The 115,343-nt window shown below is 38.1% G+C and carries 103 protein-coding genes and 1 tRNA gene (2 of these 104 only partly in view); 25 read left to right on the top strand and 79 right to left on the bottom strand.

What is annotated here, in order from left to right; all coding sequences use genetic code 11:
- A protein-coding gene (locus CHB71_RS03305; protein ID WP_089355614.1) for a vWA domain-containing protein crosses the window boundary here: on the bottom strand, nt 1-566 show its 5' end (the start). 1,261 nt of this gene lie to the left of the window's left edge; the window shows 566 of its 1,827 coding nt (coding positions 1-566); its start codon is at nt 564-566; its stop codon lies off the left edge, out of view.
- Between the two features lie 176 nt (nt 567-742).
- Between CHB71_RS03305 and CHB71_RS03300 the strand changes: the two genes are divergently transcribed.
- From CHB71_RS03300 to CHB71_RS03290, 3 genes are all read left to right on the top strand, one after another.
- Nucleotides 743-1,057 (top strand): GIY-YIG nuclease family protein, encoded by a 315-nt coding sequence (locus tag CHB71_RS03300; RefSeq protein WP_089355447.1) that lies wholly within the window; start codon nt 743-745, stop codon nt 1,055-1,057.
- Nucleotides 1,058-1,184: 127 nt separating this feature from the next.
- A complete protein-coding gene (locus CHB71_RS03295) occupies nt 1,185-1,748 on the top strand; it encodes an RNA polymerase sigma factor (RefSeq protein WP_089355446.1) in 564 nt (187 codons plus the stop codon).
- Nucleotides 1,735-3,150 carry an energy transducer TonB gene (locus CHB71_RS03290; protein ID WP_089355445.1) on the top strand — a complete coding sequence of 472 codons (1,416 nt, stop codon included), beginning with the start codon at nt 1,735-1,737 and terminating at the stop codon, nt 3,148-3,150. Before CHB71_RS03295 ends, CHB71_RS03290 begins: the two co-directional genes overlap by 14 nt.
- Here the strand turns inward: CHB71_RS03290 and prmC are convergent.
- Nucleotides 3,140-3,976 (bottom strand): peptide chain release factor N(5)-glutamine methyltransferase, encoded by an 837-nt coding sequence (prmC, locus tag CHB71_RS03285; protein ID WP_089355444.1) that lies wholly within the window; start codon nt 3,974-3,976, stop codon nt 3,140-3,142. The two genes, CHB71_RS03290 and prmC, sit on opposite strands and share 11 nt — an antisense overlap.
- Before the next feature lie 23 nt (nt 3,977-3,999).
- On the opposite strand from prmC, the gene ribD reads away from it, so the two are divergent.
- The 8 genes from ribD (at nt 4,000) to CHB71_RS03245 (ending at nt 11,516) form a co-directional block, all read left to right on the top strand.
- The gene (gene ribD / locus CHB71_RS03280; RefSeq protein ID WP_245811207.1) at nt 4,000-5,025 is read left to right on the top strand and encodes a bifunctional diaminohydroxyphosphoribosylaminopyrimidine deaminase/5-amino-6-(5-phosphoribosylamino)uracil reductase RibD; all 1,026 of its coding nucleotides are present in this window, start codon (nt 4,000-4,002) and stop codon (nt 5,023-5,025) included.
- Nucleotides 5,018-5,494 carry a GAF domain-containing protein gene (locus CHB71_RS03275; protein WP_089355442.1) on the top strand — a complete coding sequence of 159 codons (477 nt, stop codon included), beginning with the start codon at nt 5,018-5,020 and terminating at the stop codon, nt 5,492-5,494. The genes ribD and CHB71_RS03275 overlap by 8 nt, the downstream gene beginning before the upstream one ends.
- A 171-nt stretch (nt 5,495-5,665) precedes the next feature.
- Complete coding sequence (locus tag CHB71_RS03270; RefSeq protein WP_089355441.1) at nt 5,666-7,621, top strand: SpoIIE family protein phosphatase; 1,956 nt, start codon at nt 5,666-5,668, stop codon at nt 7,619-7,621.
- Nucleotides 7,614-7,955, top strand: a complete 342-nt coding sequence (locus CHB71_RS03265; protein ID WP_089355440.1) for an STAS domain-containing protein — start codon at nt 7,614-7,616, stop codon at nt 7,953-7,955. Before CHB71_RS03270 ends, CHB71_RS03265 begins: the two co-directional genes overlap by 8 nt.
- Nucleotides 7,948-8,358 carry an ATP-binding protein gene (locus CHB71_RS03260; RefSeq protein WP_089355439.1) on the top strand — a complete coding sequence of 137 codons (411 nt, stop codon included), beginning with the start codon at nt 7,948-7,950 and terminating at the stop codon, nt 8,356-8,358. The genes CHB71_RS03265 and CHB71_RS03260 overlap by 8 nt, the downstream gene beginning before the upstream one ends.
- Nucleotides 8,359-9,210: a hypothetical protein gene (locus tag CHB71_RS03255; protein ID WP_089355438.1), complete on the top strand. Its 852-nt coding sequence runs from the start codon at nt 8,359-8,361 to the stop codon at nt 9,208-9,210.
- Nucleotides 9,164-10,513, top strand: coding sequence for a peptidylprolyl isomerase (locus CHB71_RS03250; protein WP_089355437.1), 1,350 nt, complete (start codon nt 9,164-9,166; stop codon nt 10,511-10,513). Before CHB71_RS03255 ends, CHB71_RS03250 begins: the two co-directional genes overlap by 47 nt.
- Before the next feature lie 40 nt (nt 10,514-10,553).
- Nucleotides 10,554-11,516: an AAA family ATPase gene (locus tag CHB71_RS03245; RefSeq protein ID WP_089355613.1), complete on the top strand. Its 963-nt coding sequence runs from the start codon at nt 10,554-10,556 to the stop codon at nt 11,514-11,516.
- Here the strand turns inward: CHB71_RS03245 and pheS are convergent.
- The 46 genes from pheS to CHB71_RS03015 all read right to left on the bottom strand — a co-directional run bounded on the left by pheS (nt 11,513) and on the right by CHB71_RS03015 (nt 62,595).
- Entirely contained in the window at nt 11,513-12,517 is a 1,005-nt protein-coding gene (gene pheS / locus CHB71_RS03240) for a phenylalanine--tRNA ligase subunit alpha (RefSeq protein ID WP_089355436.1), read from the bottom strand. The two genes, CHB71_RS03245 and pheS, sit on opposite strands and share 4 nt — an antisense overlap.
- 38 nt (nt 12,518-12,555) lie before the next feature.
- Nucleotides 12,556-13,644, bottom strand: a complete 1,089-nt coding sequence (locus CHB71_RS03235; protein WP_089355435.1) for a glycosyltransferase family 4 protein — start codon at nt 13,642-13,644, stop codon at nt 12,556-12,558.
- A 119-nt stretch (nt 13,645-13,763) separates the two neighbouring features.
- A complete protein-coding gene (gene galE, locus CHB71_RS03230; RefSeq protein WP_089355434.1) occupies nt 13,764-14,774 on the bottom strand; it encodes a UDP-glucose 4-epimerase GalE in 1,011 nt (336 codons plus the stop codon).
- Nucleotides 14,775-14,789: 15 nt separating this feature from the next.
- Complete coding sequence (locus tag CHB71_RS03225) at nt 14,790-16,160, bottom strand: undecaprenyl-phosphate glucose phosphotransferase (protein WP_089355433.1); 1,371 nt, start codon at nt 16,158-16,160, stop codon at nt 14,790-14,792.
- A gap of 35 nt (nt 16,161-16,195) precedes the next feature.
- On the bottom strand, nt 16,196-17,161 hold the full coding sequence (locus CHB71_RS03220; RefSeq protein ID WP_089355432.1) for an NAD-dependent epimerase/dehydratase family protein: 966 nt from the start codon (nt 17,159-17,161) through the stop codon (nt 16,196-16,198).
- Nucleotides 17,158-17,937, bottom strand: a complete 780-nt coding sequence (locus tag CHB71_RS03215) for a glycosyltransferase family 2 protein (RefSeq protein ID WP_089355431.1) — start codon at nt 17,935-17,937, stop codon at nt 17,158-17,160. Before CHB71_RS03215 ends, CHB71_RS03220 begins: the two co-directional genes overlap by 4 nt.
- Before the next feature lies 1 nt (nt 17,938).
- Entirely contained in the window at nt 17,939-18,883 is a 945-nt protein-coding gene (locus tag CHB71_RS03210; RefSeq protein ID WP_089355430.1) for an O-antigen ligase family protein, read from the bottom strand.
- A 324-nt stretch (nt 18,884-19,207) separates the two neighbouring features.
- On the bottom strand, nt 19,208-20,455 hold the full coding sequence (locus CHB71_RS03205; protein WP_089355429.1) for an acyltransferase family protein: 1,248 nt from the start codon (nt 20,453-20,455) through the stop codon (nt 19,208-19,210).
- A 21-nt stretch (nt 20,456-20,476) separates the two neighbouring features.
- Nucleotides 20,477-21,808 carry a sulfatase-like hydrolase/transferase gene (locus tag CHB71_RS03200; protein ID WP_089355428.1) on the bottom strand — a complete coding sequence of 444 codons (1,332 nt, stop codon included), beginning with the start codon at nt 21,806-21,808 and terminating at the stop codon, nt 20,477-20,479.
- The gene (locus CHB71_RS03195; RefSeq protein ID WP_089355427.1) at nt 21,780-22,811 is read right to left on the bottom strand and encodes a hypothetical protein; all 1,032 of its coding nucleotides are present in this window, start codon (nt 22,809-22,811) and stop codon (nt 21,780-21,782) included. The genes CHB71_RS03200 and CHB71_RS03195 overlap by 29 nt, the downstream gene beginning before the upstream one ends.
- A gap of 1 nt (nt 22,812) precedes the next feature.
- Nucleotides 22,813-24,048, bottom strand: a complete 1,236-nt coding sequence (locus tag CHB71_RS03190; protein ID WP_369073798.1) for an MBOAT family O-acyltransferase — start codon at nt 24,046-24,048, stop codon at nt 22,813-22,815.
- Nucleotides 24,049-24,210: 162 nt separating this feature from the next.
- Nucleotides 24,211-24,975 (bottom strand): phytanoyl-CoA dioxygenase family protein, encoded by a 765-nt coding sequence (locus CHB71_RS03185; RefSeq protein ID WP_089355425.1) that lies wholly within the window; start codon nt 24,973-24,975, stop codon nt 24,211-24,213.
- Nucleotides 24,972-26,216 carry a lipopolysaccharide biosynthesis protein gene (locus CHB71_RS03180; RefSeq protein ID WP_089355424.1) on the bottom strand — a complete coding sequence of 415 codons (1,245 nt, stop codon included), beginning with the start codon at nt 26,214-26,216 and terminating at the stop codon, nt 24,972-24,974. Before CHB71_RS03180 ends, CHB71_RS03185 begins: the two co-directional genes overlap by 4 nt.
- A gap of 6 nt (nt 26,217-26,222) precedes the next feature.
- Complete coding sequence (locus CHB71_RS03175; RefSeq protein ID WP_089355423.1) at nt 26,223-27,086, bottom strand: sulfotransferase domain-containing protein; 864 nt, start codon at nt 27,084-27,086, stop codon at nt 26,223-26,225.
- Complete coding sequence (locus CHB71_RS03170) at nt 27,083-28,432, bottom strand: hypothetical protein (protein ID WP_089355422.1); 1,350 nt, start codon at nt 28,430-28,432, stop codon at nt 27,083-27,085. Before CHB71_RS03170 ends, CHB71_RS03175 begins: the two co-directional genes overlap by 4 nt.
- A 20-nt stretch (nt 28,433-28,452) precedes the next feature.
- The gene (pseI, locus tag CHB71_RS03165) at nt 28,453-29,490 is read right to left on the bottom strand and encodes a pseudaminic acid synthase (protein ID WP_089355421.1); all 1,038 of its coding nucleotides are present in this window, start codon (nt 29,488-29,490) and stop codon (nt 28,453-28,455) included.
- A complete protein-coding gene (locus CHB71_RS03160; RefSeq protein ID WP_089355420.1) occupies nt 29,487-30,494 on the bottom strand; it encodes a GNAT family N-acetyltransferase in 1,008 nt (335 codons plus the stop codon). The genes pseI and CHB71_RS03160 overlap by 4 nt, the downstream gene beginning before the upstream one ends.
- A gap of 54 nt (nt 30,495-30,548) precedes the next feature.
- On the bottom strand, nt 30,549-31,283 hold the full coding sequence (locus tag CHB71_RS03155) for a cytidylyltransferase domain-containing protein (RefSeq protein WP_089355419.1): 735 nt from the start codon (nt 31,281-31,283) through the stop codon (nt 30,549-30,551).
- Nucleotides 31,258-32,043 (bottom strand): SDR family NAD(P)-dependent oxidoreductase, encoded by a 786-nt coding sequence (locus CHB71_RS03150; RefSeq protein WP_089355418.1) that lies wholly within the window; start codon nt 32,041-32,043, stop codon nt 31,258-31,260. The genes CHB71_RS03155 and CHB71_RS03150 overlap by 26 nt, the downstream gene beginning before the upstream one ends.
- Nucleotides 32,044-32,898: an aldo/keto reductase gene (locus CHB71_RS03145; protein ID WP_089355417.1), complete on the bottom strand. Its 855-nt coding sequence runs from the start codon at nt 32,896-32,898 to the stop codon at nt 32,044-32,046.
- 3 nt (nt 32,899-32,901) lie between these two features.
- On the bottom strand, nt 32,902-34,092 hold the full coding sequence (gene pseC, locus CHB71_RS03140; protein WP_089355416.1) for a UDP-4-amino-4,6-dideoxy-N-acetyl-beta-L-altrosamine transaminase: 1,191 nt from the start codon (nt 34,090-34,092) through the stop codon (nt 32,902-32,904).
- Nucleotides 34,089-35,099 carry a UDP-N-acetylglucosamine 4,6-dehydratase (inverting) gene (gene pseB / locus CHB71_RS03135; protein WP_089355415.1) on the bottom strand — a complete coding sequence of 337 codons (1,011 nt, stop codon included), beginning with the start codon at nt 35,097-35,099 and terminating at the stop codon, nt 34,089-34,091. Before pseB ends, pseC begins: the two co-directional genes overlap by 4 nt.
- On the bottom strand, nt 35,092-36,177 hold the full coding sequence (locus CHB71_RS03130) for a Wzz/FepE/Etk N-terminal domain-containing protein (protein WP_089355414.1): 1,086 nt from the start codon (nt 36,175-36,177) through the stop codon (nt 35,092-35,094). Before CHB71_RS03130 ends, pseB begins: the two co-directional genes overlap by 8 nt.
- A 3-nt stretch (nt 36,178-36,180) precedes the next feature.
- Nucleotides 36,181-38,625 (bottom strand): polysaccharide biosynthesis/export family protein, encoded by a 2,445-nt coding sequence (locus CHB71_RS03125; RefSeq protein ID WP_089355413.1) that lies wholly within the window; start codon nt 38,623-38,625, stop codon nt 36,181-36,183.
- 187 nt (nt 38,626-38,812) lie between these two features.
- The gene (locus CHB71_RS03120; RefSeq protein ID WP_089355412.1) at nt 38,813-39,868 is read right to left on the bottom strand and encodes an NAD-dependent epimerase/dehydratase family protein; all 1,056 of its coding nucleotides are present in this window, start codon (nt 39,866-39,868) and stop codon (nt 38,813-38,815) included.
- A complete protein-coding gene (locus tag CHB71_RS03115) occupies nt 39,843-41,081 on the bottom strand; it encodes a glycosyltransferase family 4 protein (RefSeq protein ID WP_089355411.1) in 1,239 nt (412 codons plus the stop codon). The genes CHB71_RS03120 and CHB71_RS03115 overlap by 26 nt, the downstream gene beginning before the upstream one ends.
- Before the next feature lie 524 nt (nt 41,082-41,605).
- Complete coding sequence (locus CHB71_RS03110) at nt 41,606-42,247, bottom strand: sulfotransferase family 2 domain-containing protein (RefSeq protein WP_089355410.1); 642 nt, start codon at nt 42,245-42,247, stop codon at nt 41,606-41,608.
- The gene (locus CHB71_RS19170) at nt 42,244-43,326 is read right to left on the bottom strand and encodes an acyltransferase family protein (RefSeq protein WP_089355409.1); all 1,083 of its coding nucleotides are present in this window, start codon (nt 43,324-43,326) and stop codon (nt 42,244-42,246) included. Before CHB71_RS19170 ends, CHB71_RS03110 begins: the two co-directional genes overlap by 4 nt.
- Nucleotides 43,327-43,352: 26 nt before the next feature.
- Entirely contained in the window at nt 43,353-44,450 is a 1,098-nt protein-coding gene (locus CHB71_RS03100; RefSeq protein ID WP_089355408.1) for a glycosyltransferase family 4 protein, read from the bottom strand.
- A gap of 3 nt (nt 44,451-44,453) precedes the next feature.
- Entirely contained in the window at nt 44,454-45,161 is a 708-nt protein-coding gene (locus tag CHB71_RS03095; RefSeq protein ID WP_089355407.1) for a hypothetical protein, read from the bottom strand.
- Nucleotides 45,158-46,033 (bottom strand): sulfotransferase domain-containing protein, encoded by an 876-nt coding sequence (locus CHB71_RS03090; RefSeq protein ID WP_089355406.1) that lies wholly within the window; start codon nt 46,031-46,033, stop codon nt 45,158-45,160. Before CHB71_RS03090 ends, CHB71_RS03095 begins: the two co-directional genes overlap by 4 nt.
- Before the next feature lies 1 nt (nt 46,034).
- Nucleotides 46,035-46,907 carry a sulfotransferase domain-containing protein gene (locus CHB71_RS03085; RefSeq protein WP_089355405.1) on the bottom strand — a complete coding sequence of 291 codons (873 nt, stop codon included), beginning with the start codon at nt 46,905-46,907 and terminating at the stop codon, nt 46,035-46,037.
- A complete protein-coding gene (locus tag CHB71_RS03080; protein ID WP_089355404.1) occupies nt 46,908-48,233 on the bottom strand; it encodes a lipopolysaccharide biosynthesis protein in 1,326 nt (441 codons plus the stop codon).
- Nucleotides 48,234-48,239: 6 nt separating this feature from the next.
- The gene (locus CHB71_RS03075) at nt 48,240-49,685 is read right to left on the bottom strand and encodes a hypothetical protein (RefSeq protein ID WP_144017313.1); all 1,446 of its coding nucleotides are present in this window, start codon (nt 49,683-49,685) and stop codon (nt 48,240-48,242) included.
- Nucleotides 49,686-49,700: 15 nt separating this feature from the next.
- Nucleotides 49,701-50,774 (bottom strand): GNVR domain-containing protein, encoded by a 1,074-nt coding sequence (locus tag CHB71_RS03070; protein WP_089355402.1) that lies wholly within the window; start codon nt 50,772-50,774, stop codon nt 49,701-49,703.
- 10 nt (nt 50,775-50,784) lie between these two features.
- Nucleotides 50,785-53,385 carry an SLBB domain-containing protein gene (locus CHB71_RS03065; RefSeq protein ID WP_089355401.1) on the bottom strand — a complete coding sequence of 867 codons (2,601 nt, stop codon included), beginning with the start codon at nt 53,383-53,385 and terminating at the stop codon, nt 50,785-50,787.
- 10 nt (nt 53,386-53,395) lie between these two features.
- Complete coding sequence (gene cysQ, locus CHB71_RS03060) at nt 53,396-54,163, bottom strand: 3'(2'),5'-bisphosphate nucleotidase CysQ (protein ID WP_089355400.1); 768 nt, start codon at nt 54,161-54,163, stop codon at nt 53,396-53,398.
- Complete coding sequence (gene cysN / locus CHB71_RS03055; RefSeq protein ID WP_089355399.1) at nt 54,160-55,419, bottom strand: sulfate adenylyltransferase subunit CysN; 1,260 nt, start codon at nt 55,417-55,419, stop codon at nt 54,160-54,162. Before cysN ends, cysQ begins: the two co-directional genes overlap by 4 nt.
- 28 nt (nt 55,420-55,447) lie before the next feature.
- The gene (gene cysD / locus CHB71_RS03050) at nt 55,448-56,353 is read right to left on the bottom strand and encodes a sulfate adenylyltransferase subunit CysD (protein WP_089355398.1); all 906 of its coding nucleotides are present in this window, start codon (nt 56,351-56,353) and stop codon (nt 55,448-55,450) included.
- Nucleotides 56,350-56,952 carry an adenylyl-sulfate kinase gene (gene cysC / locus CHB71_RS03045; protein WP_089355397.1) on the bottom strand — a complete coding sequence of 201 codons (603 nt, stop codon included), beginning with the start codon at nt 56,950-56,952 and terminating at the stop codon, nt 56,350-56,352. Before cysC ends, cysD begins: the two co-directional genes overlap by 4 nt.
- Nucleotides 56,939-58,192 (bottom strand): nucleotide sugar dehydrogenase, encoded by a 1,254-nt coding sequence (locus CHB71_RS03040; protein ID WP_089355396.1) that lies wholly within the window; start codon nt 58,190-58,192, stop codon nt 56,939-56,941. The genes cysC and CHB71_RS03040 overlap by 14 nt, the downstream gene beginning before the upstream one ends.
- A gap of 42 nt (nt 58,193-58,234) precedes the next feature.
- Complete coding sequence (locus CHB71_RS03035) at nt 58,235-59,179, bottom strand: UDP-glucuronic acid decarboxylase family protein (RefSeq protein WP_089355395.1); 945 nt, start codon at nt 59,177-59,179, stop codon at nt 58,235-58,237.
- A complete protein-coding gene (gene rfbC / locus CHB71_RS03030; protein ID WP_089355394.1) occupies nt 59,179-59,730 on the bottom strand; it encodes a dTDP-4-dehydrorhamnose 3,5-epimerase in 552 nt (183 codons plus the stop codon). Before rfbC ends, CHB71_RS03035 begins: the two co-directional genes overlap by 1 nt.
- Nucleotides 59,727-60,590, bottom strand: a complete 864-nt coding sequence (gene rfbA, locus CHB71_RS03025) for a glucose-1-phosphate thymidylyltransferase RfbA (RefSeq protein ID WP_089355393.1) — start codon at nt 60,588-60,590, stop codon at nt 59,727-59,729. The genes rfbC and rfbA overlap by 4 nt, the downstream gene beginning before the upstream one ends.
- A gap of 3 nt (nt 60,591-60,593) precedes the next feature.
- Complete coding sequence (gene rfbB, locus CHB71_RS03020) at nt 60,594-61,649, bottom strand: dTDP-glucose 4,6-dehydratase (protein ID WP_089355392.1); 1,056 nt, start codon at nt 61,647-61,649, stop codon at nt 60,594-60,596.
- A gap of 1 nt (nt 61,650) precedes the next feature.
- Nucleotides 61,651-62,595 (bottom strand): SDR family oxidoreductase, encoded by a 945-nt coding sequence (locus CHB71_RS03015; RefSeq protein ID WP_089355391.1) that lies wholly within the window; start codon nt 62,593-62,595, stop codon nt 61,651-61,653.
- 120 nt (nt 62,596-62,715) lie between these two features.
- Here CHB71_RS03015 and CHB71_RS03010 point away from each other — a divergent pair, with 120 nt between their 5' ends.
- The 7 genes from CHB71_RS03010 to CHB71_RS02980 all read left to right on the top strand — a co-directional run bounded on the left by CHB71_RS03010 (nt 62,716) and on the right by CHB71_RS02980 (nt 68,935).
- The gene (locus CHB71_RS03010; protein WP_089355390.1) at nt 62,716-63,366 is read left to right on the top strand and encodes a heme exporter protein CcmB; all 651 of its coding nucleotides are present in this window, start codon (nt 62,716-62,718) and stop codon (nt 63,364-63,366) included.
- Nucleotides 63,366-64,040 carry a cytochrome c biogenesis protein CcsA gene (ccsA, locus tag CHB71_RS03005; protein ID WP_089355389.1) on the top strand — a complete coding sequence of 225 codons (675 nt, stop codon included), beginning with the start codon at nt 63,366-63,368 and terminating at the stop codon, nt 64,038-64,040. Before CHB71_RS03010 ends, ccsA begins: the two co-directional genes overlap by 1 nt.
- Nucleotides 64,033-64,239, top strand: coding sequence for a CcmD family protein (locus CHB71_RS03000; protein WP_089355388.1), 207 nt, complete (start codon nt 64,033-64,035; stop codon nt 64,237-64,239). Before ccsA ends, CHB71_RS03000 begins: the two co-directional genes overlap by 8 nt.
- The gene (locus tag CHB71_RS02995) at nt 64,236-64,643 is read left to right on the top strand and encodes a cytochrome c maturation protein CcmE domain-containing protein (RefSeq protein ID WP_089355387.1); all 408 of its coding nucleotides are present in this window, start codon (nt 64,236-64,238) and stop codon (nt 64,641-64,643) included. Before CHB71_RS03000 ends, CHB71_RS02995 begins: the two co-directional genes overlap by 4 nt.
- A gap of 28 nt (nt 64,644-64,671) precedes the next feature.
- The gene (locus tag CHB71_RS02990; RefSeq protein WP_089355386.1) at nt 64,672-67,158 is read left to right on the top strand and encodes a heme lyase CcmF/NrfE family subunit; all 2,487 of its coding nucleotides are present in this window, start codon (nt 64,672-64,674) and stop codon (nt 67,156-67,158) included.
- Nucleotides 67,159-67,361: 203 nt separating this feature from the next.
- Nucleotides 67,362-68,087: a Rossmann-like and DUF2520 domain-containing protein gene (locus tag CHB71_RS02985; RefSeq protein WP_089355385.1), complete on the top strand. Its 726-nt coding sequence runs from the start codon at nt 67,362-67,364 to the stop codon at nt 68,085-68,087.
- Entirely contained in the window at nt 68,084-68,935 is an 852-nt protein-coding gene (locus CHB71_RS02980) for a geranylgeranylglycerol-phosphate geranylgeranyltransferase (RefSeq protein ID WP_089355384.1), read from the top strand. Before CHB71_RS02985 ends, CHB71_RS02980 begins: the two co-directional genes overlap by 4 nt.
- Here the strand turns inward: CHB71_RS02980 and CHB71_RS02975 are convergent.
- The 7 genes from CHB71_RS02975 to CHB71_RS02945 all read right to left on the bottom strand — a co-directional run bounded on the left by CHB71_RS02975 (nt 68,932) and on the right by CHB71_RS02945 (nt 75,858).
- Entirely contained in the window at nt 68,932-69,444 is a 513-nt protein-coding gene (locus CHB71_RS02975) for a DUF456 domain-containing protein (protein WP_089355383.1), read from the bottom strand. The genes CHB71_RS02980 and CHB71_RS02975 overlap by 4 nt on opposite strands.
- Entirely contained in the window at nt 69,444-70,022 is a 579-nt protein-coding gene (locus CHB71_RS02970; protein WP_089355382.1) for a GNAT family N-acetyltransferase, read from the bottom strand. Before CHB71_RS02970 ends, CHB71_RS02975 begins: the two co-directional genes overlap by 1 nt.
- Nucleotides 70,019-71,182, bottom strand: coding sequence for an AIR synthase related protein (locus CHB71_RS02965; protein ID WP_089355381.1), 1,164 nt, complete (start codon nt 71,180-71,182; stop codon nt 70,019-70,021). The genes CHB71_RS02970 and CHB71_RS02965 overlap by 4 nt, the downstream gene beginning before the upstream one ends.
- 30 nt (nt 71,183-71,212) lie before the next feature.
- Complete coding sequence (locus CHB71_RS02960) at nt 71,213-73,192, bottom strand: OmpA family protein (protein ID WP_089355380.1); 1,980 nt, start codon at nt 73,190-73,192, stop codon at nt 71,213-71,215.
- Nucleotides 73,193-73,272: 80 nt separating this feature from the next.
- Nucleotides 73,273-73,755, bottom strand: coding sequence for a hypothetical protein (locus CHB71_RS02955; RefSeq protein ID WP_089355379.1), 483 nt, complete (start codon nt 73,753-73,755; stop codon nt 73,273-73,275).
- A gap of 1 nt (nt 73,756) precedes the next feature.
- Entirely contained in the window at nt 73,757-74,551 is a 795-nt protein-coding gene (locus CHB71_RS02950; RefSeq protein ID WP_089355378.1) for a (Fe-S)-binding protein, read from the bottom strand.
- Nucleotides 74,548-75,858 carry a (Fe-S)-binding protein gene (locus CHB71_RS02945; protein ID WP_089355377.1) on the bottom strand — a complete coding sequence of 437 codons (1,311 nt, stop codon included), beginning with the start codon at nt 75,856-75,858 and terminating at the stop codon, nt 74,548-74,550. Before CHB71_RS02945 ends, CHB71_RS02950 begins: the two co-directional genes overlap by 4 nt.
- 83 nt (nt 75,859-75,941) lie before the next feature.
- On the opposite strand from CHB71_RS02945, the gene CHB71_RS02940 reads away from it, so the two are divergent.
- Nucleotides 75,942-76,014, top strand: a tRNA-Phe gene (locus CHB71_RS02940).
- Here the strand turns inward: CHB71_RS02940 and CHB71_RS02935 are convergent.
- Together CHB71_RS02935 and CHB71_RS02930 are read right to left on the bottom strand one after the other, a co-directional pair.
- Entirely contained in the window at nt 76,006-76,257 is a 252-nt protein-coding gene (locus CHB71_RS02935) for a hypothetical protein (protein ID WP_144017312.1), read from the bottom strand. The genes CHB71_RS02940 and CHB71_RS02935 overlap by 9 nt on opposite strands.
- Entirely contained in the window at nt 76,229-76,411 is a 183-nt protein-coding gene (locus CHB71_RS02930) for a hypothetical protein (protein ID WP_089355375.1), read from the bottom strand. Before CHB71_RS02930 ends, CHB71_RS02935 begins: the two co-directional genes overlap by 29 nt.
- Nucleotides 76,412-76,548: 137 nt before the next feature.
- On the opposite strand from CHB71_RS02930, the gene CHB71_RS02925 reads away from it, so the two are divergent.
- The 4 genes from CHB71_RS02925 to CHB71_RS02910 all read left to right on the top strand — a co-directional run bounded on the left by CHB71_RS02925 (nt 76,549) and on the right by CHB71_RS02910 (nt 84,095).
- Nucleotides 76,549-77,142 (top strand): TetR/AcrR family transcriptional regulator, encoded by a 594-nt coding sequence (locus tag CHB71_RS02925; protein WP_089355374.1) that lies wholly within the window; start codon nt 76,549-76,551, stop codon nt 77,140-77,142.
- Between the two features lie 40 nt (nt 77,143-77,182).
- Nucleotides 77,183-78,082, top strand: coding sequence for an alpha/beta hydrolase (locus tag CHB71_RS02920; RefSeq protein ID WP_089355373.1), 900 nt, complete (start codon nt 77,183-77,185; stop codon nt 78,080-78,082).
- 172 nt (nt 78,083-78,254) lie between these two features.
- A complete protein-coding gene (gene gltB, locus CHB71_RS02915) occupies nt 78,255-82,685 on the top strand; it encodes a glutamate synthase large subunit (protein WP_089355372.1) in 4,431 nt (1,476 codons plus the stop codon).
- A gap of 9 nt (nt 82,686-82,694) precedes the next feature.
- Entirely contained in the window at nt 82,695-84,095 is a 1,401-nt protein-coding gene (locus CHB71_RS02910; protein ID WP_089355371.1) for a glutamate synthase subunit beta, read from the top strand.
- 23 nt (nt 84,096-84,118) lie between these two features.
- Here the strand turns inward: CHB71_RS02910 and CHB71_RS02905 are convergent, their stop codons facing one another.
- The 5 genes from CHB71_RS02905 to CHB71_RS02885 all read right to left on the bottom strand — a co-directional run bounded on the left by CHB71_RS02905 (nt 84,119) and on the right by CHB71_RS02885 (nt 92,370).
- On the bottom strand, nt 84,119-85,441 hold the full coding sequence (locus tag CHB71_RS02905) for an ammonium transporter (protein ID WP_089355370.1): 1,323 nt from the start codon (nt 85,439-85,441) through the stop codon (nt 84,119-84,121).
- 197 nt (nt 85,442-85,638) lie between these two features.
- Nucleotides 85,639-86,382 carry a pseudouridine synthase gene (locus CHB71_RS02900; RefSeq protein WP_089355369.1) on the bottom strand — a complete coding sequence of 248 codons (744 nt, stop codon included), beginning with the start codon at nt 86,380-86,382 and terminating at the stop codon, nt 85,639-85,641.
- A 23-nt stretch (nt 86,383-86,405) separates the two neighbouring features.
- Nucleotides 86,406-86,966 carry an SMC-Scp complex subunit ScpB gene (scpB, locus tag CHB71_RS02895; protein WP_089355368.1) on the bottom strand — a complete coding sequence of 187 codons (561 nt, stop codon included), beginning with the start codon at nt 86,964-86,966 and terminating at the stop codon, nt 86,406-86,408.
- Nucleotides 86,966-87,343: a TraR/DksA family transcriptional regulator gene (locus CHB71_RS02890; protein ID WP_089355367.1), complete on the bottom strand. Its 378-nt coding sequence runs from the start codon at nt 87,341-87,343 to the stop codon at nt 86,966-86,968. Before CHB71_RS02890 ends, scpB begins: the two co-directional genes overlap by 1 nt.
- A 98-nt stretch (nt 87,344-87,441) precedes the next feature.
- Nucleotides 87,442-92,370 carry a lamin tail domain-containing protein gene (locus CHB71_RS02885; protein WP_089355366.1) on the bottom strand — a complete coding sequence of 1,643 codons (4,929 nt, stop codon included), beginning with the start codon at nt 92,368-92,370 and terminating at the stop codon, nt 87,442-87,444.
- A 74-nt stretch (nt 92,371-92,444) separates the two neighbouring features.
- Between CHB71_RS02885 and CHB71_RS02880 the strand changes: the two genes are divergently transcribed.
- Together CHB71_RS02880 and CHB71_RS02875 are read left to right on the top strand one after the other, a co-directional pair.
- A complete protein-coding gene (locus CHB71_RS02880; RefSeq protein ID WP_089355365.1) occupies nt 92,445-93,437 on the top strand; it encodes an aspartate-semialdehyde dehydrogenase in 993 nt (330 codons plus the stop codon).
- Nucleotides 93,438-93,446: 9 nt separating this feature from the next.
- A complete protein-coding gene (locus tag CHB71_RS02875; protein ID WP_144017311.1) occupies nt 93,447-94,640 on the top strand; it encodes a class I SAM-dependent methyltransferase in 1,194 nt (397 codons plus the stop codon).
- Here CHB71_RS02875 and CHB71_RS02870 read toward each other — a convergent pair.
- From CHB71_RS02870 to atpA, 17 genes are all read right to left on the bottom strand, one after another.
- Entirely contained in the window at nt 94,621-96,435 is a 1,815-nt protein-coding gene (locus tag CHB71_RS02870) for an ATP-binding protein (RefSeq protein WP_144017310.1), read from the bottom strand. The two genes, CHB71_RS02875 and CHB71_RS02870, sit on opposite strands and share 20 nt — an antisense overlap.
- A 45-nt stretch (nt 96,436-96,480) precedes the next feature.
- The gene (locus CHB71_RS02865; protein ID WP_089355362.1) at nt 96,481-97,098 is read right to left on the bottom strand and encodes a hypothetical protein; all 618 of its coding nucleotides are present in this window, start codon (nt 97,096-97,098) and stop codon (nt 96,481-96,483) included.
- 37 nt (nt 97,099-97,135) lie between these two features.
- On the bottom strand, nt 97,136-97,645 hold the full coding sequence (locus CHB71_RS02860) for a hypothetical protein (protein ID WP_144017309.1): 510 nt from the start codon (nt 97,643-97,645) through the stop codon (nt 97,136-97,138).
- A gap of 24 nt (nt 97,646-97,669) precedes the next feature.
- Nucleotides 97,670-98,773, bottom strand: a complete 1,104-nt coding sequence (locus CHB71_RS02855; protein ID WP_089355360.1) for a DUF4097 family beta strand repeat-containing protein — start codon at nt 98,771-98,773, stop codon at nt 97,670-97,672.
- Complete coding sequence (locus CHB71_RS02850; protein ID WP_089355359.1) at nt 98,757-99,233, bottom strand: hypothetical protein; 477 nt, start codon at nt 99,231-99,233, stop codon at nt 98,757-98,759. Before CHB71_RS02850 ends, CHB71_RS02855 begins: the two co-directional genes overlap by 17 nt.
- Nucleotides 99,223-99,780, bottom strand: coding sequence for an RNA polymerase sigma factor (locus CHB71_RS02845; protein WP_089355358.1), 558 nt, complete (start codon nt 99,778-99,780; stop codon nt 99,223-99,225). The genes CHB71_RS02850 and CHB71_RS02845 overlap by 11 nt, the downstream gene beginning before the upstream one ends.
- Nucleotides 99,781-99,904: 124 nt before the next feature.
- Nucleotides 99,905-100,306, bottom strand: coding sequence for an STAS/SEC14 domain-containing protein (locus CHB71_RS02840; protein ID WP_089355357.1), 402 nt, complete (start codon nt 100,304-100,306; stop codon nt 99,905-99,907).
- Between the two features lie 3 nt (nt 100,307-100,309).
- Complete coding sequence (gene menE, locus CHB71_RS02835; RefSeq protein WP_089355356.1) at nt 100,310-101,809, bottom strand: o-succinylbenzoate--CoA ligase; 1,500 nt, start codon at nt 101,807-101,809, stop codon at nt 100,310-100,312.
- Between the two features lie 6 nt (nt 101,810-101,815).
- On the bottom strand, nt 101,816-102,808 hold the full coding sequence (locus CHB71_RS02830; protein WP_245811206.1) for a 3-oxoacyl-ACP synthase III family protein: 993 nt from the start codon (nt 102,806-102,808) through the stop codon (nt 101,816-101,818).
- A 1-nt stretch (nt 102,809) separates the two neighbouring features.
- Entirely contained in the window at nt 102,810-103,538 is a 729-nt protein-coding gene (locus tag CHB71_RS02825; protein ID WP_089355355.1) for a beta-ketoacyl-ACP reductase, read from the bottom strand.
- 251 nt (nt 103,539-103,789) lie between these two features.
- Nucleotides 103,790-106,246 (bottom strand): TonB-dependent receptor, encoded by a 2,457-nt coding sequence (locus CHB71_RS02820; RefSeq protein ID WP_089355354.1) that lies wholly within the window; start codon nt 106,244-106,246, stop codon nt 103,790-103,792.
- A gap of 4 nt (nt 106,247-106,250) precedes the next feature.
- Complete coding sequence (locus CHB71_RS02815; protein WP_089355353.1) at nt 106,251-107,183, bottom strand: alpha/beta fold hydrolase; 933 nt, start codon at nt 107,181-107,183, stop codon at nt 106,251-106,253.
- Nucleotides 107,180-108,676, bottom strand: coding sequence for a sodium/pantothenate symporter (locus tag CHB71_RS02810; RefSeq protein WP_089355352.1), 1,497 nt, complete (start codon nt 108,674-108,676; stop codon nt 107,180-107,182). Before CHB71_RS02810 ends, CHB71_RS02815 begins: the two co-directional genes overlap by 4 nt.
- A 2,860-nt stretch (nt 108,677-111,536) precedes the next feature.
- The gene (locus CHB71_RS02795; RefSeq protein ID WP_089355349.1) at nt 111,537-112,151 is read right to left on the bottom strand and encodes a class I SAM-dependent methyltransferase; all 615 of its coding nucleotides are present in this window, start codon (nt 112,149-112,151) and stop codon (nt 111,537-111,539) included.
- Entirely contained in the window at nt 112,142-112,930 is a 789-nt protein-coding gene (locus CHB71_RS02790; protein WP_089355348.1) for a UbiA family prenyltransferase, read from the bottom strand. Before CHB71_RS02790 ends, CHB71_RS02795 begins: the two co-directional genes overlap by 10 nt.
- Nucleotides 112,930-113,820, bottom strand: coding sequence for an ATP synthase F1 subunit gamma (atpG, locus tag CHB71_RS02785; protein ID WP_089355347.1), 891 nt, complete (start codon nt 113,818-113,820; stop codon nt 112,930-112,932). The genes CHB71_RS02790 and atpG overlap by 1 nt, the downstream gene beginning before the upstream one ends.
- 8 nt (nt 113,821-113,828) lie before the next feature.
- Nucleotides 113,829-115,343, bottom strand: the 3' portion of a protein-coding gene (gene atpA, locus CHB71_RS02780) for a F0F1 ATP synthase subunit alpha (protein ID WP_089355346.1). The gene runs 66 nt beyond the window's last position; 1,515 of the gene's 1,581 nt are visible here — the last part of the coding sequence; its start codon lies beyond the right edge, outside the window; its stop codon occupies nt 113,829-113,831.

Here is a 115,343-nt window from a genome sequence, read left to right as displayed (position 1 = left end):
ACCGCATCTTTAGGCGGAAGCTGACCATTGTTAATAAACCTCCTCATGTTACTATAAGAAGCCGCATCTACATCAATGGAGAAAGTAGATAGGGCATTGTCCAGTACTTTTTTGAATCCATTTTCATGGATAGTGGAGTACTCTTCGGTGTTGTGGTAGTTATCCTGCTCGTAAGAAATCATCACTCCGGCTGCTCTGCCTTGCATTTGATCAGCAACTGAATAATTAAGCGATCGCTTTTCTGCTTTTTTAGCATAACCTGATACTACGACCTCCTCTAGTTCGGTAGCGCCGTTCATGACAACATCAATTATCTTTCGATTATCTACTTTAATTTCCTGTGTTTCGTACCCTACATAGGAAAAAACTAAAGTAATTTTTTCTCCAGCTACTTCAATTGAGTAGAATCCATTGATATCGGTAGTGGTACCGCTGTTTGTTCCTTTGATGACCACATTTACTCCTGAAAGCCCTTGTCCACTATCATCATAGACAGTACCATTCACATACTTGGCATCAACATTGAACGCCAGTAATATTGAGAAGACGATTATTAGATTTTTCATGTCAATTTTCATTTGATTTGATATTGAGATGCAGACATGATTTAGATTCCATAAAAAAACTTTGATTTTTTTCTGAGGCGTTGGAGGAGGCAAAGATTTCTCACTATGTTCGAAATGACAGATAGTGAAGCAATCTATAGTTTGACATCTCGACCAAAGAGAGATATTTATTTTTCATGAAGAGTCATAATTACTTCGTTTACATCACTACTAACCCAGCACGATCTGTCATTTACGTAGGAATGACAAATGACTTACCCACCAGACTTCTCCAGCATTATGAAAACAGAGGCAACAGCAAAACATGGGCTGGAAAATACTATTGCTATAACCTGGTTTGGTATGAGAGACACCAATTTGTTGCCAATGCAATCGATCGGGAACATGAAATCAAAAAGTGGCGAAGGGAGAAAAAGAATAAGCTGATTGAATCTATAAATCCTAATTGGAAATTCTTGAACAAAGAGATTGGTGCCTGGGATTATTTATAGTAATAGGTAAAGATTTCTCTCTGCGCTCGAAATGACAGAGAGGTCAAGCTATACTTGTCATCTCGACCAAAGGGAGAGATATTTACCATAAAGCATTTAAAAAAGTCAGCAATGATTTTCCTCCGTAGTGACAAAAAAGGAAGACATATCGCCCACCGACGAATTACAGCTTCAGCTTTATCGCAATACTGGAAATCAGGAAGTGATCGGTGAGCTATTCAATAAATACATGCATTTGGTCTATGGTCTTTGCCTTAAATACCTTAAAAACCGTGACGATGCGCAAGATGCGGTAATGGAAATCTACGAACATATAGGCTTGAAACTTCGTGAAGTAGAAGTCAATCACTTTAAGAGCTGGCTTTATATGGTAAGCAAAAATCATTGTTTGATGCAACTGCGCAAAAACAATCCTGTAATCAACTCACATGGTTTTATGGAATCGAAGGAGCAAGTGCATCTATATGAAGAGAAGGAAGCACTCGAATCAGATTTGGATGCATTAGAGGGATGTATTGAAGAACTAAAAAAAGAACAAAGGCAATGCGTTAAACTATTTTTTCTGGATAAGAAAAGTTATCAGCAGGTAAATGAAGAAACAGGCCTTGATTTAAAGAAAATTAAAAGCCACATCCAAAATGGAAAAAGGAACTTAAAAATGTGTTTGGAAAGAAAGAATGTCAAAAGATAGAAACCATAGCGAACAGTTTGAACGGTATCTAAAAGGTCAGATGAGTCCTGATGAAGCGCATGCTTTTGAGCGCAAATTGTTGGACGACCCTTTTGCTCAAGAGGCAATTGAAGGTTTTGAGTCGCAAGGTCTTGAACCACTCGCTGACCTTGAGAAACTAAGAGCTAGAGTAACTACCAGGCAGAAAGCAATTTTTCCATTTATTCGGGTAGCTGCAGCTGTGGCACTTCTGATAGTGGGGTCATTAACTGTATACATTGTCATCAATCAATTTGAGAATGAGACACTTTCTCTAGAAAATGAGAATCCTGAAGAAGTAATACAGCAAGGGCCTTCTCCTGATACTATTCTTTTGAAGGAAAGAAAATCAGATAATACCGATTCACAAATACCAGACAAAACAAGCGAAAATGAAGCGCTAGATTTAAGAGAAAAGAATCATGACAAACAAAATGCTTATTTGGATTTAAAATCCCTAGAAACAACCCAACCTGAAAACAACAATGACCACCAACAGGCTCCTGATTTAGCACCCAAAACTACTGGTACTCCCACAATCGAAGTGTCAGAAGACTTAGATGAAGTGGTTATGGAGCCATTAAACCCTGAGAACAACCTTCAGGGAAGAGTAGCTGGTGTTGAGATTAAAGAATCGGATATTTCAATTCTTGATGTCCAAGAACTCCAGGAGAACATTAAGCAAAAAGAACCGCTTGATGAACAGAAAGTCAGCGTTGCTCGCAGTGCAAAGTCAACCGCTTTAAGTCAAAACGAAAATAAAGAGGCAGAAAGTGATCCTGTTCAGTTTAAAACATTCTCATACAATGAGCCAACAATACGGGGTATAGTGACTGATGAATATGGTGAGCCACTTCCTGGAGTTAATGTTGTAATTAAAGGAACTACAACAGGCACTGTTACCGATTTAGATGGTTCTTTTGAGCTCCCAAAAACAGAAGACATGGTGTTAATTTTTTCGTTTGTTGGCTTTTCCATGGAGGAAATAAAGGTAGGTGAACGAACTCAGCTGGATGTAGCCCTAGGAGGATCAACAGAATTGCAGGAAGTGGTGGTTACTGGATATGATGGCCAAGGAAACAACTCTACTTATAAAAAAGCCCGACCTGTAAACGGCATGCGGAGCTTTAAAAAATATATCGAGGAAGAACTCATTTACCCGGAAACTGCCAGGAACAACGAGATTGAAGGTTTTGTGATCCTTGATGTTTCAATTAGTCCAAGTGGTGTTATTGAGGATATTTCAGTTAGAAAAAGCTTGGGATATGGTTGTGATCTTGAAGCCATAAGACTCGTGCAAGAGGGGCCTGAGTGGATGCCCTCAGAAAAAGGTGGTTTAAGTGTTGCAGATAATGTGAGAGTTAGGGTAAGATTTAAGCTTTAATCCCACTCACAATCCGATGCTTTCCTTGCATATCCTTATGGATATTCACCTCCGAGTATCCGACAGCTTGAAGATGGGCTTTAACCTCGATACCAAAGTTCTCATGGATCTCAAAATAGAGTTTCCCGCCTTTCTTTAAAGACTTCAAACCTTCAACAGCAATACGTTTATAAAAAATGAGTGGGTCGTCATCCGGGACAAAAAGCGCTAATTCAGGTTCATATTTGAGCACATTTACTCTCATCTCTTTCTGATCTCTTAAGGGGATATATGGCGGGTTGCTTACCAAAATATCCAGCTCACCTTCAGGTAATGGACTTGATAGAATATCATGTTGGGTGAAATTGATCTTGGCACCTAATTCCTGTGCATTTTTTGCAGCAATCTCCAATGCTTCTTTTGATAGATCTGTTCCGAAAACATTACCACCGAGTTTTATTGCTAATGAAACGGCTATACACCCTGATCCAACTCCAACATCGAGGATTCTTGGATTTCTGATCTTGTTTTCCTGGATGATTAAGTCAACTAACTCCTCGGTTTCCGGTCGTGGAATTAACGCTCCTGGGGCAATGTGAAATTTCCTTCCGTAAAAATCGGCTACTCCGGTTATGTACTGTATGGGCTCATGCTTTAGCAGACGACCGATTGATTGCTTGAGTTTTGCATCATTTAAGTCAAGTAGCTCATCAGAAATAATTGCAGCTCTTGATACACCAAACAAATCTTCCAAAAGAAGGTGCGAAATATTTTCAGCCTCGCGCCGATCATAAACTTTTTCAAGCTGTTTCGCTGTTTCTTGCCAGATTTGCTTCACATTCTTCATTCGATAGCGAAATTACACACTCAGTGAATGACAGTCTATACATGCAAAGAGCATTGGAACTGGCCGAACTAGGCAGAGGTAATGTCTCACCCAATCCAATGGTGGGTTGCGTTATCGTGTATGATGACAAAGTCATTGGCGAAGGCTACCACCAAAAGTATGGGGAGGCGCATGCTGAAGTAAATGCAATCTCCAACGTAAAGGATCATTCGATCCTACCAGAATGCACGGCATATGTCACACTGGAGCCATGTGCTCACCAAGGTAAGACACCTCCTTGCGCAGATCTTTTGATTGAAAAAGAAATCAAACGAGTGGTAGTAGCTTGTCGGGATCCTTTCGATCAGGTCGATGGGAAAGGCTTTGAGAAGCTTAAGCAAGCTGGCATACAAGTAGAAGTGGGTTTGATGGAAAAAGAAGCAGTCGAGTTGAATAATCGCTTCTTCACATCAATTCAAAATGAACGACCCTACGTAATTCTTAAATGGGCTCAGACATCCGACGGGTTTGTGGCCAGAGAAAATTATGACTCAAAGTGGATTAGTAATCCATATTCACGACAGCTTGTTCACAAGTGGAGAGCCGAAGAAGATGCCATTTTAGTTGGTAAAAACACTGCAATTCATGATAATCCTAAGCTGACCACACGGGAGTGGATTGGCAAAAACCCTGTTCGAATTTTACTTGACAGCAACCTGGAAGTGCACAAAGACTTCAACTTATTTAGCAAAGAAGCTGAAACCATCATTCTAAATTCTTTGGAGGAAAAAAAGGAACGAAACATTGAGTGGATAAAAACGGATATGAACAATCCATGGAGCGTGCTTAGAAAACTACATGAACACAAAATTCAATCTGTGATCGTAGAAGGAGGCTCGCAGGTATTGAACTCTTTTATTAATGAAAATTGTTGGGATGAAGCCCGGGTATTTACTTCTTCAGCTACCTTTAAAAAAGGCGTTGAAGCTCCAGACATTGAAGGAGAGATAGTAAAAGAAGAAGGTATTTTTGCAGATCAATTAACCATTTATAAAAACAACCATGGCTGAGGATTTAACACTAATTGAAGAAGGGACAAAAGAGGAAAAGTATAAGTCACTAATACCACAAATAACCGGACTGCTTTACGGTGAGAACAATCTCATTGCTAACCTTGCAAATATTTCTGCTGCTTTGAAAGAGGGGATGGGATTCTTTTGGGTTGGTTTTTATTTGGTTGACTCAGAAGATGAATTGGTTCTAGGCCCATTCCAGGGTCCTGTTGCTTGCACGCGTATTAAAAGCGGTAAGGGTGTTTGTGGCTCCAGCTGGCAAAGAGATCAAACGTTGATTGTTCCTAATGTTGACGAATTTCCAGGCCACATTGCCTGTGCCTCTGCCTCTAAATCCGAGATTGTAATTCCTGTAAAAAAAGACGGTAAAACGATCGGTGTTTTGGACGTTGATAGTGATCGGTTGAATGACTTTGATGAAGTGGATCAGCAATATCTTCAACAAATCCTAAAACTCCTTCCTTAACATTCTTTAACCACTCAAAAAGGCCTTGTAGCCACAATGTAGACCAAGGTCTGTATTTTTGTGACCGTGTCAGACAAGGTGAAAATAAGGCTTAGCTTTCTTGGAGCGATAATTTGCTGGTTGCTATATACAGGATCGACGATTTACTTGCTTTTCGTTCAGAGCTACGATATGAAAGTGGACTTCTCCAACTTCTTTCCACAGCTTTGTTTTACTGGCTTTGTGCTGTCAACCTTTGCATATTACAGGTACATTATAACTAAGGCTGACAGCCTGAACTTTACCGACCTTCTGTGGAAGGTGTTTATAACTGGTTTGATTACAACGCTAATCTCACTGGCTATCAGATTCTTCTTCGTGATTTTCGCAAATAGCACATTGGTCGAAAGTCCACTTACAGTCAATTTCTTCTATAGCATTCTAATTGGCTTAGTGGTTATTTTTATGGTATCTACACTGGTAGTGTGGAAACGATTAATTCTCTATCAAAAGTCAAAAAACCTCCTTCAGTTTTGGGGATTTTTCGAAGTAGCACTCGCAGCTAGTTTATTGTTCGATTTTTTTGGCGCCAGCTACGTGGATTCGAATTTCAGAGTTGCCCTTGTTATTCTTGGTTGTTTTTCAATCATCTTAGTTTTTAACCTCAAATGGGTAGCATACCTGAACTTCAAACAAAAGTGGAAAGGTATCCTTTTCATCCTGCTTTCTGCGATTTACCTCTATCATTTTCTATTGAATCTGCTTAACTTCTCAAGTACGGAGGTATTAGTTATTGATCTTTTTGACAGAGTATTTATTTGGGGGCTTTTCGTTTTCCTCTTTCTATATGCCGTTATTTCCATATTGGTCACCCTTTTCAACCTCCCTACATCCTCAGTTTTTGAACAAAAACTTAAGGAAGCACTTGATTTTCAGAAGCTGAGTCAATCCATTCCAAGAGGAGAAACAAAAGATCAGACATACGAAATCCTTCTTGAAAGTTCAATGAGTGCTGTTTTTGCAGATGCCGCCTGGCTAGAGGTCAAAGATGAAAGTGGAACTGTGCAAGTCATTCGAAATCTTAAAGAAGAAGATGTTAACGAAATTAAAACAGCAATTAAAGGAGATACCATAAAATCGATCTTGCAACTGGACCTTAAAAGTGAAGTCAGCTCCGGTAAGCTTACGGATGATCTAAAACATTCAAAGTTCAAGTCAATTATTGCTCTACCAATAATGGTGCAGAATAAACAGGTTGGCTTCATTGTCCTCTTAAATGAAGTATCTGAGGCCTTTAATCGTGAGATGGTAAATATCATAACCACATTTGTAAATCAGGCCAGTATTTCTTTAGAAAACCTTTCCCTGATTAAGGAATCAATAGAAAATGAGCGATATAAAGAGCAATTAAAAATCGCTAAAAATGTACAAAAGAGCTTATTACCTACCTCGTTAATTAATAATGATCATCTGACAATGGCGGCCTTTTCCATGGCCGCAGATGAAGTCGGTGGAGATTATTATGACATTCTTGAGTACAAGAAAAATCACTTTGGTTTGATTATTGGAGATGTTTCCGGTAAAGGAACAAGTGCCGCCTTTCAAATGGCCCAGATGAAGGGCATCTTCCATAGCCTGGCAAGTCAGGGCATCACACCCACAGAATTCAACAATAAAGCCAACACAGCGTTAGGTCAGTGCCTTGAGAAGACCTCATTTATTACAGCAACATACTTCGATATTAACACAGACGAAAATATTCTTCATTTCTCACGAGCCGGGCACTGCCCTAGTCTTTTTTATTGTAAAAATGATGATTCTGTAGACTATCTGAAGTGCGATGGAATGGGGTTGGGAATCGTAAGAAACTCAAGCTACAAAGAATACGTTCATAGCAATACTGTTAACTATCATGCAGGAGATACACTGCTCTTGTATACAGATGGAATTACTGAGGCTAAAAATTTTGATGGGGAACAGTTTGGAGATGAACGTTTAAAAAAGTCATTCACCGCCCACGCCTCAAAAGCACCCGACCAGGTAAAAGAAGGAATTAAAAAGGACCTCTCTGAATTTATTGGAGAGGTGATAATTGATGATGATTACACATTGGTAGTAGTCCAATTTAAAGACAAGAAAAATGGCTGAGATAACCACAGAAAATAAAGACGGCATTCATTTCATCACTGTAAATGGTGAGATAGATGCTGGATCGAGCATTTATCTGGATGATGCCCTTAAAAATGCGTTGGGAAATGGTGAAAAAAAGATAGTTGCTGATTTGTCGGGGCTTGACTATATCTCTTCAGCCGGTTTAGGCGTATTTATCTCACACCTGGATGAATTCAATCAACAGAAAATACAGTTGACGTTGTTCGGAATTAATGAAACCGTAAAGCAGGTGTTTGATATACTGGGTTTGGAAAAATTATTGACAATAGTAGAATCAAAAGAAGCAGCAATTAGCTCATTTAATGAGTAGCACACTTACCATAGGATGTAATAAGGAAGAATTGGTCAAAATACGCCAATTCACTTCTGATATGTTGGAGGAACATCATGTGCCTGATCTGCAAGCTCATAAGTTAGTGCTTGCGGTAGACGAAGTATGCGCCAACCTCATCATCCATGCTAATGATTGTAATCCATCAAGCCGGATTGAATTTGACATTGATTTTCGCCCGAAGCAAATTGTCTTTACTTTCAGAGATAAGGGTACCGGTTTTGACATCAACGAATATGAATCACCATCAATGGAAGAAATTGTTTCGTCCAGACGACAAGGTGGTTTAGGACTCATGTTAGTCAAAAGAATAATGGACAAAATTGAGTTCTCTACTGAAAAGAATCACAATATTTGCAGGCTCATAAAAATGTATCCCTAAGTGAGAAATATCCTCATTTTCAATATCTTAATTCTAACTGGCTGCCAATACTTTCAGCCAAAAAAAGAGACCGCTGAAAAAGTGATTGCACGAGTGGGTGAAAAAGAGTTGTTGGAAACTAATATTCAGGAATTACTTCCGGCAAATCTTTCATCAAATGATAGTGCGGTCTTCGTAGAAAAATTTGTTACTGACTGGGTCAAAAAACAGCTGATGATCAGTCGAGCTGAAGGGGCTATAGACTTTAATGAGGCTCGAATACAAAAAAAAGTACTTGATTATCAATATGCTCTTATGGTTCACGAGCTGGAACAAAAATACATAGATGCCAATCTGAAAGAAGATGTAAGCGACGAGGAAATCGCCAGCTATTATAAAGAGAAATCAGAAAATTTTGTACTCAGGCAAAACCTAGCCAAGTGCGTGTATTTCAAAGTGCCATCAAAAGCACCAAATGTTTGGCGTTTAAGGCGAGCGTTGAGAAACTACCCAAGAGATACAACTGAAATCTGGGAATATGCCAATGAGCATGCCGTTAAAGCCTTCGTAGAAGATTCCGTCTGGGTAAAGTTTGATGAGGTCTTAATTGAAACTCCACTCAAGGATGTCAATGACAAAGGAGCTTTCTTGAAATCAAATTCATCGGTTGAGGTTTCTGACGAAGACTATATCTACTTTATTAAGATTTTTGAACACAAACTAATAGGTGAGATAGCTCCTTTGGAATTCATCAAAGAGAGCGTTTCAGATATCATAATCAACAAGCGAAAAATTGCTCTGAAGAAGGAGCTGGAAAAGAAAATTTATGAAGAAGCAGAACAGACAAATGCGTTTGAGATTTACAATAATTAGTGCCGCTATCTTCTTTTCAATTTCTTCCATTGCACAAAGCAATGATGTTGTAATTGATAAGATCATAGCAAAGGTGGACGACTATATCATATTGAAGTCAGAATTGGAGCGATCATACCTCGATTTTCTATCTCGTGGACAAATGAGAGGAAGTAATGCTAAATGCGACATTCTTCAGCAGCTGGTAGTCAATAAAATGTTGATGGCACAATCTGAGATCGATTCGATTTTCGTAGATGATGCTGAGGTCAATAACAACCTGGACAGAAGGATGTCTATGATGGCTCAGCAGTTTGGAGGAGAGGAAGCGATCATAAAAGCCTATGGGAAAAGTATTGAACAAATTCGTGCAGAGATCTTTGACAACATCAAAGAGCAACTAACGATCCAGCGAATGCAGTCCACGCTTACCTCCGAATTAAAGGTGACCCCTGCAGAAGTGAAAAAATTCTTTAAAAACATTCCTCAAGACTCACTTCCTTATTTTTCCACTGAAGTATCTATTGCTCAGATTATGATTGACGCAGAGCCCGGCAAAGAGCAAAAAGATAAGGTACGCAACCTACTCCTTGACATTAAGGATCAAATTGAAAGTGGTATTTCATTTGAGGTACTAGCTAAAAAATATTCTCAGGATCCAGGATCTGCCGCTAATGGCGGGCAGCTTGGGTTTTATGGAAGAGGTGAATTAGCCCCTGAATACGAGGCAACTGCTCTTTCGCTAAAACCAGGTGAAATTTCTATGCCTGTTGAAACCCAGTTTGGATTCCATCTGATTCAATTGCAGGAGAAAAGGGGGAACACATATAAAACGCGTCATATCCTGATCACGCCTCAACCAAATCAGGCAGATTATGCTAGAGCAGAACAATATCTCGATAGTTTAAGAACGATGATCCAACTTGACAGCATTACTTTTCAAGCAGCAGCGAAAGAGTACTCTGATGATCAACTAACATCATCTGCTGGTGGTTTCTTTCAAGATGAAACAGGTGCACTAAGGGTATCAGCTGAAGAGTTAGATCCTAATATATTCTTCACCATTGACACAATGAAAATAGGAACAATAACAAAACCGCTACGATTCCAAAAAGAAGATGGAAGCTACGCGTACCGTATCTTATATTTCAAAAATAAAATTCCACCACACCAGGCAAATCTTGACGATGACTATCAGAAAATAGCTGCAGCGGCATTAACACAAAAGAAAAATAGAAAGATATCCCAGTGGTTTGATAAGGCCAGAGGGAATGTCTTCATTGAAATTGACCCTGAGTATAATTATTGCAACCTCACCAATTAAAATACGATTAACCACAGGGATAAAACAAAAAATACCTTTTATGGCAGAAAATAAGGATGTGAAACTAGCAGACGAGCTAGCAAGTGACTTTCAGAAACTAGAAAGTGAAATTTCTAAAAAGATTATCGGGCAACCTGATGTCGTAAGACTTCTAATTACATCCCTTTTTTGCAATGGCCATTCACTTTTGGTGGGTGTGCCCGGGCTTGCTAAAACACTTTTAGTGCAAACTGTTTCAAAATGCCTCGGACTGGATTTCAACCGTATTCAGTTTACTCCAGACCTTATGCCTTCTGACATTCTTGGGGCAGAGACGCTCGATAAAGAACGGAATCTACGCTTCATCAAAGGTCCTGTGTTTTCGAATGTTATCCTTGCCGATGAGATCAATAGAACACCACCCAAAACTCAATCAGCATTACTGGAAGCGATGCAAGAAGGAGCTGTGACTATAGCAGGGAAAAACTATAGCTTGGACAAACCATTTTTTGTTCTCGCTACGCAAAATCCCATAGAGCAGGAAGGAACCTACCCTTTACCTGAAGCGCAGCTAGATAGATTTATGTTTATGATCAAGCTGGACTATCCACAATATGCGGATGAAATAGAAGTCATAAAAAGAACAACAAGCCAACAGACAGATGAAGTATCTGAAGTCATTTCCAAAGATAAAATTCTGATGTATCAGGAATTGGTGAGAAAAGTGCCTGTTGCTGACAATGTGTTTGAGTATACTGTCAATTTAGTAGCTAAAACAAGGCCTAATAGTGAGAAAGCTGATAAGATTGCAAATGAATACCTAGAGTGGGGCGCTGGACCAAGAGCAGGTCAATTTTTAATACTCGCAGCTAAGTGTAATTCGCTTATTAATGGCAAATACTCTCCGGACATTGAAGATGTCAAATTAGTGGCTGCACCAGTACTACGTCATCGTATTGTCAGAAACTTCAAAGCTGAAGCTGAAGGCATTACTGAAGAAAAGATTATCTCCGACTTACTCTAAAATTGCTTCAAAAAGCGAATATCATTTTCTGAGAAAAGCCGTAGGTCATCCAACTGGTATTTGAGCATTGTGACTCGTTCAATTCCCATTCCAAATGCAAATCCACTGTACTTGGTGGAATCTATTCCGCAATTCTCCAAAACATTTGGATCTACCATCCCAGAGCCGGCGATCTCAACCCAACCGGTCTGTTTACAGATTTTACATCCTTCTCCGTCGCAGATAAAACAGCTTATGTCAATTTCAGCGCTTGGTTCAGTAAATGGGAAGTATGATGGCCTTAGTCTAATTTTGGTGCCTTTACCAAACATTTCCTTAGAGAAGTGATACAAAGTATTCTTTAAGTCTTTAAAGCTGATGTTTTCACCAACGACCAATCCCTCCACCTGGTGGAAGAAACAATGTGCCCGTGCTGAAATAGCTTCATTCCTATATACTCTGCCAGGCATTATAGACCGGATTGGTGGTTTTTTCTTATCCATCAGCCTAATCTGCACATTGGATGTATGTGTCCGTAAAAGCATGTCAGGATTTTTCTCGATGAAATACGTATCCTGCATCTCTCTTGCAGGGTGGTTAGGTGGGAAGTTTAGCGCTGTGAAGTTGTTCCAGTCATTATCAATTTCCGGTCCATCCTCAACATTAAATCCTTGCCTTTCAAAAATTTCAATGATTCTACTTCTTGTTTGTGAGATAGGATGAGTAGAGCCCTCTGTTCCAAAAGTTCCAGGTAATGTCACATCAACATTAGACTTGCTTGCTGAAGAAGTTAAAGAGGCAGATAGTTCTTTTAGCTTATTTTGTGCTGAATTCTTCAGCTGATTAAGTGCCGGACCTAATTCCCGCTTATGTTCTGGTGGTACGCTTTTAAAATCTTCAAATAGCTCATTGATGATATTATTTCTACCAACGAACCTCAATCGAAATTTTTCGACCTCTTCTTCGGTTTTGGCCGTTGCGTTTTCAACTTCAGAAATAAGCTTTTTTACTTTATCGAGCATGTTACCTGCAATTCTCAAATGAATCGCAAAAATAGTAATTATACGGAGGTATGTTCCTTGCTCAATTTAATTTCTGGTGGGATAAGGCTGGCAAGACGTGTTGCTTCTCTCTTCATCAGCTTACGATCCAAAACTGCACCAATTGTAACAGTCATAGTGGTCATAATTAGCATGAGCCACAGTTCTCCCACTGACTGAAAGACAACTGCCATTGTTACAACAAGGACATTATATCCAACTAGTAGAAGGGTTGAATACGCATGATTTAAGCCTAGCTTAAGTAAAACATGATGAATATGATTCCTGTCCGGAGCTAATGGAGGTCTTCCGGTATAGAATCGAATAAAAAACACTCGTAGCGTATCATAGACAGGCAATACAAAAAGTGCAAGACTTGTTGCAACTGGTGAAAGGATGACCGATGGAGGAATTGGAGTGGCTAAAAACTTAACCATTAAAACTGTGAGCATAAATCCAAAAACCATTGAACCTGTGTCCCCCATGAAAACCTTGGACGGAAACCAATTATAAAGAAGAAATGCCAAAGACGCTCCTGCAATTGCAAATGCAAATGTCGCATCAATAAAATATCCGCTTTGAATAGATGCCCATCCTAAAAAAGTAGCGATTACAAAGGCGATGCTCCCTGCGAGTCCGTCAATGCCATCAATTAAGTTGAAGGCATTCGTCATCACGACAATAATGAAAATTGTAAAGATTTCGTCAAAGTGCCATGGAAATGAATGAACACCAAATAGACCATTGAGTCCATTGATTTGAATACCTCCAAAATAAACAACCATAAATGCGGAGAAAATTTGGACCACTAGTTTATGGTGTGCAAGCAAGCTTGATAAATCATCCCTTACACCTAGCAGAAAAATAAGTATGGCGCCTCCAATAAAATATTTCTCAATTGCTAATTCAGCCAGCGGGACGGCCATAAGTACAGCCATCAATATTCCTGAGAATATTGCAATACCACCTAGTGAAGGTGTGCTGATGCTGTGAATCTTTCGCTTATCAGGTCTATCCAGCAATCCTATTGATTTGAATACCTTAATAATGACAGGCATTAAGGTAAGGGTGACTAGAAAAGAGGTTGCTATGGCGAGCGGTAGACCCATAATTAATTGGTGAACTTACGTTCTCTAAAGATAATTAGGTTTAAAAATGGTAATTTTTTAAGGTAAACTATAAACTATTTCGGCAAAGTGGCGGATTTAATAGGTGAACTACCGAATAATTACTTTGGTAGTGATTTTTGCCAGTTCCATGCGGATTGCATCATGTCATCAATGTTTTTCTCTGCAGTCCAGCCTAATACGTCGTTCACTTTGGTTGTATCAGCAAATATTTTTTCGATATCTCCTTCTCTCCGATCAACTATCTCATAGTTTAACTTAACTCCTGATACTTTTTCAAAAGATTTAATGACTTCCAAAACAGAGTATCCTTTTCCAGTTCCCGCATTAAAAAAATCATAATTTTCGGGCATTCCTTTTGAATGTTCAAGGGCGGCAATATGTGCTCTGGCTAAATCTACTACATGAATATAATCACGTATACAGGTACCGTCATGTGTATTGTAATCACCTCCAAATACATTTAGCTTTTCACGGATACCCGCTGCGGTTTGGGTTATGAATGGAACAAGGTTGTTTGGGACTCCTAGAGGAAGCTCGCCTATTATAGCCGAATCATGTGCGCCAGCTGGATTAAAATATCGCAATGAAATTGCTTTAAAAGAAGAATTAGAAATACAATAATCCTCTATAATCTCTTCACAAACCTGTTTGGTATTGCCATAAGGAGATTCCGCCTGTTTCTTTGGGAATGATTCATCGACTGGCAATTTCTCTGGCTCTCCATAAACAGTACATGAAGACGAAAAAATAAAATTTGAAACTCCAAATTCATTTGACAGTTTCAATAAATTAATAAGAGAAACTAGGTTGTTTTCATAATAAGCCAGTGGTTTTGCCACAGATTCTCCCACGGCCTTATATGCTGCAAAATGTATGATTCCATCAATGGAGTAATTTTCGAATACCTCCTTTGAACTTTGGAAATCAACGAGATCGACTTTGACAAAAGGGATGATTAATCCTGATATTTTCTTTAACCGACCAAGCACATCTTCCTGAGAATTTGAAAGATTGTCAACAATAATCGGGTTATAGCCTCTACTATGTAGTTCGACAACCGTATGTGAACCAATGAAGCCAAGACCTCCAGTTACAAGAATATTTTTCAAAATTGAAAATTGATTTTAATATGCGTTTTGATCGCCTTTGATGATTGACATGGCAGTCAAAATGATGATCTTAAGATCCAGGATTAGGGACCAATTCTTAACATAGAAACGATCAAGTTTAACACGGCCACTCATATCGCTTAGTTCTGCGGTTTCTCCTCTAAATCCACGGGCTTGTGCCAGGCCGGTTATTCCTGGCTTTACCGCATGCCTCTGCCAAAATCGATCTATTTTTGGTTGAAACTCTTCGTTAAGTTTAATTGGGTGTGGTCGCGGACCAACAACAGACATATCTCCAAGAAACACATTAATGAATTGTGGAAGTTCATCAATGGATGTTTTTCTAAGAATGGCACCTATTTTTGTAATACGATTATCATTTTTCGTTGCTTGCTTGAATTCAGCATTTTTTTGATAGGTCATCGTTCGAAACTTCCAGCACATAAACCCTTGATTATCTTTTCCATGCCTTTTCTGCTTGAAAAAAACCGGCCCTTTGGACTCCATTTTTATAAGAATACCTATGATAGGTACAAGCCATGAAAAAATAAGAAGTATAAAAATGGAAGAAAAAACAATATCAAATGATCGTTTAATAAACCTATTAACCATGCTATCTAACGGAATAGTATTCACATTTATAATAGGAATATTTCCGAATTGCTCAATGGAGAGATTATAATTGGCAAGTCGACTAAACTGAGATATAAGATTGACTTTAATTAGATTATTTTCAGCAAAATCAATCACATCCTTCACTTGATCGTCAGTTAAATGAGGCAAGCAACAGAAAACAATATCAGCTTCTTTATTTATGGTAAAATCCTCAAACTCATTTAATCTGGCATCTGCAGAATCATTATCATCTACTATGCCAGCTAGCTGATAACCTAGTTCAGGTGTCTCCTTAAAGTATTGGGTAAGGGAATCGGATAAATCTCCTTTCCCTATGATTACAACCTTTCTAATATTATAGCCTTGTATCCTATAATAGCGGATGAGATAATGCCATACACTTCGCCAACCTAAAATAAGAATGGTAAATACAAGATAGGTGACGAATAGGTATTTTCTAGAGTAGTCAACTGGCTGCAACGCAAACCATAGGGCGAATACAATTGAAAGATTTATTACTAATCCAGTAAGTACTTTGTTAAGATGATCAAGCAGTCTCGAATTTCGATTTATCCTTTGAAGATTAGAGCTGAAGAAAACACCAATCCAAACTGCATTGAGAATCAGCTGCAATAACTGGTAATCTTTTGACGGAACTAAATATCCAAACCTATATTCATTCGCTAAAAAAATTCCAATATTGAGACATACTAAATCTGCGAGTAGAAATAGAATGGGAAAATATTGAGAATATCTATGATGTGATGGCATTGTTTCTGCAAATATAAGTATGCTTAATTCAAAAGCTACAGATTTGGATCTTCTGAAGATTTCCAGTCCTCTAATGCAGATTGAATTGTGTGTTTAAACTTGTATCCTTCGTCAAGAGCAGCTTTAGGATAAATATTGGTTGAATAGAATAGTTTTTCAATTCTACGGTGATGGATCGAGTTTTTCAGCCCCAAAGTATTTAACAGCTCAAAAACTCTGGCTATTGGAACTAACAAAAAAAGTGGTAAGGTCGGGTTGAAGGACTTTAGCCCAAATACTGTTTTGAAAGTGGCAACTAGATGTGAAATTTTACTCGATTCAGGGAATGAAAAATTATAATGAACTATTTCTGATTTACTTTTATTTAAAAACTTAATAAATCGTACTAGCTCGTGGACATAAATATTTGATTTTACAGTAGTTGATTTTCCTACATATGGGAAAAAGCCACTCTTAAGAGATTTATAAAGCCGAGTAAAGTTTGCATTTTCGTTTTCGCCAAAGACAACCGCTGGGCGAATTATTTTAAGCGCTCTATTAGCATCTAAATTCACCCATTTTTCAAGTTCTTTTTCCGCCAATAGCTTTGAAATACCATAGGCAGTATCTGGCGAAGTAATTGATGATTCTGTTCTTTGAACTTCTCCAGCATTATATACCATCATAGTGCTGGTAAATGTTATTTTCGGAATTGATAATCTCTTACAAAGCTGAATTACATGGTTTGTTCCTATGTGGTTTGTATCAAAGTACTCCTCCCAATCATAACCAGGCTCTTTACACAAAGCAGCAAGATGAATACACCAGTCAAAATGTTCATTGATTATATCTACTTTTATATCTTTCCTGATATCACAACTTTGTGTTACAAGCTTTGAATTCTTTATAGAAGATTCCTTTAAATCAAGATTGATAATTTTATCAATAGAATCATCCTGGAGCAATTCTTTAATTAAATGCGTCCCAATGAATCCTGATCCACCTGTTATTAATATTTTCAATCTTTAATTGATTTTTTATTAAACGTTTTATTGTGAAAATAATATGGAAGAAAGACAATAAAATGCAACACCGCCAGGAATGAGTTACCATTATATAAAAAGTCTCGAAAAAATATAAAGTTTGGCTTTATTAATTTCCATCTATTGGAACTTAACGTGTTTGGCATTTTCCTATACTTTACCGTCATTTTAGGTATCGCATAAGCATAATTTGATTTTTTCAATAGTGTAAGAAAGAATGACCAATCTTGTCTTTTTCTTATTTCCGAAAATTTTGACCCTTTAACAAGTTGTGTCTCACAAATTACAGTAGAGGTAAGGATATAATTATTAAATCTTAATAAGTTGAAAGATACCTTTTTGGGTGTTCTGTACGCATATAAAGGGTTATTCTTTTCATCAATTGTGTAATACCAAGAGTATTGAAACTTTATTCCGCTATTATTTTTAAAAAAATTAAGCTGATCCATTAATTTATCTGACAACCAGATATCATCTGCATCTAAAAATGCGATATAATTTCCTTTTGATGAATCCAACCCGACGTTTCTTGCATTACCAGCACCACTATTTTTAGATAATAAAATAGATTTAATTCTATTATCCTTCTTTCTCCACTTTTCAATGATATATCGAGAATTATCTTTTGAGAAATCATCTACTAGAATGAGCTCCCAATTCTTATAAGTCTGTACAAATACAGACTCAATTGTTTGTTCCAAAACATTCTCAGAGTTATATACTGGAGTAATAATCGATACCAAATCTTTTTCCATTTTAATCCCTTTCAAACTGTTTATTAAAATGATTTAGAATTTCTGGTATGTATAGGATGGTGGTATAAAAGGTTAATAAATAAGCGTAATTCACAAAAGGACCAGAGCTAATTGATGATGTAAGGAGAATACTAGAAAATATTGAAAGGATTATTAAAACATTTGCAAGGCTATAGTTTTGTATTCTTGTGAGAATACTTCTCAGAAAATACCCCATGAATAAAATACCAACAACTCCCCACTCACAAATAATTTGAATAACCATGTTATGCATACTCTGTGTAGAATGGCTCTTCAAAACAATATGACTTTGAACCATAGCTCTTGAATTGTCAGGACCTATACCAATGAAATAACTATCAATAAATTCCTGAAGTGCAAAGATGATGTTATTCGCTCTATTATTTATTGAGCCAATATTTGGCTCAATAGGATCAAGAGTAAAAATATGAACGATAGGATCCACTAAAAAATCGATTAAAGTAATCCCAAATACTTGAATAGATGATAGTATAGAAATTAACACTGTAGATGATACAATTAACAATGTCATGTAAAATATCTTGTATCTTAAAAAGAATACAACATTATAATACATAAATAGAAATAGAAGAGCAGAAACAAAAGTACCTCTTGCATGATTATGCCAGCTTAAGAAAATTATTAGAGTAATAACGACCCATTTTAGCAAAGATTTTCTTTCCAAGAAAAAGTATAATGGAACAAACCCACTTAAAAACATGCCTAATTCATTCCCATTATTAAAATAAATATTAACCTCCGGCAGCCTATTTTGTGTGTTAAAATAAACTCCTCCGAACATGTATTGAATAACGGATAATAATAATGTGCCATATACTATCCCTCGAACCAGATTATATAGAAAATCACCCTGTTTAAAATAACTCTTTAGGTCAATACATATCCACCAATAAGGAATTAACATCAAGAAATTTAAATACGCCGTTATATCATATGTTTTATAGGGTGAGGTGTATGAAGCGAATATGGAATAAAAAAGTAATGTAATGGACAGTATAATGAAATTGTAAATTCTTATTGGTTTGACATAAATCAATAACAATATCATTACAGGAACCAAAAGCCTGAATAAAGTGAGTTTTGAATCTTCAGATGGTCTTAATATTTTATCTCCTAATGAGGCAAATATTATTAGGTAATATAAAAAGGTAGATATCCGGATTTTTCGTGAAACCACCCTAGTGAGTAACCCATAATTGCTATTTGAAATACTGGAATCCAATGATTATTAAGATTGCTTATTTAAGAAGTTTTTCTTTAAAAATGATTTTAGATCTGATATCCAATGTGGGTTCATACAAGGCTGCTCAATAATCTTAAAAAATATGGCTGATGTTATAAGAATAATTGGCAATCCAATCAGGCCTGTTATCCCCAGGTTAGCAATAAAAGATTCTTGATTATACCCAAGATTAAAAAATTGTGATACCCCAACCTGTAGTAATAACAGATGAATTAGATAAATGGAGTAACACATACCTCCAATAGTAACAATCCATGTATTCGAAGCAATTTTTTTACCAATACCTCCACTTAATACACCAGTAAAAAAAATCAGCATACCGCCAATTTTTAAAAATTCCAATAAAAGACTATCCGATTCTTTGAGATAAAAATCTGTTATGAGAAATACCAATAATCCACAAATAAATTGCAGTGAAGATACTAAGTAGGATTTTCTATTAAAGATTCCTTGTAGATATAAATAACACAGAACAAACCCTAAAAAGAAAAATTCGATATAATTAGTTACTAAAAATTTATGATAAACTTCAGGGACAAGAAAGTATACAATTGCTTTAAGTAGAATTAGAATTAAACCTAATATAAAATAGAAGCTCAATCTACCATTGAATATTTTAACTAAGTAAAAAATAAAGAACAAGATAAAAGGAGCAACCACATAGAACTGAAATTCGATTTCTAAAGACCATGCAGGTGGATTAATGCGGGGATAACTTAAGAATACTAAACCATGCAGATATAAGATACTTGCTATAAAACTTTCATATATTGATATTGAAGATTTTGAAAACGACCTTGTCCCTGAGGTAAAGCTGTCTGACCCTGAGTTTGTTATGAATATAATAGCTAACAAACCAACAACCATTACTAAGACATATGGAGGTTCCAGGCGGGTTAATCTTCTCTTAAAGTACTTCCAATAACTAAACGCCTGCTTAACTGAATTACCATTTAGCCAGGATTTAAGAAGCGGAAGGGAAATCACAAAACCGCTAATGATAAAGAAGAGCTCTACTCCAAGAGGTCCTGATGGAATAAGCTCGAATATAAATTCATCAAAGTGATTTGATTCCTCTTTCAACCTCATTTGACGAATAACCCTTTCAGCCAAGTGATGCACAACCACCGGAGCGATCGCAAAAAATCTAAGTCCATCTATTTCTTCGATAAACTTTTTCCCTGAAGAAGTTTGACGTTGAAAATTATTTTTTAAGAATGATTTAATATTCATACCAATTGGGATGTTTGTATATCACCATTTTGCTGGCCTAATTATAGATTCCCACTCAAATAGTGCTTCCTGAAGTTCTTGCTGTACCAAAGGCTGATTGTCTAAATTAAATTGCTCTTTTGGATCTGACTTCAAATTATATAACTCATATTCACCATTTGTACTAATTAATTTGAAATCACCACTTAAGACTGCCGCTTGATTTCCATATTTCCAGAATAATTCAGCACTATTAGGCATGTATAAAGAATTGCCATCCAATTTTTCTGGAACTTTACCTGTAATTAAGTGACTAAGTGAGGCATAAATATCTAAGCTAGAAATATTTCTATTCAATAGTCCTTCAATCTGACTACTTGTCATATAAGGATCCTTAATGATAAATGGGACTCGTATACCCCCCTCGTGAATAGAACCCTTATGTCCCTTGAGAGAAGGATTTAGACTGCAAACGTTAGGTCCTATATTTTTACAGCCGTTATCACTAATAAAAATTACAATTGTCTTGCTTTTTAAACCATTTTCAGAAATCGCTTTTGTTATATGACCAATTCCTTCGTCCAGAGATTTGATCATTGATAAATAAACCCTTCTCGTTCCGTCTTCCAAGTCTATTTGGTTATAGTATTTAGGTATACTTTGCCATGGGTCATGAGGACTAGTGTAAGAAACTGTTAAAAAAAATGGGGTATTCCTATTTTCTTCAATAAAGGAGATTGCTTTCTCCGTAAATTCATCTGTCAGGTAATTATAATTACTGACCGGTTCAAAATTTTCTTCAAGATTATTCTTTACCGGAGGGTTCCAGCCGGTTTTTATTAGAAGTGAATCATCTAAAGGCAGGTAATTTAATGGACCATCAACAGTACCATAAAAATAGTCAAAACCCTTATTCAGCGGGTGATAATCTTTACTCTTTCCTATGTGCCATTTACCTATTAAACCAGTAGAATATCCATAGTTTTTCAAAAACTCACTTAACAGTATATTATCTGAAGGAATAGAGACAAGATCCTGATTAACTGATGGATAGGGATTATTATAATACCCAAATCTTTCTTGATATCTACCACTAAAAATTCCAACCCTCGAAGGACTACAAACCGGAGCTGTCACATAACCTCTTTTCAAGGCAACTCCCTCCTTTGCCAACTCTTCCAAATAGGGTGTTTCTAACCCTGATTCATTATACAGTTTAATATCATCGTACCCCAAATCATCTGATAAGATTAAAACTATATTGGGTTGGTTGATAGCCGTGTAGTTGATACCTCCTTCTTCATTACATGATGTTAAAACCATTAAAATGAGTGAAAAAGAACTCTTAATCCAGCGATTTAGCAAATAGCTCATTTACAAGACTTCTTTTAGGGTGATTTAAATCATAGAACATATCAGAATCAGGATACTCTTCATTAAGATTGAATCCCCCGATCATTGTATATGAAGAAAGATTAACTTTCAAATAAGTTTCAGTAAGTTCAATATTGTTTTTGTATAAAGAATTAATAGTAAATAAGCGAGGCGAAAATGGTGATAGATAAAAAATAATTTCTTTGTCTGTAGATGTTATCTGCTCCACCATGGACTCAAAAAGAGTTTTTCTCTGAACAATAATGTCATTTGAAACAAAATAATTTTTATTCCTCAAAAACTGACTAATATTTTCCTTATCTCCTGAATTTCTTTTATTCATCGGGTAAAGTAAAGAACCATCCGGGCATTTAATGGATCCTTTATAGCCACTTGAGTCTTCAAGCAGTTCATAGTGTTTGAGATCATTCTGTAATATTTTTCGTATTGACAATTTAAAAATATCAGTGCTCAACATCTGTTTTAAGGCTGATGGTTTCACCCCATTACTGACTAATAGCTTATTTTGTATTTTGAATTCATTTAGCGCATTCAAATAGTCCCTTTCGTATGATCTCCACCTATAATCAGGCTTGCCAAAAAAATAGTCTGGATCAATACTAATTATTAATGTGTCATAAGTGATGTTATTTATTTTCAGTAAATAATATATTGTAACTAAATCTTGTAATCTTGCCTGACTTAATGACAAATTCAACAGTCTCTTCTTCTCTTTAAAAGAATTAGTATTGATTTGGAATGATCGACTTGAACCTAATACTACAATGTCATATTTTTCTCCATTACTTCTTTTAAGAAACTCCTTCACAAAAGATCTTTCATCATAATTGGTGAAGCTTCCTAAATGATTATTATTCTTCAAATGCTCAACAGGTTCACTTAAGTCAATAAATAAACCTGAAGGGTCAACAATTAAATTAGTGCCTATAAACACTATTGGAATCCAAATGAATAGCAATATTTTTTGGAGAAATTTCTTCATGTTAGAACTGGAAGTAAATAAAACTTTGCTCGTTGAACGCTCCAAAGAAAATAATTATGAATATGAGCAATAAATAGGTAGAGTACCTCCAAATAAATGGTAATTTTAGATTCATAATTGGAACTATTTGCTTTTTACCAAGCCACTCAAATAGTATAAATGGAAGAAGAAGTGTGAATTCGAATTGATAAGAACCTGTCAAAATCAATTGATTTTCGAAAACATGAACAATGTATTGAAATGCGTCTGATATAGTAGGCGATCTGAAAAAAATCCATGCCAAACATGTGAAGAAGAATGTAGCACAAATTGAGACATATCGCCTGATTTTACTTTCAGATTGAAAGCGGATAAATAAAGACGGTAAATAGTATATGCTATTAAGGAAGCCCCAAAATATAAATGTCCAATTTGCTCCATGCCATAAACCACTTACAGTAAAAACAATAATTAAATTTCTAATTCTAAATAATTTTGTTCCTATGCTTCCACCAAGGGGTATGAATACATAATCTCTGAACCAAGAAGAAAGTGATATATGCCACCTGCGCCAAAACTCCCCTATATTCTCTGAAAAATAAGGATATTTAAAGTTAGTCATCAGATCAAAACCAAATAATTTTCCTAGCCCAATCGCCATATCAGAGTAGCCAGAAAAATCACAATAAATTTGAAATGCAAAAAACAAAGCGCCAATCATTAAATCCAGGGCACCTAAACTTTCATATGATTGAAAAATAATATCTACTTGGCCAGAGAGGTTATCAGCAATACAAACTTTCTTAAAGAAGCCCCATAGAATAAGCTTCATACCAACCCTTCCATATTCATAACTGAACTTCCTGATTTTATGAAACTGTGGAAGAAGGTTAGAAGCTCTTTCTATAGGACCCGCAACTAATTGGGGGAAAAAACTAACAAAAGCCAGAAAAGAAAGAAAATCCTTTGTCGGCTTCATTCTTCCTCTGTAAATATCTATTGAATAGCTTAAAGTTTGGAAAGTATAAAAACTTATACCAACCGGAAGTATGATGCTCAGAGTATGAATATTTGGGTTTAAACCAACGACTTCTAGCAATTCAGAAAAGCTTTGAATAAAGAAGTTGTAATACTTAAAGAAACCTAAAATCCCCAGATTGATGAGAAGACTTAAAATAAAATAGTATTTCTTTTTCGCCTTGCTTACAGATGTAAAGATTCTCAAACCTAAAATATAGTCAGATACTGAGCTTATCAAAATAAGAATTAAGAATCTCCAATCCCACCAACCATAGAATAAGTAACTGGCAAAAATTAGAAAGGTATTCCTCGATTGGATACTTTTAGTAAAAAAAGTATGATACAACAAGAATACAATAGGAAGGAAAATGTAAAACTCTAATGAGTTAAAGAGCATTGCTTAAATGAATAATTTTGAAATGTGATCAGGAATTTTATCCTTCCAATAATAATTTGTCAACGCATATCTTTCTCCTTTTTGAATAGGCGCACCCCTGTGAATTCCAGAAGTATCAACAAGGATTAAAGTTCCAGCTTTGCCAGTTAAAACCTTGTGATTCTCAGACGCAATACCTGCAATTTCCTCAACAGTGTAGCGTGTATGATGCTTAAGCTCATTCATAATGAAATTGCCAATTTTATTATCATATTTATGACTACCCACAAAATACTCAAAAGGACCATGATCTTGATCCACATCTGTGAGATATATTATAGCTTTGATTTGCTTTTTTAATGCATCTCTGTGCCAACCACCACCAGATCCTGGATTCTCAGGTTTTGCAGTTAGTTTCGCTCCCAATGTAAACCCAACTAAATCTGACTTCATGTAATTCTTCGCAACCGCATCTATTCTTTCATCTGTAAAAAACCCTGCTATTTTATTTGATTTCCTATCTGCTGCATAGAGTCTATGATCAGAGTTATACTCATCTTTCCATGCGCTTTTGTCAAATTTTATAAGCAATGAGTCAATCTCATTAGCCAATTGTCGACATTCTTCTTTAGTGAGGAAATCCTCAATTATAAAGTATCCATTAGTCTCTATTTCAGCAACTATTGACTTGGTTTTTTCATCTAATTCACTTTTGATTCTATTAGAAGAAAAGGCATCTTTTAATGCATTTCCAAAAACCCTTACATTATTTGCCAAGTAATTTATCATTTGAGCTTATTTAATGGAGAACCGTACATTTTCAGCAACAAAAGTAATAGAATCGTACTTGAAAGAATAAAAGTTATCAAAGTTGCTATAGCAGCTCCAACAAATCCATACAGACCTATCAAGTAATAGTTTAAAACGAGATTTATTATAGCATTAGTAAAAGTTAAAATTGATAGGGTAACTGTCTTTTTTTTATGAAATAGGAATACACTCAAAACACCATAAATGGATCTAAAAGCGTATGCTGAACAAATCCATGGAATTACAGATATTGCCAATTGATAGCTTGAGTCTAAAAAGAATCTCACATAAAATGGAGCAATTATCGCGACTATTGCAGCCAGGCAAGCAATGCCAACAATTATAATTATTAGTTTCTTGACTAATCCCTTCTTTTCTTTTGATTTATTGCCTTCTAAAATTTCAAATACATATGGATTCCAGGCCTGCTGAAAAAATTTGAAAAGAAAGAAGTTAATCATACCAAACCTATATGCTATTGTATAGATTCCGGCATATTCTACACCAATCATCTCCGTGATAAAATATCTGTCAGATAAGTCAATTACACTTTGTGAAAAGACATGAATGATAAGTGGACCGCCGTATAACAACCCATCTTTGAGATACTGGGCATTCAATCTTGGCTTGAGCTTATAAAATTTAATTAATTGAATAAAGGCAATTAAGCCAAAAACTCCGTATGCAAGAGTCATGAAGCCCCCTAGCCCCTTCCATGAGTTTGAAAAGAAATATAAAGCAATTAATCCACCTCCGTAAAAAAGTATTGTTCTTCCAATTTCAAGATATAAATATTGGATGGGTTTTTTTCTAAAAATTAAGGTGGTATTGTTTATTAAAAATAAAGATTGAAAGAATGAAACCGTAGGTATGAATACAAGCCATTCCTCCGGAATGCTAAGCATGGATGATATTGAATGAGAAAAAAGCAGAATTAGCAAAATTGAAACTAAGAACATAGTAAATGGAATAATCAATACACTCGAAATGTATTGTCCATTCTGTTCAAAATTCAATTTATAATAGTTAACTCCTATAGCTCCATTTTGCTGAACAAGAATAAATGGTAAAAGGGTTACAACAGCAACTTCAAACATACTGAAGATGCCAAACTCCTCCGGGGTAAGTAAATGAGTTATTGCCGGTAAAATGAAAAAAGGGATTACTTTATTAAGTATCCCTCCAATTGTAAAATAGGAAGCGTTTTTTAAAAGGCTCAAAAGGGATTAATATTTATATGCCTTATTTAAGGTCTTTGATATTAAATCATCCATATACTTAATATCTTCAGTTTCAAGATAGTCAACATACCCTCCAACTTTTCCTTTCCTTGCTTTAAAGGCATCAGGATTTTTTTTATCGACGGTCTTAAAAGCGTCATGCTTTACAGCTCCTTTACTTTCCTTGTCCTTCAATTTCTCAAATGAGTTTTTCTGAATCGCATGTTTGATGGATGAATCACTTATATATTTTCTAATCCCCCAAAACTCAAATAACTTAATCATTTCATTAAGCGTATCAGACCTTAGTGCTTCATAGCTCATACAATAGAAACTTTTAGGTCGCTCTCTGTTTTTCCACCACAAATTATAAAAATCAATGATTGTCTTTAAACCACCCCTCTCGTTATATATGAAATCACGAGGATCATTGGTTTTAATTGGCTCGCTAAAGTTCTTTATAGACCCTCTGTTAATAACCTGGAAATACCACGAAATCATTACATCTCGTGGATCTCGAACAAGCAACACCACATTTTTTTTCTTATAAAATGATTTATTCTTAATAATTTCTTCAGGAGTTTTCAACATGGGGTCATCATCATGTGTGATTCCAATTGAAGAAATGTCTTTGTTAATAGAACTTAGGCGATCCTCTTGAAGAGATCCCTCTTTTAAATGTCCCGAATATTCCTTAGCAAAGGAGTCATTGATAAGTAACCTTAGCCAGGATCTTCCACATTTTGGATACGAAACAATGAGAGTCTCAGGATAAAATATCGAAACAAATGGGAACCATTCAAATTTTATCTTGTGCTTAAGGTTTCGTGGTATTTTGCTCCCAAAAAAAACTCTAATTTTTCCTATCATATATTTAATCGATTCTTAAGGAAGCTATCAATGTTTTTGTAATAATCATTTACCACAAAGTATTTGCTCTCTTTAATTACTTCACTTTCTGGAACCGGATTAAAACTCTCTAAAAGCCTTATAGCTTCGCTAGGATTATCTGCAAAGGAATAGAACTTAGAAACATTTTCGTAATAATTTCTGGCTTGATTGTCAACATTGAGAAAAATTGTTGGAATCCCCAAAGCCAAAGCATCAATACAACTACTGGAATTTACTGTACAATGTAGATTTGACTCAGTAATTACCTCGTAAATACTTTTTTTCCTTTCCACATAAATGTTTTTAGCTGTTTCCAATGCACACATATCCGAACCTTGTCGTGGAACTACAACGATTTCCCATTCTGATAAAGCTCTGGCTATTTCAATCAGCCAAGGAATACTTTTTTTATCAAAAATTGATTGGCCACTAAAAACTAATTGTTTCTTTCTTTCCTTCTTTCCAATTCTTTCTCTATAGTAGTCTATTAAGTAATTTCCAATTGGAAAAACTTTCGAAGAGTCTACAAAGTAGTTCTTCTCATCAAATAATTGAAGTTCATATTCACCATAGGTTAAAAGATAATCAGGCAACATGTTTCTATTAAGCGAGATTTGATTATTGTAAACAATATGCTCTTTATTTATTACACCATGCTGTAACTCTATAACTGGTATTGAAGCTTCCTTAAAGGCGTTAATATATCCCTGAGATGATGCACTATATACAAAAAAAACAGCTTTAGGCCTAAATAGTGTTACAAGCAAACGTCCCACCTTTTTTTGTCCCAAATAACGCTTTATAATAGAGCCTGTTGAAAGCTGAATATCATATTTATCTTTAATTGCGTTAAGTGTTTCTTCCCCTTTTAATTCATAACGCGCACCTATTGAAAAAACTTTTGCCAAAAAATACAAAGCCGACTCACTAAGCACATTTTTATTAGGAAGTTTCCTTTTAGGAATATGTGAAATGGCGGGAAAAGGGTTTTCAATTAATAACGATTTACTCATCGAATGTATCCCCTCTACAACCCGATCATGATATTGCCCATTCAGTTCCTTTCTTCTTTCGGTAGCTGAGAAAATAAGAAAATCAACCTTTTTAGGGAAAAGAAGAAACTTAATACCATATTTCGATAGCCACAACAGTTTAAAAAAATTTGTAAAACCAACTTGATTGATCCGACTTTTAACATTTAATTTTTTTGATCTGATCAGTTCAAAAAATTTATTTCTGAATAGAGGCCAGCAAGAATTTCCATTGACCTTTATTCCCTCAACATTAAATTCATTCTCAATATTGTTGATACAATTATGAACCATACGCGGTTATCAAAATATATTTATTGAATAAAGCTTAATGATAATGGCTTCCCTCGCTTTAAATCTTCATTAGCTCGCTTACCAATAATTTGATTGTAGTATTTTGGGTGTAGACCAAATCCTGGTCTTATTGACCTTACATTGGAAGGTGTAAATAGTTCACCTTTTTTGATATCATTTACAATATATAAAGACCTGCTAAAGTCACGTCCCTTTTCTTGTTTTGGAGTAAGCTTATAATCAATGCTCCCTATTGCGTTTTTCGCTTCCCTAACAGCAACAACCATATTTGCAAACTCAGCTTCTGTCATAGAAAAAGAAGCATCTGGCCCCCCTATTGACTTATCTAGCATAAAATGTTTTTCTATGATTTTTGCACCCATCACGGTCGCAACTATTGGCACTGTGCTTCCCATTGTATGGTCTGAAAGGCCTGAAATAACATTATATTTTTTTTCAAAATCCTTAATCATTATAAGGTTTGCTTCTTCAATTGGTGCCGGATAGCTTGATGTACATTTAAGTATTGCAATCTGATTATTATTAGCTTTTTCACATGCTTTTATAGCAAGTACTATATCTTCCTCTGTAGCAATTCCAGTGGAAATAATAACGGGCTTACCCTTTGAAGCAACATACTCAATAAGTGGAATGTCGGTAATCTCAAAAGAGGCAATTTTATACGCTGGAACATTCAAATCTTCAAGAAAGTCCACTGAAGATCGATCAAATGGTGATGAAAAATATATCAGGCCTTCTTCTTCAGCGCATTTAAAAATTTCTTCATGCCACTCCCATGGAGTATGGGCCTCTTCATAGAGCTGATAAAGATTCCTACCTTCCCAAATGGTTCCCTTGATAAGAAAATCATCCTCATTACTATCTAAAGTAATTGTATCTGCGGTATAGGTTTGAAGCTTAATTGCATCAGCTCCGGCTCTTTTAGCGGCACGTACAGTTTCTAAAGCTGTCTCGAGACTTCCATTATGATTAGCCGATAACTCAGCAATGATAAAGACTGATTTGTCTTCATCAAGGTTAAACGATCCTATCTTCATACTATCTTTTTTGTATACTCTAACTTTTTGGGCTCAGTTTTCATTTCACTATATCCCAATTTTTTGAATATCTTCTGAGAGGCGACATTATCGTCAAGAACATACCCTTTTAACCACTTAATCTCAGAATTTATATTTTTTACTCTTCTCTCTGCAAGATTTAAAAGAATTGTTCCAAACCCTTTACCATGAACATCACTATCTAACAAATAACTTATTAATCCTTCGTTATTCTCGATATCAATTCTAATAGATCCAATTCTATTACCCTCAAACCATAAAATAAAATATAAACATCTTTCAGAAGATATCTTAGACCTAAACCATTGAGAATGCTCTGAGCTAATGATCTTATTTTTTTTAAATGAATATTTTCTAATAGCTTCATCTGATGCCCACTTAAAGGTTATTTCTTCATCAGAAAGGCTCGCCCTCCTTAATTGCATATCCTTCTTAAAATTGGAATGGATAACTACATTTTTAAATGATGATTCATAAAAACAATGGTCTAGTAATGTTGCATCATGAATAAAGCCAGCATTTTCTAACACTTCATATAATTGCTGTCTTAAATCAAAAGCGTATGTATAAATTTTATGAAACCTTAATTCATCGTATGCAACTTTCTTAATTAATTCAAGGAATGTATCCCAATGCAATGAGAATTTTTCCTTTTGAAGTCTGGTTTCCATTAAAAATGAAATTTCTGCATTCATATCTACCCAGTTGATATGAACCAACCCTCCATATCCAATACAATTTCCATTTTGTAGAAAAGAAAATAATATCTGATTGGGTTGTTTTTTATCAAAAAGATCTGAGACAACATTTTCAAAGTAATGGTCTTGAGCTTCCTCTGTGAGCTTTATAAGCTGTCGAAGATGATAAACCTGCTCATTCCTCCACTTCATAATTTTATATCTATCCTCCATTCTAATTGGCATAATAGAATAAGCCCCAGATGTAAATTTTTGTTCTTTTAAAACCTTATATTCATTATTCATTACAATTTAAATTCATCGTCGATAAACACGAATTCACTTTACTACTGAGACTCACTATGCTATTTTTTGCTCCATTTCATTATTAATCTGACTTAACCACTTGTGTTCATTAGATATCTCACAAATACGGTCAAGGTCAACACGTTCATCTAAGAGGGCAAAAAGCATCGATATCATGGCATAATCTTGAGGGTAATCAACGGTTAATCTTAATTGTGCTTCTTTATAATCAAAAGCCAAAATATTTTTGCTGAAATCATCTGAATTGGCAATCCAATGTGTCACGTGCTCCATTTCTGAATTTGTTCGATGGGTCTTTGATCTTTGAGTCAAACATCCGGCTTTCACAATCTCAAAGTTAGTCCCTAATGGGAGTCCAATGGTTTTGGTATAATCAGAATCTAAACTCAGGTGTGACTCAATTGCTTTGATCAAATAAGATGGATCAATCATCGGATTGTCACCTGTTAGTCGAATTACATGTTCAAATCCGTATATTTCAATAATTGAAATGAATCTACTCTGAACGTCATTCTCATCTCCTCTGAAACACCTTACATCCATTGAGTTACAAAACTTTTCAATTGGGTCATTCTCTCTTTTTGAAGAAGTCGCCACAATTACTTCATCAAGTAAGCTAATCTGATCCAACGACTCAATTATTCTTGAGAGTAATGGTGGACCAGCAGGAAATGGCATAGGCATTAACACCTTTCCGGGCAACCGCTCTGATTGCATCCTTGCTTGTATTATTGCTCCTATTTTAGGATTTGATTGTCCATCCTCCATCAATTACAAAATTTTGACCTGTTACAAAATTAGAAGCATCTGATACCAGAAATGTAAATATTCCTCCAATATCACTCGGAATACCTATTCGATTTAAAGCTGTCTTCCTTGATAGCTGTTGGATAAAGCCTGGGCTAGCTTCCTGAACAGCTTTAGAAGGAAACGGTCCCGGAGAGACGCAATTAACCATAATATTGTGTTTTCCTAAATAACCAGCATAATATTTAGTTAGCTGGATCACTCCAGCCTTAGCTGCACCATAATGAGGTGGGTTTAAATATTCTTGGTATTCATCATAAATTCCAAAGTCAGGTGCTAACATTCCATACATCGATGATACGTTGATTATTTTTCCTGATTGATTTTTCTTTAGAATTGGCAATACTTCTTTAATGGACCGAAATACACAATTCAGGTTTCCATCTATACCGAACGCCCAATCTTCAGAGGTCATATTTTCAGGATCTTGACCTCTACTGTAGAAAGCATTGTTTATTACGGCATCAAACTTACCCTCTGATTCAAAAATGCTGCCTGCCGCAGACCGTACTTCTCCTTCTTTTCCTATATCACATTGAAGAAATTCAATATTTTCAATTGAATTTTTAAAAGCCTTCTTAAATTTTTCATAAGACCTTCCTGCCACAAATACTTTCCCTCCATGTAGTGCGAGGTTTTCAGCAATCCCTTTACCCAAGTGTCCATATCCACCTGTTAGCAATATTACTTTTTCAGACAACTCAATTTTGATAGATGCCATTTACTTAGCGGGCCAATTATAAGGTAATAGAATTTCTTCCGGAATCGCAGATAAATTTAATTCATATTCATCCGTTACCGTGTTCGATAGATGATTAATGTTTTGTCTAAGCTGAGATTGATTGTTTACTCCAAGCACTAATTTATCAATTCCATTATTTCTTAGTACAAATGAAATTAAATAAGAGATTTTATCATCCATATCAGGAAATCGTTTGTCAAAATGAGTAAGGAATGGCCGTAGTGGTTCAAAAAAACTAGAAAGATTTTCTAACGATAGAAAAAATATCCCTTGTAAGAAGGTGGATCTTGAATGTATCTCACATCCCATTTTTTTTAACTCATCAAAATATTCTTCAAATCTTCTGTCTAATAAGTTAAATGGTACTTGAATTAAATCAGGAATCATTCCAAGGTCAAGCAGTATTTCAAGTTCTCGTGGTTTATATAAAGAATAACCAATTTTCTCAACTTTCCCCCCGTTCTTTAACTCTTTTAATTCATCCCAAGCTTTCACATTATTGATTAAAATATTACCATTATGTGCTATATATCCATAAAGAGATGATACATTCAATCTTTTACACGACTCATTGAAAAATTGAAAAATTGGCACTCCTTCAGTTTCAGGGAATTTGGAGACAATTTTAAATTGCTCCAAGTCGAATTCACCCAAATTCTTTTCACTATCCCCATACGAGTAAGCAGTATCAATAACTGATATTCTGCTTTTCTTAGCAAACTCTAGAATTTTACCAACCTCATTTATAGGAGTAACCCCATTTTTATTGCTGATACCGTAATTTAAACCAAACTGTACTGCTCCTAGAGCTATTTTGTCCGTGAGCTCTTCCAATGTTTATTCGAAGAATTTTAAAACTTGTTCAATAACATATTCAACCTCATTATCGGATAAGCCCGGATACATTGGTAGGCTGATACAGTGCCTGTAATAGTTTTCAGAATGAGGCAAATCTCCTTCTTTCCATCCAAATTCTCTATAATATGGCATCAAATGACATGGTATATAATGAATTTGTGCTAAAATACTTTGTTCTCTTAAGTGATTGTATAGGCCTAAACGATTATCTACTTCAATAACGTATAAGTGGTAGGCATGTCCCTCGACAATTCCAGACTGACCTCTAATAAAATCTTTACCTGAGAATACAGAAAAGTACTTGGCAGCAATTTCTCTTCGTCTCTTTAATCCTTCATTTGCCCTAGACAATTGACTCTTTCCCAGAGCTGCCTGAATATCTGTTAGGCGATAATTAAACCCCAACTCTTGCATTTCCATGTACCAGCCAGGGTAGTCCAGTAGTCCAGACTCACCAGTAGCAAATTCAACAGAATTTTTGTAATTTCCTTCCGTTCTAGAAATGCCATGTGTTCTCAGTGTTAGTAGCTTATTATATAGTTTTTCATCATTCGTTGTGATCATGCCCCCTTCACCGGATGCTATGTGCTTTACTGGATGGAAAGAAAAAATAGACAGATCCGCAAATTGCCCATTTCCACATTTACTTATTTGCTTCTTACTATCAACAAAATAACCTCCTGGCGCATGGCATGCATCTTCAATAATCCATAGGTTATATTCTTCTGCTAGATTTCTAAATTTATTTAAATCTACGGGCCTACCTGCAAAGTCTACGGGAATGATCCCTGAAAAAGTACCTTTCTGATGTTTAGAAAGCAATTTCTCAACCTCTTCAAGATCGATCAAATATGTTTTAGGGTCAATATCAACAAAAACCACATCTCCTCCACAATATCTGATACAATTAGCTGAAGCGGCAAAAGTTATTGGTGTGGTTATTACCTTTTTTCCCTCATTTAAACCCAAAGCTAAAACACATAAATGCAATGCTGCTGTGCCATTGGAGACAGCTACGGCATAATTGGACCCAACATACTCAGCAAAGGCTTCTTCGAACTCTTTTATTCTAGGTCCCTGTGTTAAATAGTCAGATTTTAATGCTTTGACAACTGCGTCAATGTCTTCTTGATTAATATCTTGCTTACCATAAGGAATTACTTTACTCATGCCTCAAAAGATGAATCTACATGTTCTTTTATTAAAGATCTGAGAGAGTTTACTGTTTCCCATTCTGTATTCTCCCCAGAGTTATATTTAAAACCTTCGGGAACCTTCTTTGCATCAAACTTCTTAACAAAATCATCCAAAGACCATGAATGAGTTGCAGGTATGATCGCATAATACTTACCAAGATCATAAGTATAAAAAGAATCGGAAGCAGTAATCATTTCCTCATGTACCTTTTCTCCCGGGCGTATTCCCACAACTGGCTTCTCGCATTCTGGGCCTATAGCATCAGCAACATCGAGGATTTTATAGGAAGGGATTTTTGGGACGAACAATTCACCACCCCATGCATGCTCCAGTGCATGCATAACCATATCTACTCCGCCTTGTAGAGAAATATTGAATCGAGTCATGTTTGGGTCAGTGATAGGCAATACCCCTTCTTTTTTCTTGTTAATAAAAAAAGGAATAACAGAACCGTTAGAGCCCATGACATTTCCATATCGTACAACTGAAAACTTAATTGGATTATCTCCTTTGATATTATTGGCCGCTATAAAAAGCTTATCTGATGTTAGTTTTGTGGCACCATACAAGTTAATCGGGGCACAAGCTTTATCAGTTGAAAGAGCAACCACTCTTTGAACGCCAGTCTCTATTGAAGCGTGGATTACATTTTGGGCACCTCCGATGTTCGTCTTAATACATTCATCTGGATTATACTCCGCAATAGGAACATGTTTCATCGCTGCAGCATGGATTACATAATCAACACCTTTAAATGCTCTTGCCAATCGTTCCCTATCTCTAACATCCCCTATTAGAAACCTCACCTGAGGATAAGAATGATGAGGGTATTCCTGAGCCATCTGAAACTGTTTTTGTTCATCCCTGGAATAAATGATTAATTTCTTAACATCAGAATATTTTGAGAGGATATGCTTTGTTAGAGCTTTACCCAATGATCCAGTTCCTCCTGTAATTAAAATTGATTTATTTTTAAGCATGTTCTTTTGATAGAAAATTGACTTTAACAATGGAATAAATTATACCGCATAAAATTCCAATAAATGATGCAATCATAATTATTAACCCCCGTTTAGGTTTACTTTTATCTATTGGTATACGAATTGGTTCCAAGACCATAAAGGTGGGAGTAATTTCCTTCATTTTGATTTTGGCTTGCTCTAATTGTGAAGCTAAGCCTTTATATACTTCAAATACTATACTTAACTCGTTTTGTAAGCGTGTATATTCAGTTTGAATAATTGGATTAGAGATATTTCTATTTCTGTCTGAATATTGGGCTAGTTTTCTCTGTTTTAACTTGTATTCTTCTTCGAACTCTAAATATCGAGCCTCAATAAATTTGTAATTACTTTCAGCCTTTTCAAGTTGATAGCTGACAATTTCCCTTGTTAATTCATTTACAATTAGATTAGCTATTTGAGCGGATGCTACCACATCAGGCATTTCTGCACTTACGGAAATAATACCAGAATTATCATCTATTGAAACAGAATACCTTGATGCAAATTCATCGTACAGTTTCCAGTCTTCTTTTGAATATCTAATTAAATCATAGTTTCTCTTATTAGAAGAATCAGTTTTAATAAACAGACTCTTTATTTTATTTGGCAGTCCAACAGTGTATTCAATTAATATCTCAAATAACGATTTTTTTTTCATTACTTTTAAGTAATTGAAACTTGAAATTAATGAATCCTTATTCTCAAAATATATTGGTTCATGGATTAACTTATTTATAAAAGGCGAACTCTTGGCTATTTCTGGGAAGAGTTCCGGTGAAATTGTATTACTACTGGATAAACTGTTAAAATCAAATCCAGCTAACCCAGCCAAACCACTTAACCCTCCCAAATTGGATTTACTTCCTTCCTGACTTTCTGAGATTAACTTACCAGAAGCTGTATATTCGACTGGCGTTGTAAATGCCACGATCACTCCAATCACAACAAAAACAGAGGTAAGCTTAATGATAAAGGCCTTTGCATTCCATATCAGCATTAATAAGCCCAATAAGTCAAATTCGTCACCATCAAATACCTTGCCCGAACTCTTCATAAGTTAATTAGTCAATCTATCAATAATTAAAGCAATAGTGGCGAGAGATGAAGTAATTCCTAAAACTTCCTGAACAGATAACTTCTGCTTAACTTCTTGCTGAGGAATAAAAATGTCTGATCCTGGCTCAACTAAAGGGTATAATTTGAGCCACAAGAAAGTTTTTGTGCGACGAGCTCTTCCATTTGGATAGACCACATATGATTTGGATTTCTTAGCCTTATCACTAAATCCTCCTGATAGCGAAATGTATTCCTTAAAAGACGTTGATCTATCGTATTTAACTCTAGTGGGATATAAAACCTCACCCCGTACCCTTACGGTTTGCAATTGTTTTGGTACACTAATGACATCTCCATCTTGCAAAATGATATTATGCTTTGATTTTGGATCATTCAACGCCTTATCCAATTCTATACCAACTCCTTCTCTATCAACATACTCTTCTCCTATTTCATCGAGTGAATCTCTTTTAATTAAGCCTTCAAGTTGTTGTCTTCTATATGCATTACCTATACTCGTTTCAGTAGTGACGTCATCATCTATTGACAAGTCTCGAATCAAAGAAGCACCTTTTGGATATGCATATTTAGTAAGTCCGCCAGCTCTGGCAATTAAGTCGGTTATTTTGTCCTCTTCTGTTTCCAAAGCATAAAAACCTGGTTTCATCACTTCACCCTCAATTTTGATTGTTTTTTGGGTTCTAAAAAGGGCAGTAGCTTTGATTGTAACAACATCAAATGGTTCCAATACAAAAGATGATGCAGAAGTGTCAGTTCCTAAATTTTGAGCTATCGAAAAATCGAACAGAAAGGCCGTTCTAAATTCTTTGGAGTCTTTAGACACCCTTCTCGCTACTTCCACTGAGGTAGTGTTGGCAGATGATTTTAATCCTCCAGATACGGTTACAAGGTCTTCAACAGTCATTCCATTCACATAAGGGTACTGACCTCCATTTTTGACCTCTCCCAAAATTGTTACATTCTTTTGCTCTTCTACATCGAAGATTGAAGCAATACGTATTAGGTCATCTTGCTTAAGCTCATAATCGACATTTCCAGCTAGTACATCATTCAAATTGAATGTAAGATTTGAAAATGATAAATCATTGTTCAATCGAATGATATTACCTCTTTCTTTGAATGCGTTTCTACTGATTTCAACAACAGTTAGTAATTGACGTAAAGTAAGGCTATCTGAAAGCTCATAATATCCGGGGTAGTGAACCGCACCCTCAACTTTGACCCTATCTATGTAATAAGATGGAATGGGTGACACATAGATGGAGTCTCCTCCAACTAATACCGAGTTATCATATTGATCTTTAATTACTGTCTTAACTGTTTTCCTTCCGCCTGCCTTTCTAAATACATTCAAGTAGTCTTTCTTTCCTTCCGGAGTAACCCCGCCTGAAACTCTTAACAAATCTTCAATTGACTCGTTATCTAGCAATTCATAAATTGCTGGTTGTTTAACATTCCCTGCAAACTTTATTCTGTTTTGATAGGGCCTGACAACAAGAATATCCTCATCTCTCAATTGTGGGTTTCCATTCGATTGTCCAAAAAAGAAATACTTATAAATATCAAGTGTTGCAATTTTTTCATTGTCTCGAATAACTTCAATATTTCTCATGGACCCTTTTTCATTAGGTCCACCAGCATAATAGAGTGCGTTAAATGCAGACGAGAAGGATGAAAGAGCGTAGGTTCCTGGTCTTTTTACATTTCCAACAACATTTACATTTATAGTCCGGATTTTTCCAACAGAGAATTGAAAAAATGTATTTGGATTTCTTCCTTTAAGTCCTGAATATATTGATGACAATTGATTAAAGGTTCTGTTTTTTGCCTCTTCTACGGTTAGTCCCGACAGGCTTATGGGGCCAACACCGCTTATCAAAATATTTCCATCAGGTGAGATTGTTTGCTGGTATGTGATTTCAGAAGCTCCATAGATATCAATTATGATTTCGTCACCCGCTCCTAGTACATAATTTTTAGGTGTTGCAACATTAGGTGATGGCTCGAAGGTTAATGAAGACTCGAAAATTTCCGATCCGAAAATAGGCAGCCCCTTGTTTTCAAGAGAATCAGTCATAACAAGGTCATCAAAAAAATTAACCCTTGTTTTATCAATATTATTGTCTCTTAATCTGATGCTGTTTCCACTTAATCCAGCATCGCCACTTTCTTCTGATTGAATCTTAGCGATTCGATTTCGTAATTTTGAAATTTGTATTGAGGACATTCCCCGCTGCTGTGCTAACAGTTCGAGTTGTTGCATGGTCATTCCTGAACTCTCTGCCCTATTGATAAAAGATTGGACTTGCTTGTCAGACAAATCGTCGATATCTATCGATCTTAAATCATTGATGTCCTGCGCATTACTTACAAATCCTGCTATAAGAGTTGTTATAAAAATTATCCTTTTAATAAAGGTATACATACTGGTCGTTCTTATGAAACGGCAAAACTATAAAGGATGCATTTAATAAGTTGACTTTCTAGTAAGAATGGTACTTAATAAATCATTCGACAATAGTAGAAAGCCCTTATCTCTGGTGAATCTCTCCATTACAAGACCATTAATTTCTCTAATTCCTAAGCTAGAACTTCAGAATTCTGATTTGCATTCATAAGTTAATTCTTTCTAACCAAGAATTATGTATTTCATGAAAGACAGTGTTAAGGTCTTTTGTGATTTCCCAGCCTGGGTAGTGATTTTTCATTTTAGAAAGATCTGAAATATAGCATATATGATCTCCTATTCGGTTTGATTCTGAGTACTCATAAACCATTTCTTTTCCGGTTATAGATGAAATTAATTCAAAAGCCTCGAGGATTGAAACTGAATTCTCCCGTCCTCCACCAAGATTGTAAACCTGAGCTACTCGAGGAGAACTAATAAAAAAATCTATAAAAGATGCCACATCATACGAATGTATGTTATCCCTAACTTGCTTGCCTTTATAGCCAAATATGGTATACTTTTTACCAATAATATTACATTTTATAAGGTAACTCAAAAATCCGTGAAGTTCAACACCACTATGATTTGGACCGGTTAAGCAACCACCTCTCAAACAACATGTCGGCATATCAAAATACCTTCCATATTCTTGCACCATCACATCAGCTGCTACTTTTGACGCTCCGAAAAGAGAATGCTTTGATTGGTCTATTGAAAAAGTTTCCTTGATGCCGTTATAATACTCCTGGTCGGCATAATCCCATCTGGTCCTTTGTTCTTCTAAATTAAGGTTATTCGGAGCATCACCGTAAACTTTATTGGTAGAAAGGTGGACGAAAGGGGTTTCATTTGAATACTTGCGAGTACCTTCAAGCATATTTAATGTTCCAACAGCATTAACATCAAAATCATCATATGGTCTTGAAGCTGCTAGATCGTGACTCGGCTGAGCTGCTGCATGAACAATTGCATCTGGCTTAGTTTCTTTAATGAAAGAAGCGATCTTTTCTCTATCTCTAATATCAACATTATAGCTCTCAAATAAATTTAACTCTTCACTGAGACGCTTAATGTTCCAGGTAGTATCACCACTCGGCCCAAAAAAATCGGCCCTCATGTTATTGTCAATACCTATTACTTTCCATCCACTCTTAGCGAAATATGCAACAACTTCACTTCCTATAAGACCTCCACTACCTGTTACTATTAGTTTTTTCATTATTTATTTGATTAATAATCTTTCCCAAAATGTTTTTTCGATCATATTGGGTGACAAAGGATCGAGCATTTTCTCCAAAAGTGGCTTTCAATCCAGGTTGATTTATTAGTGTTTTAGTTGCTTCTTTCAGTGCCGAAAGATCTTTGTAGTCCGTAACATAAGCAAGATTATTATCCTTCAGGACTTTGTATAATTCCGAATCTTTATCAGCATTGAGCAGGATTGTTTTACTCATGGCCATTATCTCTAACAATTTAGATGGGAAGTAAATATCCTTATTCGTTTTCTTTTGCGACACAAATATGACATCACTATCAACCAAGAATTCTTTATACTCTATGGTTTTTAAGAATGGCAGGAATGTTATGTTTTTTGGTTGAGTTTTTTGATAATAATCCTTAAGACCTTCAAGCCCTGCTCCCTCACCTATTATATAAAACCTTAAACATGGTGTTTCTAAAAATTCATTTGCTAAATCCACCATTACTTCCAGGCCTTGTTTAAGTCCAATATTACCCGCATAGCCAATAATTATATCCTCATCACACACATCGTATCTTTTACGGAATGTGCCATTTTCAATTTTCAAACTATCGATTTCATTCAGATTAATCCAATTAGGCCAAAAGAGAATCTTTTCCTGTGGAACATGCTTCTCTTTAAGGACATTGATCATGCTACGCGAAATGGTGCTAACAAAGTCTGCATGCTTGTAACTAAACCCTTCAATTTTTTTTAGTAAATCAACAAAGAATGATCCTTTGACCATTTTTAAGCTGCTTGCGGCTTCAACCTGAAAATCCTGAACATTGATGATCAACTTACTTCTATAAAGCCATTTCATTACAACACCCAGAAAGCCAAATGACACTGGGGTAGAAAAAACCACAATTAAGTCATGTTTACCAACCCTTAGATAATTGATTATTGAAAAAAATAACATGAAAAATTCTTGAATCAATCTACTTAAAGTAGAAGGCTTTGGCGGGACGTAGGTGTATCCTCTATAGATTTTTATGCTGCCTAGATTATCTATTCTAAAAAATCTTCTTCGATCTTCTTTTCTTTTTTTCCAGTTGGGATAAAATGGGAAGCCCGTAATAACTTTTACATCATGACCTTCTTCTTGGGCATACTTTGCAAAATCAGTTGCATAAAGTGCTATCCCAGAATGATCTGTATAAAAATATAGGCTACTAACTATGATTTTCACAAAAAAATATCCTTTAGGCTAGTAGTTTTTCGATTTTTCTATCATGAATAGAAGGTTTACCAGAGTCACGTATACGTCCCCTATCCAATTTTGCGAATGAGTTATCAATGTTATTTTTTGAATAAGATAAACCGGTGAATTCAAATAAATCCTGCACCACCCGTTTATCAGAAGTTAGGTTTTCCATTTTGGCGAATAAAATATAATCGCAATATAACTTAGTGAAAGTTTTCTTTGTGCCTCTCAATTAAAAAAAACTTACTGTGCTTTTACACTTTCCCTTCAATATTTTTTTTTAAAATTTCTCACCTTATCCAAAAGCTCTTTTTTCACTTGCTGACTTCAAAGATGGAGTGGTTTTATTAAAAAATTAATTTTCGCATCTGGCTTTATAACAAATGATTCATCAAACTGGTCCTGAGCTAAATAATTTTAGTTTCTCAACAGTAGGTTCTCTAGAATTCTATACTCAATTTGGATAGGGGCGTAAAATCATTCAAGAATGATCTTTTAATTAATCTTTTTCAATCAAAAGTATATTTAAAGTGCTCAATTTCATATTCATAAAGCTTGTACACTCGCTCTATTGAATCATTATTATAATAAAATTTATAGGATTCTTTTGTTTTTTTTCGACGGTTAATTTTTGGAACCTCTTGGCTTAATTCTATTTCAAGTTTGTCAAATATCTCTCGAATTCCACTATCGATATTCTCTAGTTTAATTACTTTATCTACTAATAAATCTCCCTTCCTCATTGCATAATAAGGCAAGCTGTAAGTTCCATACTTTCTCCACCTCATGTAGTCTTTTCCTCCACCACCCTGACCTTTATTATCTATGGTTTGTAACCAGTTATTAAAAGAAGGTCTGAATAATTTTTTAACACCATGATTGTATATCATCTCGTATAAGGAAACTAATCTTTTCCATGGGTTTCTTACAATCATAAATTTGTAGTAATCACTATAATCCCATCCATTACTATTGAAGATACTTAATGTTTCGATGGGCGAAATATGACTATAGAATGGGTTTTTCTCATCAATTTCCTTGTAAACCCTGACATCTGCCTCATTAAATTCCTTAAGTAGGGCCCGTACACTTTCCGAGCCGGTCTTAGGAAAAGAAAAAAAAATAAATTTATGTTTATGTGAAAGTATCATGTCTTGATTCTAATTTTTGCTAAATGACGTTCAAAAAAGAAAAACAGCATAATGCCTAAACCACATACACTAGTTATTGCAAGAATGAAATTTAGGAGATCTCCCGAAGACCCATTGCTAAAAAAATTAAAAAATGGGACATGAAACAAGTAAACTGAATAACTAATGATCCCTAGAAGTCTTAACCATTTTAATTCAAAAATTCTTGTTATAAAGCTGAATTTATTTCTACACAACAACAGCAAGCAGGACCACATAATAGCTACCGGCATAAAGATGACAGGGTGATTAAAAGAATTAATAGATGTCCCAGCAATTGAGTTGAAAACTGTGGGGACCATTAAAACACACATTATAACCGATAGAATACAAAAAACAAATATCCCTGTTCTATTATTCAATATAATTCTTTTAACATCTTCCTGATAAAATAAATCGAGGTAAGCAATATAAGAGCCAGCTAAAAAGATTGATAAATATTTAAATACGGAAGTTCTGCCATAATCAATTAGGAAGTTTGATAGAACGGATAATAAGCTCAACGACAGGATCACCAATAGAATTTGCTTATGTTTCCATTTAACGATATAATGAAAAAATAGCATCAGAAAAGGTGATAAAATATAATATGTAAACTCAACCGGAATACTCCAGAACACTACATTTCCTTGCTGAAGCAATAAATGATTCAGTAACTCTCCTGGAGCTAGAAAAATAGCAATATCATTACCCTGTCTGCTTAAGTACTCATTAAGTAGCAGGGCTAGGACATATACAGGGTAAATTCGTAAAAACCTTCTTAGCGCGTAATTGAGCCAATACCTGTGAGAAACTCGTTTTCGAATCAGTGATGAGATAATCTGGCGGTCCAGAAGATAACTACTTAAAACAAAAAACAAGTAAAGGGCCATGAATCCGGTATGCTCTAAATTAATTGATTCTTGTAAGCCGAACCTGGAACTATGACTTAGCAAGACGATAACAAGAGCAAATCCCCTTAAGCCGTCAAGTGAACGAAAGTGATCTGGAAAATGGTCTCTCGGAAATAAAAGTTGACTTATCTTTTTCACATAATACATGAAATTTTCATTTAATAATTTAAAAGCTACTTAGACAGTTTCTCTATTTCCTTTATAGTTTCCCTAACTGTATTATTCCAATTGAACTTCTTCCCTCGTTCAATAGACTTTTCAATTAGCTCAGCCCTAAGGCTCTTATCATCAAAAAGTCTTATTAAATCATTTGAAAAAATATCTCTGTCGTAAACATTGGTGATAATAGCAGCATCTCCAGCAACTTCGGGAATTGATGTTTCGTTTGAACAAATAAGGGGTTTTCGTGCATGCATAGCTTCAACCAATGGCAATCCAAATCCTTCTATGGAAGAGGGGTAGACAATTGCCAGAGCTGTGAATATTTGCTCGAGGAGTTCATCGTCATTTATCCGTCCAAAAAAAACAACATTCTTCGAGCATCCCAGATCTTCTACACGATGTTTATACTTATTTAAGTTTCCTTCAAAATCGGCTCCAACAATGTGCAACTCTGGTAATGAGGGTTGTTTATCTAATGCTAAAGCATACGCATCGATCAACTTATCTACATTTTTGTGGTTGAATAATGTGCCTGTAAAAAGAAAGTGATTTTCACTAATAGTTCCAGCCCAATTTTGATGATCTTCTACAAGTCCTCCTCCATGGTAAATAGTTTTCATTTTTTCTTCACCGAACCCAAAAATTCTGATTGTTTCATCCTTTACATAGTCTGATATTGTAATGATTCTATGTGCTCTTTTAATTGTCCACTTAAAGAACGTCAGAACATATGTTTTTTTAATTTTTCCATATTCACCTAAAATTGAATTAATATGATTGCTGTGTATACAAGTCAATTGCTTACAAGGTGCCAATAAAGATATTATGTCAACAGGTTGATATAAGACATCAATACGCTTAAATAGTACGATTAAAGGGACGATTATTTGTTGCAAAAAAATTCGTACAATAGGGTTGGTTGCACTGATTGGAATGTTGAATTTTTCAATATCAAACCGACTAAAAAGATGTTTATTATCGTTACTTGTAATTAGTATGAAGTTAGGTTTTTTCTCTTGTGGAAGATATTCAAGAACCTTCTGAAGGTATACTTTTATTCCTCCCAATTCTTTCCTTATAATTAACCCATCTATTAAGACTTTACTCATTAATTATGGCAGTTGATTCGTAAGGTTGTGATAGATGTCTTTGGCTTTTTTTAGTAAAGCAGAATTAGAATTTATCTCTTTAAGAATTTGCTCTTTGTATCCTTTTCTCTCATCGTTTGGTAGCGCTACCCGTGAGGAAAACTTAGTAGGATCCCTTGTCACGTCATCCAATTGGCTTATAGTTTCCTTTATCTTCTTTAAATTTTCAGGAGTTGCCTCAAACATCGAAAAATTAGTCCCGAATTTTCTATTCACCTGCTCCAAGATAGATGAGTAGTTATTTATTACCTGATCAAAATCCGCAATGATGACATTGTTTTTTAGTTCAATTACTTTGGAATAATAGAAAATATAAACTTTTAGCATAGTCCGATAGGTAAATTCAGGGTGACGAATTTTTAAAGAAGCTATTGCATCCTCTGGGTTTCTTATCAAAACAATTACAGGTAACCCTCTCTTTACTCCAAGGATTATTTGAGAAATTTTATGTCGATGATGTGCTACATGCATTTCCTCAAAGTTTTCTTGTGAAAACCGAAATGCCCAATAAGAAAATGTATTTGCAGAACGAGGGAAACCTTCAATTACAATTGATGAATTCTTCTCAATCTCTCCATCATTACGTAGAAGTATGCTTACTAAAAGGTGATAGATGGATGCAAATTCCGACAGTCTGTTGGAAACATACCATTTTAAATTTTTATAGTTCATGATATAGGATAGTTGAAACCCTCTAAAATTTTAGCGAATTTTTTATTCAAAAAAGAAATGGTTTCAGGCTTCAACTTCTCCTTATGATCTCCAGCCTTGATGTTTCTTATAAATGAATTAGGGTCTTCTTTATCTACCTTAAATGATGATTTACCCACTAATTCATGAATTTTTTCATTTTCATCCATTCCTACAAAATCTGAAATTTCTGAAAGGAATGTATTATAATCAACTATCATGTCCTCATACTTCAGTAAAAGAACATTTTGAAGTGGTTTTACTTTTTGGAGATAATCAAAATATCTTTGATAAAAAAGCTCAGATTTCTTAATAACATACTCATCAATATTGAGAGCTTGAGCTTCCTTTCTCTCTTCAATCACAGCCTTATCGGAGATTGGATGATTAAATGCCGCTGTGAAGTAATAAGAAGTCAAAACATCTCTCGGATCTCTCAAGATAAGTATTACTTTATAATGATTTAAGTTGGGGACATCAATGAAAAACCTATATGGCCCGTACCAAATACCCTTTGGCTTAAAGAGCGACTTGATTTTGGAGCTATCACTATAATAATAATCTCGCTGTTCTTTCGTGAAATAAGAACTTGTATTAATCATTGTATAATCAGTATTCTTGAGCAATTCGTTAAACTGATTATTCAAAAATGTAGATGCGCATTTATGTATTGTGAAAAATATAACTGATTGCTTTTCCGATTTGATTTCAAGTTTTCCATTAATCAGCTTACTTTCATTCTTATAATATGCTTTCCGGCTAATTGAAGCAATTTTTAAATAAATCAATAGCAATGGCGAAGGCAATTTATTTGCATACGGCTGAATCTTACTTCCTAACTTCTTAAGGTCCATATCAATAATTACCTTTCCAAATGTCGAGCTTCTTGTTTAGTAGGTTTTCCAAACTTATTATATCTTCTAAATAAAATCTAATGAGTCTTTCGCGAAGATGCGTATCCAAGGGTGGTGCATTTAGTTTGGTCTCATTAATTTTTCTCAAATGCTTTTTGAGACTTCTTTTTAGATTATCAGGAAACAAGTGTGTTATCATTTTTTTTTGACCGGGCCTGATCAATTTAGCGAGTGTTTTTGACCTTACTCCTGACTTACTATTATGCACAATTGACGTATCCATTTCATTATAGATTTCCAGGTTCATAAAATGGATTACATCTTGAAGATAAGATTTAGTATCTGATTTAAAGTCATCGAAGAACCCTATATGAATATTTTCCATTGGAAAATATTTTAGAATATTTTTTAAATGATGAAAATACAATCCTCTTCCAAGATAATCACATTCACGCCTTAGAATTGGATCTTCAAAACTATCAGGCGGTGTATTAAATGCCTCAAGAAAGTCATTTTTTGATTCTCTTCCAGTGCTTATATTAAACCAGAATGCTGAATAAGCTCTATCAACGGGATTTCTAAGGAGCATAATAAGTTTTACTTCGGGGTTGTGTTCATACAATCTCTTCATTGCTTCCTGAGAATACATCTGACCAGCACATTTAGCAATCACATATTGAGTATCTGGGTTTGAGAATAACTTAAATGATTTTGAAAGTCCATTTTTGTAAATATCATCTCTCAGAAAATAGACAAACTCAGATGACTTATGTCCGGCTAGCTGTGGGTGCTCTAATAGGTATTGAAATAAAGAAGAAGTGCCCGCTTTATGAGCACCAACTATCATAAAATCTATTTTCTTTTCTTCTCTCATCTATTTGAAAAACTTAATGCTTGGTAAATAAAAGGAGGAAATGCCTTTTGATCGATATACTAAATAGACAGATGTAAAATTTTTTATAATCAATCCTAATGTTACGGCAAAAGCTGCTCCATTAATTCCCAATATTGGTATCATACCAAAGTTCAGGACTATTATCATCACAAACACTGCTATATTAATATTCCTAAACTGAATATGCATTCCTGTCATTTGCATCATCATTCCTACGGACCCAGCCAAGTTATTGACAAGTTGACCAGCGAGCAATATTAAAAGTGCGATTTGACCATAAATGAAAGAATCTCCAAATATTCCAAGTATCCAATAGGAGAAAATTGCAATAAAAAGAATAACTGGAATCGAAACCCAAAACACAATTGCCCCTGAAAATCTGAGGTTTTTCCTTAATTTATTAATATTCTGAGGGCTTGAGAATTCTGCAAACTTAGAAGCTGAAATACTATTTACAGCAAGTAGTGCTATGGAAGAAAAGTTAGCGACTCGATAACATGCATCATAAATTCCAACTAGGCTTCTGTCCACGAAGATACCGAGAATAAAAACTGTACTAGATATAACACCGTAGTTAACAAATTTTGAAATATGTAAGGAAGTAGAGACGCTTAGTATTTGACGGACGGTTACCGTGTTATTTCCGCCAGCATTTTTTCTTAGTTGAACCGCGATTAACACCAGACCAATTAACATTAAAATCCAATTTGCGATCAAAAAACTAAAAATAGAGACATAATCTTCATTTTGAACCTGAACCCAGATTAAGTAAATAATCAACGTAAACAATTGTCTTCCAATTGTTTCAAAAAAATGGTACTGAGACATGTTTTTTATTGCCCGGTAAAAACCAGAAACAACTAAACTGATGGCAAATGGTACAATTGCAGCACTTGAAAGTTTAATTGCTATGATAAGATCATCATCAACTTCATTAAAAATAGAGGCTACTTCCTCTGAGAAGGAGTAAATTATTAAACTTACTATTACACTGAATGGAACAGTGATTAACATGGCAATTTTCAAGAAATACCTTCTGTCAAGCTCATGATCAGCAAAGAACTTAACAATAGAATTTGGAAACCCAAACGTGCAAAATAGACCTACTAATCGAGTTAAGGAGAAGCATATAGCAAAAAGCCCCCACCCTTTAGCGCCACTGTAATAAGTGCAAATAAAAACCAATCCATAATTGGTAATAAAACTGCCAATCTTTAAAAGGAATGATATTGACGATTTTCCGGCAATTTCATTATTATCCTTATCTGATAAGATTGTTTTAACCTTATTGAGAATGCTATGCATTTTTTCTTACGATGAATGTGAAATACCTTCTTTTTTATAAAGCCTGTAGCAAGCTTCAAGCATCGCCAGTAGCAGCCAATACCATCCAAATAAAATTGAAACAAGACTCTTAACAAATAGTAGTAAGGGCATCATTGACAAATAACTAGTTATAATCGCAAAGGTAATTTGAGCCAGATCCGGAGTTCTTGTGAATACCATGGCTTTCCAAGCCCTTCTGAAAATAAAGATATTAAGCCATAAAAACATTGTCAGTCCCACAATTCCAACATTTGCCAGCAAGGTGAAAAAGAGTGCTGAGGTCTTATGACTTCCATAGCCTACACCCAGTATAGGTGCTTTCATAAAGACTTCATTAAAAGTATATTTTATAGCACTGAGCCTACTTGCTCCTGAACCATACTCACCTCCAATTTTAGAAATATGCTCTATGAAAAACGCTATAAGATCTATCCCGACAATATTTACAATTATCATAAACACTACTCCAAATGTAGCGAATACTACTCCTGCAATAACCAGTATTTGTTTGTCTGTGAAATAATTAATTTCAGATCCCACCCTAAGCTTAAGAGTAACCAAAAATGCAATAATCCATGTAAATACGCCTAGGTAACCGGTTGTTGATGCCAGCAAAAGAATTGAAATTAATATTATAGGAATCAGATATTGAATTTTCATTTTATGATATCCGTTCTTATATCCGCCATATCTTGTGCCTATTATGAGCCCTAGCATCATAATATAAAATAGGGCAGTATATCCAGGCTCCCCTACAAAAGTAAATGACCGAATAATCGAACCAATTGCATGTATATCATTTACAAATAGCCCTCGCTCTGAGTCGGCAATAAAAAAAGCAAATACGCTACCCAATAAATCTTGCCTACCTGTCAGGTTACAGAAATGAAAAAAAACAATGAAAATAAACAATAAAACAAGCACTATCAGTAGAATATCAACTACTTTTTTAAGTCTTTCATGACTATGTATAGCGCTAGAAATAGACATAAATAGAAAAACACCAAATGAAGGATAAAGCAACTGTGTTATATGACCTGAGCTAAATTTTAAAGGAATTGCAAAGTAGATTGAATCATACTCCATACTACCCTCTGGGATTACCTTTACGCTATTGCTAAATATTGAGGGCATAAAAAGAGACAATCCTAAAATTGCTAAAAACCCAATCGCTAATAAATCAGTCTTTGTAAAAGCATATTCTTTTGGTGACGAAACTAATCGTCTTAGCTGATCAAATAAATAAATGAATACTAGAAGAGCTCCCGACAATTGAAAAGGTTTTATCGAGGCAAATGGGAGTATTATGGCTGTTGTATAAAAAAAGGGGATTAAGAAGATTGTTAAATCAAAGATCCTTTCCCTGGTGTTTTTTATCAGGGAAACCATAATGAGGACAAAGATTACATATCCAAATAAAGTAATCTGCACTTAATAATGATTTAGTTATAGCTTTTTATCCATCCCATAAATGAAGGATATCAAATAAATTCCTACAGATAAGAAAACTCCGAATACGAAAGAAAATATAAGAATGACTAGTCGTTGTGGTTCGGCGGCTTCCAGTGGAATCTTTATAGGTTCTAAAATTGTATATACCGGGTTCTTTTTCTGAACAGCAATTTTTGATTCCTCCAATTGCTGAGTTAGATTATTATACACATTGTATTTAATATCAAACTCTGCTTGAAGTCTTTGCTCCTCAACTCTTGCCGATTCTCGGCCGAACAACCTATTACTATCTCTAAATGATGCCAGAGCAACCTGAGCGGCTTCAAATTCTTTTCTAGCCTCAGCATGTCTTTCTCTGATAAAATCTAAATTCACAAGCTCTTTTTGGGTATAGTAGCTTTTCACGTATTCAGACACATAATTCAATGTGAATTTGGTGACTTCTGCCACAACAAGTGGGTCTTGCATTTTGCAAGAAATTGTTATCAGCCCAGTATTTATATCCACAGACATCATAATCCTGGACTTTAGCTCCTCAATAGCCTCAATCTGTGATTTATTCAGACTTACAAAATCGCTTTCAGCATGTATGATTAATTGTTCACTTTCCCCTTTTATGGCTTTCAGCACAGACATAGGAAGTTGAATTATTTTAGAAAACAGACTTGTTTTTTGGTGCTCGGTAAAAAAGTCATAGAGAGTTATTGAGTCACCTAAATCCTGAAAGTAAAATACTTGCTTCAGTAATGAAGTTGTAAAAGGAGTACTGTTCAATATTTGAGGATAAATTTCAGGGTTTATTCCTCCGTCAGAATCTTCAGCAAGATTTATCCCCGCTAGGCCTGCTAAACCTTTAATACTTGAAAATTCAGTCCCGCTGGATGTTTCCGGAAGCAATATGGTATTAGAAGTAAATTCATCAGGAGTAGTCAATGCTATGATTAATCCAAGTAAAGTGGAAATAAGAACAATGAAAACAATCTTGACTTTTTTAGTTAGGCAAAAAGTTAAAAATCGCGAAATTGAAAACTCTGGCAATGTTACTATTTGGGTTTCTTTTGAGCTCATTGTCCTTGAATTAATTACTCAATCGATCAATTATCAATGCAATAGTTGCCAAAGAAGAGGTAACACCCAATACTTCTTGCACATTAAGCTTTCTCCTTATTTGTTTCTTAGGTACAACTATATCTGCCCCCGGTTTGATCGGTGGGAATTTTCTGAAAAACAGAATGTTTTTGGTACGTTTAGCAGAGCCATTGGCGTATACCACATAGGACTTTCCAATCTTAGCATTGGACGAAAATCCGCCTGATGAAGAAATGTATGACTTAAACCCTGACCCTTTACTGTATCGAACTGTATTTGGATATAAAACCTCGCCTTGAACCCGAACAGTTTCTAATTTCTTAGGAACACTAATTAAGTCACCATCTCTTAATATCAAGTCAAATTCTGAGCCAGGTTTGTTTAACGCATCATTCAATTCTATACCAATTGCTTCTTGTTCAATAATTTCATTGAACCCACTTATTGAATCTCTGGAAAACAGCATTCGCAATTGCTGGGTTCTGAATATTCTAGCCTCAAGTTCAGATGTGGTTTTACCCTTCTTTATATTCTCAGTAACCTCTTTTTCATAATCTGCCAGCTGCTGTTGAATGAATTGATAAGAATCTTCCTGGCCAGCATACCTCGACTCTAACTCCTTTCTTCTTTTCTCCACAAGTGCCTTAATGGCCCTTTCTTCAACTTTTGATTGAAAGTACTCCGTTTTTCTAATCAAAATGGCACCTTCTGGGTATCCGTAATCTGTTAATCCTCCAGCTCTCTTAATTGCATCTGACAATCTATCCTCATGTGTTTCCAATGTGTACAGGCCAGGGAAATTAACCTCTCCCTCAATTCTAATAATTTTGTGTTTTCTAACATATGGTGTTGATTTAACCAGCACCAAATCAAAGGGTTTTAAAATGAAGTGAGAGGCTTCTTCATTAATGGATAGATCCTTATTGATTTTGAAGGTAAAGACCTGTGAAGACTTAGATAAATCCTGCGTGTCACTTAATCTTCTCGCAACTTCAATTTTAGTTGTACTAGCATCTTCTAGCAACCCACCAGACAGCCCAATAAGATCTTCAACTGTCATGTTATCTATGAAAGGAAATTCGCCGGGTTTCCTAACCTGACCACTAATTGTAATGACCTTCTTTTCTTCAACATCAAAAATTGAAGGTATTATAACCAGGTCTTCAGGGCTCAAGACAATATCTTGCTCACCGTCCATTACCAACTGAACGTCAAATGAAATATTTTGCAATGTCAGGTTTTGATTTAGCCTAACAATATTTCCCCGTTTCAAATAAGCATCTTCTCTTAAACCTTGAGATTTCGCTATCAACCCAGCTAAGGTTAACTGACTGGTTAATTCATAATACCCGGGACGGTTAATGGCTCCTTCTATTTTTATCCGGTTTGAATAAGTGGACAAAATGGGTGATACAAAAATTGAATCTCCGTTATGAAGGGCTTCTTTTTGATAATCTTCCTGCTTAATTGTAGCCAATTTCTTTTCAACGTCCCCAACCCTATCAATGGTCAAATAATCTTTAAAGGCTAATTCGTCAAATCCACCAGCCATCCTGATTAGATCAGCCAAAGTCTCATCATTTCTAATTTCGTAAATAGCCGGATTTTTAATCGAGCCTGCTAGTTTTGCTCTATTTAAATATGGCTTTACTATTACAATATCCCCATCTCTGAGCTGAATGTTTTGATCGCTTTTACCTTCAAATAAATATTTATAAACATCAAGTGTTGCTACGATAGAATTTTCGCGATGTAATTCTATCTCTCTCATAGAGCCATTCGCTGATGGGCCACCAGCGTTGTACAAGGCATTAAATAGTGTCGATAAGGAGGACAAAGTGTATGTTCCTGGTTGCGAAACATTCCCAACTACATTCACTTTAATTGACCTTACCTTACCTAGCGAAAGCTGTAAAAAAGTATTAGGATTCCTTCCCTTGAGTCCTGAAAAAATTATTGATAAGCGATTCAATATTCTATTTTTCGCCATTTCAATATCAATATTGGCTAATGGTATGGGTCCGACACCTTCTATAAGGATATTTCCATCTGGGCTTATGATTTGCTGATAGGTGACTTCAGAGGCCCCAAATACATCTATGATGATTTCATCCCCTGGGCCCAAAACATAATCTACCGGTGTTGGAATATTTAATAATGGCTCAAAGGAAGGTTTCACAGAAGTGAAAATGTCTGAAGCAAACAATTTCAATTTTTTTGATTTCCTAGTAGAATTTGATGGGTTCAAGGATTCAAAGGCGTTATAATCTTTCTCTCTTGGCTGATCTCTTAATCTATCGCCTGAATGCTCAATCTGATTTGCTGGAGTTGAAGTTTTAAGCTGAATCTCCTGAATTCTGCTTCTCAATTTTGAGAGCTGAATGCTTGACATTCCTCGCTGTTTCGCAACAATTTCAAGTTGATCAAGGGTCATCCCACTTTCTTTAGCTTTATCCAGAAACTGCTGAATCTGACCATCAGACAATTGATCAATCTCAATCGACTTTAAATCAGAATCTAAACCCTGAGCATTTACCAGATTCCCAAACGAGATTGAAAATACAATCAAACAATATTTTAAAAGCTTCATGAAGTACAGATTAAAATGCTAAAGCTATAAAGTTTGGATTCAATAAATTGATTTTATTGTATTGCAATGGTGTAATTTCATCTTCCTGAACAACACTTCCACCTGCCTCGGTTACTATAGCGTGGGCAGCTGCTGTATCCCATTCCATTGTCGGACCAAAACGTGGATATACGTCAGCATCACCAGAGGCCACTAATAAAAACTTCAATGAGCTGCCTTTTGAGACAACTTCCGGGTCTTTTAGAGAGTTAACAAACTCCTGCGTTTGATCGCTCATATGTGACCTGGATGCCACTACTTTAAGGCCGGAATCTTCTAATGACTTATTAGACACTTTCAGTTTCTCGACTTTTCCATTTTTTTCTATAAACGCTCCTTTTCCATCTAATCCCCAGTAGAGTTCACCGATAACTGGTGGGTGGACAACTCCAAGAATTGGAACGCCGTTATGTATTAAAGCTATATTAACAGTGAATTCTCCATTTCGTTTAATGAATTCTTTAGTTCCATCTAAAGGATCTACCATCCAGAAGTATTCCCATTTCGATCTTTCCTCATAAGGTATATTTCTCCCTTCTTCACTCAGTATTGGAATGTCAGTACTTTCCAGGAAAGAAACGATTTTGTTGTGGGCGGCTTTATCAGCTCGGGTCAATGGAGAGTCATCCGATTTAGCTTCAATGGAGAAGTCCCCGGATTCATAAATCTTTAAAATTTCTACCCCTGCTGCCAGGGAAGCTTTTTTTGCAAGCTCTATTAAGTTTTCTAAGTCGATCATATTATCATACCGGCAGCAACTGTTTCATTTGTGCCTTCATCTACTAAAATTATGCTACCTGTATTTCTATTATTCCTATAAGAATCCACCAACAATGGACGAGTTGTTCTTAATTGAGCCCTACAAATATCATTGGCAGTAATTTTTTTATCTTCCTCATTTCTATGCAGGGTGTTAATATCCATTTTGTATCGGATCTCTTTTATCATCGCCTTAGCATCAGCGGTTGTGTGACGGATGGTATACTTAGTCCTAGGCTGTGGTCCCTTTGGGTTTAACCAGCATAACATCACATCAATATCCTGTTTCTGCTCTGGCTGATTATTAGTTCTGACAATCATATCTCCTCTACTAATATCAATGTCGTCATCTAATGTAATCGTCACAGACATTGGAGCAAACGCCTCGTTTATTGGTCCATCAAATGTATCAATCGACTTGATTTTAGATGTAAAACCTGATGGTAAAACAGTTATTTCATCTCCAGGCTTAAAAACACCACCAGCAATTCGACCTGCATACCCGCGATAGTCGTGGTATTTATCTGTTTGTGGACGAATTACTGTCTGTACCGGGAATCTACAATCAATGTGATTATGATCGCTCCCTATATGTATATTTTCTAGCGTATAAAGAAGTGTTGAGCCCTCATACCAGTCCATGTGCTCGCTACGATTAACGACATTATCGCCTTTCAAAGCACTAATCGGAATAAATCTAACATCCTTAACATCTAACTTAGATGCAAAGTCTTCAAAATCATCTTTGATTCTATTAAATACCTCTTGATCATAATTAACCAAATCCATCTTATTTATGCAAACAATAATGTGGGGTATCTGTAATAACGAGGCAATAATGGAATGCCTGCAAGTTTGTTCAATCACACCATTTCGAGCATCAATTAAAATTAATGCCGCATTTGCTGTTGATGCTCCAGTTACCATATTTCTGGTGTACTGAATATGACCTGGAGTATCTGCAATGATGAATTTTCTTTTAGGAGTTGCAAAATATCTATACGCAACATCTATAGTAATACCTTGCTCTCTTTCATCTTTGAGGCCATCCGTCAAAAGTGCCAGGTCAACTTCAGCTGAACCTCTTTTTTCGCTGGTCTTCTTTACTTGATCCAGCTGATCTTCGAAAATTGATTTCGAATCATATAATAACCGTCCAATTAATGTGCTTTTTCCATCATCTACGCTACCCGCAGTGGTAAAGCGTAGTAATTCCATATCTAAATAACCTTCCATTTCTTAAGTATTGAAGTTTTGATCAGATTTAAAAATAACCCTCTTTCTTACGATCCTCCATTGCAGTTTCAGAACGTTTATCATCTGCTCTGTTTCCACGCTCAGTATGTCTGGCCGCTGCTACCTCCTCTACAATTTTTTCCAGTGTATCAGCTTCTGATTCGACACCCCCAGTGATGGTTATGTCTCCGAGAGTTCTGAATCGTAGTTTTTTATTTACTGTTTTTTCAGCACCACTAATCTGTATAAATTCAGATACTGGCAACCATGTATTATTCCGCCAAATCACATCTCTGTTATGAGCAAAATACAAAGATGGTATGTCAATTTGTTCAGCAAGGATGTATTGCCACACATCCATTTCAGTCCAATTGCTTAGCGGAAATACTCGGAAATGTTCGCCGAAATTTTGTTTGCCGTTAAAAATATTCCATAGTTCCGGGCGCTGATTTTTTGGATCCCATTGTCCAAATTCATCTCTATGAGAAAAAAATCGTTCTTTCGCCCGTGCCTTTTCTTCATCACGCCGAGCACCGCCAATGCATGCATCAAACCCATACTCTTCGATTGTATCTAGCAGTGTTACCGTTTGGATTGCATTTCTACTAGCATTTTTTCCCTTTTCTTCTGCTGCTCTACCCTCATCGATTGATCTTTGAACTGAACCTACAATCAATTTTGCTCCGAGTTCATTTACAAGATTATCCCTAAATGCTATCGTTTCAGGGAAATTATGCCCGGTATCGATATGCACTAATGGAAAAGGAATCTTAGCAGGGTGAAAGGCTTTTCGGGCCAGATGAGTAACACAAATAGAATCTTTCCCTCCTGAAAATAAGATCGCAGGATTTTGAAACTGTGAAGCTACTTCTCTCAGAATGTAGATGGATTCTGCTTCAAGTTCCTTTAGATGTGTAAGATTATATTTTTTCATAATTGTAGCAACGGTTCTACTTTTTCAACTAATTTCTTTAGACATTCTTCCATTGAATTATTCGCTGTATTAATCACTATATCAGCATCTTCAGGTTCCTCGAATGGGGAACTAATTCCTGTGAAATTCTTAATTTCTCCATTTCTCGCTTTTTTATAAAGGCCTTTAACGTCTCTTTCCTCGCAAACTTCTAATGGGCATTCTACATAAACTTCGAGAAAATTTTCTCTTCCAACTAAGTTCATTGCAGAATTTCTATCCTCTTTAAAAGGAGAAATGAAAGCTGAAAGAACAACGATACCTGCATCTACAAACAACTTCGAAACCTCCGATATTCGTCTTATATTCTCGGTTCTGCTTTCTTCACTAAAATCAAGATCGCTGTTTAGTCCAGTCCTAATATTATCACCATCCAATATATATGTATGTATTCCATGTGAATGAAGATATTCTTCTAAACCACCTGCTAATGTGGATTTTCCAGAACCGGAAAGACCTGTAAACCAAATTACTTTTGAGTGATGTCCCATCAAAGATTCCCTATTACCTCTTTCTAAGGAGTGCGAATGTGGAATGATATATTTTTTATAATCTGCCATCTACAATTTCTTTTGGAAGAATACTTTTGACATCAAAAATAATATCGGTTTCCGCTCTAATTTTCCGCCAATCTAAGTCTAAAAATTCTTTGTGAGAAACTGCAAGTATTACAACTTGATAACCATGCATCAATTTATCTTCCAGTTCTATTCCATATTCGTTTAGTACTTGGTGTTTATCAGCTTGAGGGTCATATACGTCTACCTCAATACCAAAAGAGACTAATTCCTCATATATGTCTATTACCCTCGTGTTGCGCGTATCGGGACAGTTTTCTTTAAATGTAAATCCAAGGATTAATGCCTTAGAGTTGGCATTTAGTTTTCTTTTTTGCCCAAGCATTTTGATTATTCTTTGAGACACATATTGTCCCATTTGATCATTTATTTTTCTGCCTGAAAGTATTACATTCGGATGATAACCAACTGACTCTGCTTTTTGAGTTAAATAGAATGGATCAACACCAATACAATGACCTCCTACAAGGCCAGGTCGAAATGGAAGAAAATTCCATTTTGTCCCAGCTGCTTCCAATACTTCCGTTGTATCAATTTCCAACTTATCAAAAATCAAAGCTAATTCATTCACAAACGCTATATTGAGATCACGTTGTGAGTTTTCAATAACCTTGGCTGCTTCAGCCACTTTTATGGAAGAAGTCTTATGAGTTCCTGCTGAAACAAAAGATCGATAGAATTCATCAACCCTTTTTGCCGTTGCTGAATTACTTCCGCTGGTTACTTTGAGAATATTTGTTATTCTATGCTCTTTATCTCCCGGGTTAATCCTCTCTGGTGAGTATCCGCAGAAAAATTTCTCGTTGTACTTCAGCCCGCTTTGCTCTTCCAATATAGGTACACAGACTTCCTCAGTACAGCCCGGAAACACTGTAGATTCGTAAACAACAATATCATCCTTCTTAAGGATAGAACCTATTAACTCAGACGCTTTTCTTATCGGTTCTAAATCTGGATTCTTGTTTCCATCTATTGGGGTAGGAACTGTAACTACATAAAAATTACAATCTCTTAAATCTCGACTATTTGATGTAAAGGTTAACTTTATGGCACTATCCAGTTCATTTTTCTCAACCTCTAATGTTCTATCCAATCCAGTCTTTAGTTCATCTATTCTGATTTGATTAATATCAAAACCTACTGTTTTATGAAGTTTTCCACTCTCTACAGCTAAGGGCAAGCCTACATAGCCTAAACCGATAATCCCCACACGATATTCCATAATTTTTTTTAAGAATCAAGGCCCAAAAATAGATTCAAATAATTAGCTCAGAACCTTTTTTTGAAAATATTCTAATGTTGGTATTAAACCTTCAGATCTAGTATATGTTGGCTCCCAATTCAAAATTTTCTTTGCTAAAGAAATATCTGGTTTGCGTTGTTTAGGATCATCTTTGGGTAAATCTTTGTATATAATTTTTGAATTGCTACCAGTAATTTTGATGATTTCCTCTCCAAATTCCTTTACGGTAATTTCTTCTGTATTCCCAATATTGACTGGCTGAGGGTAATCACTTTTTAACAATCGGTAAATTCCTTCAACCAAGTCATCAACATATGTAAATGAGCGGGTTTGAGATCCGTCACCAAAAGCTGTAAGATCTTCCCCCTTAAGTGCTTGCGAAATAAATGTTGGCAATACCCTCCCATCATCAAGTCTCATTCTAGGTCCGAATGTGTTGAAGATTCTAACTATTCTGGTTTCAAGTCCGTGGAAAGTATGATAAGCCATTGTCAAAGCTTCCTGAAAACGTTTTGCTTCATCATAAACTCCTCTTGGTCCTACTGGATTTACATTCCCCCAATACGTTTCTTTTTGTGGGTGAACCAATGGATCACCATACACCTCAGATGTCGAAGCAATCAGCATTCTTGCCCCTTTGTCTTTTGCAAGGCCCAAACAATTAAGTGTACCTAGTGATCCAACTTTCATGGTTTGGATTGGCATCTTCAAATAATCTATAGGGCTAGCCGGAGAAGCAAAATGTAAAATATATTCAAGCTCCCCTGAAACATGTACATACTTTGAAACATCATGATGATGAAATTCAAAATCTGGCTTACCCATCAAATGATCTATGTTCTGAATATCACCCGTTATAAGGTTATCCATTGCGATTACATAGTAACCCTCATTGATGAATCTGTCACATAAATGTGAGCCCAGAAATCCAGCTCCACCAGTAATTAATACTTTCTTTTTTGACATTAAAAATCGATTTTAGATTCTTTTAAAGTTGGTAGGTTTTTGTCTTTTTCTGATAAAATAATTTGATCGTCTTGCATGCCCCAAGGAATACTGATATCTGCATCATTGTAGATAATCCCTGAGTCATGTTCTTTGGAGTAAAGTGCATCCACCTGATACATTAGTTTGGCATGCTCTGTCAAAACCAGAAAACCATGTGCCATCCCTTTAGGGATGTAGAAGTGCTTTTTATTATGTGCAGATAATCTAACCAATGAATACTCACCGAATGTAGGGGAGTCATTTATTAAATCGACAGCTACATCTAATACCTCTCCTTCAATACATGAAACCAGCTTTGCTTGTGCTTTGTCACCTGTTTGAAAGTGCAGGCCCCTTAAAACACCTTTCGATGATCTGGATTGATTGATTTGTTTAACATCAAAATCAAATCCTGTTGCCTTTTTGAACTTCTCTACGTTGAAGCCCTCATAAAAGTACCCACGCTCATCTTCAAATACATCTGGCTCTAAAATCCAACAGCCCTTAAGGTTTGTCTCTTCTGCGTTCATTGTGCTAAAACATTAAGAAGGTAAGTTCCGTATCCACTTTTTTCTAATGGCCTGGCTAATTTTTCTAATTGTTCTTTCGAAATAAAATTCATTTTATAAGCAACTTCTTCAATACACCCTACTTTAAGACCTTGTCGTTCCTCAATTACTTGAACAAAGTTTCCTGCTTGCATTAAGGATGCAAATGTACCAGTATCTAACCAAGCAGTACCTCGATCAAAAACTTGAACATTTAATTTACCTTCATTTAAGTAGTAATTATTAATATCTGTAATCTCAAGTTCACCGCGCGGACTTGGCTTTACGTTTTCCGCAATTTCTACAACATGATTGTCATAATAATAGAGGCCAGGTACTGCAAATTTCGATTTAGGACTCTTTGGCTTTTCCTCTATCGAAACAGCTTTTCGTTGTTCATCAAATTCAACAACTCCATACCTCTCAGGATCGTTTACGTGGTATGCAAAAACGATCCCCCCATCAGGATTTATACAGGCTTGAAGTTTTTTAGAAAGCCCTGAAGCATAGAAAATATTATCACCAAGTATTAATGCTACCGGATCACTTCCAATAAAATCGGCTCCAATAATAAACGCTTCTGCAAGACCCTTCGGCTCCTTTTGCACTGCGTAGGAGAATGAGCACCCGAGAGATGAACCATCACCTAGCAGTTCCTCAAAAATTGGCAAATCACGAGGTGTACTGATGATCAAAATTTCATTAATGCCTGATAACATAAGGGTAGACAATGGGTAGTAGATCATCGGCTTGTCATAAACAGGTAATATCTGCTTACTAACCGCATAGGTAAGTGGGTGTAACCTGGTCCCTGACCCTCCTGCTAGAATTATGCCTTTCATTTCTTATCTGTTTGTATAATGTTCGTCATAATATTTAAGGTAGTCACCAGAAGTTACATCGTTCAACCATTGCTCATTATCAAAGTACCAATCCACTGTTTTTTCTAAGCCCTCCTCAAATTGAAGTGATGGCTCCCAGCCAAGCTCGCTGTTAAGTTTTGATGCATCAATCGCATATCTCATATCATGCCCAGCACGATCTTTCACAAAAGTTATGAGCTTTCTGGATGTACCCGCTTCGTTTCCAAGCTTGCGATCCATAACGTCACAAAGCAAATGAACAAGGTCTATATTTTTCCACTCGTTAAATCCACCAATATTATAGGTTTCCCCGTTTTGGCCTTTCTCAAAAATTAACTCAATTGCTCTTGCATGATCTTCTACATATAACCAATCACGAATGTTTTCACCCTTCCCGTAGACTGGAAGTGGCTTTTTATTCCTGATATTATGGATCATAAGTGGAATCAACTTTTCAGGGAAATGATTTGGTCCGTAATTGTTTGAGCAATTGGAGATTATATATGGAAGATCGTAAGTATTTCCATAGGCCCTAACGAAATGATCAGAAGAAGCTTTTGAAGCGGAATAAGGTGATTTAGGATCATAAGGAGTCGTCTCCGTAAAAAGTCCATCTTCTCCAAGTGATCCATATACTTCGTCTGTAGATACATGATAGAATCTTCGGCTCTCTTTTCCTCTCCATGCTTCCTTAGCAGCATTCAACAGACTTACTGTACCAACAACATTGGTTTGTATAAACTCCATTGGGTTTGAAATTGAACGATCCACATGAGATTCAGCAGCCAAATGTATGACCCCCTGAAAATCATAATCCTTAAAGAGATCATTTATAAAATCAAAATCACAGATATCGCCTTTTACGAATTCATAGTTTGGCTCATTTTCAATATCTCTTAGGTTTTCAAGGTTTCCTGCATAGGTGAGTTTATCCAAACTTATAACCTTGTATTTGTCTGAATTGATAAATCTTCTCACCACATGTGATCCAATAAACCCTGCTCCTCCTGTGATTAGTATATTTTCTCCTGTATTCATGTTATTTCTTTTCCCTGTACCAATCAATTGTGACTGAAAGTCCTTCCTTGATTAGATGACTGGGTCGGTAACCAAGTTGTGTCTTAGCTTTCGAAATATCAGCTAAACTATGTTTTACATCACCTTCTCTTTCATTGGCAAATATTGGAGCTACATTCATACCCTCTACCTCGTTAATATAAGCTACCAATTCCTTTAAGTTGGTCTTTTGCTCACAGGCAACATTATAAACAGTATTATAATTTTCTGCCGAAGTTTCCAGCGCTTTGATATTGGCCTGTACAGCATTACTCACAAATGTAAAATCCCTACTGTGACTTCCATCACCATTTATAATTGGTCTTTCACCGGAAAGAATTGCTTTAATAAATAATGGAATTACAGCAGCATAGGGTCCATTTGGATCTTGCTTTGGTCCAAAAACATTGAAATACCTTAATCCAATGGTATTTAGCCCGTAAACTCTATGAAAAACATCTGCATATAATTCATTCACAAACTTGGTTACAGCATACGGCGATAGCGGTTTGCCAATTCTATCCTCCTTTTTAGGCAATTCAGCAGAGTCGCCATAAGTGGATGAAGAGGCAGCATATACAACTCTCTCAATGTTATTATCGACTGCTGCCTTAAAGACATTCAAGGTTCCCTCAACATTCACTCTATTTGAAGTAATCGGATCCTTAATCGAACGAGGCACTGATCCGAGTGCTGCCTGATGAGAAATTGCAAATGATCCTTTTGATAATTTTAGTATAAGATCAAAATCTAAAATATCACCTTCAACAAACTCAAAATTCTTATGATCCAGAAAGTCGTGGATGTTCCTTAGTGAACCAGTAGCAAGATTGTCTAAACAGACAACCTGATAACCCTTTTCCAGCAATGATTCTACCAAATTTGAACCTATAAATCCAGCTCCGCCTGTTACAAGTATTTTTTTCATTGCTTTATCTTTTCCAAAGTAAGAAGATCACTTGCATCCCTATTCAGAAAATTTATGCAATGCTAAACGTTTTGCAAATTGATAGCAAGGCAGCAAGACTCAGGATAGTATTTTTGCACTGTGCAACACATTGCTCAACTAATAAAAAAAGATCTGATCGTTGATTGGAGACAGCAGAATCCTATTTCTGGAATTCTCCTATATCTGGCGTCCACAATATTTGCAACCTACATGGCTTTCAAAGGCTTTGTGTCGGTTGAGGTGTGGAACGCTTTGTTTTGGATCATTCTATTGTTCACTTCTATTAATGCTATTTCAAAAAGTTTTATTCAAGAAGAGCGGCGCTCTCATTACTACTATTTCCTATGTAAGCCTTCTGAAATAATTTTAGGTAAACTCATTTATTCTTTCCTTTACCTTTTATCCATTGCAGCAATTTCTCTGATTGTCTATGCTGTATTACTGGGTAATCCCATAATTAATTACCCGATTTTCATTTTGAATTTGACATTGGGTTGTCTTGGATTAAGTTCGGCTTTTACCATGGTTTCTTCGATTGCATTCCGCACCAGCAATAGATCCATTATGATGGCGGTTCTTGGCTTTCCTGTTATAATCCCAGTTCTTATACTTGCTATTAGCAATAGCTTTAAAATCCTTGACGGTTACATTCTTATGCAGATTCAAGGCAACATTGCCACACTCTTCTCAGTCGATGTGATTATCATTGCGCTCACATTCGTTTTGTTCCCTTTTACCTGGAAATCGTGATGGGTTATTTACTAAAAACTGATTGGTGGAAATGGTTGTGTGTAGCACTTTTAGCATATACGATTATCGGAGGGCTACTGCTCCCCGTTCCTGAACTTCCAATACTTAACGAAACCATAAGAGCACTTCACTTTCATGTACCAATGTGGTTTGGGATGATCTTGCTTTTCTTGGGATCCGTAATACATGCTGTAAAGCATTTGAGAACTGGTGAAGTCAAATATGACATCTACAGTTCTCAACTCGCCAATATGGGTATAGCATTTGGTGTATTGGGAATAGTAACAGGGATGATCTGGGCCAATTACACCTGGGGTGAACCGTGGAGCAACGATCCCAAGCAAAATGCATCAGCCATTTCATTGCTAATTTACCTAGCTTACTTTGTACTTCGCGGATCTATTCAGGATGAGCAACAGCGAAATAGAATATCAGCAGTATTCAACATTTTTGCCTTTTTCTTGATGATTCCTTTGCTTTTCATTCTACCAAGAATGTCCGATAGTCTTCATCCAGGAAACGGAGGTAATCCAGGATTCAATGCATATGATCTGGATAGCAACTTGAGAAAGGTATTTTACTTAGCAGTATTCGGCTGGACTCTACTTGGATATTGGATAGCTACCATCGCTATTCGGCTTTCAATCACAAAACAAAAACTGGAAGATGCTTAAATATATTTTAGGAATATTAATGCTCATCGGAACTCAATTTGCCAATGCGCAGGTTGAAATGGCGGATGATTTTAGAGGAGAAGGAAAAATCTATGTGGTGATCGCAATCATCCTGATCATACTTGCAGGATTTTTCTACATGTTATTCAAACTGGACAAACGGTCTAAGCGTTTAGAGAAAGAAATTGAGGAGAAATGAAGAAGAAATACATAGCTGCCATCATAATTATTGCAATCGCCATTACCATGATCATCTCAATGGCTGGTGATGCGAGTACGTATGTTTCATTTGACGAAGCAAGAGAGCTTTCAGAAAAAGGATTCAAAAAAAGCATCCATGTGGTTGGTGAGCTTCCAAAAACTGCTTCCGGAGAAGTGGTTGGAATAGAAGAAAGTCCCGATAAGCTTTCCTTCAAATTTGAAATGCTCGATGAAAATGGAATGAAGCAACAAGTACTTTATGCTGAGCCTATTCCAACCGATTTTACACGTTCAGAACAGGTAGTAATTGTTGGTGCCTATCAGGGAGATAAATTTGTAGCAGAGAAAATTCTTCTAAAGTGCCCATCCAAATATCAGGAAGAACCTGAATTTACAAGCTAAAAATCCGGCATTTAGCCATAGCTAAACTATGATACATTATTTCGAAGGTCAGCTAGGTCATGCATTCGCAATTATTGCTTTTGTCTCAAGCCTATTGGCAGCATATGCCTTTTTCAAAGGGAGAAACCAAGATGCAAAATGGACAGCTTTCGGAGCTAAAATCTTCTATGTCCATTCATTTGCAATTTTAGGGATTATTGGGACGCTCTTTTACCTGATAACAAACCACTATTTTGAGTATCACTATGTATTTAGTCACAGCTCAAAAATACTTCCGGTATACTATCAAATTTCCTGCTTCTGGGAAGGTCAGGAAGGCTCTTTTCTGCTTTGGATGTTTTGGAATGCTGTGCTCGGAATCATTCTGATCAACACGAATAAATTCTGGAAAGCCCCCGTGATGTTAATCATGTCACTGACGCAGGTATTTCTTGCTTCCATGATTCTGGGAGTTGTCATTTTTGAAGTAAAACTCGGCAGTTCGCCTTTCATGCTGTTGAGGGAGGTTATTGATGCTCCGATTTTCAAAACCAATCCAAACTTTATACCTGAAGATGGCAATGGACTAAACCCCCTTTTGCAGAATTACTGGATGGTCATTCACCCTCCAACTTTATTCTTAGGATTTGCTACCACAGTTATTCCATTTGCCTACTGTATTGGAGGGTTGATCATTGGGAAGAATAAGGAATGGATCAGACCAGCTCTTCCATGGGCTCAATTCTCAGCGATGATTTTGGGAGTGGGGATTTTGATGGGTGCATACTGGGCGTATGAAACACTCAATTTCGGAGGGTATTGGAACTGGGATCCGGTCGAAAATGCCATTTATATCCCGTGGTTAGTGCTTGTTGCTGCCATCCATGTGATGATCGCCTACAAAAAAAGTGGATCTGCATTAAAACTTTCGATGATTTTGGTTGTCGCCAGTTTCATCCTGGTGCTTTACGCCACCTTCTTGACTCGAAGTGGAATTCTGGGAAATTCATCTGTTCACTCATTTACCGACTTAGGACTGTCAGGGCAATTATTAATATATCTGCTCGTGTTCATAACACTGTCTGTTTTCTTTATCACAAAACGATGGAGAGAAATACCAGCAACAAAAGAGGAGACTTCCACCTACTCCCGTGAATTCTGGATTTTCATGGGTGCTTCAGTACTTTGCTTGATGGCATTCCAGGTATTGATCTATACTTCTATGCCGGTGTACAATCAAATCGCAAACTTCTTCGGGTTTGATTTAAATCTTGCCCCACCGACTGACATTTATGATGCATACTCTTTGCCACAAATGATCCTGGCGATCTTCCTGGCTATTCTTTCAGGAACCGGGCAATTTTTCTGGTGGAAAAAGATGGACAGGAAAAAGCTTAAAGCAGAACTAACCACACCATTTATTATCTCGCTTGTAATTTCAGGGTTGGTAATTGTCATTGCTAAAATTACGAACCCTTATTACCTGATTCTGCTAGTAACCTGTGTCTATTCCATCACAGCGAATGCGAAGATTTTTATTGGAGTAGCCAAATCCAACATCAAACTTTCGGGCGGATCTATCACTCACATCGGAGTAGCTTTAATGCTTGTGGGAATTTTATTTTCAAGTGGATACTCCACTATCCTGTCGACCAATTATACCTCAATGGTATGGAGTACCGAGTTTCCGGAAGAAGTGAATAGAGATAATCTTTTATTGTTCATCAATGAGCCACGCCAGATGAAGGAGTATTCGATGATTTACAGAGGCATCAGGAAGGAAACGCGCGAAGATGGGTATGTGGATCAAAATGAGCTGACCTTAACACCTGATCCTCTTAAAGTAATTAAGAATGGCACTGATACACTTACGCTCATTAGTCCGGAGAATAGCTTCTTTGAAGTAGAGTACCATACTAAGGAAGGAAAAGAATTCACTCTTTTTCCTCGCGTTCAAATCAATCAGGCGATGGATATGATAGTTTATTCTCCTGATATTAAGCGAAAGCTCAGTGCTGATATGTACACGCATGTCAGAACCTTTCCAGACCCGGATCAGGAACCAGACTGGAGCGAACCTAAGGAAATCAAAGTAGAAATTGGGGATCAATTTTTCATTAATGACTATGTAGCTACCCTGGAACGTATGGAGCCCATTGCTGAAATAGATGGTACACCATTAAATCAGGAGGATGTAGCTGTGAAGGCTGTAATTGAAGTACAGGGGGAATACAAGAATTACCTGGCAGAACCAATTTTTGTCATTAGAAACCGTGAGTTCGTTGGACGAATAGACGATCAGGTTGATGATTTGGCCTTTCGCATTTCTATTCAAAATATTCTTCCACAAGAGAATGCTGTCCTATTGGCATATCAAACAACTCAAAAGGATTGGATCATCATGGAAGCAGTGAAAAAACCATGGATTAACCTGTTATGGATAGGGACTTTTCTTTTGGTAATAGGCTTTGTAGTGGCTATCAGAAGAAGGTATCTTGAGTTTGTGAAAATGCGGGACAAAGGAGTTGAAGCCTAGCTTCATGATTTACAACACTATGCACATGATGCAAATAGTAGAAAAAGGTTTTTCTTTTTAAGCAGATATACCCCAGCCCTAAAGGGTGTTATCAAAAAAATCCCTTTAGGGAATCAAAAGGGTAAATTGGAGTTGATACATTTCAATTTCGAAAAACCTTTCGTGATTGACACATACTTGCTTTAATCAGCTATTTTTACTCAATGAGCAAGGTAGCAATCATTGGGTATGGAAATGTTGGCTATCATCTGGCCAAGCGAATTTCATCCAAAAGACATGAGGTAACGATTTTCTCACGAACACAAAGTGAGGACTTTATATTGTCAATAGATCAGTTGAATCCTGAGGCCTTTGATTTTATCATCCTCAGTGTTCCAGACGGAGATGTGAAAAGTGTATCCGATTCGATAGCCACATCTGAGGCAGTAATGTTACATACCTCTGGAGCTAACCCTATATCTGATCTTTCCAAGCATTTAAAACATGGCGTAATGTATCCCTTACAGACTTTCAGTCGAACAAAGGATATTGATTTTACTGCTTTCCCGGTTTTTGTAGAGGGCTCTGATGAGGGCGAAAAGGATATTTTCACATTTGTAAGAAGCTTTAGTAACGATGTACGCCTTCTTACTTCAGCCAATCGATCCAAACTTCACCTTGCTGCAGTATTTGCCTGCAATTTCAGCAACCACATGTTTCATTTATCGGAAAAGCTTTTGGCAGATTTGGATATGACATTTAAGGATATTCAACCGCTCGTTGAAGAAACCGTGCGAAAAGCTATGGAGCTCGATCCCTCGGCATCCCAAACCGGGCCGGCAATGAGGGAAGATGAAGAAACAATCAATTCGCACTTAGAGATGCTTAAAGACGAACAATTGAAAAATATTTACCGTTTGATAACGGAAAGCATACAAAATTCGAAGTGAAAATCACTGTCAATGACTTTTTCGGATTTCTAAAAGCCAGCCGAATACCGAATTTGGTCATTATCGGGCTCACCCAATTCATCACAGCATATTTCCTCCTCAATGTCCCGCTTTGGATGCTTATGAAGGCATCCTTCATTCTTTTTATATTAAGCACTGGCATGATTGGGGCGGCCGGATACATCATCAACGATTACTTCGATCAAAAAATTGATATGATCAATCGTCCAAATGAGGTGATTGTTGGCACAACGTTCAGAAGGAGGTTTGCATTATTGGCACATGCGCTCCTCACGATGACAGGTATAGGCATTGGCTTTATCATTGATCCTGCCATTGGAGCTATTCATATTTTCTCCTCCGGTGCGCTATGGGTGTATAGTACGGTATTGAAGCGGTGGATCTTGTTAGGTACATTGACAATCTCGTTTCTCACTTGCCTCACACTTTTACTGGTGCTCGTTTATTTTAGACAATTCAGTCTTTTGGTGGTTGCCTATGCATTATTTGGTTGTGTGATCGTGTTTATTCGCGAAAGCATCAAAGACATTATAAGCGCTAAAGGAGAAGTGCTATTCGGCATTCAGTCCATACCTATCGTGTGGGGGATAAGGGGAGCGAAGCTGATGATTTTTTTGGCTGGATCCGCTGGCATGGCGATGCTATCTTTTTATCTCTATTCACTTCCCAACTGGAATGTACGTTACTTTTTTTTCGCTGTATTAATCTTCATATTATGGATTGCTTATCGCTTAGCCAAAGCGGATAAGATGAAGGACTTCAAAATCATTCGAACGTACGTCGATATGATTATTGTAGCGGGTCTTGCGAGTATGCTTTTGGTCTAAAGTAGCTGCATGATGGCATTGGCGGTAAATCCACCAACCTTATAGACAATGATTCCCCCTAGAATAATCGAATAGAAAAGCTTTAATGAAGTGGCTACCAGAAATCCCAGGAAGGATCCAAAGCCAGACTTGAAAGCAGATTTAATTCGATTGCCTCCGTACAGGTCGCCGATGATAGCCCCTAGCAGTGGGCCTAGAATAATGCCAAATGGAATGGGTAATAAAATTCCCGCAACAACCCCTATCATACCTCCGATGACACCAGCTTTTGTTCCTCCAAACTTTTTTGTGGCTGCTACAGGCAGTATAAAATCAGCAACCATAATTATAATCCCAATAATTGCCCAAACGATGAATGAAGTTGTACTAAACTGTGTGTCATTAGAAACTGCATGTGTGCAGATCATTGCTCCATACGTTAGTAATGGGCCCGGTAACGGAGGTAAAATGGAAAAAATGACACCTCCGGCAATTAAGAGGATTGACAGTATGATCAATAAAGCTTCCATTAAAATTCCTTGAAAATGGTTGTTTTAATCTCAGGCCACTCTGATTTTATGATGCTATATACAACCGTGTTTCTACGTTTTCTTCCCTGTGTAGATCGGTGATTTCTCAAAGTGCCATCATGTTTTGCTCCTATTTTCTCCATGGCTTTTCTGGAGCGTGTATTAAGTTCATCTGTCCGTAACTCCAACCGCTCAATTTCCATTGTCTCAAAAGCATGATGAAGCATCAAAAATTTCATGTGTTTGTTTATTCCGGAACCGATGTACTTTTTTCCCAGCCACGTCCATCCAATCTCTATTCCCTTTTCTTCCCAGTCTATATGCCCATAGCTTGACGATCCAATAATTCCCCCTGTTTCGTTCAATTGAACAGCATAAGTCATCTTCTCACCTCGCTGCGATTCTTCAAACCTTTTCATCATCCAGTCTTGCAATGCATCGGGACTAGTGAGGTCTTCGGTATACCATGTCCATACATCAGCGTCTCCACTGAGCTTGCGCATCTCCAACACATGCTCTTTTGTCATAGGGAGAAGAGTGATTAAATCATCCGATAGTGGGATATAGAACTTTTTCATTTGTATTCAAAAACACCATGTTCTGACTGGATTATAAGCTCTTTCTTATCCGATGCTTCTACACGACCGATTACCTGAGCTTCTACATTGAAGGACCGGGCGATCTCCACGATTTCATCAGCTGACTCCTCAGCAGCATAAATCTCCATTCGATGACCCATATTGAAGACTTTATACATCTCCTTCCAGTCCGTTCCACTTTCCTCATGGATCATTTGAAATAGAGGTGGAATTGGGAGCATTGTGTCCTTAACGACCCTTAAGTTGTCAATAAAGTGCAGAATCTTAGTTTGTGCACCACCGCTGCAATGAACCATTCCGTGAATTTCAGATCTCAATTCTTTCAAAATCGATTTAATAATTGGCCCATAGGTTCGAGTGGGGGAAAGTACCAACTTGCCAGCATCCAATGGAGCTCCTTCAACCGGATCGGTCAATTTCTTTGTTCCGCTGTAAACTAAATCTCTAGGGACTCCCTGATCAAAAGACTCGGGATACTTCTCTGCATAAACCTTATTAAACACATCGTGACGAGCAGAGGTTAGTCCATTGCTCCCCATCCCTCCATTGTATTCTTTTTCATATGCCGTCTGGCCATACGAAGCTATCCCTACGATAAGATCACCTGCACGTATGTTTTCATTATTGATAACCTCTGATCGTTTCATTCTGGCTGTAACCGTACTGTCTACAATTATGGTTTTCACCAGATCACCGACATCAGCCGTTTCTCCTCCAGTGGAGTTGATGTTGATGCCATTGTCTCGTAGCATCTGCAAAACCTCCTCAGTGCCATTGATAATTTCAGAGATTACTTCGCCTGGAATCAGGTTTTTATTTCTGCCAATGGTAGAGGAAAGGAGAATATTGTCGGTACAACCTACGCATAGAAGGTCATCTACATTCATGATGACCGCATCCTGCGCTATGCCCTTCCATACGCTCAAATCACCCGTTTCTTTCCAGTAGAGGTAGGCTAGCGAAGATTTGGTACCAGCACCATCCGCATGCATGATAGTGCAGTATTCCGGATCTGCAGAAATATCATCTACGATCTTACAGAAAGCTTTTGGGAAAAGGCCCTTATCTATATTCTTGATTGCGGAGTGAACGTCCTCTTTGTCTGCAGAAACGCCTCTTTGTGCGTACCGATCAGTCATACTAACTTTTTTGATTGCAAAGAAAAGCGTTTATCCGTTTCCATCGCCCGAATCTTTAAAGAATCGGTCATATTCATCTACAGATTCATCGGGTGGAAGATCATCATCTCGATCTCGAGGATTATAGCGCAGTACTTTAAACTCGGTTCTTCTGTTTCGCTGATGCTCTTCTTCTGTTTGAGCATTTTTAACCAGTAGTTGTGTTTCTCCATAACCTTTGGCAACAATTCTTTCTGCTTGAATACCTTCATTTATGATATAGCTAACAGCTGATTGAGCCCTTCGTTGAGAAAGCTTCATGTTATAATCGTCATCAGCCCTACTATCCGTATGAGAACCCAATTCGATATAGATTTCCGGGTTATCATTCATAATCTGGACTAAACTGTCCAGTACCAGTGCTGCATCAGATCTGATATTAGCTTTATCCAAATCATAATAGATGTTGTCAAGGACTATTGCACGCTCAAGCACAATTGGATCCATCATGATTTTGGTTTCAAAAGTGATATTAGTAATAAATTCAGTTAACGTTGACTTATCTACCGTTTTTCCAATGGTTGTAAAATCTTTTCTTACCGTGAAATAATCCGTCTTTTCACCAATAAGATCGTAATGCTCTTCAGGATAGACGCGGAAATCAAACTTACCGTCCGCTCCAGTAAATGCCTCGTCTAATACATCTCCATTGTCTGCAGTGAGAGATACTTTGGTGTTTGGAAGAATAATTTCCTCCCCAGCGTCATCAGTAGTATAAGTCACACCCGTCAAGAAGTAGTTTACAACTTTTAGGTCCGGATCGTCATTGATAAAGGTATAGATATCATCATCTCCCCTTCCCCCTTTTCTATTAGAGGTGAAAAAACCTCGTGTCAAATTGAATTGAAACAATCCAAAATCATCGGCTGAGGAATTCATCGGTTTACCCAGATTCTCAACGGTCACATGTCCTCCTTCTCGCACTGCTCGAAACATATCCAGTTTACCAAGCCCCGGATGTCCATCGGACGAGAAATATAGGCTTCCATCTTCACTCACATATGGAAACACATCATCTCCGGCACTGTTAATTTCGGGACCAAGATTTCTCACATCAACCCATCGACCTCTTCGATTTACTTTAGCCTGATAAAGATCTGCCCCTCCGTACCCTCCTTCTCTGGTAGAAGAAAAGTACAATGTGGTTCCGTCAGGACTAAATGCTGGTGTAGAATCCCAGGCTTCTGCAACATTGATTGAAAGTGGTACGGGTTCTGACCATTTTCCGTTTCTAAAACGTGTAAAAAACAGGTTTACCTCGCTATATCCTTTAGCCTTTCCATCATTTCCTTTTGCAAAAATCATAGATGATCCATCCGGTGAAATTGCAACTGACCCTTCATTTGTATCTAAATGATTGATCATTGGGTCCAAAGGTGAAAGTGTTGTCAGCTCTACATTTGCTCCCTTTGTCGCAACACGATAAATATCAGTAAATGGAGTGCCCGTAGTTCTATATATTTTGCTTCCATCTCTATTGGAAGTAAAATACAGGTAGTTTCTGCTATAGACAGGTGAGTATTCGGCTTTTTCAGTGTTAAGGTCTGCCAGATTTTTCACCCTGTAGTAGCTTTCTTTTTGCTTTAACTCATCAATTTTTTGAAGATTATGAAGTTCTTTTTCCGCTAACTTTCGAATCTTATCATCATTTGCCTTTGGTAAATAGTTATCCAATATTCTTTTTGCCTCATCATACTCTTGCTCAACTTTAAGTGCTTGAGCCAGATACAGATTCGGAGCTTCCTCCAAAGTACCTTGCTTAATAGCTTCCCGATAAAAAGGAATAGATTCAACCAGTCGATTGGATTTTCTGAAGGCGTCCCCGACCATCACATTCTCTTCAGGAGAATTTTTCGAAGGTGCACTACCAAGTTTAGCTATTACAGCGTCATACTCAGCATTATTCATGCTTTTCTCAATGGAGCAACTCGCAAAGAGTGTAGAAATAAATAGGAATAGAATGATTCGCATAAGTATAATAACGAAAACCTTGACCGTATGATTATCCGAAATTAGCTAAACCAGAAACAAGAAACGAACCAAATGCCCTATCAGAAATACCTTTTTACCCAGGTTTCTCCACTCTCTTTTAGCCATCTGGACTTAAATTCTGCTACATTTTGTACTGTATTGTCAAAAACAAGTGTCTGAGGCGTAATTGTTTGTTCAGCAACCCGCGATTTGAGTTGATTGAATGGGTATAGATTTATTTCTTCCTCTTGAAGGAACGCCACCTGACTGGTTGTCATAAAAGAAACCTTGAGTTCGTTCTCTAGGGCTTTGATCAGGTGAACAGAAGCATCAATACTGCACCCACTGGCCTGACTGAACGACTCATCCACCGAGATGATCAGAAACTGATCATATTCGACAGAAAAAGAGGCTTTTAAATCCTGACCATGTGCTTGCCACTGATTCAAAAAAGATTCAGTATTAGCTTCAACGAATTTTACTTCTTCATCACCAAGCTTTCTATCCGCCTGGTAAATCCACAGACGGGCATTATCGGGCATTTCTTCGAATGGTATCAACATATCAATCCAAACCTTCTGATTCTGCAATGAGTTCCGCAAGATCCTTGACTTTCACAGAGGATTCTTTCTCCTTGTTTTTTACTCCATCAGACATCATAGTCATGCAAAATGGGCAAGCTACAGCAATGGTATCTGCTTTCGTTTCAAGAGCTTCCTCCGTTCTTTCAACGTTTACTTCCTTATTTCCAGGCTCTGCGTCCTTAAACATTTGAGCTCCTCCAGCACCGCAGCAAAGTCCTTTCGTTTTGCAACGCTTCATCTCTACCAGCTCTGCATCCAAGGCCTCCAGAACTGCCCTTGGGGCTGAATAAACATTATTTGCGCGTCCCAAGAAGCATGAATCATGATAGGTGATTTTCCGGCCTTTAAATTCACCTCCACCTTTCAACTCTACCTTCCCATCATTGATTAGCTCCTGCAAAAATTGTGAATGATGAATAACATCATAGTTGCCCCCTAGTTCAGGATACTCATTCTTCAAGGTATTAAAGCAATGTGGGCAAGCAGTCACAATTTTCTTAATCTCATACCCATTTAAGACCTGTATGTTAGACATGGCCTGCATCTGGAATAAAAACTCATTTCCTGCTCTTCTCGCAGGATCACCGGTACAGGTTTCTTCCGGTCCTAGCACTGCGAACTTCACACCAACTTTGTTGAGAATTTTCACAAATGCTTTAGTTACACTCTTATAACGATCATCGTAAGATCCGGCACAGCCCACCCAAAAAAGAACCTCAGGCTTTTCTCCTTTAGCTGCTAAATCTGCTACGGTTGGTATTTGTATTTCGCTCATTTTCCTTCTTTTAATTCATTAGACCAGTTAAATCTATCCTGTACGCCAAATTTCCACGGCGCAAAATTCGTTTCCACATTTTGGAACATCATATTCCAAGACTCAGGAGCTGCTGACTCCTCCATTGCTACATATCTCCTCGTTTGCAAGATGATATCAAGTGGGTTGATATTGACCGGACATGCTTCTACACATGCGTTACAGTTTGTGCATGCATTTATTTCTTCTTTGGTGATATAATCCCCCAATAATGATTTTCCATCATCCAAACCATTCTTGCCTACATCCTCCAAGCGATCCCTGGTATCCATCATGATTTTTCTCGGAGAAAGTTTCTTACCGGTAAGGTTTGCCGGACACTCTGAGGTACACCTGCCACATTCCGTGCATGCATAAGCATCCATTAAATTTTTCCAGGTGAGGTCATTCACGTCTTTTGCTCCAAACCTCATTCCCTCAGGAGGTGGTGAGCTATCACCCTCTACAGGCATACCCAGCATCATTTTCACCTCATTGGTGATCTCCTCCATATTGGTCATCTTCCCTTTTGGATCCAATCTACTGTAATAGGTATTTGGGAAAGCCATGAAAATATGTAAGTGCTTGGAGTAGGTGACATAAAGAGCAAAGGCAAAAATTCCCACAATGTGAAACCACCAGGCTGCTCTTTCAATTAGAATTAAAGTGCTTGTTTCAAACTGATCCAGCCAACCGAACATGGCAGAGCTGAAAAAGAATGATCCTGTCTCCGTATAATGGTTAGCTCCTCTGGTTTGTAAGATCTGGTCTGCACCATTCATACCCAGAATGGCTACCATCAACAAAATTTCAATAATCAGAATCAAGTTAGCGTCCAGGGATGGCCAGCCCACCATCTCAATTTTTTTGAATCGATTGATTCGAAGAATATTTCTTCTAATCAAAAAGACAATACAGGAGAAAAGAACACCTACTGCTAAAAATTCAAAGAAATTGATCATTCCGGTGTACAAGCTTCCAAGTATTGGAGCAGCAATTCTGTGTGTACCAAAGATGCCATCGATCACAATCTCCAACACCTCAATATTGATCAATATGAAGCCCACGTAGATGAGTAAGTGTAAAAAAGCAGGTATTGGACGCTTGAACATTTTCTTTTGACCAAAGGCGACCAAAATCATATTCTTTAACCTCTCACTTTTATTGTCGGTGAGATTAACATCTTTACCTAACTTTATATTACTGGAAATACGCCTGATTCTTCTGAAAATGAGGAAACCGAAGAAACCTGCTACCAGTACAAAAACGATTTGAGGGATATATTCCATAATGCTTTAAAAATTCTTACTACGAACTTCAAATTAAATTTTGCCTTTTCAAAGAAATACCTACTTTTGCCAACCCAAATTTTGGTGCTGTAGCTCAGTTGGTAGAGCATCGGACTGAAAATCCGTGAGTCGGTGGTTCGAATCCACTCAGCACCACCCAAGCCATCCTTCTTCAAGGGTGGCTTTTTTGTTTCCTACCAAATCTACGAATTCGAAAATCCGTGAGTCGGTGGGTGGAACGCCACTCCGGTCGAATCCACTCAGCACCACCAAAGCCATCCTCTTTAGGGTGGCTTTTTTGTTTCCTACCAAATCTACGAATTCGAAAATCCATGAGTCGGTGGGCGGAACGCCACTCCGATCGATCCACTCAGCACCACCCAAGCCATCCTTCTTCAAGGGTGGCTTTTTTGTTTTCTACCAAATCTACGAATTCGAAAATCCGTGAGTCGGTGGGTGGAACGCCACTCCGATCGATCCACTCAGCACCACATAAAGCCATCCTCTTTAGGGTGGCTTTTTTATTTTCATGCCCTTCTGCTTTATCGCTCATAAAGCTACCAATTTCAGCTTTCTTTTAATTGAACCCGAAGATAAAATCATTTTGTTAAAATAGTATGCATGCATACTATTTTAGAAACTTTATAAATTAGTTTTCGTTATTTATATACCGATCGGTATATTTGCATTATGGCGAGAAACCCTGAACATACTAAAGAGCTTATTATTGAGAAGGCATTGCCCATTTTCAACACGAAGGGCTATAATGCAGCATCTATATCAGACATTACAGCTGCAACAGGTATTACTAAAGGAGCCATCTATGGGAATTTTAAAAATAAAGATGAGGTAGCAACAGCAGCATTTGAAAGGGGTGTAGAAATTGTAGCCGGAGCATTGGCTAAGCGAGTTAGTGCTGAGAAAACCGCACCAGCTAAACTAATTGCAATTATGGATTTCTATGAGGAATATTTAAATGATCCACCGATACCTGGAGGTTGTCCTGTTTTAAATTCATCTATCGAAGCGGATGATAACCTACCATTTCTTCGATCACGTGTTATTAGATCTATTGCTTTACTTAAAGATTCTGTGATGAAGATCATCAATCGAGGTATAATGGAAGGACAGGTGAAAAGAGATGTTGACGCAGAGGAATTTACCAACTTCTTTTACGCAACCATTGAAGGCGCCATCTCAGTATCAAGAATTGAAGGAGATAGCAGATCATTTGATTTTGTTAAGCGGTTTGTTCTAAAACAGATCAAAGATATAAGTACTTAAAAAAATTTATTCATTAAAATACCGATTGGTATATTAAATCATGGTTACTCACATAGAAATAAAAGGAGAAGATATTAGTCGGCCTGCCGAGCGACCTCCAAAAACGAACTGGAAAATTGAAATAATTAAAAAAGGACTCGGGCTTCTTCAGCATGCGTCTCCGAAGAAATCAGCTTCTATTATATGGCATTACTTCACCATGCCAGGAAGAGTCGGTTACACTGACCCACAAAGACAGATCCTAAGTGAAGCACAAGTATCCCAAATCAGTTATCAAGGTGATTTGATTAAGTATTATCGATGGGGGACACCCGGACCAAAAGTCCTACTTTGTCATGGGTGGAGATCAAAAGCTGCTGATTTTAGGCGCATGATCAAGAAATTTGTTGCAGAAGGATATCAGGTTGAAGCAATTGATATGCGAGCACATGGAAAATCCCAGGGAAAACATACGGCCATGCCTGAGTTCCGGGATATTATAAAAAATCATATTGCTAAAAATGGTCCATATCAAACGGTCATTGGACACTCAATAGGTGCTCTAGCTTCAGGAATTGCATTAAGTGAGCTTGGTTCGGCCTTCCAACCGAAACACTTTTTCGTTATATCAGCTCCCCCTTACATAAGGTACTTTTTTAAGGATATTGTCAATGATGTGGGCTGCAATGAATCCGTTTATCATGCGATGTGTGGCCTGGTTAAAGAAAAATATCATCACTCCATTGACTATTTCGATTTGCGGATAAAAGCGAGTGATTTAAAGAACATCGATACGCACCTTTTTTATTGCGAAGATGATCAAGTAATTCCTTTTAGTAAAGGAGAAGAGCTTGAAGCAGCATGGCCTCATGCATCATTCGTTCATGTTAAAGGATTGGGCCATTACAGGATCATGGCCAATGATTCAATCATTGATTACATTCAAAAATTCATGCGATAGCGCTCATTTTAAAATTTGCAATCAGGACATTCATAAAGATGCTGTAATTACAAATATTTCAATATTTTATAATATTTTGATAAATATTCCAATTACAGAATGATTGTCTTTTAATATTTAAAATTTCCATTCATTATTTGTTATTTTGGAGTTTGTTTCAAAATGAAAATGCATGGAGGGAATGTATCTCAGCTCACTAGAACACGATGCATGCGGGATTGGATTCATCGCTAATATCAAGGGTAATCGGGATTACAAAACAGTAGATGATGCTATTCTGATGCTTGAAAATATGGAGCATCGGGGAGGTGTAGGTGCCGAACCTGAAACCGGAGATGGTGCCGGCATAATGACAGAGATTCCTTACGATCTATTCGATCAGGAGCTATCCAGACATAAAGCTAAACTCACCCCGAGATCTTACGGTGTGGGCATGCTCTTTCTGCCAAAACCACAATGGGAAGAATGTCTTGATGAATTCAATTCGGTCGCTAAATCATTCGGTTTTGAGGTCTTTGCTAAAAGGTCTGTTCCGGTTGATAGCCTGCATGTTGGTCCAACTGCACGGGACAATGAGCCCATCATTATTCAACTCTTTTTGAAGCACGGAGAGCTTGCTGAACGGGATTTGGAGAGAAAACTATACGTGCTCAGCAAATATGCGACTCACCAATTAACTCCTAATTACGACGAGTTTTACATTTCCTCTCTCTCCTGCTACAAAATTGTTTACAAAGGTCAGCTAAGAACAGACCAGCTAAAAAAATACTATCTGGATCTTCAAAATGAAGATTTCAAGTCATCCTTCGCGATCATCCACTCAAGATTTTCAACCAATACCTTTCCGAAATGGAGTCTTGCTCAACCTTTCAGGTACGTAGCTCACAATGGGGAAATAAATACGATCAGAGGGAATGTAAATAAGATGAAAAGCAAAGAAGCATTGCTTGAATCTCCGTATTTCACAAAAGAAGAAATTGAACACCTGCTACCAGTTTGTAATCCAGCATTCTCAGATTCAGCCAATCTGGATGAGTTGATTGAGCTGCTGGTTATGGCAGGCAGGTCTCTCCCTCATGCTTTAATGATGCTGGTTCCGGAAACCTGGCAATACAACCAAAGTATGGATGAAAAGACCAAGGCATTTTACAAATACAATGCTTCCATCATGGAGCCTTGGGATGGCCCGGCAGCATTGTGTTTCACAGATGGTGAAATAATAGGAGCCACTCTCGATCGGAACGGCTTAAGGCCATGTAGGTATACAATCACATACGATAACAGGCTCATAGTTTCCAGCGAAACAGGTGCACTCCCAATCGACCAAAAGTTGGTCAAACAAAAAGGAAGGCTACAGCCAGGAAAAATGATCATCGCCGATCTTGAGAATCAGCAGGTTCGGTTTGATCAGGAGATCAAAGAAGAAATATCAAAATCCAAACCATATACCGACTGGATTAAAAAGCATCGAATCAAGCTGCGATTTCTACCGGGTCCATTTTCAGACATTCCCTTTTTACCGGCAGATAAATATCAATCCTATCTTCAGGCAAATGGCTGGACCAAAGAGCTGGTGGATCGCATTCTGATGCCCATGTGCCAGGAAGGAAAAGAGCCCATCGGAAGTATGGGTTTGGAAATCCCAATTGCTGCTCTAAGCAAACTTCCACAGCACCCTTCCAATTATTTGAAGCAATTTTTTGCCCAGGTAAGCAATCCGCCAATAGACCCGATCAGGGAGCGACTGGTCATGTCACTTTTTACGAGACTAGGAAAAGGCAACAACATTTTAACTGAAGAGCCTTCGCATTGTCATCAAATTCATATCACACGACCAATCCTCCGGCCCCAGACCTATCAAAAAGTGCTGGAGCTGGAAAACCAGGGATTTAATCATCGGATTCTTGATTGCACATTTTCTGCTTCTGAGAGCCTGGAAGAAGGAATAAATAAGCTGTGTCAAGCTGCAGAGGAAGCCGCTAGGGAAGAAATAAAGATTCTGATTATTTCTGATGAAAATATTTCAGAAGATCGATTGCCAATTCCGTCATTGATGGCTACCGGAGCTATCCAACATCATTTAATTGATAAGAAACTCCGATCGCACACCAGCCTGATTGTTCATGCAGCGGATGCGGTAGAAGTGCATCATTTTGCTACACTGATTGGATATGGTGCCAGTGCGGTAATGCCCTATCTAAGTTTTAACCTCATAAAAGAGCAGGCGGAAAAAAAACAACTTGATTTTGACACGCTTTCCGACAATTACGCGGAAGCCATAGGTAAGGGATTGCTTAAAATTATGTCCAAAATGGGCATTTCAACGCTACAATCCTATCAGGCAGCTCAGATCTTTGAGGCAATTGGCTTGTCAGATGAAGTCATCAATAAATGTTTCAAGGGTACCATCTCGCGAATTGGAGGGAGCTCCTTTGCTCAGTTTGAAGAAAATATCCGAGATAATCATTCAAAAGCTTTTCAGCAACACTCCGACCTGCCTCATGGTGGAGTTTATAGTTGGCGAAGAGATGAGGAACGTCACCTGATCGATCCGGAAACAGTTCATCTGCTACAAAAAGCGACGAAGCTGAAAGATTATGAGCTATATAAAACCTATGCTTCCCGAATCAATCAACCTGAGGATCCTTTCTACATCAGGCATTTGCTCGATTTCAAATACAAGGATTCGATCCCAATCGATTCGGTAGAGCCAGTCGAAAATATACTTAAGCGATTTGCTACAGGCGCCATGTCCTTTGGCTCCATTTCTCATGAAGCACATACTACACTCGCCATTGCCATGAACCGCATTGGAGGGAAAAGCAACAGCGGCGAAGGGGGAGAAGATGTAAGTCGGTTTAAGCCAAAAGAGAATGGAGATTCGGAGAAATCAAGAATTAAGCAAGTGGCCTCCGGACGATTTGGGGTAACCTCATACTACCTCAATAATGCGGACGAAATTCAAATTAAAATCGCTCAAGGTGCTAAGCCAGGTGAAGGCGGGCAACTACCTGGTCACAAAGTAAATGAGTGGATCGGTAGAGTGCGAATGTCAACTCCTGGAGTAGACCTGATCTCACCTCCACCACACCATGATATTTATTCCATTGAAGATCTGGCGCAGCTCATTTTCGATTTAAAAAATGCCAATCCAGACGCCCATATTAATGTGAAGCTTGTTTCACAAGCCGGTGTAGGTACCATTGCTGCGGGTGTAGCCAAGGGTTTCGCTGATGCAATTCTCATTTCCGGAGCAGATGGAGGAACAGGGGCATCTCCTTTGAGTTCGATCCGGCATGCGGGTCTACCATGGGAAATGGGTCTTTCGGAAGCCCAGCAGACACTTGTCAAAAATCGCCTCAGAAGTCGGGTGGTACTCCAATCGGATGGAAAAATGATGACAGGCCGAGACATTGCTATTGCCACCCTACTTGGTGCAGAGGAATGGGGTGTTTCTACAGCCGCGTTAATAGCAGAAGGGTGTATCATGATGCGTAAATGTCATCTTAACACCTGTCCTGTAGGGATTGCTACTCAGAAAGAAGAATTGCGAAAGTTGTTTTCCGGTGACCCGGAACATGTGATCAACTTGTTCCACTTCATGGCTCAGGAACTTCGTGAAATCATGGCAGAGCTTGGATTTAAGACCATTAATGAGATGGTTGGCCAGAGTAATAGACTTGTTATTAAGGATCAGGACTTAAATGGATTGGATCTCTCTAAAGTGCTTCACTTTGAGCAGACAAGAGATACCCGCTACAACTCACGCAAACAGCAAGATCTTCTATCCGATGCGCTGGATTACAAGGTTTGGGATGACATTAAAGATGAGGTGAGAAGTGGATTTGTAGCTGCGTATGATTACCCGATCAAGAATACGGATCGATCCACAGGGGCTATTCTGTCCAGCATCATTTCCAAAGAATATGGTGAGCATGGGCTTTCAAAAAGCCTGGTAAAACCCAAGTTCAAAGGATCTGCCGGTCAGAGTTTTGGTGCTTTCCTTGCCAGAGGGTTGAAGTTCACCCTGGAGGGAGATGCGAATGATTACGTAGGAAAAGGTCTCTCCGGAGGACGAATCATCATTCACCCTCAAAGAAATGTTCGCTTCCATGCAAGAGAAAACACACTCATCGGAAACGTAGCATTATATGGAGCTACCAGTGGTGAGTGCTACATCAATGGCATTGCTGGTGAGCGATTCGCAGTACGAAATTCCGGTGCATGTGCCGTTGTGGAAGGTGTTGGTGATCATGGATGTGAATACATGACCGGAGGAACTGTGCTCATTTTAGGTGAAACAGGGAAGAATTTTGCTGCAGGCATGAGTGGTGGCATTGCTTATGTGCTTGATACGGCTAACAAACTAAGGGAGCGCTGCAACATGGAAATGGTGGTTTTCGACACGCTGGAGCCGTCGGATATTCAGCATATTCGATGGCTGATTATCAATCACATCAGACATACTGCGAGTAGCCTGGCACAGGAAATTCTGCTGGATTGGGAGCGTCACCTCAACCACATTGTAAAAGTGATTCCTGTGAAATACAAGGACATTTTGGATAAGGAGAAATCAAAAATTCCAATGACACCCGTTTATTAATTAAGCAGTATGGGAAAACCAACAGGATTTTTAGAATATACCCGAGAGCTTCCTCCAAAGGAGGATGTTCAAGCCCGGGTAAAATCTTACACCGAATTCGAACACACTTTTCCGGAGGATAAAACTAAGGAACAGGCCGCTCGTTGCATGGATTGTGGTGTGCCGTTTTGCCATTCAGGGTGCCCACTTGGTAACAAAATACCGGACTTTAATGATGCCGTCTACAACCAGGAGTGGGAAGAAGCATGGCAAATACTCAAGTCCACAAACAATTTTCCTGAGTTTACCGGAAGAATCTGTCCTGCCCCCTGTGAAGGCTCCTGTGTATTGGGAATTAATCAGCCCCCTGTTACTATCGAGCATATTGAAAAATCCATAGCTGAAAAAGGATTTGAATTGGGTCTGGAAAAAGTAAGAAAACCATCTACTTCCACGGGTAGGAAAGTTGCGATAGTAGGTTCTGGCCCGGCCGGGTTGGCAGCAGCCGATCAGCTAAATCAATCAGGACATTCAGTTACCGTTTTCGAGCGGGACGAAGCTGTTGGAGGATTGCTACGATATGGGATCCCGGATTTTAAGTTGGAGAAGCAGATTGTAGAACGCCGGGTATCTATTTTGGAAAAAGAAGGGATCACCTTTGAAACAAAGGTGAATGTTGGCTTTGACATTACCGCTAAAGAATTGGATAAGTCTTTTGATGCGATCGTACTATGCGGTGGGAGCACCATTCCCAGAGATTTAGGTATCCCGGGAAGAAATCTTAAAGGGGTTCATTTCGCGATGGAATTTCTCACACAACAAAACAGAGAGGTAGCCACCGGTCAATCACCAAAGAATAAAATTTCTGCTGAAGGTAAAGATGTGGTAGTCATAGGCGGTGGTGATACAGGATCCGATTGTGTTGGCACCAGCAACCGTCAAGGGGCAAAATCCATTACCCAAATAGAGATAATGGATAAACCTCCGCTGGAACGACCTGAAGACAACCCCTGGCCTGAGTGGCCTATGGTACTCCGGACATCAACATCCCATGAGGAAGGATGCGATCGCAAATGGGCGATCATGACTAAGGAATTCATGGGTAAGAAAGGTCAGCTTACAGGACTAAAAGTGGTTGAGGTCTCTTTTGAAAATGGTAAAATGAAGGAGCGACCAGGATCGGAGCAGATCATTCCGGCACAGTTGGCACTCATTGCGGCAGGATTTGTTCACCCGCAAAAGGAGGGTTTACTTTCTCAGCTTAAACTGGAGCTCGACTCGCGTGGAAATGTCTCAACCAAAAACTTTCAATCCAGCAGTAAAAAAGTATTTGCCGCCGGGGATATGCGAAGAGGTCAATCACTCGTTGTTTGGGCGATTGCCGAAGGGCGAAAGGCTGCAGAAGCGGTGAACAAATTTTTAAATGCATAAAAAAACCCCTTTCGGGGTTTCTTTTAGGTTAGGTCAGTAACCATTTCTCTTTCTATGGTGATATGCTGTTCGCCATGATATCCAATATCCATTCCTTCCAACTCAAGGTCCTTTGTGATCCTGGCACCTTTTGTAAAGAGTGCTACAATTTTATAAACAACAAATGTCCCAACTGCGGAATACACGATGGTAGCACCTACAGATTTTAATTGTATTAATAGCTGACCTGGATTACCATAAAGTGCACCAACTCCCGAAGGGTCAATCGCCGGGTTGGCCAATACTCCTGTGAGTAATGCACCAGCGATTCCTACCAGACCATGCATACCAAATGCATCAAGCGTATCATCATGACCGAAATATGCTTTAAGTTTTACAACTCCCAGGTAGCCTACAACACTGCTGATAATTCCTATCACAAGTGCTCCGGGCACGCCTACAAATCCTGCAGCTGGTGTAATACCAACCAACCCGCATATAGCCCCGGATGCCACACCAATCAGGGTTGGCTTTTTGATGATTACCATTTCTATAATCAGCCATACAACCCCAGCGGTACATGCAGCGATATTGGTCACCATGAGCGCATTTGCCGCTAGAAAATTTGCTCCATAAGCACTGCCTCCGTTAAAGCCGAACCAACCAAACCAAAGAAGAGCTGATCCTAAAATCATAAATTTTATGGAAGAGGGTTTCCGCTCTTCATGCAGATTCATTCTTCTGCCAACTAAAAGTGCAAGAACCAGCCCTGAAACTCCTGCGTTGATATGAATTACCGTTCCCCCGGCAAAATCCAGGTCTCCGTGAAGAAATCCTTCGGAACCCCAGACCCAATGGCAGATTGGTGCATATACTACTACTATCCATAGAATAGCAAACCATATCCATGACGAGAACCGGATACGTTCAATGACCGATCCACTTACAATCGCCACCGCAATAGCCGCGAATGTTCCCTGAAATGCCACATCCAATATTTTTGGGATATTCGCACCATCGACAATATCTGTTATAGCAATATTTTTAAGCAAAACGTAATCTAGTCCACCTATGAAACCATTGCCATCGGCAAATGAGAGTGAGTAGCCAATGATCACCCAGACCAGCGTGCCGATCAGGAAGGAAACATAGCTCATTCCCACGGTATTTAGTACACTTTTATGTTGAGTAAGCCCTCCGTAGAAGAGTGCCAGTCCAGCTGGTGTCATCAACATGACCAATGCAGTTGCCATTAACATCCAGGCTGTATTACCTGTATCAACAGCCCCATCCTGGGCAAAACTTAGCATTGGAAGTAAAAGAATGATTAAAAAAGCTGGTAATTTCTTCTTGATTTGGCAATTCATAGCAAAAGTGGATTAAAATTAAACTATAAAAATATCCATTTGCTGAAATAATTATAAACTTGGGTATAAATTAATCCTGTTTTGAATAAATTTTTACAAATCGATCATTTAAAGGGTTTGAATTCATCCATATTTATAAAAAGAGGTGTCTTTTTATAAACGATATTGCAATTTTCGTAAAGGTTTTTAGTAAAAGGCTATTTAATGCCTTTGAGGCCCATTACTTCTTTTGGGCTGAGGTGTCGGTATTTGCCTCTCGGTAGGTTTTTCTTGGTAAGCGAGGCGAACATTACACGATCTAGCTTTTTGACTTCATAGCCAAGGTGTTCGAAGATTCTCCGTACGATTCGATTCCTTCCGATATGGATTTCTACACCAAGAACCTTACTATCTTCTCCCAGAACAGCCATCTCATTAACAACCGCTGGTCCATCGTCCAGCTCAATTCCTTTTAGAATGGAGTCAAAGTCCGCCTTTGTGATTGGCTTGTCCAGTTCAACTTGGTAAATCTTTTTGACTTTGTGTGATGGATGGGTGAGCTTCTTAGCTGTTTCACCATCATTGGTAAATAACAAAAGACCGGTCGTTTCTTTATCCAGCCGACCCACAGGATAGATCCGCTCTTCACAGGCTTTTTCAACCAACTCCATCACTGTACGCTTGGCGTGTGGGTCTTTGGTGGTGGTCACAAACCCTCTCGGCTTGTTTAGTAAAACGTATTGATGAGTCTCAGATTTCAATTTTTTCCCCTTGTACTCAACTGTGTCAGTCTTTTTTACCTTATAGCCCATTTCAGAAACAACCTTGCCATTTACCTTTATCTTTCCAGCAGCAATAAGGTTATCGGCTTCTCTACGAGAGCAGACTCCAGCATTGGCCACAAATCGATTCAATCGAATTTCGGCAGGCTTACTTGTTTCCTTTTTGTTGGGTCTTTTCATTACGAGGTGGTCAGAATCTGACGTTATTCATTCTCTTCACCAATGGTGTTTTCTTCGGTCGTGAAGTCTTTTGGAGTTGGAAGTTCTTTCAGATCATTGATACCAAAGTAGTCCATAAACTTTTGGCTGGTTCCATATAATAGTGGCCTACCTACCCCTTCAGACTTCCCTTTGATCTCCACAAGTTCTTTTTCAAGAAGCTTCTGGATTGAGTAATCGCAACTTACCCCTCTTATCTGCTCTGCTTCGCTCTTTGTAATTGGCTGCTTGTATGCAATAATGGACAAAGTCTCTAGTGCGGAGTTTGAAAGACGTTTTTTGGATTGTTGCTTCAGTAAAATTCCAATACTAGCTTGATATGCTGGTTTTGTGAGGAATTGATACCCACCTCCAGATTTAACCAGCTCCATTGCAAAATCATCGGCTTTAAACTTTTCACCCACAACTTCAAGCCCGGAAATGATATCATCAACAGGAACATCTGCATCAAACATCTCCTTCAGACAGTCCTGAATTTCATCCGCTGTAATTGGTTTTGGAGAACAGAATACTAATGCCTGAATATGGTTAGCCAGGTAGTCCATTAGGGCTTTCTGTTCAGCTTGGCGTCAATGCTTTGGGTGGTATGTGGTACTGCCTTCAGTCGCTCTTTTGAGATTAATTTACCGGTATCCACGCAAATCCCGTAGGTTCCGTTCTTAATTCTGACAAGTGCATTCTCCAGGTTATTGATAAATTTTTGCTGCCTGCCGGCTAACTGACTCAACTGTTCTTTTTCAGCCGTATCCGCACCATCTTCCAATGTTTTAACAGACGAAAAGTTATCTCCGCTATCATCAGACTCTCGTGTGAGAGATGATTTAAGTGTGTTTAATTCTTCTTTTGCTTTGTTCAGCTTTTGAAGAATAAGTTCTTCAAACTCCTTTAGCTCTTCATCAGAATACCTTGTCTTTTCGCTCATGGCAGGGGAATTTTTATAATCTAACAACGAAAAATCAAGCGAAAATACTCAGGATGACCCACAAAAAATAATTGGTTAAATCCTTATTGATGAATTACTCAAAAATCTCGGCCGACAACAACCGTTTCTTTAATCACCTCAGAATTTCCGCTACTATCATAAATCTCGAATATGATTAAATAGTAACCCATTCGAGCTATTTCTCCTGAATTGGTATCACCATCCCATCTTAAAAAGCCCTGTGTCGATAACAATACTCCCTCGGCTAAATCTTTTACTAGCCTCCCTGTTCGATCATAAATTCTCACATTGGCAAATTTTCCTGCCTGGTCAAATGAATAGTTTATGGTGGTATAATCTCGGCCTGACCCGTTATTTCCGGGTATAAATACTTCCGGGCTGGCTGAAACTTTACCTGAAGGTGCTTCTGATGAAAACGTTTGTGAGTTTGCATAGCCAGGAGTGGCGAATCCTTCTATACTCGATGCAGATCGCCAATTATCTGAATTAGAAACCGACTCAGAAAATGACACCCTTTCGAGGGAGACTCCATCCACACTTTCCAAAAGATTGTAGTGATAGTCCTCATGATACTCAAAAACTTCCCCAATGGTATCTTCATCATCCATTATTGCGACAACACCTTCTTCATTTGGATAAGACGGTAGAGCAGAAAGCTCAATAAATCGGCTCTTGTCTCCTTTAGGATAATTAGAAAGTAAAGTTTCAGAATCGGTAGTTAGAACTAAATATGAGTCGGGTTCAATTACCAGCTCTTTTTCGGAAATCACTTCTTCATCTATGAATTCTCCTCTATCCATCGAGCCGATTCGCCACCCTTTTAAACTGATGTATTTGTTCGATGAGTTATAAAGTTCAACAAAATCAACTCCATTGGATCTTGGGTTAAAGAGGATTTCACTGAGTTGGATTTCATCCGCCCGGGCACTTACTGGTAAGGCTATCTCAATTGTTCCATCCTGGATGACATTGCCTGAACAGTCTGAAACTCCGCTTAAATCAAGATTGTAAGACCGGTTCTCTACAAGATTTGAAGACAACTTAATGAACAATGACTTTGGGAAAAATGGAAGAAAGTATATTTTTTCAACCTCAATGTTTGGGTCGATTTGAATTGCAGTGGTGACTTGGCTCGACGGATTTAATTTTTCATCAAAACGGAGGTGAACAGAATCCTCATCTAAAGCAACGGCCGTTAATATTGATGGTGCAAAATTATCCGGGACGGATGCTGTTCTGGAATTCACAGCTCCAGGGGTACCGCCATTGATATCTAGAGAACTCGACCAATTATTTTCTTCTCCGCATTGGTTTTCTAAGTCAAGCATTTCCAATGAATATCCGCCATCGGCTTTATCGTCATCGTGCCAGTCAGGATCATAAGTAAACGAGAATATTAGTTCCGAGCCTGATTTAAGGATCACTTGCTCACCAGTATTGCTGAGAGTAGGAAAATTGGACACACCCACTGCATTATTAGCAAATTCTGACACCCCCGAGTTGGTTGTTAGTACATGATATTCATCTGGATTCAACATAAAAGTTGGCAAACTGATTATACCACTTTCATCAACTAATTCTAAGCCTTGTGTCGTTAGTATTTCTGATGTTGAATTGTAAATCTCAATGAACTCTCTATTTGGAAGTCCAATCTGAGGATCAGGGTCAAACATAATTTCAGTGATGATTAGCTCATTAAATTCGGGGTTTCTACCCACACCAAATTGAATGGTTGCTTCTTCAATCTGATTTCCGCTACAATCTTTAACTCCTGCAATGGTCATATTGTAAACTATTCCAGTTTCAATTTCTTCGTTAAAAAATATTTCAACCGATGTTGGGAAGTCACCTTCTGCTTTTATCTGACTAATGGTGAGGTCTTCACTAGCGTTATAAGTCCCTGCCTTCAGACTTTCGGCATTCATAACCTCAGAAAAATTGACAATAAGGTTTGTGCTAAAATTGTATGACTGAATCGTTGGGTTAATCGTGTCAGGAGAATCATCAAATATCGAATTTATTTCACCAGGTGTTCCTCCGGTAGGATCAATTGAAAAACTGTAGCTATTGTCTGATAAACATGGACCATTCGGGTTAATTAATTCGATGGAAATTCCTCCGCTACTTTCTCTATAAGAAATAGTGTGAATTACAATACCAGCACTGTCTTGTAAAATGATTTCATCCTCACCATTGGAAAGACTTAGGCTCTGAACTTCAATAACATTTTCAAACTCCTCAAATAATCCAATGCTGGAGTCATCAACAGCAAACACATATTGATTAGGCTTCAGTACGTAATGGCCTAAAGTAGATCCATCCAGTGTCCAACCTAAAAGATTAAGGTTTTTATCTGACCGATTATAGAGTTCAATAAATTCTGCTTCAGGCAATCCTTTAGAAGGGGTTGGGTCGGGCATAAACTCATTGATCACCACATCATTGACTGCCGCCGTTTCCGTTTCAATGTATTCAAACTCAATGGTCGTATTATTGGTAGCGTTTCCTGATAGGTCTTCCACTCCATTAACAGTCAGCGTTCGGGTCTCTCCCGAAGGAAGTGCGCCCACCGTCAGGTGAACCAATTCATTGTTCGTTTCATCCAGGCTGGCTGTGGTTATCGTAATCCCTCCTTCGATGCTGTAGTTTCCTGTCGCTTCAGCTGTGGTTTCATCAAGTGGTTCATTAAAAGTGACATCCAGTTCAGTTGCTGAGACTACATTGATGGAATTGATTGATGGCGGGGTGGTATCAGGCGTGTCATCAAAAATGGAGTTTTGTTCACCTGGTGTGCCGCCATCAGGGTCTGTACTGGTGCCATAATTGTTTGCTGAGTAATCAGGGCCATTCGGGTTGATCAGCTCTGTAGATATGCCACTAGATGAGCTCGTGTAAGCCGTCTCATGAATGATGGTTGCTGATGCATTGGAAAGGATGATACTGTCACCGCCGTTGTTTAAGGATGGAAAGTTGTTGACCTCCAGCACATCTCCATAGCTGGTAAATAGTGATCCATTGTCTGTTTCTGTCAGGATAAGGAAGGAGTCTGGTCGAAGAATAAACGTTCCAAATGCTGCTGAGCTACCCGCTGCATCACTCAACGTCCAACCATTCAGGTCTATGAACTTATCAGAGCGATTGAATACTTCTATATACTCAGCATTAGGGATCGTGCTCGATGAACTTGGGGCTGCTAAAAACTCATTGATCACCACATCGTTTACAACTGCAATTTCTGTCTCGATGTATTCAAAGTCGATGGTCGCATTACTAGTAGGGTTGCCAGAAAGATCTTCTACTCCATTGACTGTCAGCGTTCGGATCTCTCCTGAAGGAAGTGTACCAACCGTCAGGTGAACCAACGCATTGTCTGACTCATCTCTTGCCGCCGTGTTTACAGTGATTCCTCCATCTACGGTATAGTTTGCAGCCGTTTCTGCCGATGTTTCTTCTAGCGTTTCATCAAAAGTCACTTCAAGTTCAGTTGCTGAGATGACACTAATTGAACTAATTGATGGTGCAGTAGTATCAGGCGTGTCATCAAAAATGGAGTTTTGCGCTCCCGGTGTGCCACCATCAGGGTCTGTACTGGTGCCGTAATTGTTTGCTGAGTAATCAGGCCCATTCGGGTTGATCAGTTCTGTAGATACTCCACTGGAGGAATTGGTGTAAGCAATCTCATGAATGACGGTAGCAGATGCATTGGCAATGATGATACTGTCTCCACTATTATTTAATGTAGGGAACCCACTTACTTCCAAAACATCTCCATAAGAGTCAAAAAGTGAGCCATTGCCTGTAGCTGTCAGTATGAGATAATCTCCCGGCCTTAAAGTATCAGACAAAAAAACTGAGGAAGGACCGCTAACATCACTCAATGTCCAATTTTCCAAGGTTATAAACTTTGTTGAGCGATTGTAGAGTTCTACAAACTCAGCATTTGGAACTCCGCTGGATGTACCAGGAGCAGCCATGAATTCATTAATTACCAAGTCAAATTCAGTAGCTTCCTCAATCACCAGGTATTCATAGGTTTCCTGACTATTAATGACAATTACATTTCCGCTTTCATCTTCCACATTATTGACAGTCAAAGCATATGTGATGCCATTTGTCATCGCATCAATAGTGAGGTGGACAATTGAATTATCACTGCCGTCTCTCAAAGCATTGGAGACATTTAACCCCCCATCAAGAGAGTAGTTATTGGTTGTTTGAGCGGTAGTTTCATCTACATTTTCATTGAATTGAATATCTATTTGTGTATCAGAGATAGCAGTGACCGACTGAATAATCGGTGGATCTGTGTCTGCTACTGGGGTTACAGTAGTAGCAAAGTCATCAAAATAGAAACCATTATCTCTAGTGTTAGCTGTATATCTAACCTGAACACCAAAATGCGAAGAAGTGCTATAGGTATTATCAGTAACAGCTCCTTGACTTACCGAGTTAACCTCCAACTCCCATAAACCAACTTCTGATCTAGTCACCAAAACGTCAACAAAAGCCTTAGATGTTAATGGTTGAATTGTCCCTGATAATGTCAATTCTGTAGAGGAGCTCCCATCTTGCCTATGCAGGCGAACTTCATTGATATCAGAATCAGGGTATCGTAATTCAATATAATAGCCATTTAAATCACCACTCAAGTCTGCAGAGTTACTCATAAGGTAGACCCTTGAGGTATTATTTGAATTAGTTGATTCAGATCCCGGCTGATTAAAATCAAGCCTAAATCGAAGAGCCCATTCAGCGGTCGATGAGGATAAATCCAATGCATCAGAGGTAGATAAATAGGTTACCCTGGTTCCAGAACCCATATCCAGGTTTTGACTTCTGAGTTGATTATCGGCTTCTACAATTTCATAGGGGTCATCAACACCAAAACTACTAGTACCACTCCATGTTGGAGTTGCAGTGAAATCTCCATCGCTAAAATCATCGGTAACCTGGGCCTTAATGAGAAAGGTTACGCCCAGACTGATTAATAACAATAATCCTCTCATAATACGGCTTAATCTCACAGGTTAAATGTAGTAGTTTTGCGTTAAAATCATTATTCACGCTAGTTTAAGCTATTATGAAGGTTGCAGTAGTAGGAGCAAGTGGTCTTGTGGGGCAAAAGATGCTCCAAATCATGTCGGAAAGAAACTTCCCGATAGAGGAACTTTTGCCGGTTGCATCGGAACGTTCTGTCGGAAAGACAATCTCTTATAACGGGAAAGATTACTCGATCATTTCGATGGAGGATGCGATCTCGGCAAAACCAGATATCACCTTATTTTCAGCTGGTGGATCTGTAGCACTTGAGTATGCGCCGAAGTTTGCTGAGGCAGGATCGGTTGTTATTGACAATTCTTCAGCGTGGCGAATGGACGCTGGCAAAAAGTTGATTGTGCCGGAGGTAAATGGACATGTTCTTCGAATCGATGACCGAATCATAGCTAACCCAAATTGCTCCACTATACAAATGGTGGTAGCCCTGAAACCACTTCACGATGCATTTAAAATCAAGCGAATTGTCGTTTCTACCTATCAGTCTGTTACAGGTTCAGGCAAAGGTGCTGTGGACCAATTGGAAGGTGAGAGAACAGGAAAGGATATCAAGAAAGTATATCCACATAAAATAGACATGAATGCCCTGCCTCATATTGATGTGTTTCAGGAAAATGGATACACCAAAGAGGAAATGAAGATGGTGAACGAAACCATGAAAATCATGGGTGATGATTCCATTAAAGTTACTGCCACCTGTGTACGGATTCCTACTGTTGGTGGTCATTCTGAAGCAATCAATGTTGAATTTGAAAATGAATATACTTTAGAGCAAGTTCACTCAATTCTAGAAAAGGCTCCTGGAGTTACAGTAGTTGATGACCCATCTGAAAACATGTACCCAATGCCTCTAAGTGCCCATGACAAAGACGATGTGTTTGTTGGCAGAATCAGAAGGGATGAAACTCAACCAAAAACATTGAATCTATGGGTTGTATCGGATAACCTGAGAAAAGGCGCAGCAACCAACACCATCCAAATTGCTGAATATATGCTGCAGCATAGTTTGGTATACTAGGTGATTCCAATGAATTCCAAACTTGACTTTCTAGTTCAACCCGAGGTAAGGCAATTCATCCGTGAAAACGTACAAACTGATACAAATAAGCTAATTCTTAACCCTCCATCAGGGTTCAAGCCTAATATAAAGCAGATTGTAGCCCAAATTCAAGCCCGACAAAAGGCGACAGGGAAATTAGATATTTGGGCCAGTAATTTTGGTTTAGTGATGCCTCCTCCGCTTTCTATTGAACAGGCTTCTTCTCAGACGACATGTGATTATAAAAAGCAACTAATCTCAGGCCATCACCTTATCGACCTTACCGGAGGAATGGGCATTGATTGTCTGACATTAAGTGAGTCTTTTGATTGTACAACCTATGTTGAACAGCAAACTGAGCTTTGTGAGGTGTTTCAACACAACTTAAAAATGCTGGGCAAGGAAATTGAAATAGAGAATAAAGAGGCTGGCAATTACCTGAAAAACCTTAATCCTTCTCCTGAAAATAGGGTAATCTATTTAGATCCCGCCCGAAGAGATTCGAGTAAAAACAGAGTTTTTCGAATTGAAGATTGTTCTCCAAACATTGTGGAGTTAATGCCATGGCTTAAAAGGCATGCTCATAAAGTTTTAATCAAGTTTTCACCGATTCTTGATATTCAATCTATTCTGAATGCCGTCCCGCACGTAAGTGAAGTCCATATTGTTTCTGTAAAAAATGATTGTAAAGAGATTCTGATCGTAGCTGACTTTGCTTTTAAGGGTGAACCAGAAATAACGTGTGTAAACCTTGAAAGTACCCACCCTCCTTTTTCATTCAAATTTCAAGATGAAGCAAGAGCTAAAGTCTTATATGGTGAACCATCATCGTATCTTTTTGAGTCCAATAGTTCGATAATGAAAGCCGGTGCTTTCAAAAGTATAAGCGTGAATTTTGACTTTAAAAAAATAGGTGAGAGCACACATCTCTACACTTCAGAGAAGTTGATGCGAGATTTTCCTGGAAGGACTTTTGAAATCATCGAAGAAGCAAGTAAAAAAAACATAAGTGCCTATGCTTCTAAAGGAAAAATCAATGTGATAACAAGAAATTATCCTCTTCCGGCTACTGAGCTAAAGAAAAAATGGAAACTTAAAGATGGAGGTGATTACTATTTATTGGCTTTTAGAGATGTTAATTACAAGCCGAAGACACTTATTGCTAAGCGTCTTGATCTGTAAGAATGACTCTGAAAACAGAACCTTCTCCTTCTACACTTTCTACATCTATTTTGCCTCCCAGGATTTGAACAAAATCATTGCAAAGAGCCAGCCCTAATCCATTGCCTTGCTCCCCATTAGTGCCTACCTTGCTTTCCAATCCGCCAGTAAAAAGTTTTTCACGCATTTCTTCTCTCATGCCTATCCCTTGATCGATTACTTCAATAATCTTGGTTTCTTCCCCTTCTACACAGTTGACTTCTACGATGGATTTTGGGTGCGAAAATTTGATCGCGTTTACAATCAGGTTTCTTAATAGAATCCTTAGAATTCCTCGATTCGAATGTAAGTTGAATCCAAAGGCAGATTCATATTTTAATTGAATCGCTTTTTCCTCTAAACGATCCTTCAATTCTGCGTTTAAATCTTCAAGCACCTGATGAACAGTGAAGTTTTCTTTTGCAAGATTCTCACCCTCCATCTGACCTTCAGCCCAAAGGAATATATTATTTAATAAACCCATCAGGTTTGAGGTTTTTTCTCTTACCTCGGGAAGATAGGGCTCAATTTCCTCCTTACTAATCAGCTTTTCATTGAACATCTCAATCACAGAGGAAACAGATTGAATTGGTGATTTTAAGTCATGAGAAACAATGGCGAAAATCTTTGTTTTAAATGCATTAAGCTGCTCCAACTCACGCTTTTGCTTGCGGATTTTCATGGTCGAATAAAAAATAATACCAATTAAAATCGTTGCAATAACTAATACAATTACTAACCCATTGATGATCCATTGCCTTTGCTCAGCAAGCGTGGTACTGATCTGGTTTTTTTCCTCCAGCACCCTGAGACGAAATAGTCTTTGATAATAAGACAGAAGCTCAAGTTCATTTCGAACCTTTACATTTTGTACACTATCCTTATAAGCTTCGTATCGTATTTGGTTTTCGAACGCTTTCTGAAATTCTCCGAGATCCCCATAGCAGTTGGCTAAAGTTTTACTTGTGGTATAAATAAGCTCTTTTACACCCATCTCAAGAGCCATGTCACTGGCAAGTTGTGCATGTTCAAGTGCATGCTCTGGATTGCCTTTTTTCCGTTCAAGCTCCGCTTTAAGCTGATTGGCAACCAAACTTGTTCGCTTACTACCATATTGATTTGATGTTCTGTAAGTCACCTCCAGCAAAGAATCAGCAATCTCTAGCTTACCTTGTTTCAGGTATGTTTCAGCCTGGTTTGAATATAGGATAGGAGAAAGGTGAATAAATGAATCCTCTAATCTTTTGCTAGCCTTGTTGAGGTAATGATGGGCAGAATCATATTGGTTTAAATTGAAGTAAGCGCGCGCAATATTGTTATAAACAGCAAACAATCTTCGTGACTGTTGATATTGCTCCTGAATGCCCAGTTCCAGTCTATAATAGTTGATTGCATCTAAATTGAATCCCACTGCATTATAAACATTCCCAATGTTGCCATAATTCTTGGATACCAGCACTTCTAAATTATTGGCTTCAGCGAGCTGAAGAGATTTTTGCAAAAATTCTATTGCATCCATCTGATTTCCCAATGACCAGTGTGCATTACCGATCCGATTGAGTGCAGCGGCTTTTAACGAATCATCCTTAATCTGATCTGCGAGTTCTTTTGCTCTAATCGACTTTTCAAGGCTTCCATTTGGATCGTCATAAACCTCATCGCTTGCTTCAGATAGGATACTTAATATTTCTTGACGAGTATCATTATTATTCTGGGCCAATGCTGGGGCCAGAACACACATCATAAGGGTGAGTATAGCGAACTTGGTGAGCTTCACAAATAGAAGATACGAGGTTTTTTCTACTTGCCAAAGATAGACAAATCAGAATCTTCCAAAACGAAAGCTTATGATAGCAGTGGTACCAGTTATCTCATCATCTTTTACGTTTTCCAATTCGACACCAGATATGTATCGATAAGTCAGCCCAGCGCCCAATCTGAAATATTTGGTTATATTAAATTCAGCTTCAAGTCCCGGTTCAGCCACAAAAAATACGGAACTTTCGATTGTGAATTCAGAATCTGCCGGATTGTTTACAAAGAAATCTTTGTCAACAACATCGAATGATCCTGCACCTAATACGATGGGTATACTTATATGAACAAGCTCTTTATGAGCAATGGTCCACCCTATCAGGACTCCACCATACCCCCCATGCAAATTCAATTTCTTTTCATCGGTTTGTCCCTGAACCAGGCCCTCAAATTCAACATTGGTGACCAGACCATACCCAGCGACTCCAAATAGATACCTTCTGTTTATAATAAAGCCCCCGTATGCTCCTACAAGCAGTGCCCGCTCTCTCTTTAAATCACCAACCTTCAAGTCAGCGGCTCCAAAAGCATTGAGATCATTTTGCTTACTTAATAATGATTTTATTTCTTCATCATCGGGATCATGAGTATCCACATATGTCTGAGCGACTGCAAAAAAACTCATAAATAGAATTAATATAACGCAACTGATAAATTTCATATCAAAACACGTATTTAAATGAAATCGCTGCATCCCAAAATTTTGCTTTGGTGTGTCGCATCCCAATGAAATTGAAGTAAGGTTTTATATCAAAACCGAAAGTAGCCGGAATTTCCAACCATCTGTACTCCAGCCCTAAACTGGCATCAACACCCATAGCAAAAAAAGTTTTTGATTCGTAAATAAATTCATCGCCAGTGGCATTGGAAAGAACCTTTGACAAATCATCAAATTTCTCATACCCAATATGTCCCCCGATACCATAATGCAGATAAAACCGATCATTGAAGGAAAACTCCATCGGCTCATGGAAAAGGTATTGTGCACCAAACTGCATTCCTTCATTCCTACCACTTAGAAGCAACTCTACAGCTTCGTCCTCAGTGACAAATTTCTTAAATGTAAGGCCAGAAGTATGGCCGAGTCTCAACCCTGAAGATTTTTCGTACAGTTGTTGGCCAACTGAGACAAGAGATGTCAGTAGAAATAAAGCAGCGAATAAGATTTTCATTGGGTGACGGTGGTGACGATGCATTTAGTCTTTATCTACGAAAATAGGCGTTTCTTTTATTGCTATTATTAATTCTCCTCCATCTGCTTCAATCAATAATTGGCTGTGTCGGGTATTGGTATTTCCTACAAAACCGGAAAGTGAAATTTTTTCTTCCTCCACAAATTGTTGTTTTTGCATGGTAAGCATGCTGTTAGGTAAAATCATCCGATCTTCAGGGCCCTTTATATAGGTCTTGGTATAAGATGCCTGATTTAGAATTAAATTAATATCTGTAGATTTTCCTGTTATATCAATGCTGTTGAAATCTTTCACAATGCGACTTAGATAAATATCTCCATAGCTAAAATCCAATCTTGCTGATCCACGCAACAAATCTGAAGTAAGGTTGGTAAATGATCCTTCACACATGATTTCGGTGGCGTCCAGCAAATGGATTTTATCATTTCTTGAATTGAGCTGAATACGACTCACCTTATCAACTCTAATCTCCGAACTACCACTCTCAATGTTCAGGTCTTGTGCTGCATCAATTCGAATTTCTGCGCCTCTTAGCGTAAATATCCCATCGTTTAACTCACCAAATGAAGCTTTTCCGAAGCTGTGCTTCAGATTTAGAGACTTAGAAAAATCATTCGCTTTAATATCTCCATGTGATACATCCAAATCAACCTTACCATCAAGGTCAGTTAGGTAAATATCTCCATACTTGTTTTCTACACTCAGCATTACATCTTTCGGAATCCATACCTGATAGTCGACTTTCAGTTTGTTGCTTCCAATCACTCCTCCTACTTCGTTCATCACGTTTCCAAAAATGCCTCCACTGCTTCCAATCTCTGTAACTGCTGAAATCACACTCCCAATTTTTCGGAACTTAATGTCAACCCTTGACATAGATTTGGCAACAGCTGAAGAGTTTTTTCCTTCCGCTCTAACCACTACATTAAATTTGACAGAGTCTAGCTCCCAGGTTCGGATAATCACCTCACCATATTTGCTCACGACCTCAACTTTGGCATTTTGAGGAACAGAAAAAGAGCGTTTAAAATCTCTTTCCTGACGTACTTGCGCCAGCAATGGGATTGCCAAAAACAATGCTATCAATATGTTAAAGCACTTCTTCACTTTGTTCTTTCTCCAACTCGTTTAAAATTTCTTCCAGTATTTGAAGTTTCAGTCGATAATTCTCCATCATTGCCATAATCACCTCCTCATTATCTACATTATCCTTCAGATCATCTTTCAGCTCACCAAAAACAGCATCCATTTCTTGCAGATCCTTTAAGATTTTATCGTCTCCAAGGTGATTTTTTATCAATGAGATTTTATGATTAATCTCTCCACTATAAAAATTCTCTAATTCCGCAACCTGATTTACGGGTTTTTCTTCTGAACTAAAGAAGAGTACAGAACCCATTAAAATCAATGCTAAACATGCAGCAATACCCGTGATTTTCCATGGGTTTCTATTAGATACTGGCTTAATCTTTTTAGAAAGCTTGCCCCACTCTTGATCACTATCAAAAGGATAGACCTCAAACTCTTCCCTGCTGTTTTCTATATGTTCTTTTAAGCTATCCCACATTTTGTCCCTTTTCTTCTGCTAACAATTTTCTAATCCTCGCTTTCGCTTTACAATACTGTGCTTTTGACGCTGACTCTGAAACACCTAAAATCTGACCAATTTCTTTATGATCATATCCTTCAAACAGGTACAAATTCAGAACTGTCTTGCATCCTTCCGGCAACAAATCAATCACTGACATGATCTGTGACGCCTGAAACTGAGCATATTCAAAATCATCTTCCTCTTCCTCTACAAAATCAGCATTCTCCTCCAGCTGAGCAGTATCCAATTTCTTTTTACGAATGGCGTTAATACAATTATTAATGACAATTCGCTTGATCCATGAGCTAAACGTATTCACCTCTCGCAGCGAGGGTAACTTCTGAAAGGCATCAATAAATGACTCCTGAAGTAAATCCTTCGCCTCTTCCTCATCACCCATCATCCGACGGCAGATATTATACATCGCCTTAGCATAGAGGCCATAAAGTGACGACATAGCCGCCTGGTCTCCCTGCTGACTCTGTATAATCAGATGCTTATGGATGGTTTGTGTGGTGCTCACGATCTCTTAAAAGACACTACCTTTTATCAAAGGTTTCTCAATTGCAGAAAAAAATCTTTTGGTTTCTGCAAACTTAGATGATATACGCTTTACTTATGAGCAAGTTTGATTTGGATTGTAAAGGCTATATGGATCTGAGCCACTCTTTGGCTTCTTCCAGAGTTTCAAAGTGCTGCGTGGTGAATTCACCACCGGTTCGGGAGTTTTCAATTTTTTTGATGGAAATTTTGTTTAGTGCATTATCTCCAACAATAACTGCAGATGTCCGGAAGCCCTTCGCATAAGCCATTGGATACCACTCCTGGGCGAGCCAGGCCTGGTTTTCTTTACTGACCACAGATGCATTTCGATTATCAGCAATCACCATGCTCGCATTATTCTCAACCAATAAGTCTAAAGCGAAATTGCAGGCCTCCTGAAAATCCTCTGGTTTAGAAAAGCCATTCCAAACCAACCTTATACAGTTTGGATCCTGCTCATGATAGATTTTGCAGTGGCTTTTATCATATTTTAGAGAAGTTGACATAAGCTATGTATTTACAAATGATTTCAACTTTTTCCTGTCGATCTTCCCACTTTCAGTCTTGGGAATTTCATTTACCAACTCCACATGTTTAGGAATCTTGAATTTAGCCAGCTTCCCTGCACAGAAATCAAGTATATCGTCCTGAGTCAATGTAGCTGAACGCCCAACAACTATCGCCTTGCCAACCTCACCCCATCGGTCATCGGGAACCCCAATTACGGCCACTTCCTGAATCGATGGATGTGTCTGAAGTAATTTTTCCACCTCAGCCGGATACACATTTTCCCCCCCGGAGATAAACATATTTTTGATTCGATCTTTTACATAGTAATACCCTTCCTCATCCCGAACGAGAATATCCCCTGTTCGGAACCATCCATCTGTAAAAGCATCTTTAGTTGCCTCGTCATTGTTCCAATATCCGGGAGTCACCACCGGGCCATTGAGCCACAGTTCACCTTCTTCTTCATCTTTCGCTTCCTTACCATCTTGCTTCATTAGCTTCACGTCCACAAAAAAATTAGGTGTCCCAATAGATCCAATTTTCCGCATGGCATCATCGTGATGGAGGGAATAAATATTAGGACCTGCTTCTGTCAGTCCAAAACCCTGACGGATAGGGACACCTTTCGACTCCCACAACTCAATCAGTGGTAAAGGCATTGCCTCTCCACCCACGATAAAATAGCGAACAGACTCCAGGCTAACTTCACTAAACGACTCATCATCCGCCATCATCTTGAGCATAGTAGGAACACCCATAAATAGTGTAGCCTCCTCGTCTTCTAATAAATTCAGCACGGTAGTCGCATCAAATTTTCTAAGCAGGGTGAATGATCCCCCCTGAAGTAGGAATGGCATTAGCAATACGTTCCACCCTCCTGTGTGAAAAGGTGGCATACAGATGACTGTATGATCCCGAGAGGTTATATCCAGTCTTATTTGCGTATTTATCGCATTCCAAAAAGCCATTTTATAGGAATAGATCGCTCCTTTTGGAAAACCCGTGGTACCCGAAGTATAAATAATGAAAAGTGGATCATCATCCTTAATGTCATTAGCATTAAACTCTTCATCGCCTAAAACTTTAGAGAGCTCAGAAAAAAGATCCTGCATGTCCCAGCTAATGGATGGCTTATGTTCCAACTCATCCGAATCTATCAATGAGCTAAACTTTTCTTCCGAGATCACCATTTTGGGCTCGCAGTTGTTGACCATGTAGCAAACCTCCCGTGCCGACAGTCGATAGTTTATTGGAACTATGATAAACCCCAGCTTCATGGCTGCACCTAAAAGCACAATGTATTCCAATCTAAACTCAGACAATACCGCTACCCTATCACCTGGCTGAATACCTTCAGTTTGTAATCGTTTCGCCAGGAAGTTGGAAAGATTGTTGAGCTGACGATACGTAAGACTATCGCCGGTTTCAGCATCAGAAACTGCCACTTTTATGGGAGCATATTCAGCCCATCGCTCTATCCAGTCTTTTCGAAAGCTCATTGATATTTAAAATCTAAATGCAGCACTGGCAAATGCTAGTCCACCACCAGAACCGATAAAGTAAATCAAATCTCCTTTCTTTACTTTCCCGAGTTGGACAGCTTCATCCAACGCCATTGGAATACATGCTGATCCGGTGTATCCATATTCGTGCATCACCGTATGTGCCTTATCTCTATCCAGCCCCAGCTTGTCAAGTGTTGCCCAAATGCTATTGATATTGATCTGGGTAAACATGAACTGGTCTACATCTTCCACTTTTGTTGCAGATCTTTTAGCCAGCTCATTAGCCATGTCTGACCACACATCAGGATTCAATTCACTTGGAAAGCGCTTGATAAATTTTAAGAGGTGATCTTTATTTTCAACAACCTCCTTAGTTATTGGTTGAAAAGTGCCTCCAGCATAGATACCCATCCAGTCACAGTATTCTCCTTTGGTTCGCAGTTCGCTAGCCAGGTAGCCAGTTCCTGTTTCTTCAGTAGATGATAGTATCACAGCACCAGCTCCGTCAGCAAAAAGATTGCAGGTTTTCTTGTCGAGCTTATCCAGATACTTGCTCATTGCGTATGCCCCGATGACCATCACCTTATTGTAGTTCTCGTCCGCTTTGATGTACTTGACAGCCGTATCCAGGCCGATGACAAATCCCGCACAAGCCGAATTGAGATCAAAAGTTCCGGCATTTGTCATACCCATTTTGTGCTGAACTTTGGATGCAGTTGAGGGAGAAATGTATTCAGGTGTGTCTGTGCAAACAATAAGCAAGTCGATATCTTCCGGTTTCAATCCTGCTCGTTCCAAATTGACTTTGGCAGCCTCCATGCAGAGGTCGGCTGTGGATTCATCCTCATCGCACCATCGGCGGTTTCTAATATGCACGTTGGCTTCCAGCCATTCCGAAACATTTTCTCCTAAAATCTCATCAAAATAGGTATTAGGGATAATGTTTTTTGGAACATACATCCCGGTTGAAATGATTCTGGCGTTTCTCATCATATTATACTGTCATTCCTCCATCCACACTAATTGTTGCTCCGTTGATATAGCCGGCCTCTTCTGAAGCTAAAAAGCAATACGCATTGGCTATATCTTCCGGCTTACCTAAAGTTCCGGTTGGCACTTTTGATTTCATCATGTCAATGACATTGTCCGGCATGGCCATCACCATATCTGTGGCAATAAACCCCGGCGCTACCGCATTTGCTGTTACTCCTTTTCGGCCAAGCTCTCGGGCCCACACCTTCGTTAATCCAATAACTCCAGCCTTTGTGGCTACATAGTTGGATTGGCCAAAATTGCCATAAATGCCAACTACAGATGACGTATTTACAATTCGCCCATAGCCCGCTTCTGTCATGTGTGCCTGAATGTGTTTTCCACAATTGAAAACACCTGTGAGATTCACATCAATAACCTGCTGCCATTGGTCAGGTGTCATTTTTTTCAAAGTAGCATCTCTTGTAATTCCTGCATTGTTGATGAGAATGTCAATTTTACCATGCTTTTCAATGACCGCTTTTGTGGCTTTTCCAACTGCTTCATAATCTGCGGTATTCACCATGTAAAACTCTCCGTCAATTTCGTTGGCCAACTGATTACCTGCCCCTTCATTCAGGTCCCAAATAATCACCTTTGCTCCTTCTGCAGCAAACTTTTGACAGGTCGATTTTCCAATACCATTAGATCCACCTGTAACGATTGCAACTCTATTCTCTAGTCTTTTCATCTCTTATTTTCAATTTACTAGTATCCGAGAAAGATTTTTCTGGATTTGATTTAGTCTATAAATCACCCTTTGAATTCCCTAAAGGGCACCTTCTAACTTCTCCCTTAAGGGTTGGGGTCGTTTTGCGCTCCGAAGAAAAATCATTTCTCGGATTATTAAATCCAAGTTTTAAAAAATGTCGGATATCATTGGTTTACTTTAAAGGCCGATAACTGGATGCTACCGGCCTCTATTTTGCACAACTCTACTACTTATTTTCCCGGAAGGTCTAGTTTTAATTCTATGCTGTATAGTCTTCCAATGAATGGTGATGCAGTGAACTCGCGGTATTCACTATCAAAAAGGTTTGTTACGGCAATTGAACTAGTGAATGTATCCGTAATTCTATATCCAAATCCTAAATCAACGTTTACAAAACCAGCAAGCGGACCATAGTTGTATGAGTCTGTTCCTCTTGCATTTTCTACAATCGGTGTGCCTCTATAAGTAAGGTCCTGAGTTGCTGCTGCGATCTGGAAGCTGGAGAAGTAATCGTACTCTTCCACCCATCGAACAAATACGTTTCCGAAGATCTTATCCTTGTTGTAATTGAACCCGAAGCTTGCTTTGTTTTTAGGTGCATTTACAAGCAGGTCAAGTTTATTTACAGTTCCGTCATTATTGAAATCATTCTCAAGGTTGTCCTCATCTATTGGGTAATCAAAATATGAATAGTTGAAATCCAAAGTGATGTTTTGATTTACCAGATAATTTAATCCAATATCAAATCCATAAGTGTTGAACTCACCAAAGTTGATATAGGTAGCAACTAATCCACCATAAACACCATAAGCTGACTGAACATCTTCTATTGGAGTATCTCCTCTATGTGTTGTGACTCCTACAACTGTTACAGGGCTCAGGAAATTTTCTGAAATATTGTAATATGCATTTACATCAGCATAAAGCTTCTTTGAACCGATATTCCCTTTATAGCCAATCTCATAGGTTTGAAGCTTTTCAATGGTTTGTTTCTCAACCTTTGAGCCATCCGTCAAAGTAAATCCTTCTGCATTTCCAAGGATCAAGCCTCCAAACAAATCACCATACATGTTTAGTATTGTTGGTGCGGCAACTCCCTGACCATATGTAATACGGAATGTCCCACTTTCTACTGTTTTGGTCAACCCCACCTTAGGTACGAAGTTGAAACCATACACATCATGATTATCTGCCCTCAAAGCAAAGGTCCCTTTGAATCCGCTTCCAAATGCGTACTGACCCTGACCGTACCATCCGATTTGATCGACAGTTATAAAATCATCCTCATTTTCATCAAGCAGATAGGTGCCATGAGAATTAGCCATATCTCGCTGAAACTGTACTCCCGTCACAAAGTTGAAGGCTCCCCAGTTATTGTTATACTGTACTTCGCCATTCCATCTTTTGGAATCATCTATAAAACGAGCTCCTGATTGTAGTGATGCATCTGCTGCTTCTGCCTCTGAGGCTCCTCCATCTCGTGATGCCCAGTATGCCTTGGTTCTGTCATCCAGGGAATGAGTATCTCTGGTATCACTCAAGCTTAAATATGCTTGTGCAAAAATTCTCGGTGAAACATACCGTAGATGAAATGTCTGAATTTTCCAGTCGATAATTTCATTTCGCCCCACATTGGTTGGAGAAAGGTATGTGCTGTTACTTGCATCGTATGAAAAGATCAGATCAGAATCATCATTCAGCGTATAATAAAGGCCTAAACCCCCCTTGATAAATTCGAACTCATTATCTAAATCATATTCCTCATAACCTTCTTTGATGCCATCAGGGCCGCCATTTCCACTATTATCAGTTCTGTCTATGTACACAGAGTCAGCAAACTGAAACTCCTCACCCCTGGTGTACTCAAAGTTGAGTTTGAAGGCGAATTTGTCATTTAAAATCTGCGCGTGTCGTAATCTACTTGTGAAGACATTTTGGTTCCCTGCACCAAGTGCTACCGTAGTTCCCTCAGAGGCTCTAGGATCTTTAGTAATGATATTCACCAATCCATTATGAGCATTAGGGCCATACAGTGCTGAGTTTGGTCCCAATATTACTTCCACCCGATCAATGTCTTCTTTAATCTGTGGGCTCAACGGGCCAAACGGTAGTCCGGTTGCTACCAGACTGGAGAATCGACCGTCTGTTACCTGTGTGTTTTTAGCATTGAAGTTGCTATTGAAACCTCGAACGTTAATTCCAGTTCCAACAACACCAGAACGGATATAATCAACTCCCTTCAACCGTGATAGCAGTTCACCAGTATTAAATGAACCCCAGTTTTCAAGGTCTTTACTTGAAATAATCTCGATAGTAGCAGGTGTCTCAGTAATTTTTTCTGGCTGACGACTTCCGGAAATCACAACCTCTTCACCAAATACAGTTCCTTCTTCCAGTTGAAAATCGATAGTGACAGCTGATCCGCTGACAGAAACAGATTGATCTACGGCCTGAAATCCCACATAGCTGGCAACAATGGTATATGTACCATTTGCCAATCCTTTGATCTCAAACTTGCCATTGGGGTCTGTTACATCGCCATTTGCAGTTCCTTTAATCACCACATTGGCACCAATGAGTGCTTCGCCGGTTTCACTGTCTGTGACAGTACCGGTAATGCTTCCTCCCTGAGCAAATATGCCCACAGAAAGCAGCGTTAAAACGAGGGTTAAGTACAGGTTTTTCATAACTTTAGTTTGTTAGCATTTGTTTAACAGCTCGATTGAAGCCCGCCGGATTATCCATTTGTAACATGTGTCCGGCAGCTTCAATCATTTTAATTTTCACATTAGGTATTTTATTTCCCACCTCAGCTACTTGCTGGGTGGTCATTCCTGCATGCAGGTATCTATTAGGTATCAAAAAATCTTTCTCGCCAAAGAGTACATAGGCTGGAACCTTGATCTGGTCCAGCTCCGCAAAAACAGGATGTGATAGCATCCCTTTTACTCCCATCTCTCTCACTTTGGCATAATCATTAAACCATGGAGCTTCTTTTGCTTTGATCCGGTCCTGAATCATTTCCTCAGCTAAAGGCGGCATATTCACAAAATTGATCTTATAAGCAGCTCTTATTTGATCTTCAGTATGGCTCATCAAAACTGTAGCACTTGAAAATTGCTTCAGCGTGGCAGCTTCTTCATTAGTAAATGTTTCAAATCCTGCCGGAGCAGCTAATATCAATTGATCTAGCCAGTTCGGGTTTTGAAGTGCAGTAACTACACTCACTTGTCCTCCCATGGAATGGCCCATCAGAATGACATTATCTAATTCCAGTTTTTTCACGAACGTATCTAGCGTGCGAGCGAAAAAGTCCATGTAATCTTCTTCATCAAAAGCCCTCAAAGTAGACTGACCATATCCGGGTAGATCCAGCGCTATACATCGATATTCATCACTTAATCCTTCTATGGTTGGGTACCAGTTTTTGATATAACCACCCAGGCCATGCACCATCACAATTACAGGTGCATCCTGTGCTCCTTCATCCAGGTAGGCGATCTCAATTTCATCGAAGATTGCGACCTTCTTTGTGTCATATTTATAGGTAGGCATGAATTCATCATTTTGAGCAATGGAGAATTGCGCTAAACATAAGAATGATATGGTGATCAGGCTTTTCATGCGATTGATACTTTCTCCTTTTTAGACTTAGCGTAAGTATGCAATATCAGACCTATGGCGAGCGAACCTAAAATGGCAAGTGTGGAAGCGATGGCCGGGTTTCTCACTTCTTCCTGCATGTACGGCGTAAGCCTGCCGTAATACACTGAAAAATGAATAATGATGGCAGATACTGAGCTCACAAATGGCACATGTACCGGTACTTGCCTCAGGAAAGTTCCAAAAAGAACGGGCACAAAAGCAGCAGAGAAATAAGCATAGACACCATTCTGCGCAAAAATCCCAACACTCAAATCAGGAGAAATTAGTTGTTGCCAGCTGAAAGCAAAAGAAACGGCTGCTAAAAAAATGATTGTGAGTCGATTCAGAATAACCGGTTGAATTTTTGGCTCACCAAATATGGGACGGATTACATCTTGTGTGATTGTTGTGCTTAGGCTTTGGATCAAGCCTTCTAAAGTAGAAAGACCCGCTGATATCAGTCCCATCACCACAATGATTCCTATACCGGTGGTAAATTTTTTCACAACATAAGCTGACAGCACTCCATCGAGGCTGAGCAGGCTGCCATCTACTGTAAGATTCGGAAACTCCAGCCGGGCATAAAGACCTGCAAAAACCACGAGGAAGAAGAGGAATTCAACAATTACACCTGCAATCAGGTACGTATTTACCTGATTATCATTTTTTAAAAGAAGCGATTTAGTGATGATATGTGGCTGACATACAATCGCTATCCCAACCACAACCTGGCAAAAAATTATTTCAAAATAGTCCCTGAATAATGGACTTTGTGGATTTGTACCCTCTGCAAGAACAGGGTCAATTGCTTTAAGCTTTGCAAAAAATCCTGAGATGCCATCAGAGAAATGTTCGTAACCAGAAGTAAGCAAAATGATGGCAACCACTATCATCAAAGAAGCCTGAATCATATTGGTGTATACCATGGAGTTTGCTCCACCGAACATCATGTATCCAAACACGAATACCACAACAGAAATCAAAATGTAGATTTCTTCTACATTCAATGCTTTTGAAAGGAGCTTGCTCAGGCCTACACATATCAGCACAATAAATGTGATGAGTAGCAAGGATACGAAACCAAAAAATAGTGAGTAGCTCTTATTGTCATATCTGCTACCAATCCATTGTGCCATGGTTAGCGCTTTTACTGAAGTTCCTACCTTCCGAAATCCTTTGGTAATCACTATCAATGATATCAGTGCTGATATGGATAAAACCAATCCGAAGGAAAGAAATCCGCTGATTCCGTAGTAGGCAATAAATCCCGGATTGATGATGAATGTTGCTGCACTGGTCATAGAAGCCGCAAGTGCCAGCCCAACTGCAATCGGGGAAAAAGCAATATTGCCCAGCGCATAATCTGAGATGTTTTTAGTCTGAATAGCTCCTCTAATAACAAAGAAGAGAATCAGCGCCATGTAGGCGATGACTGCTATCCAAACATATTCAGTAAAACTTGCTGAAGCCATATTTTCACTTAATCCAGCTACCAATTTTTACTTATTCAGGCGCTTTGGCAACTGAACTCAGGTGAAAGAAGGTTTTTTTAAGGTGAACAGAACCTTTGTCGTGGTGAAGGAAAAATCCGCAATAAATCACCGGATTTTTAAATAAAAGTCAATATACACTTCTGACAAAGTGTTGAAATTTAAAATTTCATATTATCGAAAGGCGCTTCATGAGGTCCTCGCGGTAGGTTTTTCCAATAGGAATGCTCTTATCAGCAATTTGTATGTAATTATCCTCTATCGCCTGAATATGCTCTACGTTCACTATGTAGGAGCGATGCACACGCATGAATCTGGAGCCGGGAAGCTTTTCTTCCAGTGTTTTCAGTGAGTAACTCAAAATGTAGTTGCTCTGCTTAGTCATCAGGATGGAATAGATGTCGTTGGCTTCTATGTACCGAACATCTTCAAACTGAAGTTTTTCCAATCTGTTCTTCACCTTGACGAATAAGTGCGACTCGCTGACTACCGTATCTTCTTTTTGATTGCCTGTTGACAAATGGTGTCTGTGCAAGGCGATTTCTATCGCTGAAACCAACTCGTCACCATCAAATGGTTTAATCAAATATCCGTCCGGATTGGTGAGTTTGGCTCGCTCCAGTGTCTTTTGATCTCTGTCAGAAGTTAAGTAGAGAACAGGCGTGTTGGTTTTATTCTTGATAAGGGACGTTACCTCAATTCCATCCATCAGTCCTGCAAGGTTGATATCCATGATCACGATATCTGTCGGTTCTTTACTAAGTGATTGTAGTAGCTCCTCACCTGATTCGCTGATGCCTAATATTTCATAGCCTCGCTCCTCAAGTGTAATACTCAAGTTCTTTGCTACCACAAAATCATCTTCGGCAATGAGTACTTTGGTTTTTCCCTCGGACATTCTTCAAATGTAAATGCAAATTCACAACTAAACCTGTCGCGATTATATTGCAGGTCAATTATTTCATTCTGATGCGACGAGTCTGCACGTACATTTTTCTATTTATTGGAGCTTTCACCCTAGAGGCACAAAAACTTTTTCTTGACAGCCTTTTGCAGCAACCGGCAGACTCCAGCGCGTTTTCTAATGAAGTATGGTATTGGACAAAAATTGACCTAAATCCTGAAAATCGATACGTTGAATTACCAAACTGGAGCCATGTGGTAGCTTATGGAGATGAAGGCATTCATTACACAGGAACAATGATTCCGGGTGGGAAAAAAAGCTATTTCTCTTTCAAAAACATCATTCATACAACAAGTGATTCCTTATTGGTAAAGCTCAAAGGAGATCATCCGCTTTTTGAATTGGAGGTAACCTCAGTGAGTCAGTTCACTCCTGACCAATGGAGGTTTCAGGAACGTCAGAGACTAATTGCACACGGTTTGTTTTTTGGCATTCTGATCGTAATGGCACTTTACAACCTCATGATCTACATGGCTGTAAAGGATCAAAGCTATCTGTGGTACGTGCTTTCCATTGTAGGTTTTGCGCTTTACATGGCCTTTTATTACGGGTTTACATTCGAGCACTTTTGGCCGTCAAGACCCCATTGGAATGCATACGTCTTTGCCTTGATCATACCGCTCACTAACATCAGCAGAATATTGTTTACCAAGACATATCTCCATACTGATCAGTACGTTCCAAAGTGGAATACGTTCTTTACAATCCTGCTTCTACTCTATTTAACACCCATAGCGATGTGGCTAATAAGCTGGCTGGAAATAAAAGACTGGCTCGTGGAAACCAATCATGTAATTGGATTTCTTGGAGCAGTCACCATGTCAGCCATTACCATCGCTAGTGTGATCGTCTACCTGAGAGGGTATAAGCCAGCTCTTTGGTTTTTGGTTGCTTTTGCTCTATTCAACATTGGAGGTATTTTGTTCATTTTCAGGGAGCTTCACTATTTACCGGATAATTTCTTGACCCGCTATATCATCCAAATTGGTGCGGTTGCTCAGGTGGTTTTGTTTTCACTGGGTCTTTCTGACAGGCTTAACCGAACAAGAAAAATGCTGGCATTGGAAAAGATTGAGAAAGAAAAAATTGCACGTGAAAAGGAAATGGAGAAAAAGCAGCTGGCTGAAAAACAAAAAGATGAGCTTGAACGACAGGTAAAAGAACGAACGAAGGAATTGGAAGAAACGCTCAATCAGCTTAAACTGTCAGAGAATGATTTACGAGAGCTGAATCAGATCAAATCTAAGCTCTTCTCCATTATTTCACATGAGCTGAAGAGCCCGCTAACAACGGTCGATTCATACCTCAACCTTTTCATCAATCATTACAACAAGCTGTCGCCAGATGAAATTTCTGAACTCAGTGATAAGACCCGATTTTCTCTTCAAAATCTGATATTGTTGATGGACAACCTGCTCCTATGGTCGCAGCTGCAGCAGGATAGTTTGACCTTCAATCCTACCAATGTAGACCTTAGAAAGGCGCTTGATAAGTCATTAAAGTTGTTTACACCTCTCCTTGAGCAGAAGAAAATTAAAATTGAAATTGAAGCTGGAGTTGATGAAACCATTTTGAATGCGGATAAAGACATGCTGGAGTTTGTGGTTAGGAACCTAATTCACAATTCGATCAAATTCACTCCTAAAAATGGAAAGATAAAGATTGTAGCAGAACACGATGCTGATCTCACAAGAGTCTCCATCATCGATACCGGAATCGGGATGACCAATGAAATGATCCAGAAGATTCTAGATAAGGAAGAAGGGTTTACACGCACAGGCACTGAGCAGGAAAAAGGTTCAGGAATCGGACTTCTTATGTGCAAGGACTTTATTGAAAAAAATCAGGGTAAATTGGAAATTAGCGCCAAACAGGGAACTACCGTTTCCTTTTGCCTACCTGGTAGTAAAGTGCACTAAAAACCCCTTTATGATAAAACTTGATTTCATTTTCCTGAAAATTATTTTTCTTCAAAAAAGACCTTAAATCGAGTAGTTTGATGGTTTCAAGATTGGCACACCATCTAAAGAAAATCAGCATTGAATCAAGTAAGAGCGTATTAACCTTTCTCTTTTCAAAATCCACAACAATCAACTTCGCATTAGTACTAAGAAGCCTCTTGATTTTCGCAATAACAGTATTCAGGCTTTGTTGATCAAAACAGTCGAGAAAAAATGGACAAATGATCACATCATATCTTTTATCCGATTCAAACTCCAAAAAATCCGATTGAATGAAATTAATTGATCCGTGGAATTTTCTCCTTTTAGCTCTATCCAGCATCCTGACGGACTTTTCCACAAAATCCAACTCACCACTTTTGGGAATATACTCAAGTAATTTACCTGTCCCTCCACCAAGGATAAGCACATGATCTTTATCGCCTATTTCTTTCAGATGATAAGCTTGTGCTTGTATTAATGATTCTCCAAAAACAAGTTTCGAAAGGCGATCATAAAAAGGTGCAATAAAGTCAAAATCGTTTACAGCCATTCGAAAAGAATTGGCAATAAAAATATGCCATCGCCTATTGCTCTGTAGCGATGCTTGAGTCGAAACCAATCGGAAAAAATGAGCATCAATGCATAAATGACAAAGCCTGCTATAAAATAAATTGTGATAACATTGATGGAAAGAATGGCAATTGCAAGACTTATTGAGATCAACAGTAATATGATTTTTTCCAGTTGCTTACCATTAAGTTCTGTGGCAATCGATTGAAACTTATCTCTTATATCGTCCTCCTTTTCATACCAGCTAAATAGACTCAGGTTCACAAAGGTTAGTAGCACCAATAATAGAAATATATCCCATTGGTAAGTCTCACTGAGTAGAAAAGGTACCATCAAAATGCCGGCTGAATAAACCAAGGCAACATAAAGCTCTTTCGAAAGAAATCGCGATAACCTGTGTTGCATCAATAAATAGATAAATGAGAATATCGCCAGCGCCAATCCGCCTAGGAAAATCACCAGAGGAATGAAAAAGATCAGCAACGAAAGCACCAACAAAACAATACCAGCAACTACCAGTAAAGATTTTCGATGATCTTTATGAAACAGATATCGCTCCCTGGAAGATCTGATCTTATTCTCTGCATCTCTAAGATGATCTGCTGTATAGATAAGCCAGACAACTCCTCCCAGAAGCACATAAGCTTCCCATCCGGGAGCTACACCGAATTGGACACAAAAAAATCGGAGCAGTATGACTACTCCGATTACAATATCTATGGACAAAATTTGAGCGGTACGATATGCTCGCCCGATCATTATCCCTGAGCTAATGCTTCTGCACCACCCACGATCTCCAAAATCTCTTTTGTAATGGCTGCCTGACGTGTTCTGTTGTAAGTCAACCGAAGCTCCTTCAGTAGGTCATCCGCATTCTCCGTTGCTTTATCCATTGCCGTCATTCGTGCTCCATGCTCAGATGCATTGGACTCAAGCAAAGTTTTATAAAACTGGATTTTAAGCGACTTTGGTACTAATTCATCAAAAATGAAGTCCTTAGATGGCTCATAGATGTAATCTATCTCACCAAAATCAGCACCTGAATCATCAAGTTCAACTTCTTTAATCGGAAGGAATTGCTCTTTCTTTACGATCTGAGTTGCAACATTTTTAAACTCGTTGTAAATAATGTCCACCTGATCGTATGTGCCATCAAGGAATGCAGCCATCACCATTTCAGCTGCTTCTTTGACATCTGCAAAATTCAACTTTTCAATTAGATGAGAATAAGTATCAATTACATTGTACTTTCTCTTTGAAAAGTGCTCAAATGCTTTTTTACCTATCGGCAAAATTTCCAGATTCCCAGCAGCCTCAACATGGCTATACCTCTCAGCAATAAGTGCCTTGGTACCTTTAAAGACACTACTATTAAAGGCACCACACAATCCTCTGTCAGATGAAACCACTACAAGAAGTACTCTCTCGATAGATCGCTCCTCTGAATATGGATTATCACTTACATCTGTCTGTCCACCTGAAACATTCTGAATAATCTCAGAAAGCTTCTGGGAATATGGCCTCATTTGAATGATACGATCCTGTGCTCTCCTCAACTTAGCAGCCGCCACCATTTTCATGGCCTTAGTGATCTGCTGTGTTGAAACAACTGACTGAATCCTACCTTTTACCTCTTTAAGATTGGCCATCTATCTTCTTATTTTTTGTATCTGGAAGCAATGTCTTTCGCGATTTCTTCTGTTTTAGCAACAGCCTCATCGCTTAATTTACCAGCTTTAAAGTCTGCCAACGCATCCTTACCGGTACTTCTCATTGCGTTAATAAATTCAGTTTGGAATTCTTTCGCTTTATTCACAGGAACCGGATCAAGGAAGCCTTTCGTGGAAGCGTAAATGATTGCTACCTGCTCTTCTACCGGTACCGGAGAGAACTGTGGTTGCTTCAATATTTCCTGGTTCTTTCTACCCCTGTCAATGGTTCGCTGTGTTGCAGCATCAAGATCAGATCCGAACTTAGCGAATGCCTCTAATTCACGGAACTGTGCCTGATCCAACTTCAACGTACCAGCAACCTTTTTCATGGACTTGATCTGTGCGTTACCACCAACCCTTGATACCGAGATACCAACGTTAATTGCAGGGCGAATACCAGAGTTAAACAAGTTAGTCTCAAGGAAGATCTGACCATCCGTAATCGAGATTACGTTTGTAGGAATATAGGCAGACACATCACCTGCTTGCGTTTCAATGATCGGAAGTGCTGTCAATGATCCACCACCTTTTACTTTTCCTTTCAAAGAAGGAGGAAGGTCATTCATTTGCTGGGCGATAGAATCGTCACCGATGATCTTAGCAGCTCTTTCCAAAAGTCTTGAGTGAAGGTAGAATACATCTCCAGGATACGCTTCACGCCCCGGAGGTCTTCTTAGAAGCAGAGAAACCTCACGGTAAGAAACTGCCTGCTTAGAAAGGTCATCATAAACCACCAATGCTGGACGTCCAGTATCTCTGAAGTACTCACCAATTGCAGCACCCGTCATCGGAGCATAAAACTGCATTGGAGCTGGATCAGATGCGGAAGCATTTACAATAACCGTATAAGCCATTGCTCCCGCCTTTTCAAGTTGAGCTACAATTCCAGCTACCGTTGATGCTTTCTGTCCGATCGCAACGTAGATACAGAAAACAGGCTCACCTTTATCGTAAAATTCTTTCTGATTGATAATTGTATCAATAACTACAGCAGTTTTACCTGTCTGACGGTCACCAATTACTAACTCTCTTTGACCTCTACCAACAGGGATCATTGAATCAATCGCTGTAATACCTGACTGAAGTGGTTCACTTACTGGCTCCCTAAAGATTACTCCCGGGGCTTTTCTTTCAAGAGGCATTTCAAATGTTTCACCTTCGATTGCCCCTTTACCATCGATAGGATTACCCAGTGTGTCAACAACTCGTCCACACATGCCATCACCTACTTTGATGGAAGCAATTCGGCCGGTTCTCTTTACTGTGTCACCTTCGTTTACGTTTGCAGAGTCTCCAAGAAGTACAGCTCCTACATTGTCCTCTTCAAGGTTCAATACAAGTGCATTCAATCCGTTTTCAAACTCTAAAAGCTCACCAGCTTGAGCATTAGACAATCCGTAGATTCTGGCTACACCATCACCTACCTGTAGTACGGTACCTACTTCTTCAAGCTCAGCTTC

The sequence above is a fragment of the Ekhidna lutea genome (genome assembly GCF_900188325.1).
GTDB lineage: Bacteria > Bacteroidota > Bacteroidia > Cytophagales > Cyclobacteriaceae > Ekhidna > Ekhidna lutea.
Note: the sequence above shows the minus strand (reverse complement) of the source record. Positions and strands in the feature narration are given on the sequence as shown.

Bases quoted from the DNA above. Each gene is read 5' to 3' on its own strand.
- CHB71_RS03300 (WP_089355447.1), top strand. From the start codon at position 743: ATGAAGAGTCATAATTACTTCGTTTACATCACTACTAACCCAGCACGA.
- CHB71_RS03290 (WP_089355445.1), top strand. From the start codon at position 1,735: ATGTCAAAAGATAGAAACCATAGCGAACAGTTTGAACGGTATCTAAAA.
- prmC (WP_089355444.1), bottom strand. From the start codon at position 3,976: ATGAAGAATGTGAAGCAAATCTGGCAAGAAACAGCGAAACAGCTTGAA.
- CHB71_RS03275 (WP_089355442.1), top strand. From the start codon at position 5,018: ATGGCTGAGGATTTAACACTAATTGAAGAAGGGACAAAAGAGGAAAAG.
- CHB71_RS03270 (WP_089355441.1), top strand. From the start codon at position 5,666: ATGAAAGTGGACTTCTCCAACTTCTTTCCACAGCTTTGTTTTACTGGC.
- CHB71_RS03265 (WP_089355440.1), top strand. From the start codon at position 7,614: ATGGCTGAGATAACCACAGAAAATAAAGACGGCATTCATTTCATCACT.
- CHB71_RS03260 (WP_089355439.1), top strand. From the start codon at position 7,948: ATGAGTAGCACACTTACCATAGGATGTAATAAGGAAGAATTGGTCAAA.
- CHB71_RS03250 (WP_089355437.1), top strand. From the start codon at position 9,164: ATGAAGAAGCAGAACAGACAAATGCGTTTGAGATTTACAATAATTAGT.
- CHB71_RS03245 (WP_089355613.1), top strand. From the start codon at position 10,554: ATGGCAGAAAATAAGGATGTGAAACTAGCAGACGAGCTAGCAAGTGAC.
- pheS (WP_089355436.1), bottom strand. From the start codon at position 12,517: ATGCTCGATAAAGTAAAAAAGCTTATTTCTGAAGTTGAAAACGCAACG.
- CHB71_RS03235 (WP_089355435.1), bottom strand. From the start codon at position 13,644: ATGGGTCTACCGCTCGCCATAGCAACCTCTTTTCTAGTCACCCTTACC.
- CHB71_RS03225 (WP_089355433.1), bottom strand. From the start codon at position 16,160: ATGCCATCACATCATAGATATTCTCAATATTTTCCCATTCTATTTCTA.
- CHB71_RS03215 (WP_089355431.1), bottom strand. From the start codon at position 17,937: ATGGAAAAAGATTTGGTATCGATTATTACTCCAGTATATAACTCTGAG.
- CHB71_RS03210 (WP_089355430.1), bottom strand. From the start codon at position 18,883: ATGTTAATTCCTTATTGGTGGATATGTATTGACCTAAAGAGTTATTTT.
- CHB71_RS03205 (WP_089355429.1), bottom strand. From the start codon at position 20,455: ATGAATATTAAATCATTCTTAAAAAATAATTTTCAACGTCAAACTTCT.
- CHB71_RS03200 (WP_089355428.1), bottom strand. From the start codon at position 21,808: ATGAGCTATTTGCTAAATCGCTGGATTAAGAGTTCTTTTTCACTCATT.
- CHB71_RS03195 (WP_089355427.1), bottom strand. From the start codon at position 22,811: ATGAAGAAATTTCTCCAAAAAATATTGCTATTCATTTGGATTCCAATA.
- CHB71_RS03185 (WP_089355425.1), bottom strand. From the start codon at position 24,975: ATGATAAATTACTTGGCAAATAATGTAAGGGTTTTTGGAAATGCATTA.
- CHB71_RS03175 (WP_089355423.1), bottom strand. From the start codon at position 27,086: ATGATAGGAAAAATTAGAGTTTTTTTTGGGAGCAAAATACCACGAAAC.
- CHB71_RS03170 (WP_089355422.1), bottom strand. From the start codon at position 28,432: ATGGTTCATAATTGTATCAACAATATTGAGAATGAATTTAATGTTGAG.
- pseI (WP_089355421.1), bottom strand. From the start codon at position 29,490: ATGAAGATAGGATCGTTTAACCTTGATGAAGACAAATCAGTCTTTATC.
- CHB71_RS03160 (WP_089355420.1), bottom strand. From the start codon at position 30,494: ATGAATAATGAATATAAGGTTTTAAAAGAACAAAAATTTACATCTGGG.
- CHB71_RS03155 (WP_089355419.1), bottom strand. From the start codon at position 31,283: ATGGAGGATGGACAATCAAATCCTAAAATAGGAGCAATAATACAAGCA.
- CHB71_RS03150 (WP_089355418.1), bottom strand. From the start codon at position 32,043: ATGGCATCTATCAAAATTGAGTTGTCTGAAAAAGTAATATTGCTAACA.
- pseC (WP_089355416.1), bottom strand. From the start codon at position 34,092: ATGAGTAAAGTAATTCCTTATGGTAAGCAAGATATTAATCAAGAAGAC.
- pseB (WP_089355415.1), bottom strand. From the start codon at position 35,099: ATGCTTAAAAATAAATCAATTTTAATTACAGGAGGAACTGGATCATTG.
- CHB71_RS03130 (WP_089355414.1), bottom strand. From the start codon at position 36,177: ATGAAGAGTTCGGGCAAGGTATTTGATGGTGACGAATTTGACTTATTG.
- CHB71_RS03125 (WP_089355413.1), bottom strand. From the start codon at position 38,625: ATGTATACCTTTATTAAAAGGATAATTTTTATAACAACTCTTATAGCA.
- CHB71_RS03120 (WP_089355412.1), bottom strand. From the start codon at position 39,868: ATGAAAAAACTAATAGTAACAGGTAGTGGAGGTCTTATAGGAAGTGAA.
- CHB71_RS03110 (WP_089355410.1), bottom strand. From the start codon at position 42,247: ATGATACTTTCACATAAACATAAATTTATTTTTTTTTCTTTTCCTAAG.
- CHB71_RS19170 (WP_089355409.1), bottom strand. From the start codon at position 43,326: ATGTATTATGTGAAAAAGATAAGTCAACTTTTATTTCCGAGAGACCAT.
- CHB71_RS03100 (WP_089355408.1), bottom strand. From the start codon at position 44,450: ATGAGTAAAGTCTTAATAGATGGGTTAATTATAAGGAAAGAATTGGGA.
- CHB71_RS03095 (WP_089355407.1), bottom strand. From the start codon at position 45,161: ATGAACTATAAAAATTTAAAATGGTATGTTTCCAACAGACTGTCGGAA.
- CHB71_RS03090 (WP_089355406.1), bottom strand. From the start codon at position 46,033: ATGGACCTTAAGAAGTTAGGAAGTAAGATTCAGCCGTATGCAAATAAA.
- CHB71_RS03085 (WP_089355405.1), bottom strand. From the start codon at position 46,907: ATGAGAGAAGAAAAGAAAATAGATTTTATGATAGTTGGTGCTCATAAA.
- CHB71_RS03080 (WP_089355404.1), bottom strand. From the start codon at position 48,233: ATGCATAGCATTCTCAATAAGGTTAAAACAATCTTATCAGATAAGGAT.
- CHB71_RS03070 (WP_089355402.1), bottom strand. From the start codon at position 50,774: ATGAGCTCAAAAGAAACCCAAATAGTAACATTGCCAGAGTTTTCAATT.
- CHB71_RS03065 (WP_089355401.1), bottom strand. From the start codon at position 53,385: ATGAAGCTTTTAAAATATTGTTTGATTGTATTTTCAATCTCGTTTGGG.
- cysQ (WP_089355400.1), bottom strand. From the start codon at position 54,163: ATGATCGACTTAGAAAACTTAATAGAGCTTGCAAAAAAAGCTTCCCTG.
- cysN (WP_089355399.1), bottom strand. From the start codon at position 55,419: ATGGAAGGTTATTTAGATATGGAATTACTACGCTTTACCACTGCGGGT.
- cysD (WP_089355398.1), bottom strand. From the start codon at position 56,353: ATGAAAAAATATAATCTTACACATCTAAAGGAACTTGAAGCAGAATCC.
- cysC (WP_089355397.1), bottom strand. From the start codon at position 56,952: ATGGCAGATTATAAAAAATATATCATTCCACATTCGCACTCCTTAGAA.
- CHB71_RS03040 (WP_089355396.1), bottom strand. From the start codon at position 58,192: ATGGAATATCGTGTGGGGATTATCGGTTTAGGCTATGTAGGCTTGCCC.
- CHB71_RS03035 (WP_089355395.1), bottom strand. From the start codon at position 59,179: ATGTCAAAAAAGAAAGTATTAATTACTGGTGGAGCTGGATTTCTGGGC.
- rfbC (WP_089355394.1), bottom strand. From the start codon at position 59,730: ATGAACGCAGAAGAGACAAACCTTAAGGGCTGTTGGATTTTAGAGCCA.
- rfbA (WP_089355393.1), bottom strand. From the start codon at position 60,590: ATGAAAGGCATAATTCTAGCAGGAGGGTCAGGGACCAGGTTACACCCA.
- rfbB (WP_089355392.1), bottom strand. From the start codon at position 61,649: ATGAATACAGGAGAAAATATACTAATCACAGGAGGAGCAGGGTTTATT.
- CHB71_RS03015 (WP_089355391.1), bottom strand. From the start codon at position 62,595: ATGAAAAAAATACTTGTAACAGGCGGAGCTGGATTTATAGGTTCAAAT.
- ccsA (WP_089355389.1), top strand. From the start codon at position 63,366: ATGGGTTATTTACTAAAAACTGATTGGTGGAAATGGTTGTGTGTAGCA.
- CHB71_RS03000 (WP_089355388.1), top strand. From the start codon at position 64,033: ATGCTTAAATATATTTTAGGAATATTAATGCTCATCGGAACTCAATTT.
- CHB71_RS02995 (WP_089355387.1), top strand. From the start codon at position 64,236: ATGAAGAAGAAATACATAGCTGCCATCATAATTATTGCAATCGCCATT.
- CHB71_RS02990 (WP_089355386.1), top strand. From the start codon at position 64,672: ATGATACATTATTTCGAAGGTCAGCTAGGTCATGCATTCGCAATTATT.
- CHB71_RS02985 (WP_089355385.1), top strand. From the start codon at position 67,362: ATGAGCAAGGTAGCAATCATTGGGTATGGAAATGTTGGCTATCATCTG.
- CHB71_RS02975 (WP_089355383.1), bottom strand. From the start codon at position 69,444: ATGGAAGCTTTATTGATCATACTGTCAATCCTCTTAATTGCCGGAGGT.
- CHB71_RS02970 (WP_089355382.1), bottom strand. From the start codon at position 70,022: ATGAAAAAGTTCTATATCCCACTATCGGATGATTTAATCACTCTTCTC.
- CHB71_RS02965 (WP_089355381.1), bottom strand. From the start codon at position 71,182: ATGACTGATCGGTACGCACAAAGAGGCGTTTCTGCAGACAAAGAGGAC.
- CHB71_RS02960 (WP_089355380.1), bottom strand. From the start codon at position 73,192: ATGCGAATCATTCTATTCCTATTTATTTCTACACTCTTTGCGAGTTGC.
- CHB71_RS02955 (WP_089355379.1), bottom strand. From the start codon at position 73,755: ATGTTGATACCATTCGAAGAAATGCCCGATAATGCCCGTCTGTGGATT.
- CHB71_RS02950 (WP_089355378.1), bottom strand. From the start codon at position 74,551: ATGAGCGAAATACAAATACCAACCGTAGCAGATTTAGCAGCTAAAGGA.
- CHB71_RS02945 (WP_089355377.1), bottom strand. From the start codon at position 75,858: ATGGAATATATCCCTCAAATCGTTTTTGTACTGGTAGCAGGTTTCTTC.
- CHB71_RS02930 (WP_089355375.1), bottom strand. From the start codon at position 76,411: ATGAGCGATAAAGCAGAAGGGCATGAAAATAAAAAAGCCACCCTAAAG.
- CHB71_RS02925 (WP_089355374.1), top strand. From the start codon at position 76,549: ATGGCGAGAAACCCTGAACATACTAAAGAGCTTATTATTGAGAAGGCA.
- CHB71_RS02920 (WP_089355373.1), top strand. From the start codon at position 77,183: ATGGTTACTCACATAGAAATAAAAGGAGAAGATATTAGTCGGCCTGCC.
- gltB (WP_089355372.1), top strand. From the start codon at position 78,255: ATGGAGGGAATGTATCTCAGCTCACTAGAACACGATGCATGCGGGATT.
- CHB71_RS02910 (WP_089355371.1), top strand. From the start codon at position 82,695: ATGGGAAAACCAACAGGATTTTTAGAATATACCCGAGAGCTTCCTCCA.
- CHB71_RS02905 (WP_089355370.1), bottom strand. From the start codon at position 85,441: ATGAATTGCCAAATCAAGAAGAAATTACCAGCTTTTTTAATCATTCTT.
- CHB71_RS02900 (WP_089355369.1), bottom strand. From the start codon at position 86,382: ATGAAAAGACCCAACAAAAAGGAAACAAGTAAGCCTGCCGAAATTCGA.
- scpB (WP_089355368.1), bottom strand. From the start codon at position 86,966: ATGGACTACCTGGCTAACCATATTCAGGCATTAGTATTCTGTTCTCCA.
- CHB71_RS02890 (WP_089355367.1), bottom strand. From the start codon at position 87,343: ATGAGCGAAAAGACAAGGTATTCTGATGAAGAGCTAAAGGAGTTTGAA.
- CHB71_RS02885 (WP_089355366.1), bottom strand. From the start codon at position 92,370: ATGAGAGGATTATTGTTATTAATCAGTCTGGGCGTAACCTTTCTCATT.
- CHB71_RS02880 (WP_089355365.1), top strand. From the start codon at position 92,445: ATGAAGGTTGCAGTAGTAGGAGCAAGTGGTCTTGTGGGGCAAAAGATG.
- CHB71_RS02875 (WP_144017311.1), top strand. From the start codon at position 93,447: ATGAATTCCAAACTTGACTTTCTAGTTCAACCCGAGGTAAGGCAATTC.
- CHB71_RS02865 (WP_089355362.1), bottom strand. From the start codon at position 97,098: ATGAGTTTTTTTGCAGTCGCTCAGACATATGTGGATACTCATGATCCC.
- CHB71_RS02860 (WP_144017309.1), bottom strand. From the start codon at position 97,645: ATGAAAATCTTATTCGCTGCTTTATTTCTACTGACATCTCTTGTCTCA.
- CHB71_RS02850 (WP_089355359.1), bottom strand. From the start codon at position 99,233: ATGTGGGATAGCTTAAAAGAACATATAGAAAACAGCAGGGAAGAGTTT.
- CHB71_RS02840 (WP_089355357.1), bottom strand. From the start codon at position 100,306: ATGTCAACTTCTCTAAAATATGATAAAAGCCACTGCAAAATCTATCAT.
- menE (WP_089355356.1), bottom strand. From the start codon at position 101,809: ATGAGCTTTCGAAAAGACTGGATAGAGCGATGGGCTGAATATGCTCCC.
- CHB71_RS02830 (WP_245811206.1), bottom strand. From the start codon at position 102,808: ATGATGAGAAACGCCAGAATCATTTCAACCGGGATGTATGTTCCAAAA.
- CHB71_RS02825 (WP_089355355.1), bottom strand. From the start codon at position 103,538: ATGAAAAGACTAGAGAATAGAGTTGCAATCGTTACAGGTGGATCTAAT.
- CHB71_RS02820 (WP_089355354.1), bottom strand. From the start codon at position 106,246: ATGAAAAACCTGTACTTAACCCTCGTTTTAACGCTGCTTTCTGTGGGC.
- CHB71_RS02815 (WP_089355353.1), bottom strand. From the start codon at position 107,183: ATGAAAAGCCTGATCACCATATCATTCTTATGTTTAGCGCAATTCTCC.
- CHB71_RS02810 (WP_089355352.1), bottom strand. From the start codon at position 108,676: ATGGCTTCAGCAAGTTTTACTGAATATGTTTGGATAGCAGTCATCGCC.
- CHB71_RS02795 (WP_089355349.1), bottom strand. From the start codon at position 112,151: ATGGCTGTAAACGATTTTGACTTTATTGCACCTTTTTATGATCGCCTT.
- CHB71_RS02790 (WP_089355348.1), bottom strand. From the start codon at position 112,930: ATGATCGGGCGAGCATATCGTACCGCTCAAATTTTGTCCATAGATATT.
- atpG (WP_089355347.1), bottom strand. From the start codon at position 113,820: ATGGCCAATCTTAAAGAGGTAAAAGGTAGGATTCAGTCAGTTGTTTCA.